We start from the raw sequence: 115,343 nt of genomic DNA on the forward strand, positions 1-115,343 counted from the left end.
GGGGAAAATAACACATCTCCAGATAAATATCTCGGAGCAATTGGCTTAGTTAATAGGACTAAGCACGCAGTGAACATTATAGCCGACACTAACGTGGAAATACTTGTATTATCTTTTCACTATTTTCAGAAATTCCGTCGCTCTTGTCCAGAAATTGCAAACAAGGTTTTACACAACATATCTGGAATAACCCGCAATAAAAAAGATATTGGCTAAGATATATCTGTAGCATGGAACTCCTCGTATTAGAATTACCATATTGCGACATATGAAGACACAGCCTATCCATTAATGGAACAGAGCTGTGTCTTTCCTAATAAAAGCAATTATCAGCCTTACGGCCTACAAACCTTACAAACCTTACAAACCACAAACTCCGCCTCATCTCGCCTATCATAAAACACCTTTATGACCTGGCGACATCATCCTCACATATCGCAACCAGCATAATTAGAGTTAGCCACATATACGCCTTCAGATTGTGGGGTAGAAGGTGCAATAGCATCAGCAACACACTCATCTAAATGAGCAATTTGAATAGGGATTTCTGCCTGATGAGAGAGGGCAGGGGTAGGAAAAACAGACGTATGACGAGCGCGTCACATAACACTAGAAAGCTTTATATCAGACGTTTAAGATTAATTAGGGCGAACCGTATCATTTATAGTAGCGAAAAGGATCCTGTCAAAATTTTGTTGATTTGGCAGGAGTTCTTTGTATTTTAGGGAATAAAAATAGTGGCGATTTGCTATTAATGAGAGGTAGCTTTTGACTGGTATTTTACGTCAGACCATCAGGTACGGCTCAATCATGCTTTGGAGGCATAGGGCACCAAACCGTACTAAGTTGAAATTCTCGCTGCTATGGGCTAACCACACGCATTATCCTAAAAGTCTCAGCGATTGGGATGCAATGGTGGAATATTGGCTGCAGAATTACTTAAAGTAGCCTGAATATCTCCAAATCAACGGCCAGCCAGTGGTTTTTGTATTTTCGGCAAACGCACTTGCGAGTGATGCGGGGAAGTTCGGCAAAACCGCCCAAGAACTTATCAGCAGAGCGCAAAATTCTGCCAGACATGCCGGCTTACCGGGAATTTACTTTGTCGCATGTACCGGAGCCGCTGGGCCGATGCTGACTTCTGCTAAAGAAGCAGGGTATTTATTCAGCCTTTTCAGCCTATAACTATCACCAAGGACCGCGGGATGCCGTCCAGTCTCACACCTATGCCGAATTAGACGACGCTTATCAAAGACATTGGGATACGTTTGCCCAAAAAGGCAATCTGCCGATCATTGTACCATTAACATCCGGTTGGGATCGGCGCCCTTGGGGCGGCAGCAAGGATCCCTTGCATGATAACTGTTTAAGTACTCCTACGGAATTTCGGAAACATCTCTTAGCCGCCAAACGGTTTATGGATGCGCATCCTATGCCTGACAAGCAAAAGATTGGTATCATTTGTGCCTGGAATGAATATGGCGAGGGCTCTTTTATTGCGCCGACCGAACATAACCGATTCGCTTATTTGGAACCAATCCGGAGTGTTTTTGGCCGTTATAGATTCCTGGGTAATGATAATAGGGAGAAGCGTATCACTGGCAACGGCGAAAAACTATAAGAAAGACACAGCCTGTCCATTAATGGAGCAAAGCTGTGTCTTTCTTATTAGAAGCAACTAAAGCAAAACCGTTAAATTATAAAGTTTACTTATTTCCTTATCCCTATAGATATAGTTTTGCATCAAGGAAATATTTCAAAGTACGAGTTCTGTAACAATAGAAGCTGAATATAAAAGCAACATCGATATGATTTTAGAATATGTAGGTGATTGGGATCGCGATGAAGATATTAAAAAGAGAGCATTGGGCCTTTTGGCAAATCTCAACAATCCTTCTGTAGCACAATTTATTGAAATTCTAATTAAGCAGGGGTCTTAACTAAAAATCATAAGAAGGTTTGGAAAAAAGCAAGGCCATAAGATATTAATAAGCATAATTTTGGATATCAATGTGTACATAAATCCAAAGCGTTATTAACCGATATCGGCTCGAAGAAATGGCGCACATTTGAATGTGATTGCATCGATGGTCTATAAATTAGTAGACGGCGCTTCACCGAAGGATCTTGAAATGCTGGGTGGGGCGGGCAATATGCGCAGCACAATCATGGAATCTTATGGACGGATGCCAATGGTGTGCATCCTATTATATTGCCTCCCTTGTTTTATGCAGTCTAAAACCCATCAGTTTTCGCTGATGGGTTTTATTCAAACATTCTATTGTAAATTTTTATTGCTTTCTTTGAGATATTTTTGTTTGAAGTAACGTCCGCGAATTTCTAGAATATCACAGATACCATCGTCAACAATGCGAACATAACCTTGTCCAATAAATTTTAACTCTTTTTCTTTGCCAGGTGCTTGCACTTCTTCCCACTTAAACCGTCGTTCTTCGTTTGTGCCTGGGTTTTCGACAAAAATTTCTGCTTCCAGATTTGGTTTCTCGTCACCACTACAAGGCGCAAAACTCTCTTTGAGTTTGCTGATGAAAACCTCACAGATTTGATCAGGAATATCTAATGCACCTTCTTCATCACCGTTGACATCATCAATGAGGAGAAAAAGAGCATTACCAAAAATAATTTCATCTTGATCAGGTTCAGGGAAACGACGATTTGCAGTTAGTTGTAGAGGAATTGCCATATCGTTGATAAAAATATGTAAGGATAGATCTTCACCGACTTTGAACAAGCGAGAACTAGTGAAATTTCCACCTAATACAACGGCCATTTCTTCAAGTTGTTTATCAATCGCCGTTGATAGTTTGTAGACAGCAGGATCTTTGCCTACTTCCATAATGATTGCATTTAATGTTGACATATGTTTGCTCCTCATATCATTTTGGCTTTGTTAATTTGCAAAAAAATTCAAATGATTATAATTGTAGATAATTTTACTTCATTCGTCAAGCAGCATGAAATTTCTTCAATCGTGTTTCCATCGTTTTTTACAGATGGGGGACTCGCAGGGATGGTTCCGGCGAGTCGCAATTTAAGTTTCGCCATTATCAGTGATACGCAGAACCGTATCATTTGTAACGGCGAAAAAAATAGAGATTCTGCCAAGCTTTGTGTAGGTTGGCAAGAGCTTCATTTTGTATAGTTAGCATTTATGAAGATGCATTAGTGTTTAGTTTTAAACTAACGGAATAATCCATTAGCTTTAAAGATGGTTCTATTTTGGATTGGCAAGAGGGATTTTTGTAAAGGCTGCATCCAAAATTCTGTTCATCATGGAATCAGGGCCAGTGCTATCTCGGTCACTGCTCCAAGAAAAGAAGGAACGATACCGAGAATCTGTATAGGACCATACTACTTGTTTAGTTTTAGGGTCGGTCAAGCTTAGTACTACATTTGCATCATCGTATATTTGATAACCAGCAGGATGATGTACAACTACTTCTTTGGGAATCTCCATCCAACCACGATATTCTTTACCATCTGCGTTTATACCGCCATATTCTACTCTTTCTTTGATGGTCTCCGTGGAATCATAAGCGTCATAATATTCATAATACCAGCCATAATTCCGCACTTCCGCAGATAGTACCAGATCAACATATTTAGATAATTCTTGCTCGCGCAACGTAGTGAATTCGAGGGAATTTTTATCCTCAATGGTAGGGGCGTTCGGATCGCCTTGTATTTGGATATCAATATAATTTAAATTTAAAATATAATATTTGCCTAATTTTTTTACTCGAGTATTTAATGAATTGATAAATTTTTCTTGCCCATAAGGATATTTATCAAACTTATCATTACTATCTCCTTTGAGGGTATATGAAAATGTTGGTTCTAATAATAATATCCTTTTTACATTACCAAAATTATAGCTTGGGCTTTTCCAATTGCTTGATTCGGCGGACACGGAAGAAATGGTGACTATAGAGTAACAAATAAGAAGGAACAAAATATTCAACAAACGCCTAACCATAATAATCTCCTCCATTAGTTTAAAATAGCGAATCAAATGCTGCTTATCATTTAGTATATCACGTTATGGGTGTTTTTCCCATTAATGACAATTGTCCGCAAGCAAACACAAACCAGCTAAGCATTATGATGGCTGGATTGTAGATGGTAAGAAGTACCCCAAAGGACAGCCACCGACAGAAGTTTTTTTTGCAGTTTAGCTTGAATAAACAATTGAAAAAATTCTATTTAAAGACACAGCCTATCCATCATTGGATCAGGCTGTATCTTTGTAATCATATTTTTACATATTGTTGCAAAATATGGTGTTTTTTTCAAAGATTGGCAGGGAAAAATGATTTTAAAGAGAAGATAAAAAAAGCTATCCACTTACCATAGAAGTTTGATCCTATAGTAGAGATTAACACATGTAACATTTCCTTGCCTCATTAATCCAAATCATTAATGGATCTAAAACCCTTTAAATTCAAACAAGAATACAAAGAAAAGAGGAATGACCAATGATAAAAATCAACTACAAGCAACTTATGAATATCTTTCTAGCAACCTTCGTACTCTTCAGTATAATCACCATTACTAATACCAGCACCACCTATGCTGCATCTGCAGTTGGGATGGTACACTATCAACTTCTAGTCGACAATCATCCTGATTCAGCAAAAGCCCAGACAGCGATGAACGATGCTATTGCGCAAGCAAAAAGCAACTTTGACACAAAATCAGTTAGCATGAACGATCAGGAAAAACAGTCGTATTATCAACAGCTTCAACAAGGTATTCACATTAAACAACAGGATTTGTTAGAAGCTATTCAAAATAAAGTAAACGATGCTGTTAAAGCCGTAGCGAAGTCTAAAGGTTTAACTATTGTCGTGGACGCAGGCGCTGCTGTTTATGGCGGACAGGATATAACTGATGATGTAATGAAAAAGATAGTGTCAAAATAAAGGCATTATTTAATTAATCAAGAGGTCAACGGACAAAAACCCGCTGACCTCTCTTTTTCGAATTGTCGCCTAGCAACACAATCTAATCATCCTGTATATGGGAAAATTTTAAGTGTAAGACTGCCTGATGGTATGGGTGCAATATGATCGGCAGATGATAAGAAATTAATTGGTTTCTTGGAAAAGTATAGTAGGGAAAGAAAATGAAAGGTTGGAGTGCGGATTTTGTAAATGATCCGAACAATGATTTTGATATAGTTGTTGATATATCATATGAGGATACGATTGTAGCTATCATACGGCAAGGTAAAGATGGTTTAGAAATTCACTGGTACAATAATGAAAACTTGGTAATTCCTGTGGATTGGTTTGTAAAACTTCTTGTAGATGTAAAAGATAATTTAGAATAACAATTCGTAATAACAAATGGAGAGCGAGGCCAGTGGACAAAATCCGCTAACCTCGCTTTGTTTCTTAGATGCCCTCTAGTGACACATAATTCATAGGTAATAAATTATTATTAACAATATCATTTCAATTAATCTAGAAACATCTGAGTAACTCTGAGTTAAAAAGACTTAGACTCATTCCCTCAACAATACGGACAACTACCCCATAGCCAGCAAGCAGGATACAGATAACTATAATACGAAGAATCAAAGCAGTGGATTTTAGACTTAACATGATTCCCTAATACGTGATTGGGCTAATCAAAAACGTGCGACGATCATGAAAATACCATTCATTATCTTGAAGTTTCTCTTGCCAATTCGTAAATTTATCATTCATTACTTCTTTTAAACTTGTATATATAACACCTACCTAATTAATTATCACAGACTAAAGCTCAAAGCGAGTGAAACTACAAACCTATAAATGCTCCCACTCTGTAACATCCCTCCATGACTGGCGCGGTCGCGGATTAGGTGATTGATTGGCATAACCGATAGCTAATGCTGCAACGAGCTCATCACTGCGATTTGACCACGAACATATTTCACGCTCAGAGTAAAAAATATCACAAATCCATAAGGTACCAAGTCCAAAATCTTGTGCGGCTAAAATCATTATTTGAATAGCTGCACCAATTGACTGAGTATCAGTCAGTAGTCTGTAGTGATTATAATCTTTCTCAAAGTTAGAGAAGGCATTAAATACTAAAATTACCACGGACGCCTGATTCATTGCATGAATGCTTCCTTCACAACTTCCAATATCTAAACCTTGTAGCTTTCGATGATTAGTAACATTAGTCATGATGTTAATTAATTCATCTTTTCTTTTATCTTGTAATACAACAAATCGCCATGGCTGACGATTCTTTCCTGAGGGTGCTTTCATCGTTAGTTCCAGAATTGCTTCTATAGTTTCTTGCGGTATTGATTTATTCTGAAATTCTCGAATACTTCTTCTCTCTGTAATTACCTTTAGTGTATCCATGTTATTCCTCCGATTAAATGAAGTTCTTAAATTCCTTTTTTATATTCATCCCAAAGATTGCAGGTGATTATGAAGCGCCATTCTTTAAGTGTTTCTTCTGGAATTTCAATCGTTTGCGTAGAGCCATTCTTGAGGGCAAAACAAGATTTACTTTATCGGCCGCTACAAATTTTTGCAGACTTTTATTATCAACCTCATAGGAAAGTTCATTGCTGCTTACTGAGCTGATTTTGAAAGTTTGTTTCGTTTCTACTTCTTTGTTAAAGATCAAGAAATAAGGGACATTTTTAGTGGTAAACGTTACTTCTGTTGAGATATAAGGGGGAGCTATGGGATATAAAAATAAATTTAGATTATGAATGGTTCCTGTTTTCGTAATTCCTAACATTCTATCAAAGTAACCACAACGAATTAAAGTAATAGCAATTTTATCGGTATTACTTAATTGATATTCGAAACGATTTATAAAAGTTACGCCGTTTTCTGACAGTGACTTATCAACCTTTGCTAATGCAATCCCTGAAACTAAAGTAAATAAACAAATAGCTAATATAATGATTTTTTTCATAATGATCATCCTTCCATTTTCCCTGATTCCTCCAATACCCAATCAATTCTACAATCCCTGCCTCACGAGCATACCTACCATCATTATCATATTCAGAGCGACAACATTCTTCATCAAACAGCAGCTGCCATGCAAACTTATTAACCTCACGTTCGAAGCAACAGGAGATAAGAAGATATTTCTGTATTTTCTTCAGATTTAACTGTTTTACGAAAAGAAAGATTCTAAGTCAGTAGGTTAATTTTTTAATACAGGCTACAAACCTTAATTTATCTTTGCTCTATTTTTATTAAGTAAGTAGTATATTCTGCTATATTCCAACTAATGATTAGCGATAATCTTCCTTTTGTGTAAACTTTATAATGGTATGCTGCGTCAGTATGACGTCCTTGAGGAGCAAGTTTGGAAGTCTCTCCTTCATAATCGGATTTCCACTTATTTTCACTTAATTCTTTGTCATAAAAATCTAAGATGTTTTTTTTGCTTTCTAGGCTTGAAAAATAAAAAGAGTTGTGTGTATTATTTACATATTGTGTGCGGGGAGGGTGGTTTAATAAAGAAAACTCTTTATTAGCTATTTTATCTTGTGTAATATCTTGATGAATTTGCCTACATATATACTTGAATAAATAATAGTCCCTATAATTAAATAATATAAAGAATCTTTTAGTGATGATGGAATATTTTTTATCATTTAGAAAATCACCTCACACTTCTATGGATCATCTCAATAATTCATTTATCGAAAGATTATTTATTTTTATTAAATATCTTTACTGTTGACACTATATCTTTTTACTTCCTATACTTAACCAACTCAACAATCCCTTCCTCACGAGCATACCTACCAATATCACCGTCATATTCAGACCGACAACTCTCCTCATCAAACAACAGCTGCCATGCAAACTCATTAGCCTCACGTTCAAAGCGACCAGGGGAGAAGAAGGTATGTTCTATCATAAAGTAATATCCCCAACCTTTTGAAGTAGGACATGCCATTGGTGTCACGTCCGTAAAAGTAACAATTTTTTGGTTACAATAATTTGAGCAAAATGGCGTAAAATCCGTATTACTGGCGATGCAGGATTTTTGTTCTTGCAACAGAAGCTAATAAAAAGAATGATCGATTGACAAAAGGGATTGTTTTGAGGCGAATTATGTTTTACTGGTAATATAGCGTGTTTATAAAAATAAGTTGTTATCTAATTCTAAACTCTAAAAGGCATTTCCTGGATATCGAAATGGATTGTAGCATATGTTACAAGGTTCTTTTTTAGTAATGATTTATTATTTTAGGGGTGAAAATATTGAAAGTAAGAGAAGATTACACCTGTCCATTAGAACTGACACATGACATTACGAAGGGCAAATGGAAACCGATTATATTATGGCAGCTAAGGCTTGGTAATACATCACTTGCAAGCCTTGAAAAAAACATACAAGGTATTAATCAAAAAATGCTTATAGAACATATAAAAGAACTTTTAGATTTTGGGATGATAAATAAAAAGGTTTTTGAAGGTTATCCTCTAAAGGTTGAATATTATTTAACAGAGCGTGGAGAAAAGATGATTGAAGCTATCACCATTATGCAACATATTGGCATAGAGCTTATGCGGGAAAATGGAATGGAAGATTTGTTAAAGGCGAAAGGATTTATTGATTAATTAAGGCTTAAGAATACCCACAAAAAAGTGTGTAATTTACTACCTGACTGTGAAATGTTACCATAAATAATAAATGCCAAAGCAGGAAAATTCACAAGGAGGGTTTTAAGGTGAAAGATGTAGAGAATACAGTAGGTAACTTAATTGACAAAGTGGATGTTTCTTTTATCGGCTCTATAGATAGTGAAGGGGTTCCAAATATGAAGGCTATGTTACCACCAAGAAAAAGAGAAGGAATAAGGGGTATTTATTTTACTACAAACACTTCGTCTATGAGAGTAAGGCAGTATAAAGAAAACCCAAACGCAAGTGTATATTTTTGTGATAAACGCTTTTTCAGAGGAGTGATGTTAAAGGGAACGATGGAAGTACTTGAAGATAGGGATTCTAAAAAAATGATTTGGCGTGAGGGAGATACAATGTATTATCCTTTAGGTGTATCAGATCCTGATTATTGCGTTTTAAAATTCACAACACATAAAGGACGATTTTATAGCAACTTTAAGTCGGAGAATTTTGATGTTAATTAAAGTGGTCATTTTAAAAGGCTGAGGTCTGTAAAAAGAACTATAGCCTGGCAATATTGTTTCCTTTGCAGTTTGATTAATAGCGTGGCATGTCATGGAAGTAATTTGATGAGCTGGAAAGTCAGATAATGTATGGACTAAGATGAACTTCTTAGATGCGAAAAACATGACAGTGACACGCGAGTTTACATGAGATAAAATGATATTAGTAAAATTTATTAGTAATTATATGAGAAGGATTTACAGACTAATTATCTGCTACCTTCTCTTTTATTTTATTAGTTAAGAGGGATATCATAGAAACATGAGAAGAGATTAACAGATGGCTTTTTTACATAAAAAAAGTCATAGAATTATCTACTTACTCATAACTTATTATTAACAGCATTTTGTATAATAGTGAAGAGGGATCAATTGGTAATTTATGGGATTGTCGGTATTTGTTATAAGTGAATATTTTACCTTATTACTAGATTATGGTAATATGTAAGTGTAACCCTTATAAGATTGTCTCTGGAATTTATATTAGGAGGTGAGTTCATGAGGGAGTAGATTATGATGTGATACAAAAAATACTAACAGCAATTGCGACCCTCTTGGGAATACTAACAATGAGTATTGATTTTTATGGGAAAATAAAAAGCAAAAGAAGATCTTCAACAAGACGGAGAACCTATATTAGAAACTAAACCTGCGTGCTCTTTTTTAGATGAAAGATGTATGGGAAATATTGTATATGTCAATGCTATAAAAAATCAGACTATTACTAACTAATGTGCATATTATAATGTTGGAGGTGTAGCTATGATTTTTTATTTAACCTTGCTAAATATAGCTTTGATAGGGGTAAATACTCTAGTAACTTCTTGGTACATAAGTATACCAAATATAGTAGTTTCAATTATTATTATTACATTGGCTACCAAGAACTTATACAATAGGTACGTTAGTGATTAAATTAAATATGAAGATTATGTTATGCGCAAAACATTCTAAATAGAGAGCACTGCAAAAGTATCTAAAGAAGTTTAGAAATTTTGAGGCTCAACACTCAAGCATCCTTCGGGGTGCTTTTTATTATGTCTACCCATATAAAGGTAATAAGGTAAATGAATATTATCGTTTTCAAAGACAAAATGACTTCCGTTTTAATAAATTATAGAATCTGTTGAAAGTCACCCTTTCTAAATGGACTGTTTAATTAGTTTTGCATGATTGCTGACGTAGTATTGAATTTGGGATTTGCTTACCTGGTGTTGGACATTTTCTTGAATAATAGGGGGATATTTTCCTATGTTAATGCCACACCTTTGCAGGCATTTCTCATACTCACAGTGCATGAAATTTTAATATATGGATACCAAACCTGGCAGGAGAGTATATACACTCAGTCAGAAATAAGCAGATTTTCATCAACTTTACAGCCAGTACTAGCTAAGCCATTCCCCAAAGATGAGGAGGAAGTAGATACTAAATAAATCTAAATCGAACAGTAATCACGTTTTCAGAGGCACGTTTCAGTACTATACTTAAAGGCATCCTTAAAGGGGTGCTTTTTTTATGTTTAGCATTAGTTTAAACCTTTGGAATACCTTTAGAACACCTTTGGAGAAGTTCTAATATTACTGGCTTTATGCAATAGATAAGTGATAAATATTTAAGTAAGATAATTAAAGAAGCACCCTCGCGGTGCTTCTTTCTTCGTAAAAAAAAAGAACCACGTTTTGATGGAACGTGGTTGTAAGAGAAAGTGGGATTGGTTTAAGAATCAAAAATTATCAAAGCAAGAAAAAAGTAAAATAATGATGATAATTATAATAATAATCCATGCACCATTATTACCGAATTCCATAAGAATCCCTCCAATGATAACTTATTCTTCTTAATCTATTTTATGCAAACTCAACATAAGAGGTGTCAAAAATGAAATGTTTTTCAGACTGTGCGTGCAATCAAGAGAACGAATGCATCAGGGATACATACCATACTAATTATGCACGTTGCAAAGATAGAACCATACCAAAACAGAATAAGAAGAAACGGAATGATCTCACATTAAACGAGGTGAAGAATGACCAAGAGGATTAACGTAGAAGCCAGTGGCATACCAGTGTATTGTGCCTTTGATGATTTAGTAGATATAACAACACTAGTCTCAAACCCACGAAATCCGAACCAACATTCGCAAAAACAAATTGAATTATTGAGTAAGATTATAAAGAACCAGAGCTGGCGTGCACCAATAACGGTGTCGACTCGTTCTGGTTTTATTGTTCGTGGTCATGGGCGACTAATGGCAGCTCAATTTCTAGGGGTCACTCAAGTACCAATCGATAGACAAGATTATGCCACTGAAGCAGAAGAATGGGCCGACCTGATTGCTGATAACCGAATAGCGGAGCTATCGCAGATTGATGAAGGAGATTACTAGCAAGTTTATTAATTGGCGTCGATATCGATATTAAACCACTTGCAGAGATGTTGCAGCGAGATGGTCTATTCATTAACTATGATGATACTAACCGTAAAAAAGTACAATCTCATTTCCGATTGCCTGATATCTATGTTGGATATTCTAAAGACTTTAATCGAGCTACTGCTGAGACCGCTATGCTAATAACCTAGCAACAAGTGTTTATTCCCGAGCGCAACTCATTATGGTTTTTAATTACAAATATGTTTTTGGCTGACTATGAACTGAAATTTATAAAAGTAGAGCTAAAGGATCCTGAAATTAGCAATCCTGCCGATGTGGCAACGTTGCGGTTGTATATGATAAAAATAGTCCTAAGATAGTGTGGATGGGGAACGTTAGTGATAGCGCATGGGAATTATATAAATTAAATAAAAGTGTACTTAGACTATTTATGATATAGTTTGTGTTTTTCATATCCTGGGGAATATTATTGTTGATTCTTCGGGCGTATTTTAGGTAACGTAGAAATAAGGATAAACCCAGTCCAAATAAATGAAACATCTGATGTAGTAAGGGGTAACTTTTAGAGTTGCACCTTTTAATCTTGTTCAAAAGAAAGGATTCATGTTTCGATTTTGAAACTCGAAGGAACGGTTCTGTCGAGTTGAAAATCATTAGGATTGAATTGCCTGTTTTAATTGATTTATTTAACGTACAATAAATTTAGCCGTTAGAGATGATACGCAGAACCGTATCATCTCTAACGGCTAAAAGTGGACTACATCCTTGTAGCATAAGGAAGTGGTCCACTTTTTTATTGCAGAAAATATGTTTGCGAAAATCAGATCTTTGAAGCTAGGAGTGAGGCTTTAAGGTTTTGAAAAGCGTTATCTTGCTATGGTGTCTGATTGCGAGTAGACTATAATCAGACGCCTATTCATGATTTTTGATTGGAAGAAATGTAGCCTAAAGATGGTTAGATTAAAAATATGAAGAATTTAATAATATTATGAGGTGGAGTATGGATATTCAGCTTTTTCAAACATTTTTGTTAGTTGCAAAGTTAGGGAGTATTACGCAAACTGCTGAACAACTTAATTTCACTCAGCCAACTGTATCAGCACAGATTAATACGTTAGAAAAACATTTTAACGTATTATTGTTTGAACGTGTGAGAAAAAAATTATATATAACAGAAGCAGGACGCGAGATGGTTGTCTATGCGGAAAAAATGTTGAATTTATATAGGGAAATTAAAGAGACCATGAATTCCCATGCTATAGATAATAATAGGATTATCATTGCTAGTTCTACGCAATTGATAAATTACTTATTACCAGATATTTTACGGAATTTTCATGATAATAATCCCAATAATTATGTAAGTGTTGAAATTTGTCGCAATACAAAAGCCGTTGAGAAGGGGTTATTGGATAATACTTTTGATATCGGCATAGTGCATGATCAAATCGCCAGTGACCATTTGAAATATATAGAAATACTACAAGAGGAATTAATTTGGGTTGGACATAATGAACTAATAAAAAATGATCACATAGATCATTTTACGGATTATTCCATTATTCAATTTCGATTTGGTAGCGATATGAGGAGAAAGGTAGAAGAGGCTATTAAGGGGCATAAATATAGGCAGATGATTGAATACAGTGATGCCGAAGCAATTCTGCGAGCTGTAGCTGATAAGCTAGGAGTGGCTTTGCTTCCTCAAATTATGGTGCAATCCTTCTTAGATCAGGGGATATTTGTAAAGCTCACTCATACTGAACCAATCAAGTGTCCCATTTCCGTAGTCATTCATAAAAACAAAAATATTACGCCCAGTCATAAGTCCTTTCTAAATTCCGCATTTTCTTATGCACAAAAAGAACAATTACTGAACAAGTTAATCTAAATACAGAGCATTAATAAATAACATTTGGGAATGTACTAGCCGTCTCATAATTACATTCTATTAACTTAATAAATTATTACAGTTATATTTTTTGTGACAATTGTACTATGATTGGATTAAGGGTCATTTATGAAAAAATAGGTTGAATAAGGCGGTGCACTTTAGTATGCATTTTTATTGTTCTGTCTGTGAAAAGAGTTATCTGATTGAGGGTTTGGATTATCAGTGTGCGTGTGGCGGGCTTTTTAAATTGCATAAAGAAAAAGGAGAAAAAATTACCACAGAGGTATCATTAGGAGAAGTTAAAACTCCAATGTTAAAGAGAACACTGCAGGAGAAAGAAGTCTATTTAAAACTTGATTATATGCAACCAACAGGCTCTTTCAAAGATCGCGGCGCTTTTGCTATGGTTAACAAATTAAGAGAGCTAGGGATTAAAGAAGTTGTTGAAGATTCTTCTGGTAACGCAGGGGCAGCATTTGCAGGGTACTGTGCTGCGGCAGGAATAAAGTGCAATATTTATTTACCAGAAAACACATCACCAGGAAAGATTAAACAAATTAGTGCTTATAAAGCAAATGTAGTAAAGGTTCCAGGGACACGTGATGACACCGCCAAAGCAATATTAAAAGCAGCAGAACGCACTTATTATGCTTCACATGTATATAATCCCTTGTTCTTTGAAGGTACTAAATCACTTGCCTATGAGATTTATGAACAAATCGGCATTCCTGATTATATAGTAGTGCCTGCTGGTAATGGAACGATGCTACTCGGGATTTATAAAGGGTTCAAAGAAATAGGACAACTTCCTCGTATTATTGTTGTGCAAAGTAAAAACTGTGCTCCGATATTCAGCAAATTTAAAAAACAGCCAGTTAGTGAAATGAAATCAACTGCAGCGGAAGGAATTGCTATTCAGCAGCCAAAAAGAATCGACGAAATGATAGAGGCTATAAAAGACAGTAAGGGGGATATCATTGCTGTAGACGATGAAGAGGTAATAAAGGCTCAGGAAATGCTTGGTGAAATGGGAATTTATATAGAAGTAACTTCAGGGGCAGCTGTCGCGGGAATGTTACAATATTTTAAAGATGGATATGATAATAGACTTACGATTGTTGTTCCTTTAACTGGTATGGGACTAAAGAAATAATAATGGTAAAAGTAATAAAAATTTTTATTATCGGGAGAATATAGGAGGTATGCTGCATGCAAATCGTTAGTACGCCCCATTCTCGTGAGTCCAAGGGGCATTATTCACCTGCGGTAATACATGGTGATCTAGTGTATGTATCAGGCCAATTACCAATTAACTACGCCGTAGGTGAAACGCTACCTGCTGGTGGAATTGAAGAGCAGACGCGACAGGCCTTGAAAAATCTAGATGATATATTAAAACAGTGTGGAAGCAATAAACAACAGGTACTTAAAACTACAGTATATATTCCAGATATCACTTATTGGCCAGTTGTTAATGAGATATATGCGGAATTCTTTGGAGATCATAAACCATCTCGGACGATAGTGCCAACTAATACACTTCATTTTGATGCAATGATTGAAATAGAAGCGATTGCCTATATTTTATAGGCGTGATTACAAGATTTATGGTTAATTTAAGTGCATGGATTTCGCGTTATACCCGATACGCAGAACCGTATCATCTCTAACGGCGAAAAACTATAAGAAAGACACAGCCTATCCATTAGTGGAGCAGTGCTGTGTCTTTTTTTGTAAACAATTGTTGCAAAATATGGTATTTTAATTGTAGAATAGCAGGGATAAATGACATCAGTGTGTTTTCACAAAAATTTTAGACTTGATCCTTGCAAACAAGAGATAGTTTATAAATAGTCGATCTTTATATAATTTAGGTGAAAAAATTTAAAATTGGAGTGATTAAATGCGTTTTTTACACAAATGTACGCTATTATTCGGTACTTTGATTATTATTAGTAGCTGTATTCAATTTATTGTTTTTGATAGATTTTTTCTGGCTGCTACTGATTCTTTATTGTTGACAATTAATGAAAAGGCTGCGAACAATAGTAGTTCACAGCTTTTAACATATTTTAAAAAAATTGAGAATTCATTAAGAGTTATTGCCTCGGATCCTAGAATTAGGAAGAATCAGGAACTTCTTAATGAAATTGCTACGATCATTCCTGAAGTAGATGTGATTGCAATCCTTGATAAACAAGGCGATATCTCACTTGCCAGTGGAACTACTCGTAATGTTTCTGGTTTGAATTTGTCACAAAGATATTACTTTCAACAAGCGATTCAAGGTAAAACATACATAAGTGACGTATATACGAGTCCCAGTGGCCGGAAAGTTATTTCAATCGCGATTCCTATTATTGAAAGCGGTAATATTGAAGGAGTGGTTGTCGGAGTAGTTCAATTGCACGGAGATATTCTGGCATCCATGTTTGACAATAAATCATTTGGTCGGGGAGGATACATTGCTATTTCAGACAGACAAGGAAATATAGTTTATCATCCAAATAAGGAACGTATCGGAAAGAAAAATGTGATTTTTGACAAGCTGCAGGGGGTGACAGGTTCGGGAATCATGAAGGATCTTTCTGGCTTCGATCGTTATATTGGATTTAGCAAGGTTTCTGAATTAGACTGGATTGTTAGTGTAAATACACCTACTACCGAGATAATGCAAACTCGGAATATGATAATTTACGAAATTCTAACGATATCATTGTTGGCTATTCTTGTAATTGTTGCATTTGGTACATACACAGTGCGACAGTATACTAAGCCGATAGATAAACTAATTGAGGCGTTTAACTCTGTAAAAAAAGGAGAATATAAGCAAATTGCTTCTTATAATTATGCTACTGAATTTGATGAAATGATTCAAGTATATAACAACACAATTATAAAACTAGAAGAAGTCCATGCTACATTAGAAGGGGTAGCTGACTTTGATGGGTTAACTGGAGCTTATAATCGGAGGGCTTTTGATAACATGTTAGGGGCGCTTACTAGTGAAGTAGAATCTCACTCATTAGAAACTCTAGGAATTATGCTACTGGATATTGATAACTTTAAGTGGTTGAATGATACATATGGTCATTTAGCAGGGGATGACATATTAAAGAAACTTACCGTAATATTGCAATCAATCGTAGCAGATCAATCTGTGTTCCGGTTTGGCGGAGATGAATTCGCGATTATCTTGAGGAATATCTCCTATGAGACGTTAATGTCCTTTGCAGAAGAAATTCGTTTGGAGAGTGAAAAGGCATTAAGCGGCTGTACAGTAAGTATAGGCATTGCAATTTGTCCTGAAGATACGGATTCTATAGAGAAATTACTGGATTTTGCCGATAAGGCACTCTATATTAGCAAAGAAACCAAAAATAAAGTAGCAGCATATGGAATCAGCAAATAGCAAGCATTAAGACTGACTTAAGAATAACTGTAGATAAACCTTTTATAAATGCTTCGTAACAATTGATATATAAAAACACAGCCCATCATCCATTCATGGAACAAAGCTGTGTCTTTTCTGTGTGATCATATTTTTGCAAAATATGGTATTAAATTGAATAGCAAGTAAAGAATATGTAAGATTAAAAATGAGAGAAGTGTATCATTGAGATATGCCGAATTGCGGCTTCATTAGGTGTAAAGGTGCCGGTGAGTTGCAGAGCACACGAAGAACTAAAGCGTAAGATCCATGACGCACGTCAGTAATAAATTACAAGTACAATGAAGCATCGAGGTCAGCGGACAAAAATCCGCTGACCGTTCTTTTATACTATTAATAAAACAGAGATTAAGAAAGTATTTTTCCCTTTATACTAAATAAAATAAATACGATAGCGGGATGCTTTTTGTCCCGCGATATGGTATAATGCACAATGTATCCAAGATAATATATAGGGAGGTACTTATGGAGAGAATAGGAGAAAATAACTACCTCGATATTACAGAGGTAGCCAGTAAAGTATATTATAATCTGCCGCCGACGCAGCTGGTAGAAGAAGCCATTAGCCGTAATGAGGGGCAGCTTACTTCTACAGGAGCGTTGCGGGTTACTACTGGCAAATATACTGGACGTTCGCCTAATGATAAGTTTATTGTGGATTCGCCTGCTGTACATAGTGATATTGCCTGGGGCAACAATAAAGCTTTTAGCGGTAAACAGTTTATCCAGCTATATAATCGCATGATGGGATACTTACAAAATCGGGAGATATTTACATTTAGTGGCTATGCAGGAGCTGATGAAGAGCATCAGGTAAAAGTACAGTTTATTAATGAATTTGCTTGGCAAAACCTTTTCGTTCATCAACTATTTATTCGTCCTGAGCCATTGCAGGAAACGGGAAAGCCTGATTTCACGGTGATTTGCCTGCCTAACTTTAAAGCGGTACCGGAAATCGACGGTACAAATTCCGAAGCTTTTATTGTCCTGAACCTTGAGCAGAGGATAATACTAATTGGGGGAACTCATTATGCTGGTGAAATGAAAAAAGCTATTTTTACAGTCATGAATTTTTTGTTACCTAAACAAGGTATTCTTTCTATGCATTGTTCCGCTAATATGGGAGAAACAGGAGATACCGCACTGTTTTTTGGTCTGAGCGGAACTGGTAAGACTACGTTGTCGGCTGATCATAATCGTCGTCTGATCGGAGATGATGAACATGGCTGGAGTAACCAGGGTATTTTTAATATTGAGGGCGGATGTTATGCTAAGTGTATTAAACTGAGCCAGGAAAATGAACCACAGATTTGGGACGCTATTCGTTTTGGCACAGTGTTGGAGAATGTAGTTGTGGATGAAGAGAGTCGTGCGGCGAATTATGATAGTGTAGATTTCACTGAAAATACTCGTGCCGCCTATCCTGTTCATTATATTGATAATGTTGTGGTCCCAGGTGTGGGAGGGCATCCTAGCACCGTGATATTTCTAACGGCAGATGCCTTTGGAGTATTACCACCGATTGCTAAGTTAAATAAGGAACAGGCTATGTACCATTTCTTATCAGGGTATACAAGTAAGCTTGCGGGAACAGAGAGAGGCGTTACCAAACCAGAAGCAACTTTTTCTGCTTGTTTCGGAGCTCCTTTTCTCCCATTATCTCCTTTGGTTTATGCAAAAATGCTGGGAGAAAAGTTAGAACAACAGAATACCAATGTTTTCTTGATTAATACTGGGTGGTCAGGAGGACCATATGGTATAGGAAAAAGAATGAATTTAGCTTATACTAGAGCCATGGTGACAGCAGCTATTGAAGGGAACATGAATCATGTTTCCTATGATCTAGATCCGATTTTTAATGTTTATGTACCCAATACATGCCCTGGAGTGCCAGAAAATATACTTAAGCCTCGCAATACCTGGAGCGATGGAGTATCCTATGACCGCCAGGCTAGAGAGTTGGCAGCTTTATTCAATGAAAATTTCACTAGATTTTTGGAAGATATCCCTGAGGGAATTGCTCAGGCGGGTCCCAAAGGGTAATAATAATGGAAAAACTCTTGTAGCTTAATCGTATACTTTGTTTTAGGGAGGCAGAACATGACAATAAAAGTAGGAATTAACGGTTTTGGGCGCATTGGGAGAATGTGTTTAAGAGCGGCGTTAGAAAATGAGAATATAGAAGTTGTCGCCGTTAATAGCACGTCAGATAGCATCTCATCAGCTCGCCTTTTAGAATATGATTCAATACATGGCAAACTTAATAAAGATATTAAAGCAACTGAAGATGAAATCATAATTGATGGACATCCTATAAAAATAATTTCCGACCGCAATCCTGCTAATCTTCCTTGGGGAAAACTTGGAGTCGATATTGTTATTGAATCTACAGGGAAATTTAATTCTAGTAAGGATTGTGAAGTTCACTTGAGAAATGGTGCTAAAAAAGTTATCATATCAGCACCAGCTAATGACTCCACTCCTATAATTGTTCTGGGAGTTAACGAAAATATTTATCAGCCTACAGTCCATCATGTGATATCTAACGCATCTTGTACGACAAACTGTTTAGCTCCTATTATCAAAGTAATTAATGATAATTTTGGAATTACCAATGGTTTAATGTCAACCGTTCATGCATTTACCACCGATCAACGAAGCTTAGACAATAGTCATAAAGATCCGCGCCGATCAAGAAGTTGTATGCAATCGATAGTTCCAACATCGACAGGAGCTGCAAAAGCAATTGGCCTTGTAATACCTGAGCTAAAGGGAAAGTTAAACGGAGTTTCCCTACGTGTTCCAGTACCAAATGTATCCTTGGTCGATTTAGTTGTCGAGCTGGAGCAGGACGTAACCATTGAGAAGATCAATGATGCTTTGCGTACTGCCACTAAAAGTTCTATGATGGGTATTATGGAATACTGTGATCAGCCCCTCGTTTCCGTTGACTTTTTGGGCAACAAGCACTCGGCCATTGTAGATGCGCTATCGACATTGGTTATTGAAAAGCGAAAAGCAAAAATTCTTGCATGGTATGATAATGAATGGGGATACTCCTGTCGTGTTGTTGAACTGGCACAACACATTGGTAAAATGCTGCATAAAGAAGAAGTCAGAAATGTCGAAACAAAAGCTGTAGGATACTAATAATAACGGGAGTATTTACCGATAAAATAAAGGAGTGACCTTCTTGAAGGTCACTCCTTTATTTTATATAGTTTAAAAGCTGGTAAGTCTCTTTTTTTACTCGTGTATGATCATCAAGATTAATCAGCATAAGAATATTTGTAGTTGTTTTCTGGGGGGAAGATGGGAGGTTCTTTAAATGTTATATAGTTAGGGTAATAAATAACAAATAATATATATGTATTTAATCAGGGTGAAGGGTAAAGCTATTTATCAAAGGTAATATAAAAACCACAACTGAAAGGCGAGATAAACTTTATTGTAAATCGAAAGTAATAGCACATATTAAAACATTTGAAAAAGGGGGAGAACTATTAAGTGGCAGAATTGAAACTTAGGGTAGTAGCTTACGAGAAGCAAAAAGACATGCATCATTGTATTGAATTACCAGATGGGTCAACTGTTGATAATGCTATTAGCGAAGTTGTTGAAGGACAGGCTAAGTATGGATCAGCATGGATTGAAATATATGAGAATGGAAATTGGGAGAAATATTTAGATTAATAATTAGGCCGTCCAATAGGACGGTTTTCTTGTATGTAATAAATGATCGATTTGATAAATATGATATAAAACCATAAACGATAGTAATTATCATTTACAAATCTAACGTTACTAATATATAATAAACATATAAAGATGATTCCCTTTTAAGTCAAGAACGAAGAACTAAGGGGATGAGTATAATGACAACAAAAAGCATTTGTCACGATGGTCACTGTCAACCCATACGTAAGGAAAATAAAGCAGGAGATTCTAAGCTGACATCTGTGGGACCTTTCATAAATGGTGCCTTTATCTTATTCCTAATTACCTTAATAGCTTTGGCTATATGCGAAGCCTTAGTGGAGATTTTTACGTATAGGTGAAGGCTAAAAAATTCTCTAAGCTTAACAGCTTGGGGAGTTTTTCATTATATTCGCATAATTGCTGCTAGGTACTATCCATTGGTTTGGTCACTAGAGGGCTACCCTGGTTTCGAAGAACGCAAATTTATTTTAGGTAATGATGGTTAGATGGTTTATTGTTCATTATGAACAGTTTACCTTTTGTTTATTTGATAAACATCCTCATATCAGATATAATATTGAGGATATAATAATGAATTTACAGGAGTTGATATATAATGTCAAAACCCGATCAATATAATACACAGAGATCATCAACAGAAGGAAAGGATTCCAAACAGAAATTCTTCACAACTTATACTTACGGTTGTCAAATGAATCAGCATGATTCTGAACGGTTAGCTGGACAACTTAAAAGCATTGGTTACGAATATACAGAGGAATTAACAGAAGCTAGTTTTATTTTAATTAATACTTGTTGTGTGCGAGAAAGTGCTGAAAAGAAAATCTATGGTAAGATTGGAGAATTGAAGAATTTAAAAATAAGCAATCCAAGTTTAATTATTGCTATTGCTGGTTGCATGGCCCAAAAGGATAGAGAAAAGCTATTTAAAAAAGCGCCTCATATAGATATAATAATTGGCACACATAACGTGCATCAATTAGTGGATCTTGTAAAAGAAGTAGAAGATTCGAAAAAGCATGTATTAGCAGTCTGGGATCAGGCAGAACAATTAGCACCTGATGTCCCTACGATAAGAAGGGGAACAGTTTCTGCTTGGGTGCCTATTATGTATGGTTGCAATAACTTTTGTACTTATTGTATTGTCCCTTATGTGCGTGGGCGTGAGCGGAGCCGTCCTTTGCAGGATATTGTACAAGAAATCCATCAATTGGGATTGGAAGGATTTAAAGAAATCACATTATTGGGGCAAAATGTAAATTCCTATGGTAAAGATACAGAGGAATATGGAGATTTTGCTGATTTACTCCAAGCAGTAGACAAGGTGGAAACAATAGAACGTGTTAGGTATATGACCTCACACCCTCGTGATATAAATGACAAAGTAATAGAGACCATATTAAACAGCAAAAAAATATGTGATCATTTTCACTTGCCTGTTCAATCTGGTAGTGATACTATTTTAAAACTAATGAATAGGGGCTATACAACAGATTATTATCGTGAATTAGTAAAAAAAATACGAAAGGCTATTCCACATGCAAGCCTTACCACAGATATTATTGTTGGTTTCCCTGGTGAAACAGAGGAATTATTTAACGAGACTCTTGCCTTCATCAAAGAAATTGGCTTTGATGCTGCCTACACTTTTTTATATTCAAAACGTTCGGGAACACCTGCAGCTACAATGTCTGAACAGGTACCCTTGGCGACAAAAAAAGAAAGATTGCAAAAATTAATGGACGCGCAAAATGAGATTAGTTTAGCAATTCATCAACGCCTCGTAGGTCAAACACTAGCTGTTATTGTAGAAGGTGCTAGTCCGCGAGATGAAAATAGGCTTACAGGACGAACCACTACGAATAAAATTGTACTATGGGACAAACAAGGCACTGAGAAGATTGGCCAGTTAGTGAATATAAAGATTAATACGGCACAAACTTGGATCTTAAAGGGACAACTTGTAGACTAATGAAAGTTTACTTTAGGAATAATGGACTTTTATAAAAGAGTTATTCCTAAAATCTAGAAAGGAGATTCTATTTATGACAGTAAAGTATACCCCCATGATGGAACAATATTTAGAAATTAAAAGCCGGCATCCGAATGAAATTTTATTTTTTCGTATGGGCGACTTCTATGAAATGTTCTTTACGGATGCAGAATTAGCATCCCGCGAGCTAGAAATTACACTTACAGCAAGAGATGGTGGGCAGCGCGTTCCCATGTGTGGAATACCTTACCATGCGGCAGATAACTATATCGCTAAGTTAATTAATAAAGGTTATAAAGTAGCAATCTGCGAACAAGTAGAAGATCCTAAGCAAGCAAAAGGCATTGTTAGGCGTGAAGTAGTTAAAATTATTACCCCGGGAACAATCATTGCTGAGAATCTTCTACCCGGCAATAGCAATAATTACCTTGCAGTACTTTATGAAGAAAATGAGGAACTCATTCTCGCTGCGACAGATATTTCGACTGGGGAATGTCTTTGGGCATCTTTTTCTGGATCTCAGCGATTAATTGCCCTTTATGATCAATTATTTCGGCTGATGCCCACTGAGTTAGTATTAGCAAGTAAAATAGAAGAGGTTGAAAAGCTAAATGCCTTTATTAGTAATCGTATTCCTCAGTGCACACACACGACTTTAAAAATAGATAACTTACAATTAGCTAGCGAACTGCCAAAACAACATTTTAATAAAGATGATTTGCCGCAACAAGAGATAGCTCTAACAGCGATAGGTTTTTTACTTTACTATTTACACCAGACTGTAAAAACAGATTTATCACATATCAATAGATTGATAAAATATAATGCATCGGAATACTTAATGATTGACTCAACGAGTATGCGGAATTTAGAAGTAACACGCAATGTAAGAGATGGTGGCAAAAAAGATACTCTACTTGCTGTTTTAGATTACACTAAAACAGCAATGGGAGGCAGACTGCTAAAGAAGTGGTTAGAATACCCTTTGCTGAATACTACCCATATTATACAGCGTCAAGATTCTATTGCTGAACTATTAGATAAGACTCCATTACGTCAATCTATTTATGAAGCCTTAGCCAATATTTATGATCTTGAGCGTATCTTAACTCGGATTGAAGTTGGCACGGCAAGTGCGCGTGATTTAACGGCATTAAAATCCTCATTAGCCGTATTACCAATAATAAAATCTCATATACAAAGTGCCAGTACTGTATTTTTAAGTAATTTGCATTTTTACCTACATACCCATACAGATTTAGTGACTTTGATTGATATGGCTATCGTTGATAATCCGCCTTTTTCCGTCCGTGAGGGCGGGTTAATAAAGCAAGGCTATGATTTAGAATTGGATGAATTACATGCTCTATCTCGTGATAGCAAACAGTTTGTGCAAAACATTGAAACTAGAGAACGAGAAGCTACTGGAATTAAATCTCTCAAGGTAGGCTATAACAAAGTTTTTGGCTATTATATTGAAGTTACTCATTCTCATACGGCATCTGTACCAATTACTTATATACGAAAACAAACGTTAGCAAATGCAGAACGTTATATTACCCCTGAGTTAAAGGAATTTGAAACGAAGATTCTTGGTGCTCAAGAAAAGATTGTTACGATTGAATATCATTTATTCTCCAAAATACGAGACCATATTAAGAGTCACATTAAGGAGATCCAAGAAACAGCTAGGCAATTAGCTCAATTGGATGCGATAATTAGCTTAAGTGAAGTAGCTTTTCGTTATAATTATAGCAGACCGCAAATAACCCAAACTAAAGAAATTACGATAAAAGACGGACGTCATCCAATTGTAGAGCGGTTATTGCAGCGGGAAATGTTTGTACCCAATGATTGTGAACTCAATCATCATAGCAGTGAAATCATGATTATTACTGGGCCTAACATGGCAGGAAAATCTACGTACATGCGTCAAGTCGCATTACTGGTACTCATGGCACAAATAGGTAGTTTTATTCCCGCCCGTGAAGCTACAATTAGCCCTGTAGATCGAATCTTTACTAGAGTAGGTGCTAGTGATGATTTATCCACTGGACAAAGTACTTTTATGGTAGAAATGAATGAAGTCGCTCAGATTCTTAAGCATGCTACTAACCAAAGTTTAATTATCTTGGATGAGATTGGGCGAGGAACGAGTACCTTTGATGGTATGAGTATTGCCCGTGCAGTTATCGAATATATTAAAGAGCGTATTAAAGCAAAAACCCTATTTGCCACACACTATCACGAGCTTACGGAATTAGCTGATTATAATAAAACCGTCAAGAATTATTCAGTAGCTGTAAAAGAGCGGGGAAGCGATGTCGTTTTTTTACGTCGTATTATCCCTGGTGGTGCAGATAAGAGTTATGGTATTCATGTAGCACAATTAGCTGGCTTACCGCAAAAGACGATCAAAAGAGCCCAGGAACTCTTATTAGAATTAGAACAAAATCATTTACAAGCCCAAAACAATCCCTTAGCCTCGAGTACTCCAGAGACGCTACCAATGTCTTTATTTACCTCATCAACTGTAGATGAGTTATTAACAATAGACATTATGACAATCACTCCTATAGAAGCTATTAATATTCTCTATCGTTTACAAAATCAGGCAAAGCAGGAGTCTGGTAAATTATGAATACTGTAAATCGTATCCATGTGTTAGATGAAAACACAGCAAATAAAATAGCGGCTGGAGAAGTTGTTGAGCGCCCGTCTTCTATTGTTAAAGAACTTGTCGAAAATTCTATTGATGCCAAGAGCAGTAATATTGAAATTGAAATTGCTGAGGGTGGGACTAATTTTATTCGTATTACAGATGATGGTATAGGTATGAGTTATGAAGATGCACAGCTTGCCATATTACGTCATGCTACTAGTAAGATTAGGGCAGCGGAAGATTTATCAAGCATTTCCTCTTTAGGATTTCGCGGTGAAGCTCTTCCTAGTATTGCTGCTGTATCAAAGTTTTCATTAACCACACGTCTTCATAATGATCAACCAATGGCTACTTATGTAGAGGTAACAGGGGGCGTTACTACGGATATCCGTGAGGCAGGTGGTAATGTCGGTACTACTATTATTGTGAAAGATTTATTCTTTAATACTCCAGCTCGTAAAAAGTTTTTAAAAACGCTTTCCACTGAAAGTTCTCATATTCACGACATCTTAATGAAACTAGCCTTATCAAATCCTAATATAGCTTTTAAGCTGATTAATAACAATCGATTGGTTTTATCTACACCTGGTAATAATCAGCTACATGATACTTTAACTAGTTTATATGGGCAAAAAATATCTCCAGATCTCTTACCCATTGCTTATGATAATACTGTAGATAATATTAAAATTTCGGGTTATTTATCCAAGCCAACATTACTCAAAAGTAGTCGGCAGTGGCAAACTGTAATTGTGAACACAAGGGTCATTAATAGCCGATCTATAGCGAAAGCCTTAGATAATGCATATCACTCTTTATTGCCCAAGAGCGGTTACCCCTTGGCTGTATTAAATATTTCAGTTCTTACCGATACAATTGATGTAAATGTACATCCGCAAAAAAGTGAAATCAAATTCAGCGATGAACAAAAAATATTCAGAGCTGTGTATAAAGCAGTAGTAGACGTATTGTCAGCACCTCATAATCCTAGCCAACTGGCAGCTACTGTTGAGCTTAGACCTAACTCATATCATTCTGCTCCCAATCACTATGGCAGTCAGGATTATAAAAAACCTTCCTATGATAGTTTACCTTTCCATGTAACAACCTCTTGGAAAGAGACGCCACTTCCCTTGACAGCAGCGAGAAATATAATAGAACAGGAGGAAAGGGCTTTTCTAGATGCGCCAGAAACTCCTCTGTCTCAGGATTCAAATATTCTACATCAATTTCAAGAAGAACAATTTACTTTGTATCCTCTTGGGCAAGTTGATGATTGTTTTATTATAAGTAAAGGACCAGACGGTTTATATATCATTGATCAGCATGCAGCCCATGAGCGAATACTTTATGATAAGATGAGTCAATATAAGGATCGTATACCATCCCAACAATTACTCGTACCCTTATTCATGGACTTTGATAATGCTGAAATTAATACGATTACGGAGTATCAAGAGACTTTTTACAAATTAGGATTTACTCTAGAGTTGGTAGGGCCTAATACGATGCGCCTATCAGAATTACCAAGCGATATTCCCTTATCGGAAACAGAATCTTCAATAAGGCAAATATTAGAATCCATACAAAATATGCACAATCCAAGTGCGCAAGAATTGCGTCATAGCTGTCTGCAAATAGCTTCTTGCCGTGCTGCGATTAAAGCAGGAGAATCACTTAATATGCGACAGATGCAAGCTTTAATTGGAGAACTTTGTAATACTAACTTGCCTTATACTTGTCCTCATGGAAGACCAGCGATGATCCGTTTTAGTCCTAAAGATTTAGATAAAATGTTTAAGCGAACATAAAGCATAGGTGGAAAGAATGGACTTAATAGTAACAACGATACAATCTCCATCCCAAGCGGTAGAAGAATTGGCACTTCAAATTGCCTCAGTATTGCAAATTCCTTTTGTTCCTCGGGAGAGATTTTCCTTAATAGCGTTACGAAACAACTATCAAATCGATAATATAGTTGTCGTAACTAAAAATGGTCCCGTAGTCCATACGTTGGGCGGAGAGTATTTTTTTCACTTAAATATGGCGGAATTACGTATAAAAAATATAATAAATGGTAAACATGACCATATGGTTGCAGCCATGATGCTAACAGCAGGTATGTCAGTGTTAGATTGCACATTAGGTCTAGCGACTGATGCAGTAGTAGCTAGTTTTGTAGTGGGGCAAACAGGTAAGGTTGTAGGCTTAGAGTCTTCGCCAATAATAGCTTTTATTGCCAATTATGGCTTGCAAAATTTTACTCATGATAACCTAGATGTTACTGAGGCGTTGCGCCGTATTCAGGTACAGCGAACACATTGTCATGATTATCTTATTAATTTGCCTGCAAATAGTTTTGATATTGTTTTTTTTGACCCAATGTTTCGCCAACCGATTCATAGTAGCTCCAATCTAAAACCACTGCGCTATTTAGCAAATAACCAACCTATAGCAGAAAGTGCTCTAACAGAGGCTTGCCGAGTGGCAAAAAAAAGAGTCGTTATAAAAGAGACAAATCACAATAATGAATTTGAACGCTTAGGAGTAACTACTATTTGTGGCGGAAAATATAGTAGTATTCAATATGGCGTTATTAAGGTGGACAACTAAATTATGGAACGTATGATTGCTGTTATTGGACCAACTGCTGTGGGTAAAACAAAAGTCAGTATTGACTTAGCAAAGATACTACATACCGAAATTATTTCTGGGGATTCTATGCTAGTTTATAAAAATATGAATATTGGGACTGCCAAACCAACAATTGAAGAGCAATCTAATATTCCTCATCATTTAATAGATTTTCTCGAACCACAAGCAGAGTTTAGTGTAGTGGATTTTATAGAAATTGCTGCAAGCCATATTCGAATGATAAATCAGCAAGGAAAAATCCCCATTTTAGCAGGTGGCACCGGTTTATATGTTAAAGCATTACTTGAAGGTTATCAGTTTAACCCCACACCAAGCGATGAGAACTTACGTGCAAAACTTGATGCATTAGCAAAAGAACATGGCAATCAATATCTTCATGATGAATTGACAAAAGTAGTTCCAGAAGCTGCAGCACGTTTACATCCGAATGACTTACGTCGTGTTATTCGGGCTCTAGAAATATTTTATCTGAGTGGCGGCATCGTATCACAAGAGAAGCTCATAGAGGAACATAAGCTTCTTTACGATGCTGTTGTAATTGGACTCACAATGGAAAGGAGTCTATTATACGAAAGGATTAATCAACGAGTTGACTTAATGATTTCACAGGGCTTGGTTGATGAAGTTGCTAGTTTATTGGAGAGTGGAGTCTCGATCAAGTGTCAGGCTATGCAAGGAATCGGTTATAAGGAAATTGTTAGATACTTGAACAAAGAAATTGATTTGCCTATTGCAATTGATAATATTAAACAGGCAACGAGAAATTTTGCAAAACGTCAACTTACTTGGTATCGTAAAATGCCTTATATTATATGGTTTGACGTTAATAAGTTTGCTAATCATCAAGATATGCTGGAAAGTATTTACAGAGAAATTGCAGGAAAATTCCAAAGTAAAATAGAATAATCAAATAAAATAATAATCGGAGGGGTTTAACTATGATAAATAAAGTTATTAATTTACAAGATAGTTTTCTAAACCAAATCCGCAAAGAAAATAATTTACCTGTAATTATTTATCTTATCAATGGTTTCCAGCTAAGAGGTGTTGTTAGGGGATTTGATAACTTCACTGTTATTATAGAAAACGAAGGTAAGCAGCAATTGGTATATAAACATGCGATATCAACAATAACTCCGTTAAGACCGATCAATGCTAATTTTCATGAAAAGAAAGACGATACTAAAATAGACAAACAGTAAATAAAAGGTGATAAAAAAGTCTAAGCTTTTTTATCACCTTTTATTGTCTTTTGCGTATAATAAATATCACCTATAGCCCTACGGTGAGGTGATGTTAGAATGTCTTATGTTTGGCCGCAAGATGTGTTAACAGCCGTTGAGAATGGTGAGATATCTGTTACCCAAGCATTTAAATCTCTTCAGGAAATGGATAATAAAACAACTTATCACAAGGTTGATACTAGACAAAAGAGGATAGAGGAGATTTTATTCGAGTTAGATAATTTGATTGGACTCTTTGAAGTAAAAAAATTAGTAAGGGAAGTTTATGCCTTTATTGAAATTCAGCGCCGCCGTGCACAAGAAAAGTTAAATACTGAGCCTCTTGTATTACATATGATTTTTAAAGGAAATCCAGGAACAGGTAAGACTACTGTTGCTAGAATTCTCGGTAAAATTCTTCGTGAAATAGGGGTTTTAAATCGAGGACACCTGATTGAAGTTGAACGAGCGGATCTTGTAGGTGAATATATCGGGCACACTGCTCAAAAAACACGGGAACAATTAAAAAAAGCATATGGTGGTATTTTATTTATTGATGAGGCATATTCCTTAGCTCGGGGCGGTGAAAAGGATTTTGGTAAAGAGTCTATAGATGTTTTGGTAAGTGCATAAGTGCAAAGACCTAAAAGCCATGATACCATATAAAATATGGTATCATGGCTTTTATAAAAACTTCAAATTAACTGTAAATTCCGGCTTGCTATTCCTTGCAAAAGTAGTATCAATTCGTTCGACAACTACTTTATCAAGAACAGCACGAATTGCAACCCGCCGCTCATCATCCTTATAGTATTGGGTATCCTTAAAGTGCTTTTTAATATTTATGGCGATATCCGCTAGGCTGGTTTGAGGTGCAAGAAAAGTTAACTCATTTTCCAGACTTTTTTTTGTGATCTCAATGTCAATAAGCTGTTTACTGATTTCATCTAACTGTTTTTCGGCATCGCCGCCATTAATGATATGTTGTCGAAACCATCGTAAAATAGTTTCCTTTTGAGTGTTTATTTTCTTCTCCGTCTCTTTTAACTTGGTTAAAGTATTCTTAATAGTTGCTGTAGCAGTTGGATTACTAGCATCTTGTGTGTATTGAGTTATTAGTTTAGTGTTTTCTGCCAGCTCACATAACTTAGACCATACTAATTCATCCAATATGAGGGTAGGGATTCGCCTAGCGGTACATTTATCATTTTCTAAGTATATATAGGATGTGCTCACTTGCGTTAAACAAGTGTAATAGCTGATGGGGTCACTACTATTTCCAGAATGTTTAATGCTCATTTTCTTACCACAACGCGCACAATAGACTAAGCCAGTTAAAAGATGATCATATTTTAAATTTCTTTTTGCAAAATTCTTGTTGGATTGCAGCTGCTTTTGCGCAGTGCGCCAGGTGATTTCATCAACAATGGCTGGCACTTTGATGGGAATCCAATCAGATTCAGGCCGTAATTCGATTCTACGAGTGCTAAAACCTGTTTTGGTAGACTTTTGCTTCATACTATAGATAACACCTCTATAGGCTGTATTGGTTAGTATACGGTGTATGCTAGACACAATCCACTGATTGCCACGGGGGGCGGGTATAAACTCATTATTTAACTTTTTACTTATGAGGGCGGTACCTAGTTTATCTTTTATACATAAATCAAATATTTGGCGTACAATAGCAGCTTGGGCTTCATTTATAATATACATGCTATTAACTTTATCATAGTCGTATCCAAAACAGCGACCATTATTAACAAGTTTACCTTGGCGAGCTTTGCCTTTTTTACCGCGAGTTGTCCGTTCTTTAATTTTCTCTTTTTCATACGCTGATATGGCGCCTCGCATGGAGTAAAATAGTTTTCCTTCAGGAGATTCCTCAAAAGTTACCGAAACAAAAAGTAATTTTGCTCCTGACTTTTCTATTTCATCCGTAATAATAAGCTGGTGTGCCAGGTTTCTAGCTAAACGATCAGGATCATAAATAACAACCATATCAAATTCTTTTCTTTCTAATCCATCACGTAATTGAGAAAGGGCAGGGCGATCAATATACTCACCGCTATAACCATCATCAATAAACTCTACAAATCTTGTTGCTCCCAACTCACTTGCTTTTTGCCGATTCTCCGATAACTGAGTTTCAAGTGAATATCCCTTTTCTGCCTGATCTGCTGTGGAAACACGTATATAAAGTGCTGCAATCATAAATACCTCCTTTTAAAAAACATCTTTAGATCTAAAAAAAACTTATAATAGTGGAGTATTAATAATAATTATATGTAGTTTTAAATTAAGACAGCACATTATCTACTAATAAGTAGAAAGTGCTGTTTTTCTATGCTTAACACGATGGCTGATACAAAATGCCAATTGATGCACCCAACTTATTCTAAAAAAATTAAGTGTAAAGTGGACAATCACACTATCATAAACTGTATAGAGGATTGTATCAGACAACAGGAGGCGAAAGTTTTGGAAACTATCAAAAGAAAAGACAAAACTGCAATATCGCCCGAAAGAAAAAAAGAGGTAAAAGTCCACTGGACTATATCAAATCAACCAAGTCAGAAAGCACTTGAAAACTTTAACCGAGTATTAGCAAAAGCTCAGTTAAGGGTTTACCGTGAATCTTTGGAAACAAAATAGCCGGGCTCCGGCTGAAATAAAAATGGACAGGATCGTTATCTAATGGGAAAATGGATGATAATAATTTAAAAATAAAGAAGCACTACTTTTGGGAGTAGTACTTCTTAAACTATCAGTGTGTTTAAAATTTGCTTTTAGAATTCAGTGGTATATTTGCATGCTTCACAACTTTGTACGGGCTGTCCATTTCTGATTTGTTGTGCTTGACATACAGGGCATGAATTCTCGATGGTTTGAATGTTATTTTTCTTGGTATCTGACATTGTAAAGCCTCCTCGTTTGCTAGATTGAATTATACCTAAATAATACCACAAGATTGTCGTTGATACAAATAATTAAATAATAATTATTATGCGTTTATAATTAAAAAGAGTAATAGAATGTAGTACTGTAAATAATGATAGAAGACAAATTAGATACACTTTTTTGATTTTGAGTGTGATAAAATAATATTGAGCTAACAAGATTTTATAACTGTTTAAAATAGCTAGTAAAAAAGGAGATATATATGATTATTAAAAATGCTTTAGATCGAATAAAAGAAATAATACGTGGTTTAAAAACAAAAAAAGTTGAAGAAAGATTACAATCATATGCCACAATCGCGGTAATACTTAGTCGTCTAGAAGATATCAGCAAAGACCAAAAGATCCCTAATTATGTTATATTTAAACAAGATTTATTATATAGTTGTGAAGCTTTATGCGGTTTAGATGATGTTGATGGTCATTCTGAGGAGCAACATATAGGTTGGGCGTTATTGGCAGTTGATAAGCTAAAATCTTTTCATTGTTTTAATGTAGATAATCATCATATTTGAGCTTAAGGATATAGCTAATAAAGGGAAATGTATGGTCTTAAAGGATTAATGCAGTATTTTATAGAAGTATACATAAAATGAGATAAGGAAGTGTTTAAAAATGTGTACTTCGTGTGATGAAACTTACAGAATATTTTCTGTTGAACTTATTACGAAAGAGCCTGTTAATACAAATATGGAATTATTTAGAGCGATAGCTCACAGATTATTTCAAAATAAAGTAATATCAAATATTAATATTGATAATAATAAAGCTTATAATGTTAATGGTAAGCAAATGTTTGGATTTGATCTTCATTTAGGTAATACTAACAATCCTTTGACTGTGAATCTTGAAAACGTTGAAAAAGCGCTTAATGGTCTTCTCGTTCAGTTTGCAGATTACTCTGAAATGCAAATTAAGCTTAATTAAATATTTGTAAAGTTGGCATCCTTCGGGGTGCTTTTTTTTATGTCAAAACAGGCGATAAAAAGCAATATTAAAAGTCGCCTCGCTCTTATTGAGTGAGGCGACTTTTAAGTTTTGCTAACAGATTCTCTTATCGTCACATTGGGGCAATAAATAGAAAGATGAAAAGGCTAACAGTGGTAACGGAATTAATTGTTGTTTTTTTATTCTTTCAGTCTATAAGCAACGGAACACATGTTCTCCAACGAGGAAATAAGGATAGATGAATCGCCATTTCATGTTGATCTAAAATACATTAGGATAAATTAATCCGATTATCCATGCTGCTTAATAAATGGGATCTCATTAATTTGATGCTCATTCGTTATGGTTTTATAAACAGTTTTAAGACAATCCGTACATACTGCGTTTTTAATAAGAAAGTTGTTTTTTTGCTCTTCCTCGCAAAATTGTAAAAAACAATATTGTTCATGTCCGCAAATTTCACAAGTCGTATATTTCATAATTCGTATCCCCCTTTATTTATAGTAGTATACTGGATAAATATGGTTTTTATTCATGCAAGAGACAATAAGGCTTGCTAAGTTCATAACTCAAAATAAAAGCGAAATATTTTCTGAAGTAAATGTTAAATAATTGTTAGTTATTTGATTGTGGTTAAAGGAAAATAACTCCTTTTAGACGAATGTTTAAATAACTAAAAATGTTATTTTTCTTCTTCCCGAAATGTATTGATATAAATCACATACAAGCTTAATTCCTAATAGATATTATATGATTAGACGAAGTGGGAGGCGTTGGCATGACTGATTTAGAAATCAAAGAATTATGGGAAGAAATAGAGCAGTTGCGTAATAAACTCCATGATATTGCTAGCAAAAAAGGAATTAACTCACCAGAAGCGATCCGTGCGAGTCAATCATTGGACAATAAGATGAATGAATTTTATCGTTTAAAACGTTAAGTCACTTTTGTGGCTTTTTCTTTTATTCAAAAAAATATCAATATTTTAGTGCTATCCCTCCAATTAGAAGGATAGTTTTTTTATTGCATAAGCTAAAATTATATTTAATTCTATGTTTTCGTAAAAGCAATGGAAGACCATAAAAATGAAATTATTCTAATACTAGCCGGTTATCAAAAAGAAATGGAAAATTTCTTGCAAACAAATCCAGGTCTACGTTCTCGTTTTCCAATCCATATAGATTTTCCAGACTATAACCAACAAGAATTGTTACATATTGCCGAACAAATTTGTGCAAAACGTCAATATACATTATCTTCTGATACCCAAGTCGCTTTATTAAAGCTTTTGCTTCAACAAAGTAACAGTGATGAAAACTTTGGCAATGCTCGGACGGTCCGTAATGTGATTGAGCAAGCAATTCGTCATCAAGCCGTACGTCTAATGGCTAAAGGTAATATTACTAGACAGGAGTTAATACAAATTGAGCCTGATGATTTAAAGGAGGTTAAAGAGTGAGGGATCTTATTGTCGTTGGCCGTCCAAATTCAGGAAAAACAATGTTTACGCTCAATTTTGCTTCTTATATCGGTAGTAAATCAGTAGATATAACCTTTCGAAGTTATGATGATTTAATTACTTGTAGGCATTTTTCAGTTGAAGAAGCAAGGAGAGAATTATGTAGCAATACATTACATAAAACCAAAACGCTGCAATCATTAGTACTTAAGATTGCAATTGGAAAAACGGCAGTAAATTTTAGGCTCACTGATACTTGCGGGATTGGTGAAAAAATACATAATGAGGTAGCAGTTCGTCGTGGAATGGCACAGACTCTGAGCTTAATGCGATGTGCAGATTTTATTTTGCATATTATTGACTTGTCATATATATCTAAAGAATACCTGAATGGTTCTAGTACTATAGACCATGAAATATACAATTATGGTGTCATCCGGAATTCATACATTATTTTGGCCAATAAGACAGATATTCCTTTTGCTAAAGATAATCTTACTAAGCTGTCTTGTATATTTCCTAAAGCTACAATTATCCCAATTTCAGCTTTATTAAGTCAGGGATTGAAAGAGGTGAAGAGTTGTGTCGCCCGTAATATTTGAATTCATCGGCACAACTTTCTCTGTAATATTTTGTGCCATTGCAATCAAACTGGCCGATGATTTTTTGGACCAAGAGATTGACACAAATTACAATTTTGCAAAAGATATTGGGAAAGGGACCATGATATATAGCATGCTATTCATGGCCTGTGCAGTCTGCTTAAATGTCTCAGTAAGTACTTCTTTATTTTTTGCCAGTTATATCATTGGCATGTTTCATGATTTAAAACAGCAATTTCCCAGCCACCTCAGTGGCATGCAAGAATCGATTTTAGTATTTATAATAGGAACTTTCTTTTGGGGTTGGAAGGCCATGGTATTTTCAGTTTTATTCATTTTATCAATCCAATTATTTGATGATTATATAGATGTCCATATTGATCAGTTGTCTGGACATCGTAATTGGGCCCATCGCCTAGGGAATGTGGAATGTTTCCTGTTATTTGTAGTAAGCATACTTGCATCTTGGTGGGTTGGCGAACAGATGTTCCCTCCTGTGTTTTGGGGTACAGTTATCTTTTATGGTACCGTTTGGTGCTATCAGAGGGGGAGGGCATAAGTGTTACTACTATTGATAGTAGTCGTTAGTGCATTATTAGTAGGGTACGTTTGGGGTAAACATGACAAAGTTATCCACCAAACAAAGCAATTAGAGGTAAGTATACCTATATTGTTAAGGCAGCAATCCCTAGAGCGGGGATATTGTCTGTTGTGTAATGGATCTAAAAAAAATAAACTTAGACGAAAATTAAGGAACCAATACAAAATGAAATTAGTTTGTTTAAGAGTGAGCAATAAAAAGAGGAATTTTTGATTGGACATATAATCTAATCTGTAGGTGTTTTCTAACATCATACAATAAGTTTCTATAAATCTATGTTATAGTATTAGAATAGCTTTATGAGTAAATTCTTGTAAGGTATTTACTCTTCTTGTAGCAGATACAGTAGTTGAAATGGAGTTATGAACAGATGAACTTTTTAGTTAACAAACGTACGCGAAATATTGCACTCTTCCTCGGTATCATTACCTTATTTAGTTCAACAGGATTCCTTGCTGCTAATGCGGCATTTACGATATCGGATAAAATATATGATGGCATTTTAGTTGGTGATCTTCCAGTAGGGGGACTATCCATTGAAGAAGCAAAAAAAAAAATTAAGGAAAATTTCAAGAAACAAATTACCGCCCCTCCGATTTATTTAACGTATAAAACAAAAAGGTGGCCTATCGAGGCTAAAGATATTGATTTAGACATTGATGCGGAGAAGCTTGCTCAGCAAGCTTATAATGTTGGCCGGGTGGGAAATATAATGAATCGTGTGCAAGAAAGATATTGTACAATTCATTATGGGAATACCATACCTTTGGCATTACAATATAATCAAGCGAAATTACAGGATGTTGCAAAAAGTATTGCCGATGCTGTATACAGTAATCCGCAAAGCTCTTCACTGTTATATCAAAATTCCAAGATTAGTATTCTTCCTGAAAGAACTGGTTATAATGTTGATTTAGAAAAAACGTTAGCTGCTTTAAGCACAGTATTAAATACTAAAATTCCTGCTACACTTGAACTGGTAGTTAACGAGCTACCACCTTCCGTTTTATCGCAAGATTTATCTGGAATTGATAGTTTACTATCCGTATATACTACTCAGTTTGATTCACATAATGAAAATCGATCGAAAAACATTACCATAGCTACTAAGAATATTAATAATATCTTAGTAAGACCTGGCGAAACATTCTCCTTTAATCAGTATGTGGGGGAACGCCTTTCGGAATATGGTTATCAAGAAGCTCCTGTATTCATTGATGGTAAGCTAGTACTGGATTGGGGTGGAGGGGTCTGTCAAGTAAGTAGTACTCTATATAATGCAGCATTGCTGGCTGATATGGGTATTGAAGAACGTACGTCACATTTTCATCCTCCAAGTTATGTTCCTTTAGGGCGGGATGCTGCTGTTGCGGACAATCTTCTAGACTTTAAATTTAAAAATACTAGTAGCAATAATATTTATATTTCAAGTGAAGCTTCTAATAATGAGATAACCATTTATATCTTTGGTAAAAGTAATCCTGCCCTTACAGGTATTCGGATTGTTGGGGCTAATCAAAAGGTTATAGAACCTACTACTGCGTTTAAAGAAGACCCTAACCTTGAGTTGGGAAAACAAGTGGTAGAATACGAGGGGCAGAAGGGGTTTGAAGTCACAACTTACAGAGTTAAAATTGCCAATGGACAAGAAAGTAAGCAAGAGTTTTTGGCGTATGATGAATTTCAAGCAGAAGATAAAATAATACGAATCGGTACTAAGATATTATCAAAATAAGGCAATAAGTAATTATAAAATATGCCTTCCAGTAATTGAATGGGAGGCATATTTTATTTTAGTTATTTATTAATAAAATCTGCATAAGTATAGAGGGGCTTATTAATAATAAAATAGCTAGATAAAGAATTTTCTTTTACTACTTGTCTGTAACAATATGTAGTATAATCTATATTGTCTTATAAATAGTGGTAATCATTTATGCTGTTTGCCTATTTACAAGATTTAATGATTGGAGTGTGATATATTTGTCAAAAATATATGGGGAAATTGCTGGAATACGCAAAAGTATCTTAAATAGGTTAGAAGAGTTATATGAATTTACCATCCCATTTGGACAGGTTATAACATCTGAACTCGCGCAACAAATGGTTAATCTTACAACAGACCTAAATCGTGAAATTGCTATATATATTAGTAGGCGTGGGCAAATCACTTGTGTAGCAGTTGGTGATATATATACTGTCGTACTACCTGAAATCGACGGGCGTCGCTCGAGCAACCGTTTGAGTGGTATTCGCTGTATTCATACTCATCCTAGTGGAGATACAGAACTAAGTGGAGTTGATGTAGCTTCTTTAAAAGAAATGCGTTTTGATTTAATGGCAGCACTTGGCAATAAAGACGGGGTTATTCAAGTTGGATTTGGTATTATTACTAATATAGAGAAGGACAACTTTAATACCCAAACAGTTGGTCCGTTGTCTTTAGAAGAATTTATTGAACTTGATATCACTTATTTGACGGCGCAGATTGAACGGCAATTAGACTTAAATACGAAAACATCTGCCATAGAAGAAACCGAAAGAGCTATATTAGTCGGTTTAGAGAAACAAGGAAAATGGGCGATTGTTGATTCGCTGAAAGAATTAGCTCAACTAGCGGAGACGGCTGGTGCTGAAGTATTAGGCATGACATGGCAAAAAAGGGAGCGCCCAGATTCGGCCTTGTTTATTGGACGTGGTAAAGTTCAAGAGTTAAGTTTGTTGCGTCAAGAGAAAAATGCGAATCTTATCATCTTTGATGATGAGTTATCACCCGCACAACAACGCAATCTGGAAAAAGCATTAGGTATTAAAGTTTTGGATCGTACAGCATTGATTTTAGATATCTTTGCCCAACGTGCCCGTTCTCATGAGGGAAAACTGCAAGTTGAGTTAGCCCAACTACGTTATAATTTGCCAAGGTTGGGCGGGCAAGGATTGGTATTATCTCGGCTTGGTGGTGGAATTGGCACTCGAGGTCCTGGGGAAACCAAACTAGAAGTAGATAGACGGAGAATACGTGATCGGGTTAGCGATATTACACAACAAATTGAGCAGATAAAAAAACAACGCAATTTGCATCGCAAACGTCGAGAGAATACGCGTATTCCAACAGTAGCCTTAGTTGGTTATACGAATGCAGGAAAATCTACTTTACTTAATACTCTAACAGCGTCTGATGTTTTAGCTGAAGACAAATTGTTTGCAACGCTTGACCCAACGACTAGACATATTACTTTACCTAATGGCCAACAAGCATTATTAACGGATACAGTAGGCTTTATTCAAAAACTCCCGCATCAGTTAATTGCCGCTTTTCGTGCAACATTAGAAGAAGTGATACAAGCAGATATACTGTTACATGTAATTGATGCCAGTCATCCTCAATATCAAGAACAAAGTCATGCAGTATACCAAGTGCTGCGTGAATTAAAAGTAGATACGAAACAATTAATTACTGTCTTTAATAAAGGGGACAAATTAGAGGATCCTAGTATGAAGGATCAGTTATTAAAAAAAGAAAATAGTGTTATAATTTCTGCACTATCAGGAACAGGCACTAATACTTTATTATTATTAATTGAAAATTTTATAAAGGAACAAACAGTCGAAATGCATTTACTTATACCATATAACGATAGTGGTGTAATAGCAAAATTATATGATATAGCAAACGTCCACTCGACTGAATATCGTGAAGATGGAATTTATGTAGTTATTTCATTGCCACCTGATCAAATCAGTTATTTTAGTACATACGCAATAGGAGCAGAATTATCATGACAACTTTTTCAGAAGAAATCTTAGCTATACGTAAAAAAGCATTGGAACAAACATCATCCTTATTTTCCATTGTTGATGAAATTTCCGAAAAGAACACGAGTAAGGTTTTAGAAATATTTCGTAAACACAAATTATCTGACTATCATTTCCGTACTACATCAGGATACGCCTATAATGATGCAGGAAGAGAAAAGCTGGAAGATATTTGGGCAGATATTTGTGGTGCAGAAAAAGCGCTAGTACGCACCCAGTTTGTATCGGGCACTCACGCTTTAGCGACGGTACTATTTGGCATATTACGCCCTGGCCAAGAACTTTTATCAGTAACAGGGGCACCTTATGACACGATGCAAACAGTAATTGGCCATACGTGCTCCTCACCGGGTTCACTGAAAGAATTTGGAGTCAGTTATTCTGAGCTTCCCATGATAGATAGTGGGGTAGATATGGATAACATCGCTACTGCAATTAAACCTAATACAAAAATGGTTTTAATCCAGCGTTCAAGAGGCTATAGTATGCGCGCCCCGCTGACAATTGACGAAATTAGTCAGTTATGTGCTCATATAAAGAAAATAAAGCCAGATTGTATTTGTTTTGTAGATAATTGTTATGGTGAATTTGTTGATACTCTGGAACCGACAGCTGTTGGCGCAGACATTATGGCTGGATCGCTTATAAAAAACCCTGGTGGAGGTATTGCTCCAACAGGTGGGTATATAGCTGGGAAAAAAGAATTAGTCGAACAAACGGCTTATCGCATGACGGCACCAGGTATTGGTAGTGAGTTAGGGGCATCCCTTGTTGATAATCGACTTTTATTTCAAGGTATATTTATGGCGCCTCATACCACAGCCCAAGCAGTAAAGGGGGCTATATTTGCTTCTATCTTTTTCTCTTTATTAGGTTACAATACATTACCATTACCCGAAGAAAGACGTAGTGATATCATTCAAGCAATCCAACTTGATTCACCCGAAAAACTGGTAGCATTTTGCCAAGGCATACAGAAATATTCACCAGTAGATGCTCATGTACGTCCGGAGCCAAGTGCTATGCCAGGGTATCAGGATGCGGTCATTATGGCTGCAGGTACCTTTGTTCAAGGCGCATCTATTGAGTTAAGTGCCGATGGACCTCTACGGTCACCGTATATAGTATATTTACAAGGTGGCCTCACTGTTGAGCATGCTATAATTGGAATTATGGGAGCAGCAGCTGAAATTTTTAAATTATAGTACAAGAAAGAAGTTTTTGTGATAAATGCAAATTAGCATAAAAGGCAACCATCTTATTATTAAGGATGGTTGCCTTTTAATTTCCTGCATAAATGATTGAGTAAAATATTATATGCTCCGAAATACTCCGATAACTTTTCCCAAAATTGAGACATTACGCGAGTAAATAGGAGACATGCTATCATTTTCAGGTTGCAAACGTATATAATCTTTTTCTTTAAAAAAACGTTTTACAGTTGCTTCCTCATCGTCAAGTAAAGCGACTACAATATCATTATTATTAGCAGTTTTCTGTTTATTAACTAACACATAATCTCCATCCAGGATGCCTGCATTAATCATACTAGTTCCTTGCACTACGAGCATAAATACATCTTCATTATTTCCGATTAGAGCCTTTGGTAAGGCGTAGGTTTCTTCGATGTTTTCAACTGCCAATATCGGCTGACCAGCAGTAACGCGGCCAACTAATGGCACAGAAGTAAATACGTCCTGCCTCCAGGGAATGGTGCCTAATATTTCAATGGCGCGTGGTTTCGTGGGATCACGACGAATAAACCCCATTTCTTCAATTTTAGCTAGATGGCTATGTACTGTTGAACTAGAACTTAAACCAACGGCTTTACCTATTTCTCTTACGGATGGGGGGTAACCCTTGCTATGCAATGTATCCTTAATATAGGCTAAAATTTGATTTTGCCTAGTTGTTAATCTATCCTCATTATCCATAGTTTCATCTCCTAAAAATATTCGTTTTTAACGATTATAGTAATAATTATAATAATATTATCATTATAACAATTATTACTATAATCCGCAAACATTTGTTCGTCTTATACTAGTTTTACGATTGACCGAACATAAGTTCTGTGGTAAAATCTAAACATAAAGCAAACATTTGTTCGGAGGTGCTGAGTTGTGTTTAAAATAAATAATATGTGGTTTATAATCGTTCTAACTATAATTGCATTATCGTATGATAATAATTTCACATTTTCTAATAAATATTTAGCTGTTACTTCTTATCAAATCGTGGATGTTCATAATGGAGATTCACTTTGGACGATTTCTTCCAAATACGTCACAGATAAAGATGACATACGTCACTTAGTCGCAGCAGTTAAGTATCTTAACAAGTTAGATAATGATACGCAAATACATCCGGGGCAAATATTGAAGATCCCCGTTGTACAAAAAGATATTAAGTATGCTCAAAAAGAGAATTAGCACATTGGTTGTGCTAATTCTCTTTTTGTCTGATTTCCATCTTGCCATTATGTAAACTAGAAAGAATAATTAAAACGTTATATGATATAGCATACTAAAGCAATCAAACCCCTCTATAAGAGACTTCTTCAATTTGCTGTTCTGTAGACGATGAATTTATAAGCTCTGTCCTAGCTCCATGTACGCCACACTCTGGGCAGAGCCATGATTGTATTTTTAATTCTTTAGTATTATCTTCAAACTGATAATCCACGATTACATATTTAGAGATTTTTTCTGAATGCTCACACCATAATTGTTTTTTCATAAATACCCTCCTAAAATTTCAGAATTATATAAAAATTATTGGGATGTAGTATTTTATTATCCGTTCTCCAATATTATGCAAGTTCTATTTGAGTGGGAAAGTATAGAAAACTATATAATAATCTGAACTTTAGGATTTTGTTGCATGTGATTACCATGTAGTAAAGCGTTATTTATTTGCTTGTAATTTTTATCTATTCATTTGGTATATTAAATACAATTAAGCCTGGAATAATCTTATATGCTTTTAGATCCATGGTTACTAAAGTAAAACCATATTCTTGTGCTGTTGCAGCGACAATTGCGTGCTCAGTAGTCATTTCAGGGAAATTGGACTTAAATACTCCAGCCTTCTGTGCTATAGATGAAGATAAAGGGATGACTTCCACAGTTGTGAGGATTTTGCTTATTAATTCTGGACTTGCCTGAGTTAACGCATATAGTTCCATCTCTCCAATAACAGAAATTGCAGGCAATGGAGAATCGCTATGAGCGAGTGTACGCAAAAAATCAGTGGTTGCTTGGTGGCCATTTAAATGCGATATTAAAATGGATGTATCAATTAGAATTTTGTTCATAATAAATAACTACTCCCTTTATGTTTAAAGCTTAAATAAATATCTTCTACTACGAAGTTTTATCTTCGTTTGAATGACCTTCCTCCCTCTTTTTAAAACTAGCAAACGTCTCTTCAAGTATGCAAAATAACATATCTTTATCCTTGCTTATCTTTTTCTGATTCCCTTCTAATAAAATGAATCCTTCTTCTGTAACTTTTGCCATCAATATATCATTTTCGTTTATTTCCAACTTTTTTCGTATATCCGATGGAATTGTTATTTGCCCCTTTGGGTTTACTTTGCAGGAAAAATTCATACTTTGCTCCCCTTTTCGTAGTAGCGGTAATTTTTAATTTAAATGTAGTCTATCATAAAAAGAGGAATTGTTCAATGTTGCTTACTATTTTATTGACTTTTTCTAATTAATGACATAAAATTAAATAAAAACTCAATGTTCGATAATTTAAGATTATCGTATATTGAAAAATACGAAAAGGAATAAAAATATGAATAATATTACTACGTATGACAAAGAAGAAATCACTACCGAAACATACCATAAATACATAAAACAAGGAAAAAAACTAATTATAAGTTCTAAGGCGAAAAATACCACGAAAGCATATTCTTCTGATTGGAGGATGTTTTCTGAGTGGTGTGCGACGGAAGGCGTATCGTCTTTACCGGCGACGCCTGAAACGGTGGTTGCATATTTATCCTACTTGTTTACGCAAAAGAAGAAACCTAGCACAATTTCTCGTCAAAAGAGTACAATTAGCCAGGCGCATGCCACTGCGGGTTATGATTCGCCAACAACAGCAAAAATGGTCATAGATACTGTGAAAGGCATTAAACGTGAGTTAGGTATTATGCGTAATAAAAAAAGTCCTTTATTATCTGAAGATTTACAGCTAATTTGCGATAAAAAGGGGGACCTAAGAAGTCTTCGAGACTGCGCCTTATTATTAATAGGTTTCTCGGGCGCTTTCCGCCGTTCGGAATTAATTTCATTAGATGTAGAGGATGTCCGTTTTACGAGGGAAGGACTTAGAGTCATATTGCGGCGCTCAAAGACTGACCAAGAAGGTGCTGGAATGGAAAAAGGAATTGCTTATGGTTCTAATCCAGATACATGTCCAGTGCGAACCTTGCAAGATTGGCTAGAGGCTGCTCAAATAAAGAGCGGGCCACTTTTCCGTCAAATTAATAAGTATGGTCAAGTATCTAAAAAAAGGTTGGCATCCCCTCATTCCGTAGCTAGAATTGTAAAAGAATATGTACAAAAAATTGGCCTCTTAGAAGGTCAATACTCTGGTCATAGTTTACGGGCTGGTTTTGCTACAGAAGCCTCTGGTAATGGAGCATCATTAGATGATATTATGCGACAGACAGGCCATAGAAGCGTAGAAATGGTGCGCGAATATATTAGAAAACAAAATATTTTTAAGAATAATGCTTCCACAAAACTTGGGTTATAGAAATTTTACAGAACTTATAGAAAAAAGCGTCCTAATTTGGACGCTTTTCTTATAATAAAATAGCATTATGGGGTTATATGATCAATATAATAATAAAAAAGGGGGATATAATATGAGCAAATCGGAAGATACAAATGAGGAATTACAAGAAAATTACCAACAAGAGCTTGCAAGTGATTTTTATAAAAAACTAAGTCATTATATGGATGAATTTGATAAGAGTCTTAATCAGGAGCAAGAAGTTGGAGTTAAGTTGGTAAATTTTGGCCAAACTGTACAATTTACAGTACACAGTATTGGTTATTTTAATCCAAAATTAATATGTTTTTATGGCGAAATGCCAGATGGGTCAGCTATTCAATTAATCCAACATGTTAATCAAATTAGTTTTCTTCTTACAGCTGTACAACGTAAAAATCCCGAAGTGCCTAAACGTCCAATTGGATTTTGCTCAGATTTTTTTAGATATAAGGAAGGATATCCAGAGTATATAGGATTTACTCCCCGTAAATAAGGAAGGGACTTATGCTAGTTTTTATTCTAAACTGAGTCGTTTTACACATACATTAACTTCTTTTACGACTAATCCGGTCATTTGCTCCACCATCGATTTAATACGCCTCTGGGCTTGATATGTGATATCCCAAAGGGAATTACCATATTGTACAGTTATATCTAAGTATATGGAAATGCCTTTTTCTTTATCAGGGGAATACTTTATATTTATTTGACTAGTATTGGGTATTTCTGGAACATTTGTAGCTACGTGATCAACAATAGTAGCGATTGCCGCATCGGAAATAAGTAGTTTGCCATAATAGCTAAAGGTTGGACGAACAATTGACTTTTCACCAATTTTGCGACGTCGTGTTTTAGGTTTCTTGAAGAATATATCTAAAGGGTCTATAAGATAACCTGAAAAATGGGGTTTTAATTCTATTGTTGGTACTGGAATGATATGTTTGCCTTCTTTTAATCTACTTTCACGAGCTTTAGCAATTTCTGCAGGTGTAGCGATATCTTCAATCATAATTACTTTGCTAATCTTAGGTAATTCTAAAATATGAACAATTTTCTCAACCATATTGATCGAGGTTCCTAAAACTAGAATGCGTGTTGGCATTACATTTTTGATTGCCTCTCGTACTTCTTGCGCATGATCTTCTTCCATAAAAATTGCTCGCTTAACAGCCATTATTTTACTGGCTTCTTTTTTAGCAGAGTGACCAGCAATAATCTTACTATCCTTAATTAATAAGCCATCATCAATAATTGTATCAATATGATGTTCATGTGCAACAATTAATGCTCTATGACTTTTTCCAGTACCACTTGGCCCCACTAGTGCGATGATGTCCATCGGGTAGCCTCCTATTATTTTATATATGGCGATAAGTATTCATAAATAAAAATAAACATCTTTTAAGATGTTGTCAAGTAAAGAAAAGTTTTTTATTCTTATTCTTTAGATTATAGTACAAAACTTATTAAAAGATAAACCTTTATATTTATTTTAACTAATTAAGTATAGGTAAACTCCCCCTTTATTATTCATTTAGGAGGAGTTTTGTAGTTATAGAACAAGTCAAAATCACTTTTGTAGCTTTTTTACTAGCGATGCTGAAATTGTAAATACCCCCAATTTTTCAGGAAACCTAGTAGGAACAGCATGGAAATCTGATCCACCTGTTACTAGTAGTTGATGATCAGTCGCTATATTTAAGTATTTTTCCACTTGAAATTCTGTATGTGTAGGATGGTATACTTCCAGTCCTAGAATGCCAGTAGCGATAAGATCCCTAACAATATTGTCATCCCCAATCAAACCGGGATGTGCTAAGACTGGAATACCACCGGCTCTTTTTATTAAATTGATGACTTGTAGTGGTGTCAGTTTATAATGAGGCACATAGGCTGGCCCATTTTTATCTAATAACCTCGTAAAAACATCAGAAACATTAGAGAAATAGCCCTTTTCTATTAGCGCCTTAGCAAGATGAGGCCTGCCGATAGAGGTAGCTTGTTGTGCAATTTCTAGTACACGTAAATAATCAATATTATAACCTAAATGGTTAAGCTTTTCTACCATTTCTTTTATACGGTTGCGACGATGGGTAACTAAAACTTCTAAATGGTTGCGTAATTCAAAATTGTTTATATCAATTTGATAGCCTAAGATGTGCACTTCATTTGTCGGCAAATCGGTACTAAACTCTATGCCAGGGATAATACCAATCGTGGTAACTTTTGTGTAATTTAGTTCTAATAAACCATCAACGGTATCATGATCGGTGATGGCAATATAGGAAAGACCGGCTTCGATAGCTTGTTTAAGAATTTCTTGAGGTGAGAGATGCCCATCAGAAGCTGTAGTATGAATGTGTAAATCAGCTGTCATGTTGGCTTATATTTAGAGCTAGTTGTATTAGGGTTCTTGTAGCTACGCCTGTAGCACCTTTAACTTTATAGCCCTCTTCTTTCTCAATGTATGCAGTGCCGGCAATATCTATATGGACCCAGGGAGTCTTCTCAACGAATTCTTCAATAAAAGATCCAGCAGTAATGGCTCCAGCCATACGGCCACCAGAATTTTTTAAATCAGCAATCGTACCTTTCAGCTGCTCTTTGTACTCAGGAAAGTTTGGTAATTCCCACATTTTTTCTCCTGCATCAGTGGCTGCATGTAGCACTTGTTGGCAAAGGGTACTATCATTAGTGATTAAGCCAGAAGCTACATTCCCCAGCGCAACAACACATGCACCTGTTAAAGTGGCAATATCAATGATTTGAGTGGCACCTAACTTGTTAGCATAAGTAATAGCATCTGCAAGAATAAGCCTTCCTTCGGCATCTGTAGTAATAATCTCGATGGTTTTACCACTCATTGAGTAAATGACATCACCAGGCTTAAAGGCATTTCCATCAGGCATATTTTCGGTGCAAGGAATAAGCCCAATAATATTAATTTTGGGTTTAAGTTCTCCAATCGCTGCCATGGCACCTAATACTGCAGCCCCACCTGCCATATCACTTTTCATCTCACCCATATTTAAGCTTGGTTTGATAGAAATACCACCACTATCAAAAGTGACACCTTTTCCTACGAACGCTGTAATTTGTTTACTAGTTCTATCTCCCATATATCTTATAACAATCATTTTAGGAGGCTGAACGCTGCCTCGAGTGACCGCCAATAAAGCGTGCATGTTTTCTTTTTCCATATCTTCTTTCTCTAGTACTGAAAATTCAACGTTACTTAGTTGGGCAATTTCTTGCGCACAAATAGCCATTTTAGTAGGCGTCATATACTGAGCAGGGTGATTAACTAAATCACGAGCTAGATTAACCTTTTCACTAATTATAGCAGCATTGTGGATACCCTTTTTCAGGAAAGATGCATTATTAGCATCATTTTCGATAAGGAATAAAGTTCGAATGTCTGCATTTTCAGGTTTATTTGTCTTATAGTAATTAAATTGATACATTCCTAAGATCATGCCCTCTAAAAGGGCTTGTACAATTTTTTGAATATCATTCTTTTCCGTAACTAAATCACAGGGAATCATGGCAATAGATATAGAATGTAATTTCTTTATTACACGCGCAACAATCCCAGATAACGCTCTTATTTTATCAATACTTAAGCTTTCCTTTTCTCCCATACCAAGTAGCACGACATGTTTAGCGTTAAGCATTCCAAAGGTATGAATAATAGTAGTTTCGCCATACTTACTACAATCAGAGTTCTCTGATATAATGTTGCTTATGTGACCTGATAATGCGTTATCAATTAGCTTTGTATACTCATTTTGCTCTACAACGTCTTTAAATATGTGAATGATCAAAGTATCACATGAGATCTTAGTTATTGAGTTATTTGTTACTACTATTTCCATTGCAAACCTCCATGTTAAATTATTATATGTACATAATACTATTGTACCCCAAATAAAATAGCTAAAACCTGTTCCTTAGAACAGGTTTTAATTATTTATCGCGGTTGGACTATTAGTTTCATGGCGGTTCGTTCCTCACCATCAATTAAAATGTCAGTAAAGGCAGGGATGCAAATAAGGTCAACACCATGAGGTGCTACAAATCCTCTTGCAATTGCTACTGCTTTTACTGCCTGGTTAAGTGCGCCTGCGCCAATTGCTTGCATTTCGGCGCCGCCTCGTTCTCTTAGCACTCCAGCCAATGCACCTGCTACAGAATTCGGGTTAGATTTTGCTGATACTTTTAAGACTTCCATGTTTTTTAGTACCCTCCTTTTAGTTAGAAAGCAAATGATAAAGTCCTTATTATATCAGTATTCGTTGTGTACCCAAAAAATTCCTTTTTTTATATTGAAGAAATAAATTTAAAATTTCAAATTTTCTTGTATTCGTGTAATCTCGCTTACTTTATTTGAGCTAGGATCAATTTTTATTATAATTGCACAAAAAATTGATTCATTACCAGTAGCAACAGTAAACCTAGTTGGCAGTCCTGTTAAAAACTTTTTTATTACAGGTTCTTTATCTACCCCTAATACTGAGTTTAAAGTTCCTACCATGCCAATGTCAGAGATGTAAGCAGTACCTTGTGGTAGAACACGTTCATCTGCAGTTTGAATATGTGTGTGGGTTCCTGCGATACATGACACCTGCCCATCTAAATACCAACCCAAAGATAATTTTTCCGAAGTAGCTTCCGCATGAAAATCTATAATAATAACTTCACAGGTATCTTTAATTTCACATAAAATTTCACTGGCAGTACGAAATGGACAATCTATTGGGGGCATAAATACGCGACCTAGGAGATTAATAATAGCGACGTTTCGCCCCTGAACAGATAATATATGAAAGCCTCTACCTGGTGTGCCAGGAGGATAGTTCGCTGGACGAATTAAATTCGATTCTAAATCAATAAAATCAAATACTTCTTTTTTATCCCAAACATGATTCCCTGTTGTAATGCTATCAATACCCATTGAAAAGAGTTCCTTTAATACATTCGCAGTAATCCCGACCCCACCAGCTGAATTTTCACCATTCGCTATGATTAAGTCTAAATTGTATTTTTCTTTTAATAGAGGAATAAAATGAGCAGCAGTACGCCTACCAGGTTGACCACAAATATCACCAATCATCATAATATTCATTTGTAATCCTCCAATTAAGACTATTTAATAGAAATGATATATTTACTTGTTAAAGACTAAAACTCTGCCATCTTCTCGTATGCCAATTAATCGATTTTCATCATAATGTGTTTTTAAATTTGTCAGCATATCTTCAATTACTTCTTCTTGCAGTAGCAAATCTTCTTCTAGTAGGGAATCATTATAGTCGATAATTAAATCTTTAAACGTTTTTCTTAATAAAGCAATAAGTAAGGCAATTTCGTTTTTAGAGATAGTATGTACATCTCTAAAAATACTTAACATAGCAACTTTTTCAAAAATATCTAATTGTATATCAACAGTTTTTAGTGGCAGACCTTCTAGTGTAGTATAAGCAATAATACTGCTTTTTAATAGCTGCTTGGCGTTTGAAAAATCAAGTTGGGATGGTATTGTAGATAACATAAAAGTTAGTTTTAACCAATTATTTTGTGGATCAAAGCTAATAGTACCAATTTCAGGATAGCGAACAAGTATAGAAATTAATAAATTGACACCATCTGAGACTTCTTCGTTATTTTCTTTATATTTAGGCATAAAAATCACCGTCCAATAGTAATTATAGAGTATTAATTAGATGTACATATTCTCTAAAGCTTATTCGAACTCCTTTTGGAAATATATGGAACAAATAGTAAAACGACCTTAAAGGTAAGGTCGTTTTACTATTTGTTATTTACTTAGCGTAGTCAACTGCACGAGTTTCACGAATTACAGTTACTTTTATTTGTCCAGGATACTCAAGATCATTTTCTATTTTTTTGACAATATCTCGTGACAGACGAACCGAGGCTAAATCATCTATTTTATCAGGTTTAACCATTATACGAATTTCTCGACCAGCTTGAATAGCAAAAGATTTTTCTACACCTTCAAAGGATTCTGCTATTTCTTCTAGTCTTGTAAGACGTTTTAGGTAACTTTCAAGACTTTCTCTACGAGCACCAGGACGTGCGGCTGATATTGCATCAGCAGCAGCAACTAAAACTGCCTGGACTGTAGTTGGCTCTTCATCACCGTGATGCGCACCGATCGCATTAACTACTTCAGGTGACTCACGATATTTTTTTGCTAAAGTCATACCCAATTCAACATGGGATCCTTCCATTTCATGATTGACAGCCTTACCAATATCATGTAAAAGTCCGGCTCGTTTAGCTAACATAACATCAACACCTAATTCTGCAGCCATAACACCTGCTAAGTGAGCGACTTCAATAGAGTGTTTAAGTACATTTTGTCCATAACTTGTGCGGTATTTTAAGCGACCAAGAAGTTTAATAATTTCAGGGTGAAGTCCATGCACTCCAGTTTCAAAGGTTGCTTGTTCACCAGCTTCTTTGATTCTTTGTTCAACTTCTTTTTGGGCTTTTTCAACCATTTCCTCAATACGGGCTGGATGAATTCGTCCATCGGCAATTAATTTTTCTAAAGCAATTCTAGCTACTTCACGACGTATCGGGTCAAAGCCAGATAATATGACAGCTTCAGGAGTATCATCAATAATGAGGTCAATACCAGTTAATGTTTCTAATGTTCGAATATTACGTCCCTCACGTCCGATAATACGACCTTTCATTTCGTCGTTAGGTAACGCTACCACAGAAACTGTAGTTTCTGCAACATGGTCTGCAGCACAACGTTGAATAGCTAAAGAAATGATATTACGTGCTTTTTTATCAGCATCTTCTTTTGCTTGTTGTTCTAATTCTTTAATCATCATTGCAGTTTCATGTTTAATTTCTTCTCGAGCATTAGCTAATAGTAAATTGCGAGCTTCTTCAGATGTTAATCCCGATAATCTTTCTAATTCAGCAAGTTGTTTGGCATATAAAGTATTAATTATTTCTTGACTTTTATCTAATTCAGCCTCTTTATGACTGATAATTTCCTCCTTTTTTTCAAGGGAGTCAACTTTCCGGTCAAGATTTTCCTCTTTTTGCATTAAGCGTCGTTCTAAACGTTGAAGTTCTGAACGTCGTTCTTTAGTTTCCCGCTCTAATTCACTTCTAAGTTTGTGAATCTCTTCTTTAGCTTCTACCAGTGCTTCTTTTTTCTTAACTTCACTTGAGCGTTCTGCTTCTACGATTATCTTTTTAGCAGCCTCTTCGGCTGAGATTATTTTTGCTTCAGCAGTTTTTTTGCGTATCCAGTAGCCTATGCCGAAGCCCAAGATAGCAACAAGTACCGTTGTTAAAATAAATTCAAATATAATCTTACACCTCCTTTTATTTAAATAATATTAAGGGTAAGCTGGCAAATTTACACAGCTCTTAAAAGCATTTCACAATTACTCCCCTACAGTAATTGGTTTTATTGGATAAGTATTACAATTGCATTTGCAATTGATTAATTCAATTGTAAATGTTTTTCAAAGTAGTGTCAAGTTATCCCTTATGTCTCTTGCTGAGATTAGACAAAAATGCAAAAAAACTGCGAAAAAAGCTTGTATTTAAAGAAATTTGAATAAAAATAAAAAATGATTTGGCACAAGCCAAATCATTTTATGTTTATTAGAAATTATTTTCAGATTGATAAAGATGTTGTATAACTTTACTGATACTAGTTGATGAAAATCCTTTAGTAGCTAAATATCGATAAATCTTTTCTTTAGTAGTAGCATCGACAATTTTAAAGCGAATATTTACTATTTTAAGGGCAGACTGCCATTCCTCTTTATCACAAGCAGAAATTATATTGTGTATAATAGCATCTGGTATGCCACGTTGCTTCATCTTAAAGTTAATCTGTTTTAAACTATACTTGCCAGCTTGCAAGTATTTATTAAATAAATTTTTCGCCAGTTCATCATCATTTATATACCCATATTCTCGTAAGCGCTGTATGACATTTTCAATAGAATCATAACTATAATCTTTATAATGTAACTTTTGTTGCAATTCGCATTCGCTATGAGGACGACGAGCGATAAGATGCAATGAAGCTTGCCAAACATCTTTCTGACTAGTCAATTGAGACATCATCTAATAAATCAGCAACGGGGACTTTACTTTTTTCAACTAATAATAATTCTCGAATCTTTTTGTCAATTTCACTAGCTATATCAGGATTTTGTTTGAAGAATTCTTTAACATTTTCACGTCCTTGGCCAAGACGAGTATCGTTATATGAATACCATGCTCCACTTTTATTGATTACATCAAAAAGGGTACCAATATCAACTAAACATCCTTCATGGGAAATTCCCTCGCCATACATAATATCAAATTCCGCTTGTTTAAATGGTGGTGCAACCTTATTTTTAACTACTTTAATTTTAGTACGATTACCAATGATATCATTTCCTTGTTTAAGACTCTCGGCTCTTCTTACTTCTAATCTTATTGTGGAATAAAATTTTAAAGCTCGTCCACCTGTAGTCGTTTCAGGATTACCAAACATAACTCCAACTTTTTCACGAATTTGATTAATAAAGACAACAATTGTTCGAGACTTGCTGATAATACCCGTTAATTTACGCAATGCTTGGGACATAAGTCTCGCATGTAAGCCCACATGAGAATCACCCATTTCACCATCAATTTCAGCTTTAGGTACCAATGCTGCAACTGAATCTATGATGATCATGTCAATTGCATTGCTTCTTACTAGAGCCTCACATATTTCTAAAGCTTGTTCACCATTATCTGGTTGGGAGATAAGCAAATTATCAATATCAACACCAAGATTTTTAGCATAAACAGGATCTAGGGCATGTTCGGCATCGATAAAAGCTGCAAGTCCTCCAGATTTTTGAGTCTCTGCAATCATATGTAGAGCTACCGTCGTTTTACCTGATGATTCAGGTCCATATACTTCTATCATTCTACCTCTGGGGACACCGCCAATGCCAAGAGCAATGTCAAGTGGTAATGCACCAGTTGGAATTACTTCTACATTCATTCTAGCAGCGGCCTCACCTAGCTTCATAATAGAACCTTTACCAAAATCTTTTTCGATTTTGCGTACAGCACTTTCTAAAGCTTGTAGTTTATCTGATGATGTTGATTTTTCCATGAATTTATCATCCCCCTTGTTACTTTCATTGTACAAACATTTGTTCGTATTGTCAATAGTCATAAATGTACGATTTATTCAATTCGACGAAAGAAGAATATAGGCTCTAATGGGAAATATAAGTAAATAAGAAGAGGACATAAAGTCCTCTTCTTATTTAGAATCAAAAGCATTCTTGTAATGGAAACGATTCTTTACAGGAGTCGTTACTATCTGCTTTTCGCAGGTTCAACGTTAATTTTATATCCTTTAATAGAACTCTTATGCAATACAGAGATAACACGCTCGGCAATATCCATAGGAACCTCTACAAAAGTAAATTTTTCATAGATATTGATTACGCCAATATTGCTTCCAGGGATATCGGCTCCTTCGGCTATTGTGCGAACAATATCTTCAGGACGTATTTTTTGAGCTCTACCTGCATTAATAAATAAGCGAACCATGCCTGCTTCAGCACCTGTATTAGTGAAATCAGGTTTGTCTTCTTCAACAGCAAATTTTTCTTTAAAACCTTCTTGTGCCAGCTTTAAAGCGGCTGCTGCTATTTCTATCGGGTCATAATCAGCTGCTAAATCTACAATAATGTCTTGATAGACCTCAAATTTACCTTGATCAATCATTTGTACCAGGCGATTTTTGATAATTTCTCTTTGACGATCTAGAATGTCGGCAGCAGATGGAAGCTGTTTACGCACGATACGGGATTTAGTTAGTTTTTCAATAAGTTTAAGTTGACGATATTCACGAGGATTAATAAAAGTAATCGCCACGCCTTTTTTACCCGCACGGCCCGTACGTCCAATACGATGAACATAAGCTTCATTATCTTGAGGAATATCATAATTGAAGACATGAGTGATATCATCAATATCAATACCACGAGCAGCAACATCTGTAGCAATTAGTAATTCAAGCTTACCATCACGGAATTTTTTCATAACTCTATCACGTTGTGCTTGACTTAAATCACCATGTAAGCCATCAGCCATGTAACCTCGTCCCTGTAATGAAACTACCAAATCATCTACGCCTCTTTTAGTGCGACAGAAGATTATCGATTTTCCAGTTGTTTCAACATCAAGAACTCTACATAATGCTTCGAGTTTCTCACGAGTTTCATAATAGACTTGATCAATAAGAGGAACGGTAAGTTGCTCTCTACTGATTGAAATGGTTTTAGGGTTGTTCATATATTTCTTAGCTAAATTAGCAATTGGTCCTGGCATAGTAGCAGAAAATAGAAGTGTTTGTCTTCCTTCAACAGGAAGTTGTTGCATAATTGTCTCAATATCTTCCACAAAACCCATATCAAGCATTTCATCTGCTTCATCTAGGATTAATGTTTTTACAGCATCAAGTTTGATAGTTTTGCGACGAATATGATCTAAAAGCCTACCCGGAGTACCAATTACCACTTGAACGCCTAAACGCAAGGCTTTAATTTGTCTATCGATAGGTTGTCCACCGTAAATAGGTAAAGTTCTAATTCTTTTAAATTTACCTATTTTCGCCAATTCCTCAGATACTTGAATTGCAAGTTCGCGGGTTGGAGTAAGTACTAGTACTTGAATTTGGCGATTGTCTACAATACGCTCTATTGCAGGTATGCCAAAGGCAGCCGTTTTACCAGTACCTGTTTGGGCTTGCCCAATAACGTCGTGACCTTCAAGTACAAGTGGAATTGTTTGGTTTTGAATAGGTGATGGTTCTTCAAAACCCATTTCAGCGATCGCTGAAAGTAGCTTTTTGCTTAATGGAATATTACCAAATAATTGAGTTTCATTCAATGTGTATTGCCCCCTAATTTTTTAAAAATATTATATTATAACGATAATGTATACTCTCTTAGCATATGTAAAGCGGCTTGTGATATACGATATTTAATATCAGTACGCTGACCATTAAATGTATGATGTTGGCATTGTATACCAGCCGGGCCATCAATTGCAATAAATACCGTACCAACAGGTTTTGTTGGAGTAGCGCCAGTTGGGCCAGCTATGCCGGTAATCCCTATTCCAATACTAGCAGCAAATTTTCGACGAATACCAGTAGCCATAAGGCAAGCAGTTTCTTGACTTACAGCTCCATGCTCAGCGAGGATTTGCGGAGTTACATCAATAAAATCAGTTTTAATTTTATTGGTATAACAAACTATAGAACCCACGAGGTAATCTGAACTACCAGAAATGTCGGTAATGCGACTGGTAACTAGACCTCCCGTACATGATTCGGCTAATGCAACAGTAAACTTCTTTTCAGTTAAAGTTTTTCCAATATTTGCTTCGATAGTATCATTATCCAGACCCCAAATGTAATTGGCAATTTTATGCCGGATTTGTCTCTCCAGTGCATCGATTAATTCTGTGGCTTCAATGCTTGTACTACTTTTTGCAGTAAGTCGAATAATAATTTCACCCGGTCTTGCAAGCAATGCAATAGTTGGATTGGACTGAGAGATAACTAAAGTTTTGATTTTCTCTTCTAAAGAGGATTCGCCGATACCATAAGTATGTAATACCCTAGAGACAATGGCTCCCTGTAATCCAAATTTTGTTTTTAGGTAAGGAATCACTGCATGTTCATACATCCACTCCAATTCGTGAGGAGGTCCAGGTAAATGAATAATTATCTTATTATCATGTTCTAGAATCACACCCGGAGCGGTGCCACGCTCATTCTTTATTACATAAGCGCCTTCTGGTATCATTGCCTGTCGTAAATTGTTTTCTGGCATAGGGAGTTGACGTTTGGCAAAAAAATATGCCATATGAGTTACACTCTCTTCGTGTAAAAATAAAGGGCGATTTAATAACTGTGCAGTTACTTCTTTTGTGATGTCACCTTGTGTGGGTCCCAATCCACCCGATGTAATTATTACATCGGATCTGCTTAATGCATTACTTAATACTTCTGTCATTCGTGTTTTATTATCACCAACTGTTGAATGATATAAAACGTCAAAACCTAATTCATTTAGCTTCTGAGATAAAAAAGGTGTATTGGTATTATTGATTTGACCCAAAAGTAGTTCTGTTCCAGTAGCCACTATTTCTACGATCATGTAAAATCACTCCCCCATAATTGGGCAATTATATAAATAAAACATATAGCTCCTATACTGTTAAACAGTAGCGAGCTTATAAAATTTTACAAATAGCTCTATAATTTTTCAGCAACTACATCATATGTAAATCCTTGGACGATTTTTACTTTTATAACATCTCCAGGTCTACAATTAGTTGCTTTTTCAACGTATATCTGTCCGTCGACATCTGGTGCTTCACGGTATGAACGCCCAGAAACAACAATCTCTGGCTCAGTGTTGACTTGCTCAATTAAAACATCTAAGACTGTTCCTTCAAGCTCTTGATTAAGTTGTTCAGATATTTGGCACTGTAATGTCATGAGGTTATGATAGCGTTCTTGTTTAACCTCATCGGATACCTGATTTGGAAGATTAGCAGCTATTGTATCTTCCTCTTGTGAATAGGTAAATACTCCAACCCTATCAAATTTCTGATCCATTACAAATTGTCGAAGATCTTCAAAGTGAGCCTCTGTTTCTCCAGGGAAACCAACAATAAAAGATGTTCGAACTGTAATACCAGGAATTTTGGAGCGTAAAGTATTTAATAGATTTTCAATATCTTTCCGACTATCTTGTCGAAGCATTGATTTCAAGATAATATCATTTGCGTGTTGTAAAGGTAAATCGATGTATTTGCAAATTTTAGATTCTGTAGCAATAAGTTCAATAAGTTCATCAGAAAAATGCTTTGGATAACAATAAAGCAAGCGAATCCACATAAGCCCATCAATTTTAACCAGTTCTTTTAAAAGATCTGTTAATTTAGCCGCACCATATAAATCACGGCCATAACTAGTAGTGTCTTGTGCAATTAAGTTAACTTCTTTCACACCATTCGCAACAAGATTTTTAACTTCTGCAACGATCGATTCCATCTTTCGACTACGGAAAGAACCTCTTACTTTTGGAATTACACAGTAAGAGCAACAGTTACTACATCCTTCGGCAACTTTAACATAAGCACTATAAAAAGGTGTAGTGTTAATGCGTGGCATAGTTTCATCATAGATAGTATTGGTTTCTCCAACTAATAATACACGTTTCTTATCATTCATCGTGCTATTAATTGCTTCCATTATGCGATGCCAATCCCCTGTACCAACAATGGCATCAACTTCTGGCAATTCATCCAATAAGTCTTGCTGGTATCGCTGCCCAAGACAACCAGCTACAATTAGGCATTTACAATTGCCTTGCTTTTTATATTCAGCCATTTGAAGAATTGTCGTTATCGATTCTTCTTTGGCTGACTCTATAAAACTACATGTATTAATAATGAGAATATCCGCTTCTTGGGGGTTATCGGTTAGTTTAATTTGATTGGTGGCTAATAGTCCTAACATGACTTCTGTGTCTACAAGATTTTTAGCGCAACCCAGGCTTATAAACCCGGCTTTTAACATTAAGTGTTCCTCCTAGTATAGATAATATTTTTACTTTGAAGCTAGCCGTACTGTTTTTATCCATTTATCAAGTAATTGGCTTTTCTGCTCAAATGAAAAATTTTCTTTCTTGTCCCAAAGTTTAATATTTTTAGTATCATAGTATTTATAGATAAGCGTTTCTGGATTTGTAGGAACATAATAAAAATTATTGGTGTACAAAGTACTTTGGGCAATATCTTGTAGTAACCAATCAATAAATTCCTTCGACTCCGATTCATTGTGCGTGCCAGCAATTAAAGCTGCACCCGTTAAAATAAAAGAAGTTCCATCTTCAGGATATAACAATGCAATAGGAAATTTATCATTCATATAATGTATTGTTTCGTTTTGCGTGGCAATAGCTATGTCGACCTCTCCCATCCCAGCCATTCGTATAGGGGTAGTTAGAAATTTAGCATACTGTACAATCTGAGGATGTAATTTTTTTAAATAGGCGAATGTTTGTGTTTCACCATTTGCAGATAATAGTGTATAAAATAAATTTGCGGAAGCCTCTGCTGCTAAAAAATCCGTGATACCTATGCGGCATTTATTGTCTAAAGTAAGGTCATTCCATTTGGTCGGTAATTTAGGAAGACTCTTTAAGTAGTCCTGATTAACAGCAAATACGATAGGGTCATACCAAAGACCTGTCCAATAATTGTTTGCATCTTTAAATCGATCAGGTATTATATCTATTTGTTCGGAAGTGTATGGCGCTATTGTATTAATTTTTTGTGCTTGTTCTAATAATGCACGGTTAGCAATAATAACGTCAGCATGAGGTGCAGCTTTTTCTACTTGAATCCTTGTTAACAAATCCTGCTCGGAAAGCGGTATAAGATTAATACGCACGTTCTTAGATTTTTCGTACTCTTGCGCTAAGAGTGAAAGCTGCTCAATAGGTAACGTTGTATAAACATTAATACTTTTCATGCTTTTTTCAGGATTTTGTTTATCGGCATAGCCCTGCAAGGAAGTACTGCCGGCAATTACGATGACGAGTACAAAGAAAGCGATTAATAGAATTGGCAGATAACGACGCATATGCTACCTCCAGTACAAATTAGACCAATAATACTATACCTCTTATTGGTCCGCTATGCAAGTCAATTTTCTCTAAAGTACTAGAAAGGGCTTAGATTGTACTAAGCCCTCCTTTTTATATGGAATTGTAGTATACGTTCAGTCGTAGTAGTGAATGTAGGCTCTGAGGGCTCAGAGGAATTAATCATTTAAAGCCTTCCTGCAGATAAATATAGATACAACATCTTAATGGATTTTTTAGCGTTGGGCTTAAAATGATTATGATATTATATTACTGTTATAGGTTCAGAGTGGTGAGTAATTATGGAATCTTGAGAATCAAGTAAACTTACTTGTAATTCATAAACGCCTTCATGAGTAAAGTCAATATCTTCTAAGAGAATATTATTAATTTGTCGATACGTATTATTTTCTAAGGAAAAGGGGCCATTTTCCCCACTCGCTACAACTCTTCCATCTGGTGCGAGTATTTCAATTTTTTCTTTATAACTTTTATGTGAATTATCATTTGCACCCCGCCAAATTGTAAGAATTGTGAAGGGCTGAGAATATCCCATAGTATATTGACTAAATTCATTGTAGATCGTGTGTCGTCCATTTTCATCGGTAGTCATACCTTCACATAATAATGCGGCTTGCAAATGAGGCTCGGCAATATTCATTAATACTCTCCTCCTACTAGCTTTTTTGTTAGTATGGTCTGAAAATTATGGAGTTATGTGAGGCATGTACCTAAAATAGTAGAATAAGAATATTGGGATAATATTACCTTAATTATCTGCGAGAAATAAGTAACTATTTGCACTACCTAATTAGCGACTTTTAGTGTGTTTCTTTATATTTTTTTTACGTGATGTGGTTGTTTTTGACTGTTTACTGCGTCCTATATCCTTTACTACTTTACTACTTGCTGATGTGTGTGATTTGTAATTTGAATTATGCGGAGGACGAATTAAGCACTTAGGTCCGTGACCAATAAGATCTTGACGGTTGGCTTTTGTAAGTGCCTCATATACTAACATATAGTTTTTTGGATCACGATATTGCATCAATGCCCGCTGCATTTTCTTTTCATGAATGTCTTTAGCAACATAGACCCTCTCATTAGTAAGAGGATTGATACCTGTATAGTAGATGCAAGTAGATAAGCTCCCTGGAGTGGGAATAAAATCTTGTACCTGTTCTGGCCTATAATTCAAATCTCGGATAAATTCAGCTAATTCAATAGCTTCCTTAAGACCAGATCCGGGATGGCTTGACATAAAATAAGGAACAAGATATTGTTCTTTGCCGATTAACTCATTGACACGCTTATAAGCTTTCATAAACTTTAAATACACGCCTTTACTAGACTTGCCCATTAAGTTAGTCACTTTTTGCGAAATATGTTCTGGTGCAACTTTGAGTTGTCCACTAATATGATGCTCACATAATTCACGTAAGAATTCCTCATTATTTGGATCCGCCATTAAATAATCGTAGCGTAATCCTGAACGAATGAAAACTTTTTTTACACCTGGCAAGGCACGCAACGTACGTAATAATGTTAGATAATCTGTATGGTTTGTTTCCAGTTCCTTACATGGATTTGGGGCTAAACATTGACGAGCTTTACAAGTGCCTCTCTCAGATTGGTTTTGGCATGATTGTATGCGAAAATTGGCGGTAGGGCCACCAACATCGTGAATATATCCTTTAAAGCCGGGCATTGCGATAATTTTTTTAGCTTCATTTATAATTGATTCTTGACTGCGACTTTGGATAATACGTCCTTGATGTGAAACAATAGCACAAAAAGAACATCCGCCGAAACAACCACGGTGGCTAACTAAACTAAATTGCACTTCTTGAATTGCTGGAACACCTCCAGCTTTTTCATAGATAGGATGATAAGTTCGTTGATAAGGGAGATCATAGATTTCATCCATTTCTACAGTCGATAAAGGCAAAGCTGGTGCATTTTGTATTACAAAATATTCACCATGGTTTTGAACAATTGTTTTACCACGAATAGCGTCTTGTTCTTGGTACTGAACTTTAAACGCTTGGTTAAAAGCTTCTTTATCTGTATTCACAGCATCGTAACTAGGCGTTTCAATATAATCCCATAAATGTTCGGTAGTATTAGATTTGTAGCAAGTGCCTTGCACGCTTCGAATATCTGCTATATCTATACCTTGTTGTAACTGATCGGCAATTTCTTTTATTTGTTTTTCACCCATGCCATATACCAAAATATCAGCCCGGCTATCAATTAAAATTGAACGGCGTACCGAATTAGACCAATAATCATAATGAGCGAAGCGTCTAAGACTTGCTTCAATTCCACCAATAATAATTGGGATATCTTTCCACACCTCACGAATCCGATTACAGTAAACGATAGTAGCCCGATCGGGGCGACAACCCGCCTTTCCGCCAGGGGAATAATTATCAGTACTCCGATATTTTTTTGCAGCAGTAAATTTATTTAACATAGAGTCAAGGTTTCCCGCCGAAACTAATACACCTAAACGAGGCTTCCCCATCTTCTTAAAGTCTAACGTTGAGCGCCAGTCCGGTTGAGAGATAATGCCTACACGATATCCGTATTTCTCTAGTAGCCGACAAAGAATAGCAGGTCCGAAGCTAGGATGATCTACATACGCATCGCCGCTAATAAATAAGAAATCCAATCGATCCCAGTCACGTTTGACCATATCTTCTTTACAAATTGGTAAAAAATCGTTTTTCATAATTTTACTTCTCCTAAAACAATATATCCATCTTGGTCAATTATTTAAAAATGGATACAATTGCTACATGTTTTTGTATTTTAAAAGTTATTTTACTAATGAATAGTAAAATAAGAAAAGACTTGGCTTTTTGCCAAGTTCTTAGACGTAGGCAAAAGCCTTAGTCATTGCTTGAGAAGTAAAATAGGTAGCTCTCAAGCATCAAATCCAATACTATTCAGCAAAGAATTTGATCTTATGTATAATAATGAGTTTATCTATTTGCCATATACGTTTTGACAAGGACTTCACCTTTAACTCCTAATTTCCCCATAGGTTGTCCATTATATACTATATCAATTCCACCAGCATTCCCAACTTTTAGCGTAATATTTTGTTCTGCTTCCCATGTTAGGGTTTCACCAGCTTGAGGAGTGCCTTCATAAATTATTTTATTGTCAGCAGTTATTAAAGTCCAGCATTGATCAGTGTACTTTGCTGTAAGTATTACGGGCTTTTTTTGAACTGGTGCTATTGGTGGAGCTACAGATTGTTCTTTAGTTACTTGGTTTGGGATGGTTGGAGTGGATTGTGCTTGCTTTTCTACATTAGGTTCTTGTATCGATTTCGAACTACCTAAAAACCACCATGCGCCACCGATGGCACACAAGGCAAACAAACTGATTGTTATCCATTTTATTTGAAAATTATTGGTCTTACCTGGCTTATCAGCGGAGGCTTTGCTTTCAGGGGATAAATTTTCGTCTGCCAGAGTATTAGGATTTTGATCTTTGCGATACAAATCCATTATTTCTTGACTATCTAAACCTAAATAATTAGAATAATTGCGAATAAATCCTTTTACATAAACCTCACCAGGAATAACACTATAATTATCTTCTTCAATTGCTGTTATATATAAAGTTCTTATACTGGTAGCAAATTCAATTTCTTTAACCGACAGCCCTTTTTTTTCTCGTTCACTACGCAGTATTTTGCCAACTGTTTGCACGAAAGTTACCTCCCTAAGTTTCTAAATACTTTATACTATTCTATAAATATCTAATTGATAAACACGCATAATAAAATAGTTATTTTTTTCTGAAAAACTATCTCATACTAACAATAGTTACATTCTAACATTTATAGAGAATTTTTTCAAAGTATCTTTTTAATTATCTACAACCATTTACCAAAAAAACATCAATTTTACATTAAAAGATATTAACCGCAATATTTTTCAACATTCTTCGTTGGAAATAGTCGAAAGTGATGAAAGAATACTCTATATTACATCGAAAAGAGAAAAGACTAAAAAAAGACCGTCAAGTTGTAGGAGATATTTTGACGGTCTTTGTATATAGTTAAGTAATGAATAGGGCGTTATTCTAAAACTAGCCTATATGTTAATATACTTCCTGGCTGGATTTCCGGGCGTAAGTAATCTTGGGGATTAGTTGTTAATAATCGACTAACTTTGCATTGAGTTGGGCTAATTTTTTCAACTAACATTTTCATATTATTGCATTCAATTTCTTCATAGACTGTTGGAGTACTTACATTATCTAAAACAATCTCTTCTGGTATTATACTCCATAAGGTCATTGTTTCAACCCCTTAGATTCTTTTTGTATTCTAATTAACTCATTTAACTTTGCCTGTGCCTGCGATAAGCCGCCTATTTCGTTAATTATTCCATAGGAGATAGCATCCTTACCGATAACGGAAGTACCGATGTCTCGAGATAACTCTCCAGTCCTAAAGAGTAAATCTTTCCATTTCCTTTCGGAAATGCTAGAATGATCTACTACGAATTTATTGACTCTGTCTTGCATTTTTTCCAAGTAGTCAAAAGAGCTAGGTGCACCAATGACTAAACCTGTAAGCCGTATTGGGTGAATTGTCATTGTTGCACTTTCGACGATAAAAGAATATGTTGCTGATACGGCTATGGGAACTCCAATACTATGCCCTCCGCCAAGCACTATAGAAACGGATGGCTTAGACATACTAGAAATCATTTCTGCGATAGCCAAGCCTGCCTCCACATCACCACCAACTGTATTTAACAGCAACAATAGGCCTTCAATTTCAGGATTTTGTTCAATTGCTACTAATTGTGGCATTATATGTTCGTACTTGGTTGTTTTATTTTGGGGCGGTAAAATCATATGACCTTCAACTTGACCAATAATTGTCATTACATGTATATTGGTTTTAGCCGTAGGAATTGTCGTAGCACCTAACTCTTGGATGTTATCTACGGTATCAACCTTTCTAGCTGTTATATTTTTTTTGGGATATTCTTGCGGTATTCTAGGTTGTTCTGGGTTGGTTCCAGGCGGCTCTATAACCGGATTATCATTCTCTAGCATCATACTACCTCCAGTATCTTAGTTTAAATCCTTTATGTAGTATTAGCCAAGTATAGAGTTTCATACTGTGAGATAGAAAAAAACTTGGCTTATGCCAAGTTTTTTTCTATCTCACAGATCAACTATTATACTTCCATAATAATTGGTAAAATCATAGGGCGACGACGTGTCTTTTCATATAAGTATTTTCCTAAAGTATCGCGCACGCTTGATTTAATTGTGGCCCATTCAGTAATATTATTGGTTTCGCATTTATCTAAAGTTTGCCTTACTTTATTTTTTGCTTCATCCATTAATTGCTCTGATTCTCTAACATATACAAAACCACGAGATACAATATCTGGTCCAGCTACAACACATCCATTTTGCTTGTCCATGGTAATAACTACAATTAAGATACCTTCTTGCGAAAGTTGGCGGCGATCCCGAAGTACAATATTACCAACATCACCGACTCCTAAACCATCAATTAAGACAATACCAGAGGCAACTTTTCCTGTAATACTGCCCTTATCAGGTGTAAATTCTAAGACCTGTCCATTTTCGGCAATAAAAATATGATCTTTTGGCATGCCGAGTTCCTGCGCTAATTTGGAATGTTTAACCAAATGGCGATACTCGCCATGTACTGGGATAAAAAACTTAGGACGAACCAAATTGTGCATCATTTTGAGTTCTTCTTGGCTGGCGTGTCCTGAAACATGGATACCTGATGTTTTTTCGTAAAGTACTTCTGCACCTTGGCGTAATAAATAATCAATAGTACGCGATACTAGCTTTTCATTTCCCGGGATAGGTGTCGCAGAAATAATAATTGTGTCACTAGGAGTAATATCTACTTTACGATGATCAGACATAGCCATTCTAGTTAATGCGGACATAGGTTCACCTTGGCTGCCCGTAGTTATAATGACAACACCAGAAGGCGGATAGTTATTAATTTCATCAATATCAATTAAAACGCCCTCAGGGACTGTAAGATAACCTAAATCAGAAGAGATATTGACTACATTAATCATACTACGTCCGAGAACTGCAACTTTACGTTTGTATTTACAGGCGGTATCGATTGCTTGTTGCACACGGTGCACATTGGAAGAGAAGCTTGCTACAATGATTCGTCCCCTAGCATTATGAAACATTTCATCAAATGTTACACCTACCGATTTTTCACTCATTGTATAGCCTGGATGCTCTGCATTTGTACTATCAGCGAGCATTACTAACACACCTTGATCACCCAACTCTGCAAGTTTATGGAAATCTGTTACTTTCCCATCTACAGGTGTTTGATCGAATTTAAAGTCGCCAGTATGTACGATAGTACCAATTGGTGTTTTAAGAGAAAGGGCTACCGCATCGGCAATACTATGACTAACCCTAATAAAACCGACTTTAAAAGGGCCTACTTCAATTTGATCACCAGCTTTAACAGGTAGCAAATTAGTCGTTGGTACATTATTCTCTTTTAATCTTCCTTCTAAAATTCCTAAGGTCAATTTTGTACCGTACACTGGAACATTGAGTTGTTTAAGTACATAAGGTAACGCACCAATATGATCCTCATGGCCATGTGTAAGTAAAATTGCCCGCACCAGATCACGATTTTCCAATAAATAAGATATGTCAGGAATTACTAAGTCAATACCGAGCATATCATCTTCAGGAAACATAAGGCCAGAATCAATAACGATAATGTCATCTCCATAGCGGACAACTGTCATATTCTTACCAATTTCCCCTAAACCACCTAGGGGAATAATTTGAAGTTTTTGTTGTGTTTTTACCAAAAAGAATCGCACCTCCAGATATTTTCGTAAAGCAAGAAAAACAAACCATTATTTATAAATATCGCCCCTCGATAAATTGAGCTAAAATCCGGTCGTTCATCACTTATTGTAATTATAGCTTATTTTTAAGTGCATTTGCAACATAGGAAGCTGTAATTGCACTATTATATGTAGCATTGATAAAAAACCTCACCCTTTAAACTAGGATGAGGTTTTTAGACTCATATCAAATTCATTTTAATTAGACAATTTTTTATCTGATCCAGTTCAGTTGGGGTAGGTGGAATTAGAGGTAATCTGAAACAACCAGCCTTTTGTCCAATTAAATTTACTGCTGTTTTAACCGGTATTGGATTTGTCGTAATAAACATCATTCGAAAGAAGGGTAAGAGTTCTGATTGTATAGCTTGTGCTTTAGTTAGGTCGTTATTTTTAAATGCTGAAATCATATCTTGCATACGATTACCTACGATATGAGCAGCTACACTAATAATACCTACCCCACCAACCGCCAATATCGGTAAGGTAAGGCTATCATCACCACTATAAACCATAAAATCATTAGGCGTAGTTCGAACGATTTCAGCCACTTGTTCAAGATTTCCGCTTGCTTCTTTTACAGCAACAATATTTTTAAGTTCCGATAATCTAGCAATTGTTCCAGGCAATATATTAGAGCTAGTACGACCAGGAACATTATAAATAATCAATGGTAAATTGGTAGTATCAGCAATTGCTTTAAAATGTTGATAAAAGCCCTCTTGTGGAGGTTTATTGTAGTATGGGCCTACTAGCATGGCACCGTGTACACCAAGTTTTTCTGCAGCCTGTGTTAGTTTTATTGAAGCCATGGTATCATTAGATCCAGTACCCGCAATAACTGTAGCTTTATCGCCAACTGCTTCAAGTACAGTAGCAAATAACTTTAGCTTTTCTTCATTACTTAGGGTTGCTGATTCACCAGTGCTACCTGCTACTACTAAACCATCTGAACCATTAGCAATTAAATATTTTGCAAGATTTGCTGCTGCATCATAATTAACACTGAAATCATCATGAAATGGGGTTACCATAGCTGTTAAAATCCGCCCAAAAGTATTCATCTGTTTTTCTTCTCCTTATTAACATGATAAATTAAACTTCTCATGTAAGGCTGTAACGGCCAAGTGTACAAAAGATTTTTTTATTAAAACTGAAATTGATGTATGTGAATCAACGGTCTGTAATATTGGAATATTATTAATAGATAATGCTTCTATAAAACTGGCCATAACACCTGGAACACCATTTATTCCGCCACCGACGACGGAAACTTTAGCACAGTCAAGGGTTGTTTGCACATCACAACCAAATTCGCGAAGTTGAGCAGCGGCCTTATCAGCAAGTTCTTCTGCTACCGTAAACATAATTTGACCAGGATGAACGTTAATCAAATCAACACTGATCCCATTGTTTGCCATAGATTTAAATATATTAAAACTTGCAATGTTATTCAAAGAATCATGTAAATTAACCTTAATTTGAGCGATATTAGCAAGATAAGTGACACCCGTAGCAACACGGTCATTGACATTTGACTCAGTGGTATCTTCTGGCACTATATTAGTTATCAGTGTACCAGGTTCATCTGAAAAGGTTGATTTTACAAGTAAGGGAATATTTTTTTGCATTGCAATTTCTACAGCCCTCGGATGAATGACTTTAGCTCCTTGATGTGCTAGCTGGCAAACCTCTCCATAGGAAATGCAGTCGAGTATTTTTGCAGTGCTGACAATTCGAGGATCTGCTGTCATGATACCATCTACATCAGTATAAATTTCTATCATTTCTGCATCGAGAGCTGATCCTAAAGCAGCTGCTGTAGTGTCACTCCCCCCTCTGCCCAAAGTAGTAAATTCATAATCAATTGTTGCACCTTGGAAGCCACATACAACAGGAATTTTACCCATTCGTAATAAACTTAGTATTCGGGATGGATCTACTTTTAAAATTCTAGCATTGGTAAAATTATTATCGGTTATAATGCCGGCTTGCCCACCTGTAAGCATAATCGCATCAAGTCCTGCAGCTTGTAATGTTCCAGTCATAATAACAGCAGAAATCATCTCGCCACAATATAAAATTTGATCGAGTTCACGGCTTGCAATATCTTTATATGCAGTGCGTGCCAGGTCAATCAGTGTATCAGTAGCGTAACTCTCTCCTTTTCTTCCCATAGCCGAAACGACTACTACAGGATTAAAACCTTTATCGTGGGCAGTTTTAATTTTTGCAACTACTAACTCTCTACACTCAGGAGTTGCAACAGAGGTACCGCCAAATTTTTGAACTATTATCCCCATTATTTCACCTCAAAGTAAGTTATGTTCAATCATATACTCGGCGATCTGTAACGCATTTAAAGCAGCACCTTTACGTATTTGATCACCAACAACCCAAAGATTTAGACCATGTGGAACGGAATTATCTTTTCTAATTCGACCTACAAAAACTTCATTTTGATTGGAAGTAAATAAAGGCATTGGGTATACCATGTCTGCCGGATTATCTTGCAAAATAACTCCTGGGAAATTTGCTAAGAGTTCTTTAGCCTGATCGACTGAGATTGTTTCTTCAAACTCAACGTTAATTGACTCTGAATGGCTACGATAAATAGGCACCCTTACAGTAGTTGCTGTAATACCTATCTTATAATCATTAAATATTTTATGCGTTTCATGAACCATCTTCATTTCTTCTTTTGTATAATTATCTTCTACAAATACATCAATATGTGGAATGATATTAAAAGCAATTTGATAATGCTTAGGTAAGCTAGCACTAGGAAGAATATTAGCTTCTACAGGGCGATTTTCAACAACAGCTTGCACTTGATTTGACAACTCATCAATTGCTTCTTTACCTGCTCCAGATACTGCTTGATAAGTGGAAACGACAATTCTTTTAATTTTTGCTTGATCATAAAGGGGTTTTAGGGCCATGGCCATAATAATGGTAGAACAATTAGGATTTGCAATAATCCCTTTATGCTGTTGTATAGCTTCTGGATTAACTTCTGGCACAACCAATGGCACAGTAGGATCCATCCGAAAAGCACTAGAATTATCAATCACTACTGCTCCACATTTTACTGCGGCAGGGGCAAATTTTGTACTAGCAGAACCACCGGCAAATAAGGCAATATCAATATTTTTAAAAGAGTCATCAGTAGCTTCTTCTACGATATAATCTTTTCCCATGAAAGGAATGATTTTTCCAGCGGAACGTTTTGATGCAAGTAATTTTAGATTATCAAAAGGAAAATTACGTTCTTCAATTAAATCTAGGAACTCTTGCCCTACTGCTCCAGTAGCTCCAAGTATTGCTACATTATATTTCTTCATACATATCGCTCCCCATTATTTTTTCTCGTAATATTATATATTCTTATTATATTCATTTTATTTACTATAGTTATTGCTTATGATGCCTGATTTAATGCAAAAGATGCTATGCTGTAAGTTTATGATTATACTATTTATTAAGCTTGCCAATAAACTTATTTTAAAATCTCTTCAAGTCCCAAAACCAAACCATTTGCTGTTAGTACATATTTACAAGCCAATACAACTCCTGGCATAAATGACTCACGGGATATGGAGTCATGACGAATCGTTAGTGTTTGACCAAGTCCACCAAAAATAACTTCTTGATGCGCTACATATCCAGGTAAACGCACACTATGCATTCTAATACCAGAAAAGTCTCCTCCTCTTGCACCAGGTAGCTTCTCGACTTCGTCTGGGTGTCCTTGTTGTAAATAACCACGTTTTTTCGCAATTAATTCTGCTGTTTGCAAAGCAGTTCCAGAGGGTGCATCGAGCTTTTGATCGTGATGCAATTCAATGATTTCCACATGTGGAAAAAATTTAGCGGCATCTTGTGCCAATTTCATCATTAGAATAGCACCAATGGCAAAATTAGGGGCAATTAATGCATTCACTTTGGTTTTTTCACATAATTGACTAATTTCTTCCAGGTTTTCTTCGGATAATCCAGTAGTTCCGACAACAGGGCAAACACCATTAGCAATTGCCATACGAATATTATTTAATACTACTTCTGGTCTTGTAAAGTCAACCATTACTTGTGGCTGTGTTTCATTAATTACAGTTTGCAGATTATTACCAACAATAATACCTGTTTTTTCTACGCCGATTAAATCACCAATATCAATAAAATCCGATTTTGTATCTACAGCTCCTACGATACTTAATTGCGTATCGTTATGTATGGCTTTTAGTACCTCACGCCCCATTTTACCGTAAGCTCCACACACTATTACTCTAATCATATTGCGCACCTCCTAATAGTAGCAATGTATTCATTGATTGTTATGAATGTTAATGTTGAGGTAAAAATAATAGCCGATGAGTATAATCTCATCGGCTGTCAATCGTACATTCAACAGTTATAAGGATAATGGGAAAACAAGCGTTTCCCCACGCCTTAGATAAGATAGCACTCCACTAAAAGGTTACTTTTAGTGACAGTCTTACACCTATTTGATGAAAGACCAGCACTGAAGACTTGGCATCTTCCGCACTTCGGCAAGCAACCCTTTTCTTTCAGATCATAGAGACCAATCTCCTTGAAAGTACTTTTGTTGTCTGCACCTCTATTCCATCCTGCGTAGGATGAAGTGTATTTAATTACATACATTGTATAATAGTGATTATAGTAGTGTCAATGCTTTTAAATAAAAAAGTAAAGTTTTAACAATCATTATATTGTAAGTCATATTTATTTACTGTGATTTTCTACATCTTTAGCGCCATTTTGTCGCAGTATTTGGGCTGCTGAGGTTACCTTAGTTGTATCTGTGCGAATAATAGCAAGAATGCTACCCTGAGCAACCTCTTGTTCATATCGTTGACTCGCTTCAGCAGGAATTCCCCAGTCAATTAGCCCACCAGCGATGCCGCCTGCAATTGCTCCGCCTACTGCAGCCGTAATAGGGCCAACAGCAAGAATAGGCCCGATACCGGGAAGCAGTAAAGCTCCAGCACCCATGAGTAAGCCACCAATTCCACCTAACGTACCACCAGTCAATGTTCCATCAACAATGTCATCATCATAAGTTTCATCTTGTGTTGTATTAGCATTTTGTTGTTTTTTTGATACAATGTTAATTTCTTCTGATGTAAAGCCTTGTTGGCGTAAAGTATTCACTGCATTTTCAGCTCTACCCCTTGATTCAAATACTCCGATAATGGTTTGGTTTTGCTTTTTGTTCTGTTGATGGTTTTGTTTTTGGTTTGAATTTTGTGTATTTGTCATATTGGTTGTATTCATGTTTCCTACTGGCGCCTGTTGCATTGTATTAGCAGTAGTGTTTGTTGCAGCATAACTATTTACCACTGTGTCTGAACTTGCTTGGTTTGGTAATTGATTGCAATTCTGTTTTTCCATGTGTAAACCTCCTAACATTAAATGCATTCCATGCAATTTAATGTTAGTTTATCCAGAGTACTTATTAATATGTATTTTCTTGACGCTCCCGATTTAAATTGCTATATCGATCATAAGCATTATTTATATCTACAATAATTACTTCATCTCCAATACGCTTTATTGCCTGCCATGGAATTGTCGCAGTTTTACTATCGCTGAAAAAGTTAAATAGTCCATTTCGTTTTGGTAGCAAGATAGTATGTATTCTGCCTGATTTATAATCAAAATTTAATTCACATTCATCAATTATCCCTAGACGGGCTCCATCACCTAAATTGATAACTTCTTTACCTGATAACTCACTCAAGCGCATTTTCTTCACCCCTTACTATTCTTATAAAATAATTTCACAAAGAACGGTTGAACAATGGATAAAGCAATCGATAGAAAAGCTATTGGATCTATGTAGAAACCAAAAATCAATACTTTCTCTGGTACATCTAACTTTAGAAAAGATATAAGCATAACTAATGATAAATAGATACCACCAGAAACTGCGATTAATTCCTGCAGAGCCAATGATATTGGCGAAATTTTAATTTCATTACTAGCATTTATTTGGCGGTAATACTTCATGCGTTCTAATACTGAAACTAGTAAGCCCCCAGTAAACAAAACAAGGAAAATTAACCAGGAATACATGATAGACCCTCCATATACCTTCTATCTTAAGAATATGATGAAAAAAACAATATTATGTTAAAAATAGCTTAGTGAAAGTTATGTATACTTCCACTAAGCTACTATAAAATCACTAATTACCTGTACTGCCTAGGCCGCCTTTTCTGATTGAGAATATATCATGGTCATCTATGTCGGTTAATAAATATTTATAGAAAATTCCTTGTGCAATTCGAGCACCTTTATTAATCACTATTTCTTGTAAATTGTGATTATAAATAGCAATAAAAATGTGTCCTTCATTTTCACTATTGTTGTAGTAGTCAGCATCAATAATCCCTTGGCTATTTATTAAACTTAATTTGTTTTTTATTGATAGACCAGAACGAATGTGTATGCCAAGGTATTCATCGGGCTGCATATAAGCTTTAATACCTGTAGGTACTAGACTAAGGGAGTTTGGATGTACTATTATATCTTCGGCGGCGGCTATATCATAGCCTGCGCTATATTGTGTTTTTCGAGTAGGAATAATAATATCTTTATCTTTATAAGTAGAAATCAATTCAAAACCTCTTAACCTCATCATATATCTCCTCACTTATCGGTCCTAATGCTGTAAAACATAGAGTATTTGGATTAAACATTTGTTGTGTTATAGAGTGCACTTTCTCTAAAGAAACTTTATCAATGTTAGTAACTACCTCATCCAGAGTAATATACTTTCCTAATGTAAGTTCCATCTTCCCAAGCCGCGACATACGGCTACTTGAGCTTTCAAGTGCTAATAATAAATTACCTTTTAATTGTTCTTTCGTTTTGGTAAGCTCTCTAGCTGTAATGCCTTTATTCTTTAATTCAAAAATAGTTTGTCTCACTAATTCTACTACCTGGCATGCATTACTAGGACGTGTTCCAGCATAAATGGTAAATAGACCAGCATCGCTATAATTCGTCTGGTAAGAATAGATGGAGTAAGCAAGTCCCTTTTCTTCTCGAATCGTCTGAAATAATCGTGAACTGATACCTCCACCCAAAATATTATTTATTATGTGAAAGGTATAGATATCTGGTGATAACTGGGATACACTGCTAGTTCCTAAACAAAGATGTACTTGCTCGATCGCTTTGGATTGTATTGTCTGATTGGGTTTTAATTCTGGGACAGTTGGGTTACCTTGTTTTTTATTGCCTGCCATTTTTCCAAAGTAGTAGTTTGTTAACTCTACTAGCCTTTCGTGGGTCAAATTACCGGCGGCGGCAATAACAATATTATCAGGGGTATAGAAATTTTGGTAATATTCAAGAAGAAGTGGCTTGTTAAAATTTTCAATAGAAGGTACAGTGCCGATAATATTACGCCCAAGGGCATGCCCTGCCCAGATATTATTATGGTGAAGATCATGTACTAACTCATCGGGAGTATCTTCATACATATGGACTTCTTCTAAAACTACTTCTCTTTCACGGTTAATATCTTCCTGCTCAAATTTAGATGATAAAAGCATATCGCTAAGAACATCCAGTGCAAGTTCTAGATGAGTATCGAGAACTTTTATATAATAGCAAGTATGTTCTTTATCGGTGAAAGCATTGATTTGTCCTCCAACTTCGTCCACCATTTCAGCAATGTCCTTTGCGGAACGGTTTTCAGTACCTTTGAAGATCATGTGCTCAATAAAATGAGAAATGCCATGATTATGTTGTTGCTCAGATCGAGAGCCAGTTCCTATCCATATTCCTAAAGTAACTGATTTTACATAAGGAATGGCTTCAGAGACAACACGAATATTATTTGGCAATGTTGATTTACGATACATATACTACTCCTTTTGTTCTATATCTAATCATATAAACTAATTTCTATTGGTATCTGATAAATCCTTCTTGTTTACTAGGTAAGAACGGGAATAAAGATTTTATCGTATTATTTATAAAAAAAACAGAGATATAATATCTCTGTTTTTTACATAGTAAGCATTTGCTACAAATTTATTAATTCTTAAAAAATGCTACTGTACCATTAAAGATACCTTGTGCAATTTTACTACGATAGGAATCACTATTCAGTTGAGCCGCCTCTTCTTGATTTGAAACAAAACCCATTTCAACTAATGTACTTGGCATAGAAGTGTTGCGTAGCACATGGAAAGTAGCTGAGGAGGTTCCTTTATCAATTGCACCAGTTTCTTTGACAAGAGCTTTTTCTATTTCTGATGCTAGTGTAGAAGATTTTCCTGCAGGATAGAAAGCCATAGCTCCTTTAATATTACTATCGGGATTTTCATTAGAATGTATACTAATGAAAATATCAGCATGGTTATCTTCAGCCATCGTAACTCTAGCTGCCAACTCTTCCCCTAAAGAACTTCCTTCAGGGGCAACGGTTCGATCTTTATCTCGAGTCATAATTACTTTAGCACCAGCTTGTACTAATTTATCACGTAATTTTAATGCTACTGCCAGATTATTATCAGACTCTCGCGTGTTATTGGCTACTGCTCCAGGATTACTACCACCATGTCCAGGATCTACGACAATGATTTTATTTTTTAATGTTGTGTCGTTACTTGAACCCGACGGCACTGTTGTCGGCGATTTAGTATTATTACCATCAAAAATGTTAAATACGGGGCCAAGAATCTTTTTGAAGATTAAGTTAAACAATTGCCCAAATATGCCCCCACCACCAGTATTTGAACTATTTGAATCCGCTATCGTAGTTGCGGCTAGTGTATTTAGTATATTATCAGTTGATGCCGCATGGGTGATTGGAATAGGAATTATTATATTAAATACAAGTAAAGATAGTATAATATAGGATAAAAATTTGTTTTTATTCACTGGATACCTCCACAACAATATAAATTACTTTCTTGAAAATACAGTTTTTAAAGTTTTCCAAGAGTTAGGATCCTCTTCACCAAGCTTCCACATTGCAGCACCTGCAATATCATATTGGTTCACTAAATCAAGCTTGTATTTAAGGCTCTCACTGTTTTCATACCATACCTGATGACTAATTCCATCAGCACCGGTATAGTTAAAATAAGGAGATTTAGAAGTTTTATCAAATACAATAGAACTATTAAATTGTTGTACTAAATTCATGATGGCCCCATACTCTAAACTTTCTACTCCTTTGCTAGACCAGTCATAGCCATAGGCTGCAATACCAATATAGACCTTATTTTTAGGTATAAATTTTAATGCATATTTAAGGTTGTTTTCTACCCAATTTATATCAGCAATTGGGCCAGCTTTACTCCAAGTACCATGATTATCGTAAGTCATAATCATAATTTTATCGGCATATTTAGCCAATTGCGCATAGTCATATGCAATGGATACATCATTTGACTCGTCCTGTTTCGGAAATACATCAATAGAAATAATATAACCTTGTGGTTTAAGACGTAATGAAAGCTCTTTCATGAAGGATGACAAATTATCTCTATCTTGTGCATCAACCATTTCAAAATCTACATTAATACCATCGAGCTTGTACTTTTTTATATATGCTTCAAGATGATTGATTGCATCTGTACGCAAGGATGGTGAACTCAGTATTTTGTGAATTGGTGATACATCATTCGTTTGTTTTGCATTATTGACCATCAATAAAACAGATATATTGTTTTGATGAGCAAATTTAACTACTGATTCATGATCGTTACCACCTCGATCGGTTACCGTAGCATCTTCCTCTAGGGTAGTCCAAAAAGGAGCAATTGTTTTAATTACATCCGTATTTTTTGATAATGAGTTAAAAGAAGAGGTATCTGTTCCCCACCATTCAGCATAAAAGCCAATAAGCTCCTTTTGAGAATTAGTTATTTTGGAAGGAGAGTCAATCTTACTTGGCTCCTGAGGAATAGTAACGTTACCAAGAACTTTTCCTATAAGAAGGCCAAGTAGTATATTAATGAAACTAGTTCCAGAAGATGCTTCGCTAGAGTTATTAATTTGATTACCAATTGTTGATTTTAAGCTATCAGTAAGGTTTGAGGCAGATGCAAGGGTTGGTGCAGGCAGCACAAAAGATAAGGCTATCAGCATAATAAGAAACCATGCTGTTGGCCTCTTGTAATTTTTCATATATCAACCTCCAAAAGCATTACAATAACAAAGCGAAAATAGTTATGTAAACATAATAACACATATAAAGAGTCCTATCAATAACAAAAACAGGCATTTATCTGCCTGTTTTTGTTATTTGATGATATCAGAAACTGTGGATATCTGATAGCCCTTGCTTTTAATTTGTTGAATTAGTTCTGGTAATGCTTTAGCGGTTACTTCGGTAGGATGAATCAGAATGATCGCTCCATTGTGTAATTTCTTCATTACTCTACTAATGATAATTTCAGTTGGAGGGCGTTGCCAGTCGATTGTATCAATGCTCCACATAATAGTTGTGTAACCAAGCTCATTTGCAGCATATAAGACTGTATCATTATATTCACCATATGGTGGCGCGTATAATGTTGTCTTTATTGTAGTGAGTTCCTTAACTATATCTTCCGTACGAACAATTTGTTCTTTATTTTTTTCTTTACTGAGAACATTTGGATGAGGGTGACTGTAGGTGTGATTACCTAATTCGTGCCCATGGTTAGCTAATTCAGTAACTAAAGAGGGAAAACGTTTACCCCAACTTCCTCCAATGAAAAACGTTATTTTTATATTATTTTCATCAAGAGTATTTAACATGGTAGGTAAAAATTCTTCACCCCAAAAAACATTGCAAGCAAAAGCAACTTTCGGTTCTGCTGCATTGCCATGAAAAATAGGAACTGGTTTTGCAACAGATTGTGCATTATTAAAAATAGGTTGTAACAGACCTGATAAGATAATGATTGCAAAGAATACACCAGCAGAAAATAATATATACCACCGTTGAACTCGGACGACTAAGAACCATTTCAAAGGAATCACCTCTAATTTTTTACTATTCTATTAATTAGAGGATGATTTTATGAAATAAAAAACATAAACCTTATGGTTTATGTTTATCTTTTATTAGATTTGTTCTTTTTTCTCAGTTTCAACAGGTAAGAGTTCTTTGCGTGAAAGGTTAATACGACCTTGACGATCAACTTCAGTTACTTTTACTAAAATTTCATCTCCAACTTTTACAACATCCTCCACTTTCTCTACGCGTTCACGAGCTAATTGGGAAATGTGTACAAGCCCTTCCTTACCAGGAAGTATTTCAACAAAAGCACCAAAGTTCATCAAACGAGTGACTTTACCAGTATAGCTACTACCAACCTCTACTTCTCTGACTAAAGTCTCAATAATTTTTACTGCCTTCTGGCCTGCTTCCATATCAACTGCAGCAATAAAAACTTTACCATCATCTTCGATATCAATTTTAACGCCTGTCTCTTCAATAATCTTTTTAATTGTTTTACCACCAGGCCCAATTACATCCCGTATCTTATCTGGATGAATTTCCATAGTGATAATTCGAGGAGCAAAAGGAGATAACTCAGCTCTCGGTTTTTCTATTACCTCTATGATTTTATTCATTATATGCATACGGCCACGATGCGCTTGAGCAAGAGCATTTGATAAAATTTCTTTGGTTATACCAGCAATTTTAATATCCATTTGAATTGCTGTAATACCAGCTGTTGTTCCAGCAACTTTAAAGTCCATATCACCTAAAGCATCTTCTAATCCTTGAATATCAGTAAGTATCGAGTAGTCCTCTCCATCCATAATTAGACCCATAGCAACTCCAGAAACTGGGCGTTTGATAGGTACACCAGCATCTAGAAGGGATAAGGTGCTACCACAAACGCTCGCCATTGAACTAGAACCATTTGATTCTAAAATTTCAGAGACTAAGCGAATTGTGTAGGGAAATTCAACTTCTGAAGGAATTACTGGTACTAATGCGCGTTCAGCTAGAGCACCATGGCCAATTTCTCTACGCCCTGGCCCACGAGATGGTCTTGTTTCGCCAACGCTAAAGGATGGAAAATTATAATGATGCATATAGCGTTTTGATTCTTCAACACCTAGGCCGTCAAGAATCTGTTCGTCACCCATTGCACCAAGAGTTGTAATCGTTAATGCTTGGGTTTGTCCACGAGTAAACAATGCGGAGCCATGTGTTCGTGCAAATAAACCAATCGCACAACTAATTGGTCGAACTTCTTCTAATTCCCGGCCATCAGGGCGTATTTTATCAACTGTAATCATTTTACGAACGACTTCTTTTATGATTTTTTGCATCATGTTTTGAACGTCTTTACCATTTTCAGGATAAATGGCAGCAAAGTATTCGGCAACTTGCTTTTTAGCTTGTTTCATATTTTCTTCACGAGTTAATTTATCAGAATTTCTAACTGCTGTTATGAAACTTTCGGTGGCATAATCGCGAACCGCACTGTTAATATCTGCAGGTATTTCATATAACTTTATCTCGCGTTTTGGTTTGCCTATTTCCGCAACTATCTTTTCTTGTAAGGCAATGAGGCTCCGAATAATATCATGCCCGAAGCTAATTGCTTGCAAAATAATTTCTTCTGATAATTCATTTGCACCAGCTTCTACCATAAGGACAGCATCTTTTGTTCCCGCGACAACTAAGTTAAGTTCACTTAACTTTTGTTGCTCAACTGTAGGATTGGTTATAAATTCATTATTAATTAAACCAATTCGTACACCACCAATTGGGCCATTAAAAGGAATATCGGAAATCGATAGTGCGCAGGATGCGCCAATCATCGCTGGAATTTCGGGTGAATTATCTTGATCCACTGAGAGTACAGTAGCAACTACTTGTACATCATTACGAAAGCCGCTAGCAAACAACGGCCGAATTGGTCTATCAATTAAACGGCTAGCAAGAATAGAGGACTCACTTGGGCGTCCTTCTCTTTTGATAAAGCCTCCTGGAATTTTACCGACTGAATATAATTTTTCCTCATAATCTACTGTGAGTGGGAAAAAATCAATGCCTTCTCTTGGCTCAGCTGAAGCAGTAGCAGTGACCAATACTGCAGTGTCTCCGTATCTGACTAAGACTGATCCACCGGCTTGTTTGGCCATTGTACCTGATTCTATAATCAGGGTTCTATCTCCCAACTGCATTTCAAATTTATACATATATGGCTTTCCTCCTCTATAACCCTTACTTTATTACCAAAGATTAACTCTTCGACATTTTTTTTAGTATTTCCTTTATTATTAGAGTTAATCTATAAAAAAATACTTTTAACATAAAAAGAAAAGACTTGGCTTGTGCCAAGTCTGTCTTTTTTACTTTCTTAGGTTGAGTTTTTCAAGAATAGAACGATAACGTTCTAAATCGTTGTTACGTAGATAGTTTAATAAACCTCTGCGTTGACCAACCATTTTTAAAAGACCGCGTCTTGAATGATGATCTTTTTTGTGCTCTTTTAAATGATTCGTTAAATAATTAATACGTTCAGTTAAAATAGCAATTTGGACTTCTGGTGATCCAGTATCAGCCTCATGCACACGGTACTTTTCAATTAGAGATTGTTTTAATTCTGGTGTTAACAAAATGGTCACCTCCTTATACATTATCCCCACTAGCCAAGACAATCGTTGGAGAATCGAACATCCTCGCTATGGTTATTTGTCAATCAATGATTAGTCATCATTCACCAACAGAACATACTATATCACAAATAATGAAGATTGTAAATGATAGTATTTTCTTGGAGAAATTAAGAATAATACTTTTGAGCAACAATTATGTCTTGTGATATCTGCATTTTAAGATCCTCTGCATTAGAAAAGGTAAATTCATTACGGAGATGTTTTAGAAATCGTATAGTAACTATTTCGCCATATAAATCACCAGAAAAATCAAGAATATGGACTTCAATGCGGTGATCCTTATCTTTGAAAGTAGGATTGGTACCAACATTTGCAATTCCGTTATATTGAATTTTATCTATAGTGAGCTGAACAGCATATACTCCATTATGAGGTACGATTAAACCAGGAGCAACATTCAGATTAATGGTTGGATATCCTAATAATCGGCCACGTTTTGCACCATGGACGACAATACCGTTTACCGTTACTGGCCTACCTAGAAGATGTGCAGCCTGATCAACCTTACCCATTGCTATCATTTGACGAATTAGCGTACTACTAACCATAACATTATCTACATAAACTGTTGGATTGATCTCTGTTTTAAATCCGTATTGTGATCCTACCTGCTGCAAAAGTTCTGGTGTTCCACCACGTTTATAGCCAAAAAAATAGTTTGGACCAATTAAAATATGTTTAGGATCTAAATTTTCGACTAATAGAGTAATAAACTGTGTAGCTGTTAATTGTAGAAAACTTGCTGTAAAAGGTATATTTAATAAAACATCTACACCTAGGTTTTGAATTAACTCAGCTTTATGATTCTGCGTGATTATTTGCAAGGGGCACCGTTGGGGAGCAATTACAGACAAAGGATGATTGCTAAAAGTAAATACCACACTTGTACCATGTAGTTGTTTGGCCAACTCTACAGAACGTGAAATTACTTTTTGATGGCCAATATGCACGCCATCAAAAGTCCCTAATGCAACGGTGATATTAGAGTATTGACTTTTTATATTTTTTAGATGAGTTAATATTTCCATATTTTCCACCACACAATAACAATAATTATATCAGAAAATCTATCCATGGAAGTCATAGTGATTTCCATAGATAGATTTCATGTACTTTATTCTAAATTGATTACTTTCACAGGAGTAATCACAGCAGTAGTATTTAATTGTCCGATACCAATAAATTGGGTTTCTTGCTCGTAAAGCCTTATTAACCCTTGAAAAGGCTCTTTAAAAGTATGGTTGATGATGCTTTGGCCATATTTAAAGGCTTGTGCCATTTCCGGTGTTAACGTCAATTTGGGCATGTATTCTATGGCGTAATCAAGTGGCAATAGTGCCTGCGCGGGATTCAACCCAATTTCCTCTAAAGAAAAGGCCTTGTCTAAAGAAAAGCATCCTACATGAGTACGAACTAAAAACGACATAACAACAGGACAATTTATTTTTTGTCCTATATCGATGCATAAGGAACGTATATAGGTTCCTTTAGAACACGTTACATCAAATAAGATATGCGTTGTATCAACATGCAGCAGTGTTATATCATGAATCGTAATAGTTCTTGGCTGGCGTTCTATTGTAATGCCAGCTCGTGCCAATTCATATAGTTTTTTTCCTTGGACTTTTATCGCCGAATACATGGGAGGAACTTGCTCATTAGTACCAATAAATGATGCTAACACTTTTTCAATTTCTGCTTTACTAGGCATAGAACATGCCTCACGATTAACAATAGTACCAGTATCGTCTCCAGTATCTGTTTCATAACCGATTGTAAGCTCAACTCGGTAACCCTTATCCGTATCTGTCATATATTCAAGTAAACGTGTGGCAGCTCCGAGTGCAACAGGCAATACGCCTGCTGCTGCTGGGTCTAATGTACCAGCATGGCCTACACGTTTAAGATGATAAGTTCTACGAACGAAGGAAACTACATCATGAGAGGTCATGCCTGGAGGCTTTAATATGTTAATCAAACCATTACTCATAATGTTTTCCCGGCTAACTGTTTGACAGCAGAGTTAAGTACTTTTATTTTAATGTCCTCAATTTTTCCCACTATAGCGCAACCAGCAGCCCGTGCGTGTCCGCCACCGCCAAAGGACAATGCTAATTTACTAACATCAACTGTCTTTGAACGGAAGCTAATTCTGATAGTGCCCTCATTCATAACTTTAAACATGATTGCAATTTCTACGCCCTCAATAATACGTGGGTAATTTATAAATCCCTCTGTACTATCTAAAGTATCTAGGGTATCAGGCGACACCGTGATGGTAGCAATTTTCCCATGATGATGAAGCTCAAGCGTTTCTAAGACTTTAGCTAGTGTTAGAATACTCTCAAGAGGTTTGGTTTCCATATATTCTGATATTGCATTTGGTTTTGCGCCAAATTCAATTAAATCAGCAGCATATCGCATGGTTTGAACAGAGGTATTGGCATAACGGAAAAAACCGCAGTCAGTAGCTATAGCAGTATACAAGCAGGTTGCTATAGTAGGAGTAATCTTCGCATTTAATAACTTAAGTAGCTCGAAAATTATTTCTCCTGTGGCTGCTGACTTGCTATTAATATACCAATAATCTGCAAACTTAGTATTTGATATATGATGATCAATGTTCAAAATAGGGGCATTAACATGTTCTTTTACTTTACCTATGCGCTCAATATCACTCGCATCAAGCACAATTAGTAAATCCGCACTAATTACCTTTGTTGTTGGTTTGCCAATGGTCTCATGCTCAGGAAGAAATTTATATAAAGCTGGTACTTCATCATCAAGTATCATTTTTACACTTTTTCCCCGTGAAGCAAGATATTCATTTAGTGCCAACATAGAACCCAAACAGTCACCGTCGGGATGAACATGGGCAGTAAGTATAACCGTGCTCACGTTTTGTAAAAGGTCAGCAACCTGTTTTAATGAAAAGTTCATAGTTTAGTGACTGCCTTCTTCCTGTTTAATTTTAATTAATAATTCTTGGATGTGAGCACTATAATTTAACGATTCATCAATATGCAACGATAATTCGGGAGTTATTCTCATTCGTATGCGCTTGCCTATTTCGCTGCGCATATATCCTAAAGCACTTTGTAAGCCTTTCCAGGTCTCGGCCTTTTGCTCATCATTCCCCATTAAGCTTACATAAATCTTTGCACTACGCAAATCAGCTGTTGCTTCTACTTGGGTAATAGTTGCAAAACCAACACGTGGATCTTTAAGCTCAGTTAAAATAATTTTGCTAATTTCTTGTTTAATAAACTCCTGGACTTTTTCAACACGGAGTTGCCCCATCTATATACGCCGCCTTTTATTTAACCTTTAGGTTTTATTTCTTCCATTGTGAAAGCTTCAATTACATCGCCTTCTTTAAGATCACGGAATTTATCAACAGTAATACCACATTCATAACCTGCAGCAACTTCTTTTACGTCATCTTTAAAACGTCGTAATGATTCTAACTCACCTTCATGTATTACGATACCATTACGGATTACACGTACTTGGGAGGAGTTGAGTATTTTTCCTTCTAAGACATAAGCTCCTGCAATAACAACCTTTGATATTGTAAACAGTTGACGTATTTCTACGCGGCCTTGAATTACTTCTTTAAATTCTGGCGCCAACATGCCTGTCATAGCAGCTTCTACATCATGTAATGCTTCATAAATAACACGATACAGTCTGATATCAATTTTCTCAGACTCACCAGCTTTGCGTGCATTACCATCAGGACGAACATTAAATCCTATGATTAAGGCGTTGGAAGCAGAGGCCAACATTACATCAGATTCATTAATAGCACCAACTCCAGCGTGTACAATGCTTACTCTTACTTCCTTGTTATTAGCATTTAAGGCTAATAAAGATTGGCGTAACGCTTCAACAGAGCCCTGAACATCAGCTTTAATAACAATATTCAAATCCTGAATATTCCCATCTTGGATTTGTTTAAATAAATCATCTAAGGAAACTTTTTGAGATTGCATTAACTCATCAGTACGTCTTTTAGCAATACGTTTTTCTGCTACAGCTCTTGCTATTTTTTCATCTACAGCGACAAGAACATCACCTGCTTGTGGTACATCGGCCAAGCCAAGTACCTCTACAGGAGTAGATGGTTCCGCTTTTTTCACTTTTTCACCACGATCATTGACCATAGCTCGAACTTTACCATAGGCAATACCAGCAATAATAGTATCACCAATATGCAGAGTTCCTTTTTGCACTAAAACAGTAGCTACAGGGCCTCTTCCTTTATCAAGCTTTGCTTCAATAATAGTGCCATAAGCTTGGCGGTTCGGATTAGCCTTAATTTCTTGCATTTCTGCTACGAGCAATACCATTTCTAAAAGTTCATTAATACCAGTTTTTTGTTGAGCAGAAACTGGTACCATAATAGCATCTCCACCCCAGTCTTCAGAAACAAGACCGTAGTCAGATAATTGCTGTTTAATTCTATCAGGGTTCGCTCCGGGGCGATCCATTTTATTAATAGCTACAATGATAGGGACGTTAGCAGATTTAGCATGATTGATAGCTTCAATCGTTTGTGGCATAACTCCATCATCGGCTGCTACAACTAAAATTGCAATATCAGTAACTTGAGCACCTCGAGCTCGCATAGCTGTGAAGGCTTCATGACCAGGTGTGTCAAGAAAAACGATCTTTTTCCCTTGACAAGTAACCTTATAGGCACCGATGTGTTGCGTGATCCCACCAGCTTCTTGGGAAGTTACATGAGTTTGTCTGATTGAATCTAATAAAGAAGTCTTGCCATGATCAACATGTCCCATAACAGTGACAACTGGCGGTCTATGCACAAGACTAGCAGGATCATCTTCAATCTCCGCGATTTCAGTAGGATCTTCTTCAGGTGGTAGTTCTTGTACAGCAACACCAAATTCTGTAGCAAGCAGCGAGGCAGTTTCAAAATCAAGATCTTGGTTTATGGTAGCCATAACTCCAAGCATCATAAGCTTTTTAATGACTTCACCGACTTCGCGACATAGTTTGCTAGCCAATTCTTTTACAGTAATTGACTCGCCTAATTTAACACTTTTTGGTTTCGGTGGTTCAACTTTAACAGTAGGGGCTGCGTTACGAGGTTGAAATCCGCGATTTTGTTGTGGCTTTTTATTAAAGTTCCCTGCGCCTTGGTTTCTTGAGCCATTATTATTTGCGGGACGATTGTTATTCGATTGGAAACGGTTAGGAGGAGCAGCAGGTCTAGAGTGAACGGAAGGTTGTTGCGTTCCTGCATTTCGGGGTTGTAAAATTTGTGTATTTGGGGAATTCTGCTGCATTGGACGTTGTGGGTTTTGGTGCACAGGACGTTGCGAATTTTGTTGTGCAGGACGTTGTTGATTTTGAAATGGAGTTTGCGTAGGGCGTTGTGGGTTTTGGGAATTTTGCTGCATTGGACGCTGTGTATTTTGTTGTGGTCTATTTAGATTGTTATTGTTTTGATTGGGTTGATTCTGCATAGGACGTTGTTGTTGATTTTGGAAAGAACGTTGGTCGCCTCTATTGACAAAGGATTGTTGCCTATCATTTGCAGGACGGCTCTCTTGTTTGATCGGCTGTTGAGTCTGTACCCTTGGTTTGTTTTCGATACGTTCTGTATTTTGTTGGGATTGAATTGCATTATTTTGTGGTACTGTTGAAGGTGTAGTAGTTATTTTATGAGCAAATGTTCTTGTAATAAGGTTTTTGGCATCATCATCCACACTACTCATATGATTTTTTGCTTCCATATTATTTCTTACTAAAATATCAATTATAACCTTACTCGTTGTGTTAAAATCTTTGGCTAATTCATATATTCTATATTTGGACATTCATCTACCCCCATTTTCTATCTCTCTCGTAATAATACCAGCTAACTACTAAGTAACTTTTTGACCGTATTACTAAAACCACTATCTGTTAACGCTAACGCTGCACGGTACACCTTGCCGATACAATGCCCCAATTGATCTTTTGAAAAAGTTTCATAAATCTCGACATTATAATAGGCAGCCATATCACGATAGCCTTTTTTTGTGGATTCAGAACAATCTGTGGCAATGATAAGAAGTTTAGCGTTACCTGACTTAACTGCTTTTTCAACGGACAATTCGCCTGAAACTATTTTTCCAGCTTTTTGTGCTAGACCTAACATTGAAATTATTTTATCTTCTTTTATCATATTATAATACCAGATCTTAATTGTTCATAGATCTGAGGATCAACGACCCTTTTTAACGCTCGTTCTAATCTTTTCTCTTTAAATGCCTTTAACAAACATTGTTCATTAGAGCAAAGATATGCACCCCGTCCTGACTTTTTACCTGTAGTATCTAAAATAACTTCATTATCAGGTGTGCGGACGACACGTAACAGCTCTTTCTTGTTTTTCATTTCTTGGCAACCAACACACATACGCTGAGGAGTTTTTTTCTGTATAACCATAAAATCCTCCTAGGAATTAACTTGAGATTCGCTTTTAATATCAATTTTCCAACCGGTTAGTTTTGCTGCTAGACGAGCATTCTGACCTTCTTTGCCGATTGCTAAGGACAATTGATAATCTGGCACTACCACTCGTGAAATCTTTTCTACTTCATTAATTTCTACACTGACTACTTTAGCGGGGCTCAATGCATTGGCAATGTATTTGGCTGGATCCGTATTCCATTTTACAATATCTACTTTTTCGCCCTTTAGTTCATTGACAATCGACTGCACTCGCATACCTTTATGTCCAACACAAGCACCTACTGGATCGACATTTTCGTCCCGTGAGTAAACTGCAAATTTGGAGCGTAAACCTGGTTCTCTAGCTACCGATTTTATTTCAACAACCCCATCATGAATTTCTGGGACTTCTAATTCAAATAAGCGTTTCAATAGACCAGGATGGGTACGGGATACTAAAATTTGTGGTCCTTTTGTGGTCTTTTTCACTTCAATTATATATGTTTTTAGTCGATCACCATGTTTATAAACTTCCCCGGCAATTTGTTCAGAAGGTGCTAAGATGGCTTCCGCTTTGCCAAGATCGATATACACGTTCTTTTGTTCAATGCGTTGCACAATACCAGTGAGGATATCACTTTCGCGGTTTGAAAATTCATCATAAATTATACCGCGCTCCGCTTCTCGAATACGTTGCACTACTACTTGTTTTGCTGTTTGGGCTGCAATTCGGCCGAAATTTTTGGGTGTAACCTCTATTTCAACAATATCCTCTAAATCATAACGTACGTCTAATAGACGAGCTTCATTTAAATCTATTTCTAGTCGTGCATCTGTTACTACATCTACTACAGTTTTTCTCGCATATACATGAATTTCACCTGTTGTACGTTCTAACGACACTCTTACATTTTGAGCTGAGCTAAAATTTCGTTTGTAAGCTGAGATAAGTGCTGCTTCAATTGCCTCAAACAATATTTCAGGAGCAATCCCCTTTTCCTTGCCTAGTTGTTCAAAAGCTTGCATGAATTCTGCGTTCACTTAAATTCCTCCTATTCAATTTTTATATTAAAAGTCAACATATAACCTAACTTGAGACGTTTGATTGCGTGGAATCTTAAGTTCAGTGCCATCTACATCAATACTGATTTCACCGTTACTTAAGTTGTTTAATGTACCTACAATACTTTTTTTCCCATTGATTGGCGTAAATGTGGTGATTTCAATTTTATCACCAACATGGCGAACAAAATCTCGATCTTTTCGTAATGCACGATCAAGCCCAGGTGAAGAAACTTCTAAATAATAGCTTTCCTTAATCGGGTCAAGTTCTTCAAGTTTAGCTTCTAGCCGTTCACTTACCCAATGACAGTCTTCAATTTCAATACCGCCTTCTTTATCTAAAAAGATGCGTAAATACCATTCACGTTCCTTGATATATTCCACATCTACCAATTCAATTACGCTTTCAGCAACGATCTCTTGAACAAGCTTCTCTACTAAATTTTCAATGTGCTCTTTCGACATAAAATCCTCCTACCTACGTATATTTCTCTACCACCTTAGTGTTGCTAATAATATGTATGCTTATACCCTATATTTGGTAGGATAAAATAGCCACTAAGCTGAAAGAGTGGGTATTATACCCACTCCTTCGGCGCTAAAAAAACAATTATACTATCAATTAGTATATCACTACCTACTTGCATTTACAATAAGAATTTAGTAAAAGTTAATGGATTTATAACAATTCATTAACTTTTACTATGTCTTTTGTGTTAAGCAAACAGCATCATTTGATCGGATTCTGGTAAATCACCAAGACAACCATGTGTCTTTAAAATATCAACCACTGTTTTTGATATATGGGCCCTATTTCTTAAATCGTCTAAAGAAGAAAAAGGATTGCCGCCACGGGTTAACACAATATTATGAGCAGCATTTTCCCCTACCCCTTGTAAGGAAGATAAGGGCGGTAATAATCCATTATCAACAACTAAGAATTTAGTTGCATCTGATTTATATAAATCTACTCTTTGGAAGGTAAATCCCCGCAAATACATCTCTAAAGCCATTTCAACAATTGTAAGTAATCCTTTTTCCTTGGCTGTTATATTATTACCTTTTGCCTCAAACTCTGCCAATTTATTACGTAAGGCAACTTGCCCTTGCAAAACAAGTTCAGCGTCAAAATCAGTACCTCTTACCGTGAAATAGGCGGCATAAAAGGCTACTGGGTGATGTACTTTACAGTAAGCGATGCGAAAAGCCATCATAACGTAAGCCACGGCATGGGCTTTTGGAAACATATACTTAATTTTTTGACAAGATTCAATATACCACTCAGGCACATTTTTTTCCTTTAATTTTGCTACATCTTCTGGTTTTACGCCTTTTCCTTTGCGAACGCCTTCCATAATTTTAAAGGCTAATTGTGGCTCGACCCCTTTTTGTATAAGATATACCATAATGTCATCACGGGCAGAAATGGCTTCGGATAACTTTGCCGTACCAGCTTTAATTAAGTCTTGTGCATTATTGAGCCACACATCAGTACCATGGGAAAAACCACTGATTCTTACTAATTCACTAAATGTTTTTGGTTTTGTATCTTCTAACATTTGTCTAACAAATTTGGTTCCAAATTCTGGGATGCCAAATGTACCAACAGTGCTACCTAATTGGTCAGGCGTTAAGTTTAACGCTGTTGTTGTGGAAAATAAGCTCATGGTTTCTGGGTCATCCAAGGAAATAGTTTTGGCATCAATTTCCGTTAAATCTTCTAGCATACGAATTACAGTTGGATCATCATGACCAAGGATATCAAGTTTAACTAGTCGACTACTAATGGAATGATAGTCAAAATGAGTAGTGATTGTACCTGAACTTTTGTCATCAGCAGGATGCTGAATTGGTGTAAAGTGATGTACATCCATATCTCTTGGCACAACCATAATACCACCTGGATGTTGGCCTGTTGTTCTTTTTACTCCAGTGCAACCACTAATTAACGCATTAATATAAGCGTTACGTGGTGTGATTCCTTTGTCAGTAAAATAATTTTTTACATATCCATAGGCTGTTTTATCAGCTACAGTAGCAATCGTTCCTGCTCGGAATACATTATCTTTGCCAAATAGTTCCTCGGTATATTTATGGGCAGTCGGTTGATAATGACCGGAAAAATTTAAATCGATATCAGGAACTTTGTCACCATGAAATCCCATAAAAACAGCAAAGGGAATATCATGGCCATTTTTGATGGTTTTAGAATTACATTGTGGACATTGTTTATCAGGTAAGTCAAAACCACCACCGTAACTACCATCGGTTACAAATTCACTAAATTTACATTTAGGACAACTCCAATGAGGTGGCAATGGATTAACCTCTGTTATATCTGTCATCGTAGCTACAAAAGAGGATCCGACAGAACCTCGAGAACCTACTAGATAACCATCATCAAGTGATTTTTTTACTAGTTTGTGAGCAATAAGATATAAAACAGCAAAACCATTATTAATAATCGCATCTAACTCGTATTTTAAGCGTTCCGCTACAACCGCAGGTAATGGATTGCCATATATTTGTTCAGCTTTATTATACGACATAGAACGTATTTGATCTTCAGCACCAGGGATTTGCGGTGAGTACAGTTCATCAGGTATTGGTTTAAAATTATCAATAAGTTCATTAATACGTCTTGGGTTTTCTACGACGACTTCATAAGCCTTTTCTTCGCCAAGATACATAAATTCATTCATCATCTCTTCTGTTGTCCGAAAATATAAGGGAGGCTGCTGATCAGCATCGCTAAAACCTTTGCCAGCCATCATAATGCGCCTGTAAACTTCATCTTCGGGATTTAAAAAATGTACATCACAAGTTGCGACTACTAATTTATTAAGTTTGAGGCCTATCTCACAAACCCTACGATTGATTTGCCGTAATCCTTCTTCATTTGCTACCATACCTTCTCTTATTAAAAAGGAGTTATTCCCGATAGGCTGAATTTCTAGATAATCGTAAAAGCTAGCAATTTTAATTAATTCATCCTCATTCTCTCCGCGTAATATCGCCTGAATTAATTCGCCTGCTTCACAAGCCGAGCCTAATAATAAGCCTTCTCGATATTCCATAAGAATCTTACGGGGTACGCGAGGGGTTCGATACAAATATTTTAGGTGGGATAAAGAAACTAATCGATATAAATTTCGTAAACCGATACTGTTTTTGGCTAAAATAATAATGTGACGAGCTTTTTTTACATCATCTTCTATTAAGTAGCCTTCCATGCCATAAATTACTTTTATTCCTGCTTTAACGGCAGCTTCATGAGCTTCAGGAAAAGCCTGTACGACGCCATGATCTGTAATTGCCACTGCTGAGTGGCCCCACTTAGCAGCGGTTTTAATAAGATCTTTTGCCGAGACCATTGCATCCATATTACTCATACGAGTATGGGCATGTAATTCAATTCGTGTTTTAGGAGCATTATCCATTCGACTTATTTGATCTACTCTACACATACTATCAGCATACAACACTAATTCATTACTGTATTTATCAAATTGAACTGTACCTTTGGCTTTTATGGTCATACCTTTTGTCAATGAAGTTGATACCTTGTCAATTTGTTGTTTATCCTTGTCTTCAAAAAATACCTTACCACTAAGACCATCTGTTAAGTCCCCAATATCAAAGGTTAACAGTTGTCGCCCTGAACGCAATTCTCTTAGCTCAAAATTAACAAGCTGCCCTTCTACGATAACATTTCGGGCTTCTTCCTGAATTGTACTCATGGGTACGGGATCTGCTTTAATATTTCTACCAAAAATGACTGGATTATCTACTTTTGTTTCACTAGGCGATTTGTAATCTGATATAGCCTCTAAATATTCGGGTGTTAATAAGTCATCATCAGAAATAATGTTATCTTCAGCAGCAGTTGTAATACATTTAATGGTACAATTACGTCCAAATTCTTCTACCATAAATTTCTGCATACTTTGTACAACTCCATGCGTAGCAAAAATCTCTGCAGCTAAATCACCAATAGTCTCAAGGGTTAAGGTATGTCCATCAAAGCTCCATTTGGCACTTAAAAGTAAATGTTTAATAGAATAAATATTTTTTGAAATGTGTGTTACAAAATCCGTCCAATTATTTGCTAAATAATCTTCTAAAACTTTTACAGTTTGTATGAAATTAACTTTTTTCAAGCCACAATCAGTACAAAACTTTTCTTCAGCCAAGGCGACTATTTGACTGGATAACTTCTGGGGAACTGTAATAAATACATCCCAGGTGTTGGTAGTCGTATGTACCTCAACTTTAGTAACTTTACAAGACTTAACTAATTCTTTGTCTTCTGGCTTAATCGATAGTTGTGTAATAAATGTTAAAAAATTTTCAGGATTATCCGGTATGATACAATAACTATACATTTTCGAAAACCTCTTTCATGACCAGCACAATTAGGATTTTAAATCGTTTTAAGAGACATGATCATCATGTCATATGAAATTATTGGGGTGGAATAGTGTTTTTTCTTATTTTAACATATTTTTATATAATATAGAGACTGTAATTTAAAACCTTTTTTAAGAGAATGTAAAAGAAAGGATACGCCAAAGGACATCAAATCAATCCTTTGGCGTGTTTACTTCTCTATTTTTTTGGTATATCCACTAAACTACTGTTCATCTATGCCGCTTAGATGATGTGAATCATTTACTAAGTCGACCAATATTTGGTTACCATGATATTCAAGTATATTAATAGCTGTGTTATCTTGCTTAATGTTCCAAAGATGATTGAGATGAATATTAAGCGCGGCACACAGTAATGTGCGTATGGTCCCCCCATGGGACACGACGACAATGGTTTGCGCTGGATGTTGTGAGACTAATTTGTCTAACGCAATAGAGGCCCGCTCTTTTACTTCTTTAAAGCTTTCACCGCCGGGAATTTCAACTTCATCGGGATGAGTAAAGAGTGTTGTCATCTGCTCGGTACATTGACTACTAATTTTTTCATAGGTTAACCCTTCCCATTGACCAAAATTAATTTCTCTAAATTCAGGTACCGTTGTCACTTGAAGATTATGTTTGTTAGCAATACATGTTGCTGTTGTTAAGGCACGGCTTAAATCGCTGGCATATACGGCAGAAATTTTTTCATTAGCTAGACGATTTGCTGCTAACCTTGCTTGTTGTAACCCTTTTTCTGTTAATGCAACGTCACAATGCCCTTGGTATTTCATTTCTAAATTCCATAGAGTTTGACCATGACGTACTAAAATAACTTTTGTCATCTGTTACCACCTATAACTTTTTGCAATGCATTTACTAAAAGCGTATTTTGTTCTGGCTTCTTTACTGCTACACGAAAATAGTCGCAGGACAAACCCGGATAATTATCACAATTACGAATTAGGATGTTGTAGGATGTCATAATTTCTACTAATTGTGCCGCTGTAAGAAGAGTTTCTTTACAATTTACCAAAATGAAATTTACTGATGGGAAGTATGGCTTTAGCCCTTTTATCGCTAACAACTTATTATATAAGTCTTTTTTTGCTTCTTGGATATATTCTATACTTGCAGTTTGGTAGCCAGTGTCACCTAAAGCTACGACGCCGGCATTTTGCGCTAACGTGTTGACATTCCAAGGATCTTTTCCTTTATGTAGCAAAAGAGTAAGCGTTGGATTAGCTAGGCTAAAGCCCAACCTTAAACCCGGAATAGCATAGAACTTAGTAAGTGAGTGTAAAATAATAAGATTATCATATTGCGCTAATAAGTTTCGACATGTATATAAAGCAGCATCGGGTAAGAAGTCAATAAAAGATTCATCAACAACTACATACGTATTCTGGGATTTTGCCGTTACGATGAATTGTTCTACTTGTTGAGTTGAAACAAGTGTACCTGTAGGATTATTAGGATTACAAATAAATACAATATCTATATCCACTAGCTGCTTTGCTATGGCATCGAGATCAATTGCAAAACCGTATTTTTCATTAAGATAAAAATATTCAACAGTCGCCCCGCTAGCCCTAGCAGCAGATTCATATTCACTGAAAGTTGGTGCTGTTACTAACACACGTTTTGGAGTTATTATATGACATAAAACATACATAAGCTCAACTGCACCATTACCAATTGCTATTCGCTCACTATCTACATGATAGAACTGACTAATTGCTTGCTTTAGTGCATAAGCCTCGGCATCGGGGTAGTGAATAACAGATTCCAAAGACTCTTCTAAGGATCGCCGGATTTTCACTGACAAACCAAGGGGATTAATATTAGCACTAAAATCTAATATCTCATTAAAAGATCCACCGTTTTTTCGTGTTGTAGCATATAAATTTCCGCCATGTTCAAAAGCATTGTTCCCACTCATGACTGTCACCTTCTTGTTTCATTAATCCGCCAGAAATGAAATTTACAGTATGCAGAAATTTGACACCGGTGCAGCATCTGTTAATTTCTTCAATACAAGCGGGGCAATTGCTTAGTTTATTTGCTGGGAAGAGCACACCAACAACTGTACCACTATGAGCAACATTTACTCCTACAGCTCCCCAGGAAAGACCTATGTCAATTATTTCTTCTAAATGTGGTTTAAATAAAATCTTTTGATTCGCTAATGCGCTAATTGTAGCTCCTTTACCAAGTAGAAAAACATCTTTCTTGGTAAGGCCGTTGATAATTAAATTCATTGCTTGCTTTACTTGCAATTCTTTTGAATGATTTAGTTTTTCTAAATCACTCCGTTGATTAAAATGCAGCGTATCAATTTCGCCGCCTACATCAAAGATTACGATATGCATCGGAATTGCGTGTCCTAAGTATCGGCGAAGGTGTCCCTTTACATGATCAAACAAGATAATACCAGGGTAAAATATACCATCCGTAGGTTCAATTGACAGGGCGATATCTGCTATTTCATCAGGTGATAAAAGTGTACCTCTACTTAAGGCAATACATTGGCATGCAGCACTAATATCAGCACTACTGGAAGCCATGCCTTTGCCTAGTGGTAATTCAGATTTTACGCTAACATGAAAACCATCATTAGGGATTTTTAAAAACTGAAGTGTTTTGGTGATGGCAGTTGCGACCTTATTTCCAATTGATACAATACCAATATCTTTATTAGGCATTACCGTTACCTTTGAGTATAAATCAATAGGACAAGTAATTAAAAAACTTTTTCCATTGATTGTACCTTGTGCTAATTCGCCACATGAACCAGGGGCTTTGACGGTTACCCTCATACAAGTGTTCTCCATACGTTATTATTTATATAAATTAATAAAATTTCGCTGAATTCTTTAAGGCTAACTATCTTTACAACAACTATATCTTCCGCTATATTATTTGTCAACCTGACTAAAATGGACTATTTAGAAGGATTAAAGTGGAATTTGCCTTTAATATAAGAAGATGATTAATACCATTATTTCGGAGAGTTCACTAATTGCGCCGTATACATCTCCTGTTAAACCACCTATAATATTTTTAACATAATTGGAAAAAATCATAGTGATCATAATAATACTTGCTAGGCTTACAATTGCTTGTTTGCCTAAGGGGACTACCAATAGTAAGGTGAGAAGGAAAGCAATATAGAGGGTGTTTTTGTCCGCATATAAGGCAAAGGCTTTGCCGATACCATCAAGGCGAGCATAGGAAAACATAGTAATTCCTATGACCATAGCAAATCGTCCTAATAATGGCATAATAAATAAAGCAGTAGGAATTCCTAGTGGAGAAATATCCATTAACAGTGACCACTTTAGAATAACAAGTAAAACAAAAGCGACAACACCATTTGCTCCGACTCTACTGTCTTTCATTATTTCTAACATTCTATCTTTTGAACGACCAGAGAATATACCATCCATGGTATCCATAAAACCATCACAATGTAATCCACCTGTGAGAATAATATTAGCAATAATTAGAATGATTGCTAATACATGTGGTGGCATATACATACCCATATGTGGCAAAAATTCTGTAAGAAAATGGTTTATAAGTACTAATAAAATCCCGAGAATAGCACCTACTAAGGGAAAATACTTCACACTTCGACCGAAACTTTCAGATGACCACTCTGTTTGTTTGATTATATAAATACGAGTTAAAAATTGTAATCCTGTTAAAAAATTCTTCATTATTAATGTAGCGTATACTTACGCTAACCTCCAAATTGTCATTTCTAAGAGCGTTTCTATTTTTGTTTGAATTATCTCCCTACACCCCAAAAGAGGAATAAGGCTATAATAAAAAGGGCAGTTACCGTGTACATAATATAAATCGTCTGTTTAATATGCATGGGATTTAATATAGTATGTACTTCTCCCATATAAGCACGCTCAGAAGCAATTCCACCATAATAATTTAAACCACCCAAACGGACACCCAAGGCACCGGCTACGCCAGCTTCTGAAAAGCCGCTATTAGGGCTAGGATGTTTGGCTGCATCCCGCCAAATTGCACTAGCTGCGCCAATAAAACGGAAGCGTAGCAGAATTGTAGATACTAGTATCAATATGGCTGTGAAACGGGCGGGAATATAGTTAAATACATCATCGACACGAGCCGCAATCATACCAAAGTCTTGGTATTTTTCGTTTTTATAACCAACCATAGAATCAAGTGTATTCACAGCTCGATATAAGAATGCCAGTGGCAGGCCACCGATTGCAAAATAAAATAGCGGAGAAATAATACCATCCACAATGTTTTCTGCAATTGTTTCTACCGTTGCTCTAGTTATCTCGGTAACATCTAGTTTATCTGTATCTCGACCAACAATCCAGCCTACTTTATATCTTGCTTGTTGCATATTACCTAATAGTAAATACTGATAGATTTCATTACCTGCCTTGGCCAAACTATTAGGAGAAATAGTAAAGCTTAGTAGTAGGGCTCCCCCTAAAAATTCGGCCCAAGGATGAACAGCCGCTAATAAGTGTAATATCCACCAAGTAATACTGTAAGTTACTGCTAATACTATAACTACCAATAGCATACCGTATAATTTTTTCAAATTAGACGAATGCTTAAAATTTAATAACTTTTTTTCCAAAAAAGTTATTAAATTACCAATCATTACTACAGGGTGCATAGAGGTTCGAGGATCGCCTAGAAAGGTATCAATTAAGATGGCAACTAAGGGGATATATTGATCCATTACTTTGCACCTAGAATTGTATAAAGTAGATCCATATTGAGGCTATTCCTCACAGTCTCTGCCAAACGATTGTAACTGTTTTCCTTACGAGTGTGAGTATCATTCACTGTCTCTATAGGAGCTAGACCTTTACGTACTCTTAAGGCATTCAGTATACTGCGACGATAGACATCATTATCAAAGATGCCATGAATATAGGTACCCATGACTAAACCATCAGAACGTACCACCCCATCAGCAGAATCGGAGAGTTGATTAGAGCGACTAGTAATTGTAAAAGCATGTTCCGCAGTTTGTAAGAATTCTGTTTGTCCCATGTGAATTTCATAGCCGATTAGATTCTCATAGGTAAGATTCAATCCTAAAAATCCATTATTTGAACAATTAGCAGTTACTTGATGGGTTATTTTATTCGGTGTAAAGGTAGTCGCAATATCAAGTAAACCAAGCCCAGAAATAGTATCCAAATTAGATTCTGTATGGTCCGGATCTGATATTTGTTTTCCTAGCATTTGATAACCACCGCAAATACCAATAAGAGGTGTCCCGGAGTTTACTAGTTTAATAATTTGTTCTTCAAACCCTTGCTGACGTAGGTACAATAAATCTTCAATTGTATTTTTACTTCCAGGTAAGAGTATTAAATCGGGCTTGCCAATTGATTCGCCTTGTTGAATATAACGAACTGTTACATCTGTTTCATTAGCAAAAGCATCAAAATCTGTGAAATTCGATATTTTAGGCGTTCTAATGACCACGATATCAAGTTCACTAAGAGTATTTACCTGTTTATCATCAAGAGAGACCGAATCTTCATCGTCAATGCCTAATTGATCAAGATGTGGTACTACTCCGATTACAGGTTTACCAGTTTTTGTTTCTAAAAAATCCAAAGCTGGCTTTAGCAAGTCGATATCGCCTCGGAATTTATTAATAATAATTCCCTTGATAAGATCTCTTTCATCTGGGTCTAACAATTCTAATGTACCAACAACGGATGCTAATGCTCCTCCCCTGTCAATATCAGCAATTAATAACACAGGCGCGGTTAGCATTTTCGCGATACGCATATTAACAATGTCATTTGCTTTCAAATTAACTTCCGCTGGGCTACCAGCACCTTCAATAACAATGGTATCAAATTCTGCTCCCAGTTTATCCAAGCACTCTTTTATAACACCTAACGCTTGTAAGCTATAACCAGTATGATATTCTTTAGCCGACATATTGCCAATTGGTTTTCCCATTAAAACGACTTGTGAACAAGAGTTACCTGTTGGTTTTAATAAAACAGGATTCATCTCCACGATAGGTTCAAGTCCTGCAGCTTCAGCTTGGGCAACTTGGGCTCTACCCATTTCCCCACCTGTTTTCGTTACATAAGAATTCAAAGCCATATTTTGAGCTTTAAAGGGTACGACTCTTTGTCCATCTTGCAAAAATATGCGGCATAAAGCGGTTGTTAGTATGCTTTTTCCTACATGTGAGCTTGTCCCTTGTAACATTATGGTTTTAGCCATGATGCACCCCTTTCGCAATTTGTGTCGCTATCGTTTTTAGTTCAACAGGTAAACCACTAATCACCAAGTATACTTCATCGGCATTTGCGGCCATCTTTTGATTAACCATACCAGCAATATCACGATACTGTCTGGCCAAAGCATTATCAGGCACAATCCCCATACCTACTTCGTTTGTAACAAATAATACTGTAGCTTGGCTTGCACGTGAACTAATCACTAGCTTTTCAATTTGTTTCATAATATATTGATATGTTTCTTCAGGATTAGTTGGTGTATTTGGTGATAATAATAAGTTACTAGTATATAAGGTTAAACAGTCAAATAAGATAACATTAGCCTGTTTAGCGGCTTCCTGCAGTATTTGGTCAGCATCATATGGTGCTTCAAATGTTTGCCAAGTATCTGGACGACGCTGGCGATGCAATGTTACACGTGTTTGCATTTCTTGGTCATATACTTGGGCGGTAGCAATATAGGCTACTTTATCTGTTTGTGCTGCGGCATATTGTTCAGCAAATAAACTTTTGCCACTTCTGGCTCCACCTGTTATAAGTACGATTTTGCCTTGCATTATATCAATCTCCCAAAGGATATATTATTTTCTTTTTTGCTTAAATAATTTACATGAAGATAGAAAGCGGAGAGCATTCTTTTCGTTACCAGTAAAATGCATATGTAAATAAGAAGCTACTACATTCTCGCTGGCATATCCGCCATTATATACTTCACCAGTACGTGTCTTTTTAAATTCAAAAGCCCAAGGAAAATCTTTTTGATTTTCGTCAATAAGCATTTGTGAAAAATGGAACTCATGCCCTCGCAGGATATCACCAGTATCACACAAAATATTTTCAGTAAGAGCCGTTGCCTCAACATAGCCTACTGTTTGTAACTTAGATTGCATTGAACATGTTGCTGGAATAACTCCCACCATATCATATTTTTGACCTTCAAAATCAACGATTTTTTTTGTCAAATACATAAAGCCACCACATTCAGCATATACTGGCATGCCTTCTTGGCAAGCTTGCTTTATAGATTGCCTCATACTTACATTAATGGCTAATTCATTAGCAAACATTTCTGGAAAACCACCGCCAAATAATAGGCCATCCACTTGCGGAAGCTCATTATCGCTTATAGGACTAAATGGTATAATTTCTGCCCCTAAAGATTTTAAGACATCAAGACTTTCGGGATAATAAAAAGAAAAAGCATCATCTTGCGCGACACCAATACGTAGGTTTAGTGGAGTTTTTGGGGAATTATTGGTTACTTCTTCTAAGCTACACAAGCTAGGGGATGACTGTGCTATTTCAAGAAGTTTGTTAATATCTAGTTGAGAAGAAATTTGTTCTCTTAATTCGCTAATCCTATCAGCAGCATTATGCTCAGTAACTGGCGTTAAACCTAAATGCCTTTCAGGCATATGTAGAGCATCATTTCGATAAATACAGCCTAACACTGGAATACCAATCCGATCTAATGCATCACATATCATACTTTTATGAGTTTGGGATCCTAATCGGTTGATAATAACACCAACTACATTTACTTCTTGATCATACATCTTATAACCTAAAGCGATAGCAGCGGCACTTTCGCCTACTGATCTAGCATCAATAACAAGCACGACTGGTGTTTTGAGTATTTTTGCGATAGCTGCTGTACTGCTAATCCCAGTGCGCCCCCCATCATATAAGCCCATGACTCCTTCAATAATAACAATATCATTACCAGAAGCCGTTTTAGCAAAAATCGGAACCAGCTTGTCTGTAGGTACTAACCAGGTATCCAAGTTATGAGCAACCTTACCGCTCGCTAATTGATGATAGCCAGGGTCAATATAATCAGGACCTACTTTGTAGGATTGTATTGTAAGTCCCTTTTCTTTTAAAACGGCTAAGAGTCCTGTAACAATAGTGGTTTTTCCCACACCGCTGTGAGTACCAGCAATGACGATACGTGGAATATTAATTTGGGACATAATCTCCCTCCTACTAGTACCTTCTTATGGTTTTGCAATTATTTGCACTTAAAAATTATCTTTTATGCATGTATAAAAGAGCATTCGTAATTGCGGCAGCAATTGGACTACCACCTTTATTTCCTCGGACTGTTATGTAAGGCACAGGGCAAGTTTCAGCTAATAAATCTTTTGATTCACTGGCACCAACGAAGCCAACAGGAACTCCAATAATAAGTGCAGGACGAATGTTAGTATCTTTCATCATGTTTAAGACTTCAAATAAAGCAGTAGGTGCATTACCGATGGCAATGATAGAGCCATGCAATCGTTCCCCAAAAGTACGCATAGCTACCATAGATCGAGTGATTCCAAGTTCTTTGGCAGTAGATGCTACTGTTTCATCACCAATGAGACAATGTACTGTTCCGCCATAATCTGCTAAACGGCGTTTATTAATGCCAGTACGAACCATCTCTACATCACAAAAAATATCACATCCTAATTCTAGTGCTTTACATCCTGCAGTAATAGCCTCCGCATGGATTTCAATAACTTTTGAATACTCTGGGTCACCAGCTGCGTGGATAATACGTGAAAATACCTTTATTTCCTCAGGTTTCAAATTCAAACTAGTTAAGTAAGGAGCAATGATTTCCATACTGCGTTCCTCAATAGCCATCGGTTCTGTTATATATTGCATTAGTAGACCTCCCTAATAAATTTAATAACTTCGGTAACATCATAAACTACGTTACTATACTGAATGATAGGTCTATCAATTATGACCAAAGGCAAATGTAATTCCATTGCAGCTGTGATTTTAGTATCACTACCACCAATTTCTCCACTATTTTTAGTGACGATTACTTCTGCTTGATATTCTTCAAATAGGGCCACATTAAGTTCGTGAGAGAAGGGACCTTGTATTGCTACTATATCTCGTGGCGTGAAACCTAACTCTAAGCATTCTGTTAAGACGCTTGGTTCCGGTAGCACACGGGCGATTAATCTGTGTTTCTGCAAAAATGTTGAACTTTTAAATACTCTCAAATGACGACTGCCTGTGGTAAGAAATATAGTTTTACCCAAAGATCCTGCTACTTGCGCTGCTGCTGCATAATCATGAACAATGTGTAAACCATCATAGTTTGGCAATACAGCAAGAGGCCGTTCATATCTGACATAAGCTATCTCTGTAGTTTGGCAAGCTTTCATAGCATTCTCAGAAACATTAATAGCATAAGGATGACTAGCATCTACAATCATATTAATCTTGTTAGTGTGAATCAAGGTAGTAAATCCATTTGCATCAAGGGGACCAGTATGAACTGGCACCCTAAGGTCAATCAACTCTCGGCCATAATCACTAAAAACAGAAGCCATTACTTCGTAATCAGAGTTTATCAATAAGTTAACTAGATCTCGCCCATCCTTTGTTCCGGCAAGGACTAAAATCATAATTTATAACCACGTGGTGTAATCATACGGTTATCTTGTACATAAGTTTGGCTATTTCCGATAATTACAAGAGAAAACATATCAATAAATTCCTTAGTAAATTCATTTAAAGTTGATATCGCCATATTCTCACCTTCACGAGTAGCATGATGCACAATACCTACTGGTGTAGAGGTTTTCCGATGCTTCAATACAATTTCACGTACTTCTCTAATTTGGCTGGTACGGCGTTTGCTCTTAGGATTATATAAAGCGATTACAAAATCAGCTTCTGCAGCCATTTCAACACGTTTTCTAATAACATCCCAAGGTGTTAAGAGATCACTTAAACTAATTACAGCAAAATCATGCATTAATGGTGCTCCTAGAATAGCGGCTGAAGCGCCAACTGCACTAATTCCAGGTATAACATTGACCTCTGGACGAATATCTGAATCATATTTCATTACTAACTCAAGTATAAGACCAGCCATACCATAAATTCCTGGATCTCCACTGGAAATTACTGCTACATTCTTGCCATCGAGTGCCTGATCTACAGCACTTTGGCAACGTTCAATTTCTTGCATCATACCTGTACCAATGATTTTTTTATTAGTTAGTAATTCAGAGACAAGCTCAACGTAAGTATTGTAACCAACAATTACATCGGCATTTTCTATACTTTCTCTAGCTCTAGGACTCATATCAAGCAAACTGCCTGGCCCTATTCCAACGACTGCTATTTGACCTGGGCAATTGACACCGTTACATTCTTGTATTTTGTTTTGGGAAGAAGAAGCTTGTTCGTCTGCCCCGCTAAGATTGCTGCTGCTGCACATACATTTCCCACTCCTATCTCTTTTTTAACGAAATTTGATACCTCAAGTTGATTTTCCTCGATACATTTTTCTAATTGTTCGTTGACAAAAAATATACTAGGTACAGCTAATTGCTGTATTACAGATAATAAACCTGGTTCATTTTGTTTTATAACACTACTGCCAATGGTGGTAATACTATTTATGCTACGGCCAATTCGACTACAAGCATCAGTTACTGCTGCTAAAATTTCTTCACTGGTCGTGTTTCGTCTGCAACCAATACCAACAGCAAGTGTTGGAGGCCGTAGATATAAGTGAGATATACTTAAGGATAATAATCGATCTGAAATAATAACGGCAGCATCAAAATCATTACTACCTATGTTGGATAAATCTATTAATTCGATCCCTAACTTGGCGGCTTCTTGATAATAAAAATCCTGATGTGATATTGCTTTGTCAAGAAAAAATAGTACATTATCGCCATTAACAATTGCTGCATTAATAGATTTTAATTGTTCGAAGGGTTCTATTGTTAAATTGAGTTTTACTGCTAACATATCTGCTGCAGGTTTATTAGCAATATCGGTAGCAGTAGTAATAACTGTTTCGGCGCCTACTAATCCACCGATTAATGTGGTTAGCTCATTGGCACCTCCAATATGCCCTGATAATAAGCTAATAGCATGTTTACCACAATCGTCCATAACGACGATTGCTGGATCAACTCGTTTGTCAATAATATAAGGGGCAATAACCCTAACTACAATACCTGTTGCCATTATGAAAATGAATCCATCGTATTGAGAAAAAACGCTATGAACCAAGGTACTTAGCAATTCATAGGTATTGTGGCGTAGCGGGTTGCGTCCAACTTTGGCAAAAATATCTACGCTTTTTCCTAATTTACTTAGTTTCTCTGCTAGATTATTTCCTAGCAGTGCACCTTGATTCGTCACTGAGATAATTGCCAGTTTCATTTTGCGTCCCGGTACATATGACCAAACTCAGGAGCATATAAGCGTGATAATGCATATTGACTATCTAGGCAACGTCCAACAACAATCATTGCCGTACGGTCGATTTTCGCGTCAGTTATAATTTTTCCAATTGTAGATACTGTGCCTCTAAAGATTTTTTGATCTGGCCAAGAAGCTTTTTGTACGATAGCTACAGGTGTGTCTTGTTCATAACCACCGTCCATTAACTCTTTCATTACATTATCAATCATATGAACACTTAAAAAGATACACATAGTCGCGTTGTGACTAGCCAGTAGAGCTAGTTTTTCTTTTTCAGGTACAGGTGTGCGGCCTTCTAGTCGTGTAATGATTACCGTTTGCGAAACATCAGGTAACGTATATTCACGTTTTAATGCGGCAGCCGTTGCTAAGAAAGAACTAACACCTGGAATTACATCATATGTAATATTTTTTTTATCTAGGGCATCCATTTGTTCTTGGATCGCACCATAAATACTAGGGTCACCAGTATGTAATCGGACTGTCTTTTTGCCTTGACTGGCAGCTTCCTCGATAACGTCGATAACTTGATCTAAGGTCATAGGAGCACTGTTGTAAATTGATGCACCTTGTTTAGCTAGCGCCAATAAGGCTGGATTGACAAGGGAACCGGCATAAATAATAACATCGGCTTCTCCTAATAAACGTTGACCCTTTACTGTAATTAACTCAGGATCTCCAGGACCTGCCCCTACAAATGAAACATGCATTGAAAAACCTCCCAAATATTTATTAGTGAAAATTCTAATATAATTAGCTTATATACCTTTAGTACATATAATGATATAGATTGGATTTAATGCTTGCAACATATTACTGCTTTTCACTTGTTTTATACGTGTTACTTGCATACCAAAAGCTTCTACCGTAAATTCAGGTTTAGCCTGCATACTATGTAAAGCATCATATAATGTTTCTATAGTAATAGCTGTGATAACTAATCTGCCATTCGGTTTAAGTAAACTATTACTTTGGGCTAAAAGTTCTTGTAAGTGACCACCGCTCCCGCCGATAAAGATTACATCAGCAATGGGAAGACCCTGCAATGCCTCCGGTGCGGAACCTGAGATGACTTCGATATTATCTGCGCCAAAATGTATTGCATTAGAACGAATTAGTTGAGCTCCCTCTGGATGCCGTTCGATCGCATATACTTTACCACTACTAGCTTGTAAGGCCGCCTCAATTGAGAGGGAGCCAGTACCGGCCCCAATGTCTATAATAGTGTCAGTAGGACAAATCTTCGCTTTAGTAAGAACTAAAATACGAACTTCTTGCTTCGTCATTGGAATATCACCACGAATAAAGTCCTCATCCTTAATCCCTGGAAAATAGCTCATGCTGCCACCACCATTACACAATGAGTAAACCCATCTAGCATTTTTACTTCACTTAGAGTTGAATGCTTAATCTCTTCATTTTCATAAGACAAATTAGCACACAACCATACTTTTGCATTTAACGGCCAACCATGATCTATGAGTACGCCCGCAATAAACTTTGGATCTTGTTCATAATCAGTTAGAATGCCGAGCTTTTTGTCAGGAGCATAATTTAAATCATTATCATTGGCTGTGCGACCATGCATACTGATAAGACGTGCATCTTGCCATATAGCAGTTATACGGGCGAAAGCTAACTGCATAGAGCTTATTCCTGGGATAACGGTAATACGTTCTGACGTAAATTTAGTTTTAAGAGTAGCTAGGAAACTGTAAAAACCCGGATCACCTGAAACCATTACCACTACATCACTTTGCGAAAGGGATGTAGCGATGAACGTTAAAACGCCACTGATATCTCGATCGATAACTTTAACCGTTGCATGTTTAGGTGCAAATGTTATAAGAGCTCGTTGACTTCCAACTAGTACGTCTGCCTGGGCAATTATGCGACTAGCCACTGGCAATATATAATCAGGTGATCCTGGTCCAATTCCTACTACTATTATTTTATGTTCCATCCTAGATTGCCTCCAATTTCTTGTGCGGTATCATCAGTTGCTAATATATCTCCTTTAAGAGTAATCATAGCAGTACCCACTCTTAGATCACCAAAGATATAACGCTCAGCACGTATGCTGGCTCTTTGGGCAATTACGCGGTACACTTCATGCAATTTGTATTTTGTAATAATTGGCATAGCAGATTCCGTAGTATTACAGTCTAATACTTCTTGTATCGCAGACTGCGGTGCGCCTAGGGAAGCCATATAGGCAGCCAGTGTTTCAAAACGAGCATCAGCCATACGATTATGGGTATGAAAAATCCCTGCAGCCACTTTTACAATTTTTCCCAAATGGCCAAATAACAATACTTGCTCCATACCATAATGTACAGCACTTTCCAACATATGTCCGACAAAATTGCTAGTTTGTATTACTGCTTCTCTAGGGAGATTATATCGATTGATGGCGATTTCTTGTCCCATTTTTCCAGGAGCAAAGACAATTTGATTATATCCTAATGCCTTTACCATAGAAATCTGTGGTGATAATGAATTTTTAAAGGCTTCTTCTGACATTGGTTCCACTATACCAGTAGTACCAATAATGGATAAACCGCCTACAATGCCTAATGTTGGATTTAAAGTTCGTTGTGCTAACCTTTCACCATCAGGTATTGAAATAGTAACACTTACACCACAACCAGTAGGTAATACATCTTGTATTGCTTGCATGATCATTTTACGAGGTCCAGGGTTAATAGCGGGCTGACCAACAGCTACAGATAAACCTGGTTTGGTAACAAACCCCACTCCAACTCCAGCTTTTAGGATTATCTCACTCGTTTTATTGATTTCTACTTCAGCAAAGATCATTGTACCATTTGTAACATCAGGATCATCTCCTGCATCCTTAATGATACTTGCCTTTCCTCCATTATATAAGGGCTGACATGTTGCAATTTTTACATGGATATTTTGTCCCTGTGGTGAGGTTACATGTACAGTAGTAGGCAATTGCCCGGACCATGCTAATAATGCAGCTTTAGTTGCTGCAGCGGCACAAGTGCCAGTAGTAATTCCAGACTTCATTTTTTTTTGCAAAATAAAAACCCCCTGCAGGCAGGAGGTACAATAAACCTAATTTATTCTACCACCTGCCTATCCTCCGTAGGTCATAACGGTGTGTGTCAGAATAGGCAGGTCTCCTGACTCTGGTTCATTACATAGCTAAACCTTCCCGGATTATTTCCAGTGGTATATTCTTAGCTGTGCTCCCCAATACAGTGGCGGGACCGCGCCGGCTTTGACCGGACTTCCCTTTTAAGCATAAGCACCTATTCCCAAATTATTAATTTTGTTATTATGTTGTTATTGGTATATTTTTGTAGTATTCCACTACTACTGCTAATATTCCTGCTATTATTTATAAATTATAGATGATTTATTCAATTAGTCTGTTTCAATCATTGTGATTGGCCACTCGCTGATATAGTGTTATCGCATTACGTGTAGCGACTGGAGAAAACTGCTTAGAAAAAGGTTCATTCATAAAATTCCTGTTATCTTTATTTGAGACCAATATATACGACATACTGGTATCAGAAGTAAATTCTCTGATCGTTTGCGTAGGCATTGTATATTTTCCTGCCCAAGTACCTAGTTGCTGCGGTTCTTCTTCATGTATTAATCGAGGAATATTATAGCCACTATAAAACACCGCCGATGTTGAATATTCACCATAGGAGGCTATTCTAGCCCTTTCTGCTGGTAACTCAGCAGAGATACTTTTAGCAGAGCGTGTTTCTGCTAATGGTATAAGGCCATTATGAATTAGGAATAAATTCATAATTACGGTTACTATTGCTATTATCTGTGGCAAGTGATAGACATTTCCTTTTAATTGTTTCCAAAGTATTAAAGCAATTGAAACGAAAGCACCAATATATAGCATTGTCCAACTAGCTGCAGTTGGGATAAATCGACTACTTAGCGAAATAAGAAGTAATAGCGCAATGGCTGGAATGGATAGCCACCACCAAACCTTTCGATCCTTCAGACTTTGCATTTTCCCTAAAGTATAGCCAATTAGTAAGGCTGCGGGAAAGGATGCAGGGAAAACATATGTAGGATATTTAGTAGCCATCATTGTGTAAAAAATAATCGTTAGAATAGACCAATTTGTTAAATAAATTAGCTGAGATGACGAAAGTTCTTTTCTAACAACACCCATTGATTTAATGAAAATTCCTGACCAAGGTAATAAGCTGATGGGAAATAGGACTAGATAATAATAAAAGACATTATCTTTAGGATGTTCGGACACTGTGGCACGAAGATAGTTATGTAATCCCAAAAAGGTATCAAGAAAATTTGTACCGTGTAATTGGTACATCTTAACATACCAAGGAGCAGCAATTATTAAAAAGGCAAAGATCCCAGGGAGAATAAATACCTTTCTAAATAGCTGCCATTGGCGAGAAATCATTATATAACTACAGATAATTAATCCTGGTAGCACAAGGCCAACAGGACCTTTGGTTAATACGGCCAGTCCCGCGGCCATATAAGCTAATGAAACATACCATTTCGAACCAGTATTTTTCAGACCGAGATATAACATAGCTAAAGTAATACTAGTATAAAAAAATAAGATAGAATCAGTAATAACCATTTTAGCTAATACCCAAAATTCTAAGGAGGTTGCTAATACTAAAGAGCTTAAGAGTGCGGTTTTGGTATTACTAAAAATTTTTTGTCCAAACCAGTAAGTAAAAGTTACACTAGCAGCGCTAAATAATCCGGCAGGAAAACGTGCGGCAAAATCAGTAATACCAAATATCTTAAAACTTATAGCAAGCAACCAATAGACCATAATCGGTTTATCAAACCAATAATGTCCATAAATTTGAGGCGACATCCAATCACCAGTCAGTACCATTTCTTTAGCTGTTAATGCATAATTGGATTCTACAGGGTCGCTTATTGGGAGAGAGGCATTAAAGGATAGAAAAAAGGTTAATGATGAAAGAAAAAGCAACAACATTGTTAAGCGCTTTGCCATAAGTACCTCCCCTATTTTTTGAGTAGTAAAATTTTATCGTCAATAACAGATAAAACCGTAAGTAATTGGATGCTTTTGTTTGTTAAACGATCATATTCAGCTTGTCTAAGGAGAAAATATGCCCTTGGACTTTCTTGAATATATTGATTTAGATCATCATCTTTCTTTAACTCAAATCCATAAACATTTGTATAGAATGTAAAACCTGGGTGTAAGAATTTAATAATATATACTGGAGATGTACCATCATACTGTTTCGTAAACTCTTGCGCAATATGTTTAGTTGTAAAATTTGGTGCGGCTAAAGGGAATAACATAAAAACTAACACCATAGAAAATGAAACCATAGCAATGATTTGAGTCCAAAAGGCACGGCCTATTTCTTTCATCCATGCAAAATAGGCTATTAATAATGCCATTACAATGAAAATTCCAGAGGTTATATAGATTCCAAGTTGTAGTATGGGCATGGTTTTGCTACCGAGAATCATACCGGCTGTAAAAAGTATTGTTAAAAGACCCAATAGGATTGGCCAGCTTGTAAAACGTATGTTTTTGCGTGACCATATCATATCAATGTACCACCCTACTATCATCGCTAAAGGTGGATACATAGGTAAAATGTAAGAGACTAACTTAGTCTGAGAAATTGTAAAAAAGACAAAAATAAATAGTGCCCAAATATTTAAGAATAATAGGGTTGAAAAATTCCTATTACTGGCAGTCAAAGATGCCCATATGGACTGTAGCATAATAGTCGTCCAGGGAAAAAAGCCAAGTACAAGAACTGGAATATAATAATACCATAGTACTAACTCGGGATGTTCAGGAGACGTAAATCTTGTGATATTATGAAAACCAAGAAAGGTATCTATAAAAATACTACCATGGATCTTATACATGATAATATACCACGGGGCAGCTATAAGTGCATAGACAAGCAACCCAGAGGGTATTTTCATGCTCTTTAGCAGAGACCAATTTCTTGTAACCAGTAAGTAAAAAAAGATAATTCCACCGGGGAACAATAGGCCAATGGGGCCTTTCGTTAATGTTGCCAAACCAGCAAAAATATAAGCGGTATAATATCTTTTTTCAATAAAAGATAACAGAGAAAGAGAAAGAAATAAAACTAAGGTAATATCAGTTACAGCAGCTTTACCTAGATAAAAGTATTCGATACTTGTAGCTAATACTAAAGCACTAACCATTCCAGTCCGTTCATTAAATAAACGGCGCCCTGACCAATATACCACTAGAGCGCAGACTACAGCCAAGGCAGCAGAGGGAAAACGTGCAGCAAATTCATTAACACCTAATATTTTATAAGATGCAGCTACTAACCAATAATACATTGGCGGTTTATCATACCAATACTCACCAAAAATACGTGGAGAGACAAACTCATTAAAAGCAAACATTTCTTTAGGCGTCTCTGCATAGACAGGTTCGTCAGGATCTAGCAATGGTATCCCGCCTAGATTAGAAAATACTATAAATATAGTAATTATGGCTACTAGCCAAAAGCCAGTTCCCAATTTATTAAACATATGTAACCTCCAAAAGTTAAAATCATAAGATTCATTGTCTTTGAGTTAGTAACAAAAAGTGTCGTTGTTAAATCGTATTTTACTAATATATCCGTTGGAGGAATTTTAAAACCTAGATAAGAGAATTATATGTTTTAGACAAACCTTCAATTAATGGCATAGCTGGATTCCAGTTTAAGTATTCCTGGGCTGCACAATTTGACAAGGAAGACTTATAAATATCACCTTCACGCATTTCAGCATAGACCCTTGTCACTGTTTTGCCAGCAACTTTTGCCATATATTCTATTAATGTATTAACGCTTGTTTCAGTTTGTGTGCTAATGTTACAAATCTTATTCGAATAACTAGATAATAAGGATTGGTAATTAGCATTAGCTATATCTCCTACATAAATAAAATCACGTGTTTGGCTACCGTCACCAAAGATTGTTACGGGCTGATGATGGTGAATTTTGCGCGCAAAAATGCTAATAACTCCACCTTCTCCGCCATCTCCCTGGCGCTCGCCATAAACATTTGCATAGCGTAATATCATAAATTCAAGACCATATACTTGGTTATATAAGGATAAGTAGTTTTCACAAGTTAACTTACTTAAGCCATAAAAAGAAGTAGGCCCTTTTGGGGTTGCTTCTTTTACTGGTAAGTTTGTTGCATTGCCGTAGACAGCTGCCGTGGAGGAAAATACGATTCGTTTAACATTTGTTTTACGGCAGGCTTCTAAAAGGTTAACCGTACCGGATATATTTACATCACAATCATAATCCGGCATTTCCAAAGATTTATGCACCATAGTTTGAGCAGCTAAATGAATTACATAATCAAATTTTTCTTTTACAAATAAATCAAGTACTTGATTACTACGTATATCCATTTGAACAAATTGGGCTGCTTTATTGATGTTCTCGAGTAACCCAGTACTCAAATTATCAATGATGACAACCTGGCAATTTTCTTGTATTAGTCGGTCTACTACATGTGAGCCAATAAAACCGGCTCCCCCAGTTACTAAAACTTTCATTTTTACAACCTCCTATTTTATATGGTTAACTAAGAAATTTTGACCAAAAACCTTTACTGTGAAATATAAGCCGATAATAAACGGTAAATATTCTACTATTATTCGCCAGGCTACAGCAGCGATTCCAACTGTGCCTGAGGGTAAAAAGTTGCTAAATAAAAAGATAAAGCCACCTTCCGCGATACCCGAGCCTCCTGGTGTCGGTGCAAAGTATAATAGAATGTTTAGTAATATCATTCTCCCAATAATTTGTGGTAAATTTACAGAAACACCCATACCCATGAATAATATTGGCACAATGCTATATAAAGCCAACAGACTTATGGCTGATTCAATAAAAACTCTACCCATACTTGTTGGAGCTGATGATAGCATAAAGACAGCACCTCGTACATCACGATATATCGCGAAGACTCGGCGGCGATAATTGTGATTTAGTTTCTTTGTAAGCACAACCAATAAATAATTAGGTAGACTAGTACGGAATAGCCAGATGATTCCTAAGATACTCACAACAAGTAAGCCAGACGCTATAGCCAGCATATTGTCTGTTAGACCTGGCATAATTTCAGGGTCATAATAAAAAACAACGGGAACTAAAAATAATAAAAATATAATAGATAGCAGTGTTCTAACGACTACTAGAACAGTGGCCTTTGCTGTAGGTACCCCCGCCTTGCGTAAGAACATGACTTGTGCTACGGCCCCACCGGCTGCTCCGGGTGTTAATAGTGCTAAAAAATAATTGCCAAAAACAACTTGCACAGCCTCTATTAAGCTTATTCTTTCACCAGAAATACGTACAAGGTGCATGAGACGGACTCCATCAAAATATAAACCAATTACTAAAAAAACAATAGCCAGTACTAAGGACCAGGGCTGAAAACTATTGAGATGGCGTAAAGTATGAATATCGACTGTAAAGTAAATTACAATAGCAGAGATACCACCAACTAACAGTAATAGGAGAATTAGGCGTTGATAAAACTTAGTCATTTCCTAACTCCCCAAATGAAATTAATTGTATATCACGATTTGTAATCTGTTGGCGTACAGTTTTGCTTGTAATGGCGTTTAATTCTGCTTGCCAATGGTAATTCCAGTTATACATAGTATGTAAGATTGATTCATTAGCTCCTGGGTGCATCATGATTTCTGATATACCTTCAGGTAAGTTATTAATAATTTGCAATAAAAATTCTTCATGCATATTACCTCCTGCTAACATACCAAAAAAATGGTTTGGTGCAATGAGTCCCCGCTCTATTATCTTTTTACGAGCTATTTGGGCCAGACAAGTTAAGCCTGCACGAGCCACAATTCGCGAAGTAGAAAAAGGATATCCGCCTAAAAAGAGATATGGTTCAGAAGGAATACGTACTGCTTTAATACTAAATTTTTTAGCTAATTCGATAGTAATATCAATGATGCCAGGTACAATATGCATATGTTGGTGGCTATCTAAATGCGTGATAGGTAATCCACAATCTGCTACCTTTTGTACTTGAGCGGTTAGTTCTTTTTTGATATCATCAAGTTTTATCTGTCCTAAGCAAAAACGTTTTAAAAATTGGGGATATTGGGGTGATAAGGATCCTTCCTTATCTACCAATGATGGTATTGTGCTAGGGTTACATACTGGTCTCTCTCCTACTAAGGTTAGATGTACACCAATACCTAATTCCTTATTATCTAAAGCTAGTGGAACAGCATGATCAAAGGCTTTACCACAGGCCATGATGGTTGTACTGGTTATAATTCCTGCTGTATGCCCTTGAATAATTCCGACATTTATCATTTCATTAAGTCCAAAATCATCAGCATTTATGATTAATCGTTTCATAAAAACAACTCCCTTATAGTACGCCTAGCTATACATGGTAGCATGTATAAGGAAATATGGCAATTAGCGGCTAAGGAAACACTTCTCAAGTTAGTATGAAAATATGTAAGTATACTCATTGTAGAGGAGCCTATTAAAAGGCTCCTGATCATCTACTCAGTAGACTACTGAGAATTTTCTTAGCAAGTAAATGGAAAAAGATAACTTAATTATTTACATGCTCAACATGCTTTGCATAGGCACTATGGTTGTGAATTGACTCGTAATTCTCACATTGTATTTCAAACCAGCTGATAAACTTCTGCTGGCGTAACGCTAACACCAGATCTCGTAATATATCTTCAACAAATTTAGCATTCTCATACGCGTGTTCTGTTACATATTTTTCATCTTCACGTTTTAACAATGGATAGATAGGACAACTACCTTGTGCTTCCATTAATGCTACTAAATCCTCAATCCAAATAAATTTTCCACTTGTATATTTAATTTTCACCTTCATTAATCCTCGTTGATTGTGAGCTCCATATTTAGAAATTTCTTTACTACAAGGACACAAAGAAGTGAAAGGAACGGCAACACCCAGGGTGAAATCCAAAGGCCTGCCCTTAGTTAATTTTGCAGAAAAAGAACAATCCACATCAAGCATACTTTTAAGCCCGCTGATGGGGGCAACTTTATCAATAAAATATTTGAAATGAATTTCCATTTGTGCATATTCAGCATCAAGTTTATTTAAAGTATCTATTAGTATAGATTCCATTTCGCGACTAGATATGGGCTTTTGGCTCCATTCACTTAAGATTTCGATGAAACGGCTCATATGGGTACCCTTATATTCTTTTGGTAAATCCACAGTAAGATTTATCGTAGCTAAAACAGACTGAAAAGAGTCTGTTTTAGTTTTGATAAGAAATGGTAAGTGTACACCACTGACACCTACATTTTGAATCGCAATACCACGATCATCTGAGATATTCTGAACGTCTTTCAAACTTTATTCACTCCTAGTTTTATATAAAATGGGATCTGTTATATTTGCTTCAGAGAAACCTTTTAAACGTAGCAGACAACTATCACACTCGCCACAAGCAGCCGATTCCCCTTTATAACAGCTGGTAGTCAATTCTAGAGGAGCATTTAAACTGTGACCTAAGATGACAATGTCTTTTTTAGTTAAATGTAGTAAGGGGGTTTCTATTCTTATTTTTCGCTGATCTTGCACTCCTGCTTTTGTACTATAATCAGCAACTTCTTGAAATAGATCAATAAATTCAGGACGGCAGTCAGGATAACCTGAATAATCAAGAGCATTTACACCAATGAAAATTTTATCTGCTCCTGTTACTTCTGCATATCCTAAAGCATAACTTAGGAAAATTAAATTTCTAGCAGGCACATAGGTAATAGGGATATCATGGGTTGCATTGCTGCCTGATGGTACTTCCAGGTGCTCATCAGTTAAAGCGCTACCTCCTATCGCATTCATATTAGTTTCAATAACGATATGTTTAGTAACTTTATAATACTGAGCTACAGTAGTAGCACTTTCTAATTCTCTGGAATGACGTTGATTATAATTAAAACTAATAGGGAAAAGCTCGTAGCCCTGACTATGAGCTACAGCCATACATACAGTAGAGTCTAGACCACCCGATAATAAAACAACTGCTTTCACGCTTAACACACTCCTAATTTTCACGAAAGTTATACTAAAAACACTGAATTATGATTACTTGATAGTATTAAAGGCTGCGTCTAGCACTGCTTGCTGCACTTTTTTCAAGGGGATTTTATGTTGTTTTGCTATACTTTTACAATCCTCATATTCAGGAGTAACGCTACACACCTTTTCATTATAGGAACTAATTTTCGCTCTAGCTTCACCCCAAGATAGAGCTACCGTTACAATTTCTCGTTTTGCCATTTTTCGTTCAACCGAATAATACCTTAGTCCAATTGTAGACGTTTCTTCAAATATAATTGTAGTCACTTGATCTAAGATGTTACTTGATACTAATATGGATAGCATAGTAGCAGCACGATTCTTTTTCATAATAATAGGAGTTAACCAGACATCAAATACACCAATCTCTAGCAACTTATCCATAACATACGGAAAAACTTGTGGGCTTAAATCATCAATATTTGCTTCTATGAGGAGAGTTTCACTCGTCTTAATGTACTCAGGTATTTCTCCTATATGCATCCTAAGAACATTGGGAATCTCCAAATCCCAAGTACCTGCTCCATAACCAATCGTTTTGCTAGTAAAATTCTCTGGCATATTTCCATAATCAGTTCCTAATGCTGAAATTACTGCTGCTCCTGTCGGAGTTACTAATTCTTTGCTAATTTCCCCATTATAATAGGGAATGTTTTTTAACAGCTCTGCTGTTGCTGGTGCTGGTATTGGCATTAGGCCATGGCAACATTTTACAAAACCCTTGCCAACTTGTAATTTCGAAGTATAAATGGCCTCAATTCCAAAATAATTAAGTCCAATTACGGTGCCCACAATATCGATAATCGCATCAACGGCTCCAACTTCATGAAAATGAATTTCCTCTATTGTTACACCATGTACCTTAGCCTCTGCTTGGGCTAACAACATGAAAACTTTCTTACTATCATCTTTTATTCTTGGTGCTAATTGAGAATCATCAATAATTTGAAATATAGTAGATAAGTGACGATGATGATGATGTCCATGCCCATGATGGTCATGAGTATGTAATTTTACATCTACATATACTGCACTAATACCATTCTTA

The 115,343-nt window shown here is 36.1% G+C and carries 113 protein-coding genes and 2 riboswitches (2 of these 115 running past the window's edge); of the genes, 34 read left to right on the plus strand and 79 right to left on the minus strand.

From position 1 onward, the window contains the following. Positions 1 to 216, plus strand: the 3' end of a protein-coding gene (locus UFO1_RS10640) for a cyclic nucleotide-binding domain-containing protein (protein WP_051788896.1). The gene continues 936 nt to the left of window position 1, outside the view; only the last 216 of its 1,152 coding nucleotides appear in the window; the start codon falls outside the window, past its left edge; its stop codon occupies positions 214 to 216. Positions 217 to 1,159: 943 nt separating this feature from the next. Next, positions 1,160 to 1,621, plus strand: a complete 462-nt coding sequence (locus UFO1_RS24755; RefSeq protein ID WP_256380548.1) for a glycoside hydrolase family 99-like domain-containing protein — start codon at positions 1,160 to 1,162, stop codon at positions 1,619 to 1,621. 657 nt (positions 1,622 to 2,278) lie between these two features. Here UFO1_RS24755 and UFO1_RS10650 read toward each other — a convergent pair. Together UFO1_RS10650 and UFO1_RS10660 are read right to left on the minus strand one after the other, a co-directional pair. Next, the gene (locus tag UFO1_RS10650) at positions 2,279 to 2,881 is read right to left on the minus strand and encodes a hypothetical protein (RefSeq protein WP_038670632.1); all 603 of its coding nucleotides are present in this window, start codon (positions 2,879 to 2,881) and stop codon (positions 2,279 to 2,281) included. A 354-nt stretch (positions 2,882 to 3,235) separates the two neighbouring features. Next, a complete protein-coding gene (locus UFO1_RS10660; protein WP_038670636.1) occupies positions 3,236 to 3,997 on the minus strand; it encodes a hypothetical protein in 762 nt (253 codons plus the stop codon). Between the two features lie 499 nt (positions 3,998 to 4,496). Between UFO1_RS10660 and UFO1_RS10665 the strand changes: the two genes are divergently transcribed. Then, positions 4,497 to 4,943: an OmpH family outer membrane protein gene (locus tag UFO1_RS10665; protein ID WP_038670638.1), complete on the plus strand. Its 447-nt coding sequence runs from the start codon at positions 4,497 to 4,499 to the stop codon at positions 4,941 to 4,943. Between the two features lie 203 nt (positions 4,944 to 5,146). Then, positions 5,147 to 5,353 (plus strand): hypothetical protein, encoded by a 207-nt coding sequence (locus UFO1_RS10670; protein ID WP_038670640.1) that lies wholly within the window; start codon positions 5,147 to 5,149, stop codon positions 5,351 to 5,353. A 460-nt stretch (positions 5,354 to 5,813) separates the two neighbouring features. Here UFO1_RS10670 and UFO1_RS10675 read toward each other — a convergent pair whose 3' ends face one another. The 3 genes from UFO1_RS10675 to UFO1_RS10685 all read right to left on the minus strand — a co-directional run bounded on the left by UFO1_RS10675 (position 5,814) and on the right by UFO1_RS10685 (position 7,914). Next, a complete protein-coding gene (locus tag UFO1_RS10675; RefSeq protein ID WP_038670642.1) occupies positions 5,814 to 6,383 on the minus strand; it encodes a nitroreductase family protein in 570 nt (189 codons plus the stop codon). Between the two features lie 67 nt (positions 6,384 to 6,450). Next, positions 6,451 to 6,951, minus strand: coding sequence for a hypothetical protein (locus UFO1_RS10680; RefSeq protein WP_038670645.1), 501 nt, complete (start codon positions 6,949 to 6,951; stop codon positions 6,451 to 6,453). Positions 6,952 to 7,746: 795 nt separating this feature from the next. Further along, entirely contained in the window at positions 7,747 to 7,914 is a 168-nt protein-coding gene (locus tag UFO1_RS10685; protein WP_236639378.1) for a hypothetical protein, read from the minus strand. A 338-nt stretch (positions 7,915 to 8,252) separates the two neighbouring features. Here UFO1_RS10685 and UFO1_RS10690 point away from each other — a divergent pair, with 338 nt between their 5' ends. The 17 genes from UFO1_RS10690 to UFO1_RS10775 all read left to right on the plus strand — a co-directional run bounded on the left by UFO1_RS10690 (position 8,253) and on the right by UFO1_RS10775 (position 29,816). Then, complete coding sequence (locus UFO1_RS10690) at positions 8,253 to 8,621, plus strand: helix-turn-helix domain-containing protein (protein ID WP_236639379.1); 369 nt, start codon at positions 8,253 to 8,255, stop codon at positions 8,619 to 8,621. Between the two features lie 110 nt (positions 8,622 to 8,731). Beyond that, positions 8,732 to 9,151: a pyridoxamine 5'-phosphate oxidase family protein gene (locus UFO1_RS10695; RefSeq protein WP_038670649.1), complete on the plus strand. Its 420-nt coding sequence runs from the start codon at positions 8,732 to 8,734 to the stop codon at positions 9,149 to 9,151. Positions 9,152 to 11,219: 2,068 nt separating this feature from the next. Then, positions 11,220 to 11,579, plus strand: a complete 360-nt coding sequence (locus UFO1_RS10700; RefSeq protein WP_051788897.1) for a ParB/Srx family N-terminal domain-containing protein — start codon at positions 11,220 to 11,222, stop codon at positions 11,577 to 11,579. A 1,006-nt stretch (positions 11,580 to 12,585) separates the two neighbouring features. Next, entirely contained in the window at positions 12,586 to 13,476 is an 891-nt protein-coding gene (locus UFO1_RS10705; RefSeq protein WP_038670651.1) for a LysR family transcriptional regulator, read from the plus strand. A gap of 166 nt (positions 13,477 to 13,642) precedes the next feature. Beyond that, on the plus strand, positions 13,643 to 14,632 hold the full coding sequence (locus tag UFO1_RS10710) for a pyridoxal-phosphate dependent enzyme (RefSeq protein WP_038670653.1): 990 nt from the start codon (positions 13,643 to 13,645) through the stop codon (positions 14,630 to 14,632). A 56-nt stretch (positions 14,633 to 14,688) separates the two neighbouring features. Then, positions 14,689 to 15,069: a RidA family protein gene (locus UFO1_RS10715; protein ID WP_038670655.1), complete on the plus strand. Its 381-nt coding sequence runs from the start codon at positions 14,689 to 14,691 to the stop codon at positions 15,067 to 15,069. 313 nt (positions 15,070 to 15,382) lie between these two features. Then, positions 15,383 to 16,891, plus strand: a complete 1,509-nt coding sequence (locus UFO1_RS10720; protein ID WP_038670657.1) for a sensor domain-containing diguanylate cyclase — start codon at positions 15,383 to 15,385, stop codon at positions 16,889 to 16,891. Positions 16,892 to 17,395: 504 nt separating this feature from the next. Continuing rightward, positions 17,396 to 18,973, plus strand: a complete 1,578-nt coding sequence (pckA, locus tag UFO1_RS10725; RefSeq protein WP_038670659.1) for a phosphoenolpyruvate carboxykinase (ATP) — start codon at positions 17,396 to 17,398, stop codon at positions 18,971 to 18,973. Positions 18,974 to 19,030: 57 nt separating this feature from the next. Beyond that, positions 19,031 to 20,080 carry a type I glyceraldehyde-3-phosphate dehydrogenase gene (gene gap / locus UFO1_RS10730; RefSeq protein ID WP_038670660.1) on the plus strand — a complete coding sequence of 350 codons (1,050 nt, stop codon included), beginning with the start codon at positions 19,031 to 19,033 and terminating at the stop codon, positions 20,078 to 20,080. A 357-nt stretch (positions 20,081 to 20,437) separates the two neighbouring features. Beyond that, complete coding sequence (locus tag UFO1_RS10735; protein WP_038670662.1) at positions 20,438 to 20,623, plus strand: hypothetical protein; 186 nt, start codon at positions 20,438 to 20,440, stop codon at positions 20,621 to 20,623. Between the two features lie 622 nt (positions 20,624 to 21,245). Beyond that, entirely contained in the window at positions 21,246 to 22,622 is a 1,377-nt protein-coding gene (miaB, locus tag UFO1_RS10745) for a tRNA (N6-isopentenyl adenosine(37)-C2)-methylthiotransferase MiaB (RefSeq protein ID WP_038670665.1), read from the plus strand. A gap of 73 nt (positions 22,623 to 22,695) precedes the next feature. After that, positions 22,696 to 25,284, plus strand: a complete 2,589-nt coding sequence (mutS, locus tag UFO1_RS10750) for a DNA mismatch repair protein MutS (RefSeq protein WP_038670667.1) — start codon at positions 22,696 to 22,698, stop codon at positions 25,282 to 25,284. After that, entirely contained in the window at positions 25,281 to 27,116 is a 1,836-nt protein-coding gene (mutL, locus tag UFO1_RS10755) for a DNA mismatch repair endonuclease MutL (RefSeq protein ID WP_038670669.1), read from the plus strand. The genes mutS and mutL overlap by 4 nt, the downstream gene beginning before the upstream one ends. Before the next feature lie 16 nt (positions 27,117 to 27,132). Next, a complete protein-coding gene (locus UFO1_RS10760; protein ID WP_038670671.1) occupies positions 27,133 to 27,918 on the plus strand; it encodes a class I SAM-dependent methyltransferase in 786 nt (261 codons plus the stop codon). 3 nt (positions 27,919 to 27,921) lie between these two features. Beyond that, a complete protein-coding gene (gene miaA / locus UFO1_RS10765) occupies positions 27,922 to 28,866 on the plus strand; it encodes a tRNA (adenosine(37)-N6)-dimethylallyltransferase MiaA (RefSeq protein ID WP_038670673.1) in 945 nt (314 codons plus the stop codon). 32 nt (positions 28,867 to 28,898) lie between these two features. After that, complete coding sequence (hfq, locus tag UFO1_RS10770) at positions 28,899 to 29,162, plus strand: RNA chaperone Hfq (RefSeq protein WP_038670675.1); 264 nt, start codon at positions 28,899 to 28,901, stop codon at positions 29,160 to 29,162. Between the two features lie 99 nt (positions 29,163 to 29,261). Continuing rightward, on the plus strand, positions 29,262 to 29,816 hold the full coding sequence (locus tag UFO1_RS10775; protein WP_038670677.1) for an AAA family ATPase: 555 nt from the start codon (positions 29,262 to 29,264) through the stop codon (positions 29,814 to 29,816). 51 nt (positions 29,817 to 29,867) lie between these two features. On the opposite strand, the gene UFO1_RS10780 is transcribed toward UFO1_RS10775, so the two are convergent. Further along, on the minus strand, positions 29,868 to 31,397 hold the full coding sequence (locus UFO1_RS10780; RefSeq protein ID WP_038670678.1) for a recombinase family protein: 1,530 nt from the start codon (positions 31,395 to 31,397) through the stop codon (positions 29,868 to 29,870). Between the two features lie 267 nt (positions 31,398 to 31,664). Between UFO1_RS10780 and UFO1_RS25440 the strand changes: the two genes are divergently transcribed. Further along, on the plus strand, positions 31,665 to 31,838 hold the full coding sequence (locus UFO1_RS25440; RefSeq protein ID WP_173406218.1) for a hypothetical protein: 174 nt from the start codon (positions 31,665 to 31,667) through the stop codon (positions 31,836 to 31,838). A 134-nt stretch (positions 31,839 to 31,972) separates the two neighbouring features. Here the strand turns inward: UFO1_RS25440 and UFO1_RS25980 are convergent, their stop codons facing one another. Then, a complete protein-coding gene (locus tag UFO1_RS25980) occupies positions 31,973 to 32,101 on the minus strand; it encodes a hypothetical protein (RefSeq protein WP_256380540.1) in 129 nt (42 codons plus the stop codon). A gap of 245 nt (positions 32,102 to 32,346) precedes the next feature. Between UFO1_RS25980 and UFO1_RS10785 the strand changes: the two genes are divergently transcribed. After that, positions 32,347 to 32,658: a hypothetical protein gene (locus UFO1_RS10785; protein WP_236639381.1), complete on the plus strand. Its 312-nt coding sequence runs from the start codon at positions 32,347 to 32,349 to the stop codon at positions 32,656 to 32,658. 100 nt (positions 32,659 to 32,758) lie between these two features. Then, positions 32,759 to 33,070 carry a hypothetical protein gene (locus UFO1_RS10790; RefSeq protein ID WP_038670681.1) on the plus strand — a complete coding sequence of 104 codons (312 nt, stop codon included), beginning with the start codon at positions 32,759 to 32,761 and terminating at the stop codon, positions 33,068 to 33,070. A gap of 311 nt (positions 33,071 to 33,381) precedes the next feature. Here the strand turns inward: UFO1_RS10790 and UFO1_RS10795 are convergent, their stop codons facing one another. Continuing rightward, positions 33,382 to 33,570, minus strand: coding sequence for a hypothetical protein (locus tag UFO1_RS10795; RefSeq protein WP_038670683.1), 189 nt, complete (start codon positions 33,568 to 33,570; stop codon positions 33,382 to 33,384). A 299-nt stretch (positions 33,571 to 33,869) separates the two neighbouring features. On the opposite strand from UFO1_RS10795, the gene UFO1_RS24435 reads away from it, so the two are divergent. The 7 genes from UFO1_RS24435 (at position 33,870) to UFO1_RS10830 (ending at position 40,774) form a co-directional block, all read left to right on the plus strand. Beyond that, complete coding sequence (locus UFO1_RS24435; RefSeq protein WP_071842005.1) at positions 33,870 to 34,031, plus strand: aspartyl-phosphate phosphatase Spo0E family protein; 162 nt, start codon at positions 33,870 to 33,872, stop codon at positions 34,029 to 34,031. Between the two features lie 183 nt (positions 34,032 to 34,214). Next, positions 34,215 to 34,550 carry an AAA family ATPase gene (locus tag UFO1_RS10800; RefSeq protein WP_236639382.1) on the plus strand — a complete coding sequence of 112 codons (336 nt, stop codon included), beginning with the start codon at positions 34,215 to 34,217 and terminating at the stop codon, positions 34,548 to 34,550. Then, positions 34,547 to 35,152 carry a GTPase domain-containing protein gene (locus tag UFO1_RS10805; protein WP_038670687.1) on the plus strand — a complete coding sequence of 202 codons (606 nt, stop codon included), beginning with the start codon at positions 34,547 to 34,549 and terminating at the stop codon, positions 35,150 to 35,152. The genes UFO1_RS10800 and UFO1_RS10805 overlap by 4 nt, the downstream gene beginning before the upstream one ends. Beyond that, a complete protein-coding gene (locus UFO1_RS10810; protein WP_038670689.1) occupies positions 35,133 to 35,711 on the plus strand; it encodes a hypothetical protein in 579 nt (192 codons plus the stop codon). Before UFO1_RS10805 ends, UFO1_RS10810 begins: the two co-directional genes overlap by 20 nt. A gap of 412 nt (positions 35,712 to 36,123) precedes the next feature. Further along, positions 36,124 to 37,488: a VanW family protein gene (locus tag UFO1_RS10820; RefSeq protein WP_038670691.1), complete on the plus strand. Its 1,365-nt coding sequence runs from the start codon at positions 36,124 to 36,126 to the stop codon at positions 37,486 to 37,488. A gap of 248 nt (positions 37,489 to 37,736) precedes the next feature. Beyond that, positions 37,737 to 39,536, plus strand: coding sequence for a GTPase HflX (hflX, locus tag UFO1_RS10825; protein ID WP_038670693.1), 1,800 nt, complete (start codon positions 37,737 to 37,739; stop codon positions 39,534 to 39,536). Further along, complete coding sequence (locus tag UFO1_RS10830) at positions 39,533 to 40,774, plus strand: methionine gamma-lyase family protein (RefSeq protein WP_038670695.1); 1,242 nt, start codon at positions 39,533 to 39,535, stop codon at positions 40,772 to 40,774. The genes hflX and UFO1_RS10830 overlap by 4 nt, the downstream gene beginning before the upstream one ends. Before the next feature lie 108 nt (positions 40,775 to 40,882). Here UFO1_RS10830 and lexA read toward each other — a convergent pair whose 3' ends face one another. Continuing rightward, the gene (lexA, locus tag UFO1_RS10835) at positions 40,883 to 41,503 is read right to left on the minus strand and encodes a transcriptional repressor LexA (protein WP_038670697.1); all 621 of its coding nucleotides are present in this window, start codon (positions 41,501 to 41,503) and stop codon (positions 40,883 to 40,885) included. A gap of 189 nt (positions 41,504 to 41,692) precedes the next feature. On the opposite strand from lexA, the gene UFO1_RS10840 reads away from it, so the two are divergent. Beyond that, entirely contained in the window at positions 41,693 to 42,001 is a 309-nt protein-coding gene (locus UFO1_RS10840; protein WP_038670700.1) for a LysM peptidoglycan-binding domain-containing protein, read from the plus strand. A 103-nt stretch (positions 42,002 to 42,104) separates the two neighbouring features. Here the strand turns inward: UFO1_RS10840 and UFO1_RS10845 are convergent, their stop codons facing one another. The 3 genes from UFO1_RS10845 to UFO1_RS10855 form a co-directional block, all read right to left on the minus strand. Further along, positions 42,105 to 42,308, minus strand: coding sequence for a hypothetical protein (locus UFO1_RS10845; protein ID WP_038670702.1), 204 nt, complete (start codon positions 42,306 to 42,308; stop codon positions 42,105 to 42,107). 193 nt (positions 42,309 to 42,501) lie between these two features. Continuing rightward, positions 42,502 to 42,885: a PIN domain-containing protein gene (locus UFO1_RS10850; protein WP_038670704.1), complete on the minus strand. Its 384-nt coding sequence runs from the start codon at positions 42,883 to 42,885 to the stop codon at positions 42,502 to 42,504. Between the two features lie 49 nt (positions 42,886 to 42,934). Further along, positions 42,935 to 43,183, minus strand: a complete 249-nt coding sequence (locus tag UFO1_RS10855) for an AbrB/MazE/SpoVT family DNA-binding domain-containing protein (protein ID WP_038670707.1) — start codon at positions 43,181 to 43,183, stop codon at positions 42,935 to 42,937. Positions 43,184 to 43,373: 190 nt separating this feature from the next. Between UFO1_RS10855 and UFO1_RS10860 the strand changes: the two genes are divergently transcribed. Together UFO1_RS10860 and UFO1_RS10865 are read left to right on the plus strand one after the other, a co-directional pair. Then, positions 43,374 to 44,345, plus strand: a complete 972-nt coding sequence (locus UFO1_RS10860; protein ID WP_038670709.1) for a site-specific integrase — start codon at positions 43,374 to 43,376, stop codon at positions 44,343 to 44,345. A 112-nt stretch (positions 44,346 to 44,457) separates the two neighbouring features. Further along, entirely contained in the window at positions 44,458 to 44,859 is a 402-nt protein-coding gene (locus UFO1_RS10865) for a DUF6173 family protein (protein ID WP_038670711.1), read from the plus strand. A 21-nt stretch (positions 44,860 to 44,880) separates the two neighbouring features. Here UFO1_RS10865 and UFO1_RS10870 read toward each other — a convergent pair whose 3' ends face one another. The 67 genes from UFO1_RS10870 to larC form a co-directional block, all read right to left on the minus strand. After that, positions 44,881 to 45,705 (minus strand): Asp23/Gls24 family envelope stress response protein, encoded by an 825-nt coding sequence (locus tag UFO1_RS10870; protein ID WP_038670713.1) that lies wholly within the window; start codon positions 45,703 to 45,705, stop codon positions 44,881 to 44,883. Positions 45,706 to 45,936: 231 nt separating this feature from the next. Beyond that, positions 45,937 to 46,743, minus strand: a complete 807-nt coding sequence (locus UFO1_RS10875) for a PHP domain-containing protein (RefSeq protein ID WP_038670715.1) — start codon at positions 46,741 to 46,743, stop codon at positions 45,937 to 45,939. Next, positions 46,733 to 48,241 (minus strand): leucyl aminopeptidase, encoded by a 1,509-nt coding sequence (locus UFO1_RS10880; RefSeq protein WP_038670717.1) that lies wholly within the window; start codon positions 48,239 to 48,241, stop codon positions 46,733 to 46,735. Before UFO1_RS10880 ends, UFO1_RS10875 begins: the two co-directional genes overlap by 11 nt. Before the next feature lie 95 nt (positions 48,242 to 48,336). Then, positions 48,337 to 48,597: a stage V sporulation protein S gene (locus tag UFO1_RS10885; RefSeq protein ID WP_007934279.1), complete on the minus strand. Its 261-nt coding sequence runs from the start codon at positions 48,595 to 48,597 to the stop codon at positions 48,337 to 48,339. Positions 48,598 to 48,705: 108 nt separating this feature from the next. Then, positions 48,706 to 49,491, minus strand: coding sequence for a TIGR00282 family metallophosphoesterase (locus UFO1_RS10890; RefSeq protein WP_038670719.1), 786 nt, complete (start codon positions 49,489 to 49,491; stop codon positions 48,706 to 48,708). 42 nt (positions 49,492 to 49,533) lie between these two features. Continuing rightward, entirely contained in the window at positions 49,534 to 50,049 is a 516-nt protein-coding gene (locus UFO1_RS10895; protein WP_038670721.1) for a hypothetical protein, read from the minus strand. Positions 50,050 to 50,188: 139 nt separating this feature from the next. Continuing rightward, positions 50,189 to 51,727, minus strand: coding sequence for a ribonuclease Y (gene rny, locus UFO1_RS10900; RefSeq protein WP_084159812.1), 1,539 nt, complete (start codon positions 51,725 to 51,727; stop codon positions 50,189 to 50,191). 298 nt (positions 51,728 to 52,025) lie between these two features. Beyond that, the gene (locus UFO1_RS10905) at positions 52,026 to 52,493 is read right to left on the minus strand and encodes a regulatory protein RecX (protein WP_236639430.1); all 468 of its coding nucleotides are present in this window, start codon (positions 52,491 to 52,493) and stop codon (positions 52,026 to 52,028) included. After that, complete coding sequence (gene recA / locus UFO1_RS10910; RefSeq protein ID WP_038670725.1) at positions 52,477 to 53,529, minus strand: recombinase RecA; 1,053 nt, start codon at positions 53,527 to 53,529, stop codon at positions 52,477 to 52,479. Before recA ends, UFO1_RS10905 begins: the two co-directional genes overlap by 17 nt. A gap of 209 nt (positions 53,530 to 53,738) precedes the next feature. Then, positions 53,739 to 55,319: a DEAD/DEAH box helicase gene (locus tag UFO1_RS10915; RefSeq protein WP_038670728.1), complete on the minus strand. Its 1,581-nt coding sequence runs from the start codon at positions 55,317 to 55,319 to the stop codon at positions 53,739 to 53,741. Between the two features lie 35 nt (positions 55,320 to 55,354). Beyond that, entirely contained in the window at positions 55,355 to 56,596 is a 1,242-nt protein-coding gene (locus UFO1_RS10920; protein ID WP_038670730.1) for a competence/damage-inducible protein A, read from the minus strand. Between the two features lie 98 nt (positions 56,597 to 56,694). Beyond that, complete coding sequence (gene rimO, locus UFO1_RS10925) at positions 56,695 to 58,026, minus strand: 30S ribosomal protein S12 methylthiotransferase RimO (RefSeq protein WP_038670732.1); 1,332 nt, start codon at positions 58,024 to 58,026, stop codon at positions 56,695 to 56,697. Positions 58,027 to 58,056: 30 nt separating this feature from the next. Further along, positions 58,057 to 59,094, minus strand: a complete 1,038-nt coding sequence (locus UFO1_RS10930; RefSeq protein WP_038670734.1) for an extracellular solute-binding protein — start codon at positions 59,092 to 59,094, stop codon at positions 58,057 to 58,059. Positions 59,095 to 59,360: 266 nt separating this feature from the next. Beyond that, complete coding sequence (locus UFO1_RS10935) at positions 59,361 to 59,756, minus strand: hypothetical protein (protein WP_038670736.1); 396 nt, start codon at positions 59,754 to 59,756, stop codon at positions 59,361 to 59,363. 150 nt (positions 59,757 to 59,906) lie between these two features. Beyond that, the gene (locus tag UFO1_RS10940) at positions 59,907 to 61,829 is read right to left on the minus strand and encodes a YgiQ family radical SAM protein (protein WP_038670738.1); all 1,923 of its coding nucleotides are present in this window, start codon (positions 61,827 to 61,829) and stop codon (positions 59,907 to 59,909) included. Positions 61,830 to 62,082: 253 nt separating this feature from the next. Further along, entirely contained in the window at positions 62,083 to 62,820 is a 738-nt protein-coding gene (locus tag UFO1_RS10945) for a RodZ domain-containing protein (protein ID WP_038670740.1), read from the minus strand. Positions 62,821 to 63,191: 371 nt separating this feature from the next. Then, complete coding sequence (locus UFO1_RS10950) at positions 63,192 to 63,413, minus strand: YlzJ-like family protein (RefSeq protein WP_038670742.1); 222 nt, start codon at positions 63,411 to 63,413, stop codon at positions 63,192 to 63,194. Then, a complete protein-coding gene (locus tag UFO1_RS10955; RefSeq protein ID WP_038670744.1) occupies positions 63,410 to 64,183 on the minus strand; it encodes a ClpP family protease in 774 nt (257 codons plus the stop codon). Before UFO1_RS10955 ends, UFO1_RS10950 begins: the two co-directional genes overlap by 4 nt. Before the next feature lie 125 nt (positions 64,184 to 64,308). Then, the gene (locus UFO1_RS10960) at positions 64,309 to 65,973 is read right to left on the minus strand and encodes a ribonuclease J (protein ID WP_038670747.1); all 1,665 of its coding nucleotides are present in this window, start codon (positions 65,971 to 65,973) and stop codon (positions 64,309 to 64,311) included. A 221-nt stretch (positions 65,974 to 66,194) separates the two neighbouring features. Beyond that, positions 66,195 to 67,076 (minus strand): 4-hydroxy-tetrahydrodipicolinate synthase, encoded by an 882-nt coding sequence (dapA, locus tag UFO1_RS10965; protein WP_038670749.1) that lies wholly within the window; start codon positions 67,074 to 67,076, stop codon positions 66,195 to 66,197. Positions 67,077 to 67,094: 18 nt separating this feature from the next. Further along, positions 67,095 to 68,315 carry an aspartate kinase gene (gene dapG, locus UFO1_RS10970; RefSeq protein ID WP_038670751.1) on the minus strand — a complete coding sequence of 407 codons (1,221 nt, stop codon included), beginning with the start codon at positions 68,313 to 68,315 and terminating at the stop codon, positions 67,095 to 67,097. 9 nt (positions 68,316 to 68,324) lie between these two features. After that, complete coding sequence (locus UFO1_RS10975; protein ID WP_038670753.1) at positions 68,325 to 69,356, minus strand: aspartate-semialdehyde dehydrogenase; 1,032 nt, start codon at positions 69,354 to 69,356, stop codon at positions 68,325 to 68,327. A 155-nt stretch (positions 69,357 to 69,511) separates the two neighbouring features. Further along, the gene (gene dapB / locus UFO1_RS10980) at positions 69,512 to 70,306 is read right to left on the minus strand and encodes a 4-hydroxy-tetrahydrodipicolinate reductase (protein ID WP_038670755.1); all 795 of its coding nucleotides are present in this window, start codon (positions 70,304 to 70,306) and stop codon (positions 69,512 to 69,514) included. Positions 70,307 to 70,463: 157 nt separating this feature from the next. Then, a riboswitch (Lysine riboswitch) is annotated at positions 70,464 to 70,641 on the minus strand. 114 nt (positions 70,642 to 70,755) lie between these two features. Next, the gene (locus UFO1_RS10985; protein ID WP_038670757.1) at positions 70,756 to 71,424 is read right to left on the minus strand and encodes a general stress protein; all 669 of its coding nucleotides are present in this window, start codon (positions 71,422 to 71,424) and stop codon (positions 70,756 to 70,758) included. A gap of 64 nt (positions 71,425 to 71,488) precedes the next feature. Continuing rightward, positions 71,489 to 71,779, minus strand: coding sequence for a YlmC/YmxH family sporulation protein (locus tag UFO1_RS10990; RefSeq protein WP_038670759.1), 291 nt, complete (start codon positions 71,777 to 71,779; stop codon positions 71,489 to 71,491). 5 nt (positions 71,780 to 71,784) lie between these two features. Then, the gene (locus UFO1_RS10995; RefSeq protein WP_038670761.1) at positions 71,785 to 72,108 is read right to left on the minus strand and encodes a hypothetical protein; all 324 of its coding nucleotides are present in this window, start codon (positions 72,106 to 72,108) and stop codon (positions 71,785 to 71,787) included. 112 nt (positions 72,109 to 72,220) lie between these two features. Next, positions 72,221 to 72,673 carry a deoxyuridine 5'-triphosphate nucleotidohydrolase gene (locus UFO1_RS11000; RefSeq protein WP_038670763.1) on the minus strand — a complete coding sequence of 151 codons (453 nt, stop codon included), beginning with the start codon at positions 72,671 to 72,673 and terminating at the stop codon, positions 72,221 to 72,223. Next, entirely contained in the window at positions 72,654 to 73,907 is a 1,254-nt protein-coding gene (locus UFO1_RS11005) for a pitrilysin family protein (protein WP_038670765.1), read from the minus strand. The genes UFO1_RS11000 and UFO1_RS11005 overlap by 20 nt, the downstream gene beginning before the upstream one ends. Positions 73,908 to 74,082: 175 nt before the next feature. Then, on the minus strand, positions 74,083 to 74,931 hold the full coding sequence (locus tag UFO1_RS11010) for an N-acetylmuramoyl-L-alanine amidase (protein WP_038670768.1): 849 nt from the start codon (positions 74,929 to 74,931) through the stop codon (positions 74,083 to 74,085). Positions 74,932 to 74,955: 24 nt separating this feature from the next. Continuing rightward, positions 74,956 to 76,185 (minus strand): glycosyl hydrolase family 18 protein, encoded by a 1,230-nt coding sequence (locus UFO1_RS11015; RefSeq protein WP_038670769.1) that lies wholly within the window; start codon positions 76,183 to 76,185, stop codon positions 74,956 to 74,958. Positions 76,186 to 76,299: 114 nt separating this feature from the next. Continuing rightward, the gene (locus UFO1_RS11020) at positions 76,300 to 77,016 is read right to left on the minus strand and encodes a polysaccharide deacetylase family protein (RefSeq protein WP_038670771.1); all 717 of its coding nucleotides are present in this window, start codon (positions 77,014 to 77,016) and stop codon (positions 76,300 to 76,302) included. 93 nt (positions 77,017 to 77,109) lie between these two features. Beyond that, entirely contained in the window at positions 77,110 to 79,209 is a 2,100-nt protein-coding gene (locus UFO1_RS11025) for a polyribonucleotide nucleotidyltransferase (protein WP_038670773.1), read from the minus strand. A gap of 153 nt (positions 79,210 to 79,362) precedes the next feature. Continuing rightward, entirely contained in the window at positions 79,363 to 79,629 is a 267-nt protein-coding gene (gene rpsO / locus UFO1_RS11030) for a 30S ribosomal protein S15 (RefSeq protein WP_084159813.1), read from the minus strand. 167 nt (positions 79,630 to 79,796) lie between these two features. Continuing rightward, positions 79,797 to 80,717, minus strand: coding sequence for a bifunctional riboflavin kinase/FAD synthetase (locus UFO1_RS11035; RefSeq protein WP_038670774.1), 921 nt, complete (start codon positions 80,715 to 80,717; stop codon positions 79,797 to 79,799). Positions 80,718 to 80,803: 86 nt separating this feature from the next. Further along, positions 80,804 to 81,679: a tRNA pseudouridine(55) synthase TruB gene (gene truB / locus UFO1_RS11040; RefSeq protein WP_038670776.1), complete on the minus strand. Its 876-nt coding sequence runs from the start codon at positions 81,677 to 81,679 to the stop codon at positions 80,804 to 80,806. Further along, positions 81,676 to 82,629, minus strand: a complete 954-nt coding sequence (locus tag UFO1_RS11045) for a bifunctional oligoribonuclease/PAP phosphatase NrnA (RefSeq protein ID WP_038670778.1) — start codon at positions 82,627 to 82,629, stop codon at positions 81,676 to 81,678. Before UFO1_RS11045 ends, truB begins: the two co-directional genes overlap by 4 nt. Before the next feature lie 3 nt (positions 82,630 to 82,632). Further along, positions 82,633 to 82,989, minus strand: coding sequence for a 30S ribosome-binding factor RbfA (gene rbfA, locus UFO1_RS11050; protein WP_038670780.1), 357 nt, complete (start codon positions 82,987 to 82,989; stop codon positions 82,633 to 82,635). A 20-nt stretch (positions 82,990 to 83,009) separates the two neighbouring features. Further along, the gene (infB, locus tag UFO1_RS11055; protein ID WP_038670783.1) at positions 83,010 to 85,535 is read right to left on the minus strand and encodes a translation initiation factor IF-2; all 2,526 of its coding nucleotides are present in this window, start codon (positions 85,533 to 85,535) and stop codon (positions 83,010 to 83,012) included. A gap of 41 nt (positions 85,536 to 85,576) precedes the next feature. Then, positions 85,577 to 85,858, minus strand: coding sequence for a ribosomal L7Ae/L30e/S12e/Gadd45 family protein (locus UFO1_RS11060; RefSeq protein WP_236639384.1), 282 nt, complete (start codon positions 85,856 to 85,858; stop codon positions 85,577 to 85,579). A gap of 23 nt (positions 85,859 to 85,881) precedes the next feature. Then, positions 85,882 to 86,148: an RNase P modulator RnpM gene (gene rnpM / locus UFO1_RS11065; RefSeq protein WP_038670786.1), complete on the minus strand. Its 267-nt coding sequence runs from the start codon at positions 86,146 to 86,148 to the stop codon at positions 85,882 to 85,884. Positions 86,149 to 86,157: 9 nt separating this feature from the next. Further along, positions 86,158 to 87,195 carry a transcription termination factor NusA gene (gene nusA / locus UFO1_RS11070; protein ID WP_038670788.1) on the minus strand — a complete coding sequence of 346 codons (1,038 nt, stop codon included), beginning with the start codon at positions 87,193 to 87,195 and terminating at the stop codon, positions 86,158 to 86,160. A gap of 27 nt (positions 87,196 to 87,222) precedes the next feature. Continuing rightward, positions 87,223 to 87,681 (minus strand): ribosome maturation factor RimP, encoded by a 459-nt coding sequence (rimP, locus tag UFO1_RS11075; protein ID WP_038670789.1) that lies wholly within the window; start codon positions 87,679 to 87,681, stop codon positions 87,223 to 87,225. A gap of 251 nt (positions 87,682 to 87,932) precedes the next feature. After that, on the minus strand, positions 87,933 to 91,601 hold the full coding sequence (locus tag UFO1_RS11080) for a PolC-type DNA polymerase III (RefSeq protein ID WP_038670791.1): 3,669 nt from the start codon (positions 91,599 to 91,601) through the stop codon (positions 87,933 to 87,935). A 248-nt stretch (positions 91,602 to 91,849) separates the two neighbouring features. Next, positions 91,850 to 92,470, minus strand: a complete 621-nt coding sequence (gene cobC / locus UFO1_RS11085) for an alpha-ribazole phosphatase (protein ID WP_038670793.1) — start codon at positions 92,468 to 92,470, stop codon at positions 91,850 to 91,852. Then, on the minus strand, positions 92,467 to 93,567 hold the full coding sequence (gene cobD, locus UFO1_RS11090) for a threonine-phosphate decarboxylase CobD (RefSeq protein WP_038670795.1): 1,101 nt from the start codon (positions 93,565 to 93,567) through the stop codon (positions 92,467 to 92,469). Before cobD ends, cobC begins: the two co-directional genes overlap by 4 nt. After that, positions 93,545 to 94,444 (minus strand): GHMP kinase, encoded by a 900-nt coding sequence (locus UFO1_RS11095; protein WP_038670796.1) that lies wholly within the window; start codon positions 94,442 to 94,444, stop codon positions 93,545 to 93,547. The genes cobD and UFO1_RS11095 overlap by 23 nt, the downstream gene beginning before the upstream one ends. A 156-nt stretch (positions 94,445 to 94,600) precedes the next feature. Continuing rightward, a complete protein-coding gene (gene cobS / locus UFO1_RS11100) occupies positions 94,601 to 95,347 on the minus strand; it encodes an adenosylcobinamide-GDP ribazoletransferase (protein ID WP_038670798.1) in 747 nt (248 codons plus the stop codon). A gap of 71 nt (positions 95,348 to 95,418) precedes the next feature. After that, entirely contained in the window at positions 95,419 to 96,369 is a 951-nt protein-coding gene (gene cbiB / locus UFO1_RS11105) for an adenosylcobinamide-phosphate synthase CbiB (protein ID WP_038670800.1), read from the minus strand. Beyond that, positions 96,369 to 97,889 (minus strand): cobyric acid synthase, encoded by a 1,521-nt coding sequence (locus UFO1_RS11110; RefSeq protein WP_038670803.1) that lies wholly within the window; start codon positions 97,887 to 97,889, stop codon positions 96,369 to 96,371. Before UFO1_RS11110 ends, cbiB begins: the two co-directional genes overlap by 1 nt. Continuing rightward, a complete protein-coding gene (gene cobU / locus UFO1_RS11115) occupies positions 97,882 to 98,463 on the minus strand; it encodes a bifunctional adenosylcobinamide kinase/adenosylcobinamide-phosphate guanylyltransferase (RefSeq protein ID WP_038670805.1) in 582 nt (193 codons plus the stop codon). Before cobU ends, UFO1_RS11110 begins: the two co-directional genes overlap by 8 nt. A 24-nt stretch (positions 98,464 to 98,487) precedes the next feature. Further along, positions 98,488 to 99,879, minus strand: a complete 1,392-nt coding sequence (locus UFO1_RS11120) for a cobyrinate a,c-diamide synthase (protein ID WP_038670808.1) — start codon at positions 99,877 to 99,879, stop codon at positions 98,488 to 98,490. Positions 99,880 to 99,934: 55 nt separating this feature from the next. After that, on the minus strand, positions 99,935 to 100,561 hold the full coding sequence (locus UFO1_RS11125; protein ID WP_038670809.1) for a precorrin-8X methylmutase: 627 nt from the start codon (positions 100,559 to 100,561) through the stop codon (positions 99,935 to 99,937). Further along, positions 100,561 to 101,319, minus strand: a complete 759-nt coding sequence (gene cobK / locus UFO1_RS11130) for a precorrin-6A reductase (RefSeq protein WP_038670811.1) — start codon at positions 101,317 to 101,319, stop codon at positions 100,561 to 100,563. Before cobK ends, UFO1_RS11125 begins: the two co-directional genes overlap by 1 nt. Then, the gene (gene cobJ / locus UFO1_RS11135; protein WP_038670813.1) at positions 101,316 to 102,014 is read right to left on the minus strand and encodes a precorrin-3B C(17)-methyltransferase; all 699 of its coding nucleotides are present in this window, start codon (positions 102,012 to 102,014) and stop codon (positions 101,316 to 101,318) included. Before cobJ ends, cobK begins: the two co-directional genes overlap by 4 nt. A gap of 26 nt (positions 102,015 to 102,040) precedes the next feature. Continuing rightward, complete coding sequence (locus UFO1_RS11140; protein WP_038670815.1) at positions 102,041 to 103,102, minus strand: cobalt-precorrin 5A hydrolase; 1,062 nt, start codon at positions 103,100 to 103,102, stop codon at positions 102,041 to 102,043. Next, positions 103,099 to 103,854 carry a precorrin-4 C(11)-methyltransferase gene (gene cobM / locus UFO1_RS11145; RefSeq protein ID WP_038670817.1) on the minus strand — a complete coding sequence of 252 codons (756 nt, stop codon included), beginning with the start codon at positions 103,852 to 103,854 and terminating at the stop codon, positions 103,099 to 103,101. Before cobM ends, UFO1_RS11140 begins: the two co-directional genes overlap by 4 nt. Before the next feature lie 48 nt (positions 103,855 to 103,902). Then, on the minus strand, positions 103,903 to 104,484 hold the full coding sequence (gene cbiT / locus UFO1_RS11150; protein ID WP_038670819.1) for a precorrin-6Y C5,15-methyltransferase (decarboxylating) subunit CbiT: 582 nt from the start codon (positions 104,482 to 104,484) through the stop codon (positions 103,903 to 103,905). Then, complete coding sequence (cbiE, locus tag UFO1_RS11155) at positions 104,481 to 105,107, minus strand: precorrin-6y C5,15-methyltransferase (decarboxylating) subunit CbiE (protein ID WP_038670821.1); 627 nt, start codon at positions 105,105 to 105,107, stop codon at positions 104,481 to 104,483. Before cbiE ends, cbiT begins: the two co-directional genes overlap by 4 nt. Further along, positions 105,092 to 106,192, minus strand: a complete 1,101-nt coding sequence (cbiD, locus tag UFO1_RS11160; protein ID WP_038670824.1) for a cobalt-precorrin-5B (C(1))-methyltransferase CbiD — start codon at positions 106,190 to 106,192, stop codon at positions 105,092 to 105,094. The genes cbiE and cbiD overlap by 16 nt, the downstream gene beginning before the upstream one ends. A gap of 76 nt (positions 106,193 to 106,268) precedes the next feature. Next, a riboswitch (cobalamin riboswitch) is annotated at positions 106,269 to 106,444 on the minus strand. A 106-nt stretch (positions 106,445 to 106,550) separates the two neighbouring features. Beyond that, positions 106,551 to 108,152 carry a glycosyltransferase family 39 protein gene (locus UFO1_RS11165; protein ID WP_051788901.1) on the minus strand — a complete coding sequence of 534 codons (1,602 nt, stop codon included), beginning with the start codon at positions 108,150 to 108,152 and terminating at the stop codon, positions 106,551 to 106,553. A gap of 11 nt (positions 108,153 to 108,163) precedes the next feature. After that, a complete protein-coding gene (locus tag UFO1_RS11170; protein WP_038670826.1) occupies positions 108,164 to 109,702 on the minus strand; it encodes a glycosyltransferase family 39 protein in 1,539 nt (512 codons plus the stop codon). A gap of 112 nt (positions 109,703 to 109,814) precedes the next feature. Further along, positions 109,815 to 110,726, minus strand: a complete 912-nt coding sequence (locus tag UFO1_RS11175) for an SDR family NAD(P)-dependent oxidoreductase (RefSeq protein ID WP_038670829.1) — start codon at positions 110,724 to 110,726, stop codon at positions 109,815 to 109,817. 12 nt (positions 110,727 to 110,738) lie between these two features. Next, positions 110,739 to 111,722 carry a lysylphosphatidylglycerol synthase transmembrane domain-containing protein gene (locus UFO1_RS11180; protein ID WP_038670831.1) on the minus strand — a complete coding sequence of 328 codons (984 nt, stop codon included), beginning with the start codon at positions 111,720 to 111,722 and terminating at the stop codon, positions 110,739 to 110,741. Then, positions 111,715 to 112,569 (minus strand): ChbG/HpnK family deacetylase, encoded by an 855-nt coding sequence (locus UFO1_RS11185; RefSeq protein ID WP_038670833.1) that lies wholly within the window; start codon positions 112,567 to 112,569, stop codon positions 111,715 to 111,717. The genes UFO1_RS11180 and UFO1_RS11185 overlap by 8 nt, the downstream gene beginning before the upstream one ends. Before the next feature lie 205 nt (positions 112,570 to 112,774). Continuing rightward, positions 112,775 to 113,563 (minus strand): GTP cyclohydrolase FolE2, encoded by a 789-nt coding sequence (folE2, locus tag UFO1_RS11190; RefSeq protein WP_038670835.1) that lies wholly within the window; start codon positions 113,561 to 113,563, stop codon positions 112,775 to 112,777. 3 nt (positions 113,564 to 113,566) lie between these two features. Further along, a complete protein-coding gene (queC, locus tag UFO1_RS11195; RefSeq protein ID WP_256380549.1) occupies positions 113,567 to 114,265 on the minus strand; it encodes a 7-cyano-7-deazaguanine synthase QueC in 699 nt (232 codons plus the stop codon). A gap of 36 nt (positions 114,266 to 114,301) precedes the next feature. Continuing rightward, positions 114,302 to 115,343, minus strand: the 3' portion of a protein-coding gene (gene larC, locus UFO1_RS11200) for a nickel pincer cofactor biosynthesis protein LarC (protein ID WP_038670839.1). The gene runs 152 nt beyond the window's last position; 1,042 of the gene's 1,194 nt are visible here — the last part of the coding sequence; the start codon falls outside the window, past its right edge; its stop codon occupies positions 114,302 to 114,304.

Source organism: Pelosinus sp. UFO1 (assembly GCF_000725345.1).
Lineage (GTDB): Bacteria > Bacillota > Negativicutes > DSM-13327 > DSM-13327 > Pelosinus.

What these genes read in the sequence shown, in the direction of transcription:
- UFO1_RS10650 (WP_038670632.1), bottom strand. Translation starts at nt 2,881, where the DNA reads ATGTCAACATTAAATGCAATCATTATGGAAGTAGGCAAAGATCCTGCT.
- UFO1_RS10660 (WP_038670636.1), bottom strand. Translation starts at nt 3,997, where the DNA reads ATGGTTAGGCGTTTGTTGAATATTTTGTTCCTTCTTATTTGTTACTCT.
- UFO1_RS10665 (WP_038670638.1), top strand. Translation starts at nt 4,497, where the DNA reads ATGATAAAAATCAACTACAAGCAACTTATGAATATCTTTCTAGCAACC.
- UFO1_RS10670 (WP_038670640.1), top strand. Translation starts at nt 5,147, where the DNA reads ATGAAAGGTTGGAGTGCGGATTTTGTAAATGATCCGAACAATGATTTT.
- UFO1_RS10675 (WP_038670642.1), bottom strand. Translation starts at nt 6,383, where the DNA reads ATGGATACACTAAAGGTAATTACAGAGAGAAGAAGTATTCGAGAATTT.
- UFO1_RS10680 (WP_038670645.1), bottom strand. Translation starts at nt 6,951, where the DNA reads ATGAAAAAAATCATTATATTAGCTATTTGTTTATTTACTTTAGTTTCA.
- UFO1_RS10685 (WP_236639378.1), bottom strand. Translation starts at nt 7,914, where the DNA reads ATGATAGAACATACCTTCTTCTCCCCTGGTCGCTTTGAACGTGAGGCT.
- UFO1_RS10700 (WP_051788897.1), top strand. Translation starts at nt 11,220, where the DNA reads ATGACCAAGAGGATTAACGTAGAAGCCAGTGGCATACCAGTGTATTGT.
- UFO1_RS10705 (WP_038670651.1), top strand. Translation starts at nt 12,586, where the DNA reads ATGGATATTCAGCTTTTTCAAACATTTTTGTTAGTTGCAAAGTTAGGG.
- UFO1_RS10710 (WP_038670653.1), top strand. Translation starts at nt 13,643, where the DNA reads ATGCATTTTTATTGTTCTGTCTGTGAAAAGAGTTATCTGATTGAGGGT.
- UFO1_RS10715 (WP_038670655.1), top strand. Translation starts at nt 14,689, where the DNA reads ATGCAAATCGTTAGTACGCCCCATTCTCGTGAGTCCAAGGGGCATTAT.
- UFO1_RS10720 (WP_038670657.1), top strand. Translation starts at nt 15,383, where the DNA reads ATGCGTTTTTTACACAAATGTACGCTATTATTCGGTACTTTGATTATT.
- pckA (WP_038670659.1), top strand. Translation starts at nt 17,396, where the DNA reads ATGGAGAGAATAGGAGAAAATAACTACCTCGATATTACAGAGGTAGCC.
- gap (WP_038670660.1), top strand. Translation starts at nt 19,031, where the DNA reads ATGACAATAAAAGTAGGAATTAACGGTTTTGGGCGCATTGGGAGAATG.
- miaB (WP_038670665.1), top strand. Translation starts at nt 21,246, where the DNA reads ATGTCAAAACCCGATCAATATAATACACAGAGATCATCAACAGAAGGA.
- mutS (WP_038670667.1), top strand. Translation starts at nt 22,696, where the DNA reads ATGACAGTAAAGTATACCCCCATGATGGAACAATATTTAGAAATTAAA.
- mutL (WP_038670669.1), top strand. Translation starts at nt 25,281, where the DNA reads ATGAATACTGTAAATCGTATCCATGTGTTAGATGAAAACACAGCAAAT.
- UFO1_RS10760 (WP_038670671.1), top strand. Translation starts at nt 27,133, where the DNA reads ATGGACTTAATAGTAACAACGATACAATCTCCATCCCAAGCGGTAGAA.
- miaA (WP_038670673.1), top strand. Translation starts at nt 27,922, where the DNA reads ATGGAACGTATGATTGCTGTTATTGGACCAACTGCTGTGGGTAAAACA.
- hfq (WP_038670675.1), top strand. Translation starts at nt 28,899, where the DNA reads ATGATAAATAAAGTTATTAATTTACAAGATAGTTTTCTAAACCAAATC.
- UFO1_RS10775 (WP_038670677.1), top strand. Translation starts at nt 29,262, where the DNA reads ATGTCTTATGTTTGGCCGCAAGATGTGTTAACAGCCGTTGAGAATGGT.
- UFO1_RS10780 (WP_038670678.1), bottom strand. Translation starts at nt 31,397, where the DNA reads ATGATTGCAGCACTTTATATACGTGTTTCCACAGCAGATCAGGCAGAA.
- UFO1_RS25980 (WP_256380540.1), bottom strand. Translation starts at nt 32,101, where the DNA reads ATGTCAGATACCAAGAAAAATAACATTCAAACCATCGAGAATTCATGC.
- UFO1_RS10785 (WP_236639381.1), top strand. Translation starts at nt 32,347, where the DNA reads ATGATTATTAAAAATGCTTTAGATCGAATAAAAGAAATAATACGTGGT.
- UFO1_RS10790 (WP_038670681.1), top strand. Translation starts at nt 32,759, where the DNA reads ATGTGTACTTCGTGTGATGAAACTTACAGAATATTTTCTGTTGAACTT.
- UFO1_RS10795 (WP_038670683.1), bottom strand. Translation starts at nt 33,570, where the DNA reads ATGAAATATACGACTTGTGAAATTTGCGGACATGAACAATATTGTTTT.
- UFO1_RS24435 (WP_071842005.1), top strand. Translation starts at nt 33,870, where the DNA reads ATGACTGATTTAGAAATCAAAGAATTATGGGAAGAAATAGAGCAGTTG.
- UFO1_RS10800 (WP_236639382.1), top strand. Translation starts at nt 34,215, where the DNA reads ATGGAAAATTTCTTGCAAACAAATCCAGGTCTACGTTCTCGTTTTCCA.
- UFO1_RS10820 (WP_038670691.1), top strand. Translation starts at nt 36,124, where the DNA reads ATGAACTTTTTAGTTAACAAACGTACGCGAAATATTGCACTCTTCCTC.
- UFO1_RS10830 (WP_038670695.1), top strand. Translation starts at nt 39,533, where the DNA reads ATGACAACTTTTTCAGAAGAAATCTTAGCTATACGTAAAAAAGCATTG.
- lexA (WP_038670697.1), bottom strand. Translation starts at nt 41,503, where the DNA reads ATGGATAATGAGGATAGATTAACAACTAGGCAAAATCAAATTTTAGCC.
- UFO1_RS10845 (WP_038670702.1), bottom strand. Translation starts at nt 42,308, where the DNA reads ATGAAAAAACAATTATGGTGTGAGCATTCAGAAAAAATCTCTAAATAT.
- UFO1_RS10850 (WP_038670704.1), bottom strand. Translation starts at nt 42,885, where the DNA reads ATGAACAAAATTCTAATTGATACATCCATTTTAATATCGCATTTAAAT.
- UFO1_RS10855 (WP_038670707.1), bottom strand. Translation starts at nt 43,183, where the DNA reads ATGAATTTTTCCTGCAAAGTAAACCCAAAGGGGCAAATAACAATTCCA.
- UFO1_RS10860 (WP_038670709.1), top strand. Translation starts at nt 43,374, where the DNA reads ATGAATAATATTACTACGTATGACAAAGAAGAAATCACTACCGAAACA.
- UFO1_RS10865 (WP_038670711.1), top strand. Translation starts at nt 44,458, where the DNA reads ATGAGCAAATCGGAAGATACAAATGAGGAATTACAAGAAAATTACCAA.
- UFO1_RS10870 (WP_038670713.1), bottom strand. Translation starts at nt 45,705, where the DNA reads ATGGACATCATCGCACTAGTGGGGCCAAGTGGTACTGGAAAAAGTCAT.
- UFO1_RS10875 (WP_038670715.1), bottom strand. Translation starts at nt 46,743, where the DNA reads ATGACAGCTGATTTACACATTCATACTACAGCTTCTGATGGGCATCTC.
- UFO1_RS10880 (WP_038670717.1), bottom strand. Translation starts at nt 48,241, where the DNA reads ATGGAAATAGTAGTAACAAATAACTCAATAACTAAGATCTCATGTGAT.
- UFO1_RS10885 (WP_007934279.1), bottom strand. Translation starts at nt 48,597, where the DNA reads ATGGAAGTCTTAAAAGTATCAGCAAAATCTAACCCGAATTCTGTAGCA.
- UFO1_RS10890 (WP_038670719.1), bottom strand. Translation starts at nt 49,491, where the DNA reads ATGAATATTATGATGATTGGTGATATTTGTGGTCAACCTGGTAGGCGT.
- UFO1_RS10895 (WP_038670721.1), bottom strand. Translation starts at nt 50,049, where the DNA reads ATGCCTAAATATAAAGAAAATAACGAAGAAGTCTCAGATGGTGTCAAT.
- UFO1_RS10905 (WP_236639430.1), bottom strand. Translation starts at nt 52,493, where the DNA reads ATGTCTCAATTGACTAGTCAGAAAGATGTTTGGCAAGCTTCATTGCAT.
- recA (WP_038670725.1), bottom strand. Translation starts at nt 53,529, where the DNA reads ATGGAAAAATCAACATCATCAGATAAACTACAAGCTTTAGAAAGTGCT.
- UFO1_RS10920 (WP_038670730.1), bottom strand. Translation starts at nt 56,596, where the DNA reads ATGATCGTAGAAATAGTGGCTACTGGAACAGAACTACTTTTGGGTCAA.
- rimO (WP_038670732.1), bottom strand. Translation starts at nt 58,026, where the DNA reads ATGTTAAAAGCCGGGTTTATAAGCCTGGGTTGCGCTAAAAATCTTGTA.
- UFO1_RS10930 (WP_038670734.1), bottom strand. Translation starts at nt 59,094, where the DNA reads ATGCGTCGTTATCTGCCAATTCTATTAATCGCTTTCTTTGTACTCGTC.
- UFO1_RS10935 (WP_038670736.1), bottom strand. Translation starts at nt 59,756, where the DNA reads ATGAATATTGCCGAGCCTCATTTGCAAGCCGCATTATTATGTGAAGGT.
- UFO1_RS10940 (WP_038670738.1), bottom strand. Translation starts at nt 61,829, where the DNA reads ATGAAAAACGATTTTTTACCAATTTGTAAAGAAGATATGGTCAAACGT.
- UFO1_RS10950 (WP_038670742.1), bottom strand. Translation starts at nt 63,413, where the DNA reads ATGACCTTATGGAGTATAATACCAGAAGAGATTGTTTTAGATAATGTA.
- UFO1_RS10955 (WP_038670744.1), bottom strand. Translation starts at nt 64,183, where the DNA reads ATGCTAGAGAATGATAATCCGGTTATAGAGCCGCCTGGAACCAACCCA.
- dapA (WP_038670749.1), bottom strand. Translation starts at nt 67,076, where the DNA reads ATGAATACTTTTGGGCGGATTTTAACAGCTATGGTAACCCCATTTCAT.
- dapG (WP_038670751.1), bottom strand. Translation starts at nt 68,315, where the DNA reads ATGGGGATAATAGTTCAAAAATTTGGCGGTACCTCTGTTGCAACTCCT.
- UFO1_RS10975 (WP_038670753.1), bottom strand. Translation starts at nt 69,356, where the DNA reads ATGAAGAAATATAATGTAGCAATACTTGGAGCTACTGGAGCAGTAGGG.
- dapB (WP_038670755.1), bottom strand. Translation starts at nt 70,306, where the DNA reads ATGATTAGAGTAATAGTGTGTGGAGCTTACGGTAAAATGGGGCGTGAG.
- UFO1_RS10985 (WP_038670757.1), bottom strand. Translation starts at nt 71,424, where the DNA reads ATGGAAAAACAGAATTGCAATCAATTACCAAACCAAGCAAGTTCAGAC.
- UFO1_RS10990 (WP_038670759.1), bottom strand. Translation starts at nt 71,779, where the DNA reads ATGCGCTTGAGTGAGTTATCAGGTAAAGAAGTTATCAATTTAGGTGAT.
- UFO1_RS10995 (WP_038670761.1), bottom strand. Translation starts at nt 72,108, where the DNA reads ATGTATTCCTGGTTAATTTTCCTTGTTTTGTTTACTGGGGGCTTACTA.
- UFO1_RS11000 (WP_038670763.1), bottom strand. Translation starts at nt 72,673, where the DNA reads ATGAGGTTAAGAGGTTTTGAATTGATTTCTACTTATAAAGATAAAGAT.
- UFO1_RS11005 (WP_038670765.1), bottom strand. Translation starts at nt 73,907, where the DNA reads ATGTATCGTAAATCAACATTGCCAAATAATATTCGTGTTGTCTCTGAA.
- UFO1_RS11015 (WP_038670769.1), bottom strand. Translation starts at nt 76,185, where the DNA reads ATGAAAAATTACAAGAGGCCAACAGCATGGTTTCTTATTATGCTGATA.
- UFO1_RS11025 (WP_038670773.1), bottom strand. Translation starts at nt 79,209, where the DNA reads ATGTATAAATTTGAAATGCAGTTGGGAGATAGAACCCTGATTATAGAA.
- UFO1_RS11035 (WP_038670774.1), bottom strand. Translation starts at nt 80,717, where the DNA reads ATGGAAATATTAACTCATCTAAAAAATATAAAAAGTCAATACTCTAAT.
- truB (WP_038670776.1), bottom strand. Translation starts at nt 81,679, where the DNA reads ATGAGTAATGGTTTGATTAACATATTAAAGCCTCCAGGCATGACCTCT.
- UFO1_RS11045 (WP_038670778.1), bottom strand. Translation starts at nt 82,629, where the DNA reads ATGAACTTTTCATTAAAACAGGTTGCTGACCTTTTACAAAACGTGAGC.
- rbfA (WP_038670780.1), bottom strand. Translation starts at nt 82,989, where the DNA reads ATGGGGCAACTCCGTGTTGAAAAAGTCCAGGAGTTTATTAAACAAGAA.
- infB (WP_038670783.1), bottom strand. Translation starts at nt 85,535, where the DNA reads ATGTCCAAATATAGAATATATGAATTAGCCAAAGATTTTAACACAACG.
- UFO1_RS11060 (WP_236639384.1), bottom strand. Translation starts at nt 85,858, where the DNA reads ATGTTAGGTCTAGCACAAAAAGCTGGAAAAATAGTTTCAGGCGAATTG.
- rnpM (WP_038670786.1), bottom strand. Translation starts at nt 86,148, where the DNA reads ATGGTTATACAGAAAAAAACTCCTCAGCGTATGTGTGTTGGTTGCCAA.
- rimP (WP_038670789.1), bottom strand. Translation starts at nt 87,681, where the DNA reads ATGTCGAAAGAGCACATTGAAAATTTAGTAGAGAAGCTTGTTCAAGAG.
- UFO1_RS11080 (WP_038670791.1), bottom strand. Translation starts at nt 91,601, where the DNA reads ATGTATAGTTATTGTATCATACCGGATAATCCTGAAAATTTTTTAACA.
- cobC (WP_038670793.1), bottom strand. Translation starts at nt 92,470, where the DNA reads ATGACAAAAGTTATTTTAGTACGTCATGGTCAAACTCTATGGAATTTA.
- cobD (WP_038670795.1), bottom strand. Translation starts at nt 93,567, where the DNA reads ATGAGTGGGAACAATGCTTTTGAACATGGCGGAAATTTATATGCTACA.
- UFO1_RS11095 (WP_038670796.1), bottom strand. Translation starts at nt 94,444, where the DNA reads ATGAGGGTAACCGTCAAAGCCCCTGGTTCATGTGGCGAATTAGCACAA.
- cobS (WP_038670798.1), bottom strand. Translation starts at nt 95,347, where the DNA reads ATGAAGAATTTTTTAACAGGATTACAATTTTTAACTCGTATTTATATA.
- cbiB (WP_038670800.1), bottom strand. Translation starts at nt 96,369, where the DNA reads ATGGATCAATATATCCCCTTAGTTGCCATCTTAATTGATACCTTTCTA.
- UFO1_RS11110 (WP_038670803.1), bottom strand. Translation starts at nt 97,889, where the DNA reads ATGGCTAAAACCATAATGTTACAAGGGACAAGCTCACATGTAGGAAAA.
- cobU (WP_038670805.1), bottom strand. Translation starts at nt 98,463, where the DNA reads ATGCAAGGCAAAATCGTACTTATAACAGGTGGAGCCAGAAGTGGCAAA.
- UFO1_RS11120 (WP_038670808.1), bottom strand. Translation starts at nt 99,879, where the DNA reads ATGTCCCAAATTAATATTCCACGTATCGTCATTGCTGGTACTCACAGC.
- UFO1_RS11125 (WP_038670809.1), bottom strand. Translation starts at nt 100,561, where the DNA reads ATGCAATATATAACAGAACCGATGGCTATTGAGGAACGCAGTATGGAA.
- cobK (WP_038670811.1), bottom strand. Translation starts at nt 101,319, where the DNA reads ATGATTTTAGTCCTTGCCGGAACAAAGGATGGGCGAGATCTAGTTAAC.
- UFO1_RS11140 (WP_038670815.1), bottom strand. Translation starts at nt 103,102, where the DNA reads ATGAAACTGGCAATTATCTCAGTGACGAATCAAGGTGCACTGCTAGGA.
- cobM (WP_038670817.1), bottom strand. Translation starts at nt 103,854, where the DNA reads ATGCATGTTTCATTTGTAGGGGCAGGTCCTGGAGATCCTGAGTTAATT.
- cbiT (WP_038670819.1), bottom strand. Translation starts at nt 104,484, where the DNA reads ATGAGCTATTTTCCAGGGATTAAGGATGAGGACTTTATTCGTGGTGAT.
- cbiE (WP_038670821.1), bottom strand. Translation starts at nt 105,107, where the DNA reads ATGGAACATAAAATAATAGTAGTAGGAATTGGACCAGGATCACCTGAT.
- UFO1_RS11165 (WP_051788901.1), bottom strand. Translation starts at nt 108,152, where the DNA reads ATGGCAAAGCGCTTAACAATGTTGTTGCTTTTTCTTTCATCATTAACC.
- UFO1_RS11170 (WP_038670826.1), bottom strand. Translation starts at nt 109,702, where the DNA reads ATGTTTAATAAATTGGGAACTGGCTTTTGGCTAGTAGCCATAATTACT.
- UFO1_RS11175 (WP_038670829.1), bottom strand. Translation starts at nt 110,726, where the DNA reads ATGAAAGTTTTAGTAACTGGGGGAGCCGGTTTTATTGGCTCACATGTA.
- UFO1_RS11180 (WP_038670831.1), bottom strand. Translation starts at nt 111,722, where the DNA reads ATGACTAAGTTTTATCAACGCCTAATTCTCCTATTACTGTTAGTTGGT.
- UFO1_RS11185 (WP_038670833.1), bottom strand. Translation starts at nt 112,569, where the DNA reads ATGAAACGATTAATCATAAATGCTGATGATTTTGGACTTAATGAAATG.